Source organism: Pseudomonas sp. RIT-PI-o (assembly GCF_001297215.1).
Lineage (GTDB): Bacteria > Pseudomonadota > Gammaproteobacteria > Pseudomonadales > Pseudomonadaceae > Aquipseudomonas > Aquipseudomonas moraviensis_A.
Window position 1 is genome coordinate 1 of sequence record NZ_LHPA01000009.1, and the last position, 115,343, is coordinate 115,343.

Sequence of the window (115,343 nt, forward strand, 5' to 3'; positions counted from 1 at the left end):
GGTGTCTGGCGGCTACGGGGCCGGCCCCGGGCCGCTTGGCGACGCGTGTGTCCCGGTGGGGGCGAGCCGCCTCCGCGCGGCCGTCGCGCCCAGTAGGCGAAAATAGCCGAGGGGGCCGTAGAGAGGGGAATCGTTAAGGTGTGTGGGGGCCCCTCGCCCCGCGCGGGAGGGAAGCCTCCCTCGCCACAAGTCCCAACCGCCCGCTGTGCTTAGATTTTTCCGCTCATAAGCTCATTCGAAAAAGTTATTTATTTCTAGATTCTTAGATCATTTAGTCTCCGTTCACGCCGACATTCGGTCGCCTGATCTGGAGCTCCCAATTGAAACTGAATTTCCCGCTTCGCCTGCTCGCCGTGGCCTCTCTGGCTGCTGCAAGCTTCCTGGCCCAGGCGGCCGATCTCACCGTTGCCTACCAGACCACCGTCGACCCGGCGAAAGTCGCTCAGGCCGACGGTGCCTACGAGAAAGCCACCAAGGCCGACATAAGCTGGCGCAAGTTCGATAACGGCGCCGACATCATCGCCGCCATCGCGTCCGGGGATGTGCAGATCGGCTACCTCGGTTCGAGCCCGTTGACCGCCGCGATCACCCGCAAAGTGCCGGTGGAAACCTTCCTGATTGCCACGCAGATCGGCGCCGCTGAAGCGCTGGTCGCGCGCGACGGCTCCGGCATCAAAACGCCGCAGGATCTGATCGGCAAGAAAATCGCCGTGCCGTTCGTGTCCACCGGGCATTACAGCCTGCTCGCCGCGCTCAAGCACTGGAACATCGATCCGTCGAAAGTCACCGTGCTCAACCTCGCGCCGCCGGCGATTATCGCCGCGTGGAAACGCGGCGACATCGACGCCACTTACGTTTGGGATCCGGCACTGGGCGTGGCCAAGGAAAACGGCAAAGTGCTGATCACCTCCGGCGAGCTGGCCAAGTTCGGCGCGCCGACATTCGATGCGTGGATCGTGCGCAAGGACTTCGCCGAGAAGCATCCGGACATCGTCACCGCGTTTGCCAAGGTCACCCTCGACGCCTACGCCGACTACCGCAAGGATCCGAAAGCGTGGCTGGCGAATCAGTCCAACGTCGACAAATTGGTGAAACTGTCCGGCGCCAAGGCCAGCGACATTCCGTTGCTGCTGCAGGGCAACGTCTACCCGCTGGCGGCGGATCAGGTCAGTGACCTCGGCGCGCCGACCACCAAAGCCATCACCGACACCGCCGCGTTCCTCAAGGAGCAGGGCAAGGTCGAAGCCGTGCTGCCGGATTACGCGCCGTACGTCAGCGCCAAATACATCACCAACTGAACCGGAGATCACAGCGATGGCCTTGCTACAGCTGGAGCGCATCAGCGCACAGTACCCGGGCAGCCCGGAGCCGGTGCTGGCGGATATTTCTCTGACCCTGGGGCCGCAGCAGTTGCTGGTCGCCCTTGGCCCGTCCGGCAGTGGCAAGACTTCACTGTTGAACCTGATTGCCGGTTTCGTCGAACCAAGTGCCGGGCGCATCACCCTTGACGGCGTGCCGGTCAAAGGCCCGAGCGCCGAGCGCGGCGTGGTGTTCCAGGACGACGCCTTGCTGCCCTGGCAGGACGTGCTCGCCAACGTTGCCTTCGGCCTCGAACTGGCCGGTGTCGGCAGGGACAAACGCGAGCAGCGCGCTCGGGAAATGCTCGCACTGGTCGATCTCGCCGGTTTCGAAGACCGGCGCATCTGGCAATTGTCCGGGGGCCAGAAACAACGCGTCGGCCTCGCCCGCGCCCTCGCCGCCGACCCGCGCGTGCTGCTGATGGACGAACCCTTCGGCGCGCTTGATGCATTTACTCGCGAGCAAATGCAGGAGCTGTTGCTGCAAGTCTGGCAGCGCACTGCCAAACCGGTTTTCCTGATTACCCACGACATTGAAGAAGCGGTGTTCCTCGCCACAGACCTGATTCTGCTGGCGCCGAATCCAGGGCAGATCGTTGAGCGTCTGCAGCTGGATTTCGGTCAGCGCTACGCCGCTGGCGAGTCGGCCCGCGCGATCAAATCCGATCCGCGTTTTATCGAAACCCGCGAACACGTGCTGAGCAAAGTCTTCTCGCAACGCAGCGCCGTACCCCGGCAGGAGCGCGCATGAGCAGTTACGACGTTTCCGCTGCGGCGGTGAAAACCCCTTCGGTGAGCATCCCGGTACGCCGTAGCCTCAGCACGCGCTGGATCAGCCTGCTGACCCTGTTCGGCCTGTTGGCGATCTGGTGGGCGGTGACCGCTAGCGGTCTGATCGAACCGCTGTTCCTGCCGCCACCTTCTGCCGTGTTGCAAAAGGGCTGGCTGCTGGCGACTTCCGGATACATGGATTCGACGTTGTGGCAGCACTTGGGCGCCAGCCTGAGCCGCATTGGTCTGGGCCTGGGTTTTGCCATCCTGACCGCCGTGCCGGTGGGCATTGCCATCGGCGCCAACCGCATCGCCCGTGGCGTGCTCGATCCGCTGATCGAGTTCTATCGCCCTATCCCGCCGCTGGCCTATCTGCCGCTGATCGTGATCTGGTGCGGCATCGGCGAGTTGTCGAAAGTGCTGCTGATCTATCTGGCGATTTTCGCGCCGATTGCCATTGCCACAGCGACCGGTGTGCGCACGGTCGACCCGGCAAAACTGCGCGCGGCGCAGTCGTTGGGCGCGACGCGCGCGCAGCTGATTCGCCATGTGATTCTGCCCAGCGCCTTGCCGGACATTCTCACTGGCGTGCGCATTGGCCTGGGGGTTGGCTGGTCGACCCTGGTCGCCGCTGAGCTGATCGCGGCCACCAGTGGCCTGGGTTTCATGGTGCAATCGGCCGCGCAATTTCTGGTCACCGATGTGGTGGTGCTGGGGATTCTGGTCATCGCCCTGATCGCCTTCGCCATGGAGATGGGCCTGCGCGCCTTGCAGCGCAAACTGGTGCCGTGGCACGGCCAGGCGCACTGACAATTTTCAAATCAATCCCCTGTGTAGGAGCTGCCGAAGGCTGCGATCTTTTGATCTCGTTTTTAAAAAGATCAAGATCAAAAGATCGCAGCCTTCGGCAGCTCCTACATAGGGTGATGACCGCAATTGAAGAGAAAGACCATGAGCAGCCTCAACATCACCCCATTAAGCTCGGCCCTCGGCGCGCAGATCAGCGGCGTCGACATCAGCCAGCCGCTGAGCCTGGAACACCGCGACGCCATCGAACAGGCGTTGCTCAAATATCAGGTGCTGTTCTTCCGTAACCAGCCGATCGAGCCGGCGCAGCAGGCACGTTTCGCGCATTATTTCGGCGACCTGCACATTCATCCGATCTACCCGAACGTGCCGGAGCAACCGGAAGTACTGATCCTCGATACCGCCGTCACCGACGTGCGCGACAACGCGATCTGGCACACCGACGTGACCTTCCTGCCGACGCCGGCGATGGGCGCCGTGCTCAGCGCCAAGTTGCTGCCGGAATTCGGTGGCGACACTTTGTGGGCGAGCGGTATCGCCGCGTATGAAGCGTTGTCGGCACCGATGAAAACCCTGCTCGAAGGGCTGACGGCGACCCATGATTTCACCCGCTCGTTTCCACTGGAGCGCTACGGCAATACCCCGGAAGCGCTGGCGCAGTGGGAAGAGGCCCGGCGCAAGAATCCACCGCTGTCGCACCCGGTGATTCGCACGCACCCGGTGAGCGGACGGCGCTCGCTGTTCGTCAGTGAAGGGTTTACCTCGAAGATCAACGAACTCTCGGAAACCGAGAGCGAGGCGATTCTTAAGTTTCTGTTTGCCCATGCGACCCGACCGGAATTCACCATTCGCTGGCGCTGGCAGAAAGACGACATTGCGTTCTGGGATAACCGCGTGACCCAGCATTACGCAGTAGACGACTACCGCCCGGCGCGGCGGGTGATGCAGCGGGCGACGGTGTTGGGGGATGTGCCGTTTTTTCGCTGAGCCCTGAACAGCAAAAGCCCCTCACCCTAACCCTCTCCCGGAGGGAGAAGGGACTGAATGGGGGATGCTTTAGAGGTACGCCGACCTGATATTGCTTTGCTGAATCCATAATCGACTCGTTTTTTCAGGTCGATGTATGGCGACAGACACCTCGGTCGACTCCCTCTCCCTCTGGGAGAGGGCTGGGGTGAGGGTCGCTTATTCCGCCGTCGAAGGCTTCTCCCAAAGATTGATCCCGCCCTCCTGGGCAAACCGATCGATCTCCGCCAGCTCTTCAGCGCTGAAATTGAGATTCTTCAGCGCACCGACGTTCTCGATAATCTGCTCCGGCCGGCTCGCGCCGATCAGCGCCGAGGTTACCCGTGGGTCGCGCAGCGTCCACGCCAGCGCCAGTTGGGCCAGGCTCTGGCCGCGACGCTGGGCGATCTCGTTCAATGCGCGCACATGGGCAATGTTGGCCTCGGACAAATGCGACGCCTGCAACGAACCGCCACCCGGGCGATTGACCCGTGCATCGGCCGGCACGCCGTTGAGGTATTTGTCGGTGAGCAAGCCCTGCGCCAGCGGCGTGAACGCGATCACGCCGGTGCCGAGCTCATCGGTGGTATCGAGCAGATCCTTTTCCACCCAGCGATTGAGCAGGTTGTACGCCGGTTGATGAATCAGAAGCGGCACTTTCCACTCTTTCAGCAACGCGGCCATTTCGCGGGTTTTCACTCCCGAATAGGACGAGATACCGATGTACAGCGCCTTGCCCTGCTGTACAGCCGTGGCGAGGGCGCTGGCGGTCTCTTCCAGCGGGGTATCCGGGTCGAAGCGGTGCGAGTAGAAGATATCCACATAGTCCAGACCGAGGCGTTGCAGACTCTGGTCGAGGCTCGCCAGCACATATTTGCGCGAGCCGCCGCCCTGACCGTAAGGGCCGGGCCACATGTCCCAGCCGGCCTTGCTGGAGATGATCAGTTCGTCACGGTAATGCTTGAAGTCTTCGCGCAGCAGGCGCCCGAAATTGATCTCGGCGCTGCCGTACGGCGGGCCGTAGTTGTTGGCCAGATCGAAATGGTTGATGCCCAGATCGAACGCGGTGCGCAGCAAGGCGCGCTGGGTGTCGATCGGTGTGCTGTCGCCAAAGTTGTGCCACAGGCCCAGCGACAATGCCGGCAGCACCAGACCGCTGCGGCCGACGCGGCGGTAGGGGATGGAGTCATAGCGGTTTTCGGCAGCGGTGTAGGTCATCGAATCCTCTCTTGTCTGTCTTGAAATGGGTGTCGATTGCTCGTGTGGGAGCGAGCCTGCTCGCGAAGGCTGTTACGCAAATCTATTGCCGGGTCGAGTCAGGCCCAGATTCTGCCGCAACGTGCGGCCTTCATATTCAGTTCTGAACAAGCCACGCCTTTGCAGTTCCGGCACCACGCCTTTGGCGAAATCTTCGAGCCCGCCCGGTAGGTGCGGTACCAGCACGTTGAAGCCGTCCGCCGCGCCTTGCTCGAACCACTCCTGCAGGCGATCGGCAATCTGTGCCGGCGTACCGACCAGGCTGTAATGCCCGCGCCCGCCGGCGATCCTGCGACCGAGTCCGGCAAGGGTCAGGTTCTCCCGACCCGCCAGTTCGGTCAGCAGTTTCTGTCGACTCTGCTGACCGCTGTCAGTCAGCGGCAACTCTGGCAATGGCCCGTCCAGCGGGTACTTCGATAAATCGAAGTTGCCCAGCATACGCCCAAGCAGCGCAACGCCCACCTCGGGTTCGACCAATTGCTGAAACGTTTCACATTTCTCCTGCGCTTCAGCCTCACTGGCACCGACCACCACAAAAACGCCAGGCATGATTTTCAGCGAATCGGCACTGCGTCCGAACCTGGGCAAGCGTCCCTTGATATCGGCGTAAAACGCCTGAGCGGCGGCCAGCGAAGTCTGTGCGGTGAACACCACTTCAGCGGTTTGCGCGGCCAGCTCACGCCCGGCTTCGGAAGATCCGGCCTGGACAATTACCGGCTGCCCCTGTGGCGAGCGCGCGACATTCAGCGGGCCTTTGACCCGGAAATGCTCACCCACATGATCGAGCACATGCAGCTTCTGAGGGTCGTAATAGGCGCCGCTGGCCTTGTCGCGGTGGAAGGCATCGTCCTCCCAACTGTCCCAGAGCCCGGTAACCACTTGATGAAATTCGCGGGCGCGGCTGTAGCGTTCGGCATGGCCGATGTGTGCGTCGCGGCCGAAATTCAGCGCCTCGGCGGCGTTGTCCGAAGTCACCAGATTCCATCCGGCACGTCCGCCCGACAAATGATCGAGCGAGGCGAACTTGCGCGCCACGTGGTACGGCTCGTTGTAACTGGTGGTGGCCGTGGCGATCAGGCCGATGTGCTCGGTCACCGCGCTCAGTGCCGAGAGCAACGTCAGCGGCTCGAAGTGATCGGAGCGCGCCATGCGGCTGGCGATGTCCTGGGTCGGTGCGGCGACGCTGTCGGCGACAAACAGCGCATCGAACTTCGCCGCTTCGGCGGTTTGCGCCAGACGTTTGTAATGGGCGAAATCCAGCCCCGCATCCGCCGGCACATCCGGGTGCCGCCACGCTGCCACGTGGTGCCCGGTGGCCATGAGAAACGCACCGAGTTTCATCTGTCGGCTCATCTCAGAAATCCTTGCGCAGTTGCACGCCAAAGTAGCGTTCGTCATCCCGCGGCACGGCGCGATAGATGTAGCTGCCGCCACTGGCCAGCAACGGCGAATAGGACTTGTCAGCGAGGTTCTTGCCGAGCAGGGCGACGCGCCAGCCATTGCTGTAATCGGCCAGGGCGAGACTGGCGTTCCACAGCCCATAGGCGCCCTGTTTGGTCTCGGGGTTCTGGCTGATGTCGTACTGCACTTCGCTCTGCCAGCTGTAATCGGTGCCCAATTCAATATCGAGGCCATTGTCCAGGGGGATTGTGTAGTCGGCGCGCACGTAGCTTTTCCAGTCCGGGCTGAACGGCAGTGGTTTGCCGTTGACGTTGCACGACGCCGCCGCGCCGGCCGGGCAGGCGAATTCGTCGATGCGTGCGCGGGTGTAGGCCAGGGCGCCGGAGAACTTCAGTTGCTGGCTGGCTTGCAGGGCGTAATCGAGTTCGACGCCTTCGCTGGTGACGCTGCCGGCGTTGATCAGACGCGTCACCACCTGCCCGGCGACGGTGTCGAAAAAGTTCGCCTGATAGTTGTCGTACTCGCTGTGGAAGATCGCCAGGTTGGTGGTCAGGCGATTGTTCCAGGAGGTAGCTTTGATCCCCGCCTCCCAGGTGTTTGAAGTCTCCGGTTTCAGTGCTTCGGTATCGCGCGGTTGCATGTTGAAGAACACGTTGTAGGCCGGGCCTTTGTAACCGCGCGAATAGGTCAGGTAAGTGGTGACGGTATCGCTCAGGTCGTACTGCAAGCCGAGGCGACCGGACCAGCCGTCTTCGTCCACCGAGCCTGAACTGCTCGTCGCGGGTTGAATGCCGCTGACCGTGGTGGCCGAGGTTGAAACGCGTCGGTGATCGTATTCGAGATCATCGTGGGTATAGCGCAGGCCGGCGATGCCACGAAAGTCCGAAGTGAAGTTCAGCGTGCTCTCGCCAAACACCGCGTAGCTGTCGCTGGTGGTGCTGTAATCGGCGACGCCACGGTCGGTGCGAGTGGGGGTGGTCAGGGTGCGCCGGTAGGTCTCGTCGTCCTTGCCGTGCATGTAGAACAGGCCGCCGACGTACTCGAGAAACTCGCCTTTCGGTGAGGCCAGACGCAACTCTTGCGAGTATTGGTCGAAGGCCAGATCGCCCTTGTCTGCGGTGCCGGGAAACGCGGCGGTGACGGTGCCGAGGCGATCGCCATCCTGATACTGGGTGTTGTCCCAGCCACGCCACGCCGTGATCGACGTCAGCGTGTAATCACCCAGTTGCCAGTCAAGCTGGCCGGACAGGCCTTTGTTGATGTCTTCGATGTGAGAGCGGGTATCGGTGTTGATATCGCGGTTGTGGCTGGTGGCATTCACCGGGCTCAGCGCGTTGGCGAAGGCCGGCGTCAGCGCTTGACTGACGACACCATTGGGCGCGTCGTCGTGGGACTGCATGTAGTCAGCGATCAGGGTGAAGGTGATGTCGTCGTTCGGGGTGAATTCGAGTTTGCCGCGCACGCCGCGATGGTTGTAGCCGTTCACTTCATGGCCGTTGTGCTGATTGTCGACGTTGCCGTCGTACGTGCCGAACAAGGTGCTGATCGAGCCCTTCAGCGTATCCGGAATGAGGCTGCCGCCGAGGCCGAAACGGGTGCGGCTTTCGTTGCCGCTGTAGTACGACTGATCGATGTAGCCGTGGGTTTCGGCGGTCGGTGCTTTGCTGGTGATGTTGAGTACACCGGCCGAGGCATTCTTGCCGAACAGCGTGCCTTGCGGGCCGCGCAGCACTTCCACGCGCTCGAGATCGAGCAGATCCAGCGTGGCCTGACCGGGCCGCGCGTACACCACGCCATCGATCACCGTCGCCACGGTCGGCTCGACCCCGGGCGAGGTGGAAATGGTGCCGACGCCGCGCACGAATAACGAGGTGTCCTTGTTCGAGGCGCCGGTGCGGAAGTTCAACGAAGGCACTTGCTGAACGATGCTCGCCACGCCGTTGCGGTTGTCGCGTTCGAGCTGTTCACCGTCGAGCACCGAAACTGCCACCGGTACTTTCTGCAGCGACTCTTCCCGGCGAGTCGCGGTCACCGTGACGGATTTCAGCGTCGGTTCCTGATCGCTGCTGTCAGCGGCAAACGCGGTGGGCAGCGGCAGCGCCGCCAGCCCGGTGAAAATCCAGCCCGCCGCGCGAATCGACTGCGTCAGTGTGTGTGTTGCCCCAGGAAAATTGCGCATAGGTATCCGCTCGAAAATGGCCCTGAACCACTGCCGTTCTGCGACGACAGCGCCTGAATCTGTCTTGGGCATTCGCTCGAGCGAGTAGCAGACAACGCGCTTTGTTAGCGCTAACATCGCCAGTATTGGCACCTCGGCATAGAGCGTCCAATACTGAAAAATTACTTTTATATGCGATTTGGTTTTTAGAAGGATCGAGCCTTGAGCGACGAGAAAACGCGCAAACGCCGAGGCGCCGGCCGAGTCACGCTGAATGCCGTGGCGCGTGCGGCCGGGGTGTCGGCGATTACCGTCTCGCGGTATTTCAATCAGCCCGAACAGGTTTCGCCTGAGCGTCGCGAGCGCATTGCGGCAGTGGTCGCCGAGTTGGGCTATGTGCCGAATCTGGTGGCGGGTGGCTTGGCCTCGGCGCGCGGGAAAATTGTCGGCATGGTCATTCCGAACATCTCCGGGCCGATCTTTGCCAACACGATCCAAGGCTTCAGCGACACCCTCAGTCGACACGGTTATCAGCTGTTGCTGGCTTCGAGCTATTTCGATATCGAGCAGGAAGAAAATGCCGTGCGCGCATTTCTCGGCTGGTCGCCGGCAGCGCTGGTGCTGACCAGCCACTTCCACAGCGCAGGCACCGAGAAGATGCTCGCCGAGGCGGATATCCCGGTCATCGAAACCTGGGATTACCAGCCGGAACGCGGGCCGATGCAGATTGGCTTTTCGCATTTCGAAGTGGGCGTGACGGCGGCAAGGCATCTGCTGGAAAAAGGCTACCAACGCATCGCCTTCGTGCAAAACAGCGCGCCGGGGGACTTCAGTGCCCTGGAGCGCCGCGATGGTTATGCCGCCACTCTGCGAGGCGCAGGGAGGGAGCCATGGTTCTTCGCCCCGGACGCCGACCGCGCACCGTTCGACGCCGGCAAGCAAGCGATGGAAGCCTTGATGAACGCCTCACCACGCCCCGACGCGATCATCTTCGCCAACGACAACCTCGCCGCCGGCGGCCTGCTCGCCGGGCAACGCGCCGGTTTGAAAATTCCCGAAGACTGCGCCGTTCTCGGCTTCGGTGATTACCCGTTCGCCGAGATGCTGTTGCCCAGCCTGAGCACGATCAAACCACCGGCACTGGAGATCGGTGTACTCGCCGCGACACGCGTGCTGGAAAGCCTTGGCGTGTTGCCGAGCGACGAAGTGCAGCGGCTGAATCTGCTGGAGTGCCAAGTGATCGAGCGCGAAAGCATCTGATGAATATGGCGGGGGCTGGATTGGCTATGCTCTAGAGGAGAACCTGGTGGCCCTATCGCGAGCAGGCTCACTCCTACAGGGAATGGGGTTGGCCACAGGATTTGTGGGCAGCCGCGACCCACTGTAGGAGTGAGCCTGCTCGCGAAGGCGGCCGATCAGGCAACACCCATCCACCAGGCCAAACCTGCCATGCACACCGCTATCATCATCTTCTTCGGCCTGGTCCTGCTCGCGCTGATGCTTTACATCGGCGAGCACATCGGCTTCAGCCGCCACACGCTGGCCTACGCTTTCGCAGCGCTGTGGCTGGCGTTGACGCTGATCAACGGGGCGGTCGGCGTGGTGCATGCGGGGCAGCCGTTGGGGACGGAGATTGCGATTGGCAGTGCGGTGTTCGGCGTGCCGGTGGCGGCGATGGTGTTGTTCATGGTGCTGAGCGCCGAGGCGTGAAACGTCCCGGCGCTCAGTGGCCATTCAACGCACCAGGTGGAGGAACTGCATGTGCCGTTCGTATTGGTCGAGGATGTCGTTGATGATCTGCTCTTTGGTGTAGCCGACCAGATCGTAGTCCTGACTGCCCTCACTCAAGTGCACTTCGGCGCGGTAGTAGCGGCGATTGTTGAGTTGCTTGGAGCCCATGCCGCCACGCGCGAACGATGGCGTGAAGTAGCCGCGCATCTGCACCTGATAGATGAACGGATGCTGTTCGCCATGGCCGATCTCCAGGCTGACGTTGTCATGCGCCGGATCCGGCTGAGTGACTACGTGCAGACCTTTTTCGACAAACACGGCGGTCACTTCCTCGATCGCCGGACGTACCGTGCTTTCCATGAAGCGATACACCTCGTCGCGGGACGGGAAGTGCACGGCCTGACTCAGGCGCTGTCGCCAGCCGCCGGTGCCGCGCCGCGAACCGGAGACCGGCGCCAGCGAATGCAGCTGCGCGATCTGCTTCTGCGATTCCAGATAGAACGCCTTGTGCAGACCCCACATCATCAGCAGCAGGATCAGCGAGAACGGCAACGAAGTCAGCACCACCGCTGACTTCAGCGCATCGATGCTGCCGGAGAACAGCAGCGCACTGGTGATCAGCGCGGTCATCGCGCCCCAGAACACCCGCAGCCATTTCGGCCCGTCTTCATCCGGGTTGCCGCCCTTGGCCGACAGCGTCGAGAGCACCACGGTGCCGGAGTCCGCCGAGGTGACGAAGAACACAAAGCTGATGAACACCGTCACGGCGATAACGGTTTTGCTCCAAGGGTAGGTTTCCAGCAGCAGATAAATGCTCATCGACGGATTGTCGATGGCGGACATGCCCAGCGCGCTCATGCCGTGATTAAGCACTTGGTCCAAGGCGCTGTTGCCGAAGATCGACATCCACGCCAGGGTAAAACCGAGCGGGATCAACAATACGCCGAAGACGAATTCACGGATGGTCCGGCCACGGGAAATCCGCGCGATGAACAGGCCCACGAACGGCGACCATGCAATCCACCAGGCCCAGTAGAACACTGTCCAGCCACCCAGCCAGTCGCTCGGTTTGTCGTAGGCGTAGAGGTCGAAACTTTTCATCGGCAACGCGCCGAGGTAGTCGCCGACGTTCTGGATCAAGGTATTGAGCAAGTGCTGCGTCGGTCCGGCGAACAGCACGAACAGCAGCAGTCCGCAGGCGAGCAGCATGTTGATGTCGGACATCACCCGTACGCCCTTGTCGACGCCGGAGACCGCAACGATGATCGCCGCGCCCATCATCAACGTGATCAGCCCGACCTGGATCCACTGGGTGTGGGCGATGCCGAACAGGTAGTCCAGACCGGAATTGAGATGCAGCACACCGAAGCCCATGTCCGCACCGAGGCCGAACACCGTGGCGATGATGCCGAAGCCGTCCACCGCGTAGCCGATCGGGCCATTGATGCGTTTGCCGATCAGCGGGTAGAGCGCCGAACGCAGGGCGAGCGGCAGGTTGTGGCGATACGCGAAATAGGCCAGCGCCATGCCGACAAAGGCGAACACGCCCCAGCCATGCAGGCCCCAGTGCAGGAACAGAATCTGCATCGCCTGGCGCGCAGCATCGGCGGTACCGGCCTCGCCCTGCGGCGGCTGGAGCATGTGCGTGAGCGGTTCGGAGACGCAGAAGAAGAACAGGGTGATGCTGATCCCGGCGGCGAACAGCATGCCGGCCCAGGACAGGTAACTGAATTCGGGCTCGTCGTGGTCGGCACCGAGTTTTATCTTGCCGTAGCCGGATAAGGCGGTGACCACCACGAAGACCAGATACAGAGTCATCGCGAGCATGTAGTACCAGCCGACCGTGTTGGCCGCCCAGTTTTGCGCTTCCAGTAACCAGGCGCCGGCCTGTTCAGGTATGGCGATGACGACAAGGCCAAACAGCAGAATCACCGTCGCGGCGAAGTAGAACACCGGCGGATTCATGCGCACCAGACCGCTGGCGGGGGTAGACGATGCACTCATGAAACGTGCACCTCGATGGGTTGAAACGTGGCTGAAATGATCGGACTCAGCAAAGGCAAGCCTCCTGTTGTGAGCGGGCAGCGAACCACCGGTTTAACTTGAATGAACGTTCAAGTTAAACATGGATAGGGTGATAAGGACTAATCGCCGGGCTGGGCGGTAGGTTTCCTACAGCGCCCGAGGAGGTGTATGACGCGGGTTTTGTGAGATTCGTTCACTGCGCCAAGCAAGAATCAAAAGCCCCTCACCCTAACCCTCTCCCAGAGGGAGAGGGGACTGATTGGGGGATGTTCAGAATGTGCGCCAACCTGAGGAAACCGTGCCGAATCCATAATCGACCCGGTATTTCAGGTCGGTGTATGACGCAAGATTACCTCGGTCGCCCCCTCTCCCTCAGGGAGAGGGGGCTGATTGGGGGATGTTCAGAATGTGCGCCAACCTGAGGAAACCGTGCCGAATCCATAATCGACCCGGTATTTCAGGTCGGTGTATGACGCAAGATTACCTCGGTCACCCCCTCTCCCTCAGGGAGAGGGGACTGATTGGGGGATGTTCAGAATGTGCGCCAACCTGAGGAAACCGTGCCGAATCCATAATCGACTCGGCATTTCAGGTCGGTGTATGACGCAAAACACCTCGGTCGGCCCCCTCTCCCTCCGGGAGAGGGCTGGGGTGAGGGGAAAAGGATTCCACGGCCTACTTCTGTGTCCCGTCATCATGCTGCAGATTCGCCTGGGTCAGATTCGCCCCCGCCGGTACGCTGCGTGTCAGCCACACGTTGCCGCCGATGGTCGAGCCCTTGCCGATAGTGATTCGCCCGAGAATCGTCGCCCCGGCGTAAATCACCACATCGTCTTCCACGATCGGGTGCCGCGGATGGCCCTTCTGCAACTGGCCGTCCTCATCCGCGGGGAAGCGCTTGGCACCCAGGGTCACCGCCTGATAAATGCGCACCCGCTCGCCGATGATCGCGGTTTCGCCAATCACCACACCGGTGCCGTGATCAATGAAGAAACTGCGACCGATCTGCGCGCCCGGGTGAATGTCGATGCCCGTCGCCGAGTGGGCAATTTCCGCGCTGATCCGCGCCAGCAGCGGTAGCCCGGCACGATACAGGTGGTGCGCCAGACGATGGTGAATCACCGCGAGAATGCCCGGATAGCACAGCAGCACTTCATCAACGCTGCGTGCCGCCGGATCGCCGTGGTACGCCGCCAGCACGTCGGTGTCGAGCAGCGTGCGCAGACCCGGCAAGGCCAAGGCAAAATCCTGCACGATCCGAATGGCCCGGGCCTCGACTTCACTGTCGTCCTGCGCGCTGTGGCGAGCGACGTAACGCAACTCCAGGCGTGTCTGCGCCAGCAAGGCATTCAGTGCTACATCAAGGGTGTGCCCGACGTAGAAATCTTCACTTTCCTCACGCAGGTCCACCGGACCCAGACGCATCGGAAACAACGCGCCGCACAGCGCCTCGAGGATTTCCGCCATCGCCGCCCGCGACGGCAACTCGCGCCCACCCTGCTCTCCGGATGCCCGGCCGTTCTGGGCACGCCACTGATCCCGCGCGCTGCGCAGCTGGCTGACGATGGTCTGCAATTGCCAATGGCTGGAACGCTCGCTCACGGTGAAGTCTCCTCACGGGGCGGCCGGACTGTCTGGCCGCGTCAACGGCGCCTACTTTACGGCATGCCTTTGCCGACGAATTAAGAACCGATAGTGCTGGCTTCAGTCCATTTGTCTATAAGCGATTGGCGGTTGCCCGGGCAAAAGCGCGTGCCTATAGTCCATTCATTCTTCTGCGCCAGTACGGACCCATGATCAAACCACAGCTGCAACGCTTTCCCCGTCTTGAACTGCTGAGCCATCCCACACCCTTGGAAAAACTCGAACGCCTATCGAGCTGGCTTGGCCGCGAGGTGTACATCAAGCGTGATGACCTGACGCCGCTGGCGATGGGCGGCAACAAACTGCGCAAACTTGAATACCTCGGCGCCGATGCGCTGGCACAAGGCGCCGACACGCTGATTACCGCAGGCGCGCTGCAATCGAACCACGTGCGCCAGACCGCTGCACTGGCGGCGAAACTCGGCCTGGGCTGCGTGGCGCTGCTGGAGAACCCGCTGGGCACTGACGACAGCAATTACACCGGCAACGGCAATCGTCTGCTGCTGGATCTGTTCGACACCAGGGTCGAACTGGTCGACAACCTCGACAATGCTGACGAACAACTGGCCGCCCTCGCCGCGCGCCTGCGCAGCAACGGCAAGAAGCCGTATCTGGTACCGATTGGCGGGTCCAATGCGCTCGGTGCCCTGGGTTACGTGCGTGCCGGACTGGAACTGGCTGAGCAGATCAGGGACAGCGGCATCGAATTCGCCGCAGTGGTACTGGCCTCCGGCAGTGCCGGAACTCACAGTGGTCTCGGACTGGCGCTGAGTGAGGCGCTGCCGCAATTGCCAGTGATTGGTGTGACGGTTTCGCGCAGTGAAGAAGATCAGCGGCCGAAGGTCCAGGGTCTGGCTGAACGCACCGCTGAGCTGCTGGGCATCGAGTTGCCGACCAGCTTCAAGGTCGAGCTGTGGGACGAGTATTTCGGCCCGCGTTACGGCGAACCCAATGCCGGGACTTTGGCGGCGGTGAAACTGTTGGCCGCTCAGGAGGGTCTGTTGCTTGACCCCGTGTACACCGGCAAGGCCATGGCCGGCCTGTTAGACGGGATCGGCCGGCAGCGCTTCGATGACGGCCCGATCATCTTCCTGCACACCGGTGGCGCGCCGGCGTTGTTTGCCTACAAGGATTTTCTTTAAGAGCAGATCTTTTAAAAAACATGCATATTCCTTAAATGAATAACAGTTTCCATATTAAGTATTTTCAAGTCTAAAACAGACATCTTATAGTCTCGCCGCAGGCGAATTTCGGGCGAGACGCTTAAGCTGCTTTAAGGCAGGATAGCGCTGTCGTCCAAATCACCCATTTGCCTACATTCCTTAAGCGTCTTCCATAAGAAAACACAGGGGCTTGTCATGAATTTTTCCGCACTACGTCGCACTCTGCTGGTCGGTTCGCTGGGTCTGGCGCTGGGCGCCGGCCTGATCGGTCAGGCAGTGGCCGGTGAGCAGCTGCAACAGATCAAGGACAAAGGCGTTCTCAGCGTCGGCCTGGAAGGCACTTATCCGCCGTTCAGCTTCGTCGACGAGAACGGCAAGCTGTCCGGTTTCGAAGTCGAGCTCTCCGAAGCGCTGGCGCAGAAACTCGGGGTCAAGGCCAAGATCCAGCCGACCAAATGGGACGGCATCCTCGCTGCGCTGGAATCCAAGCGTCTGGACCTCGTTGTCAATCAGGTGACCATCTCCGACGAGCGCAAGAAGAAGTATGATTTCTCCGAACCCTACACTGTCTCCGGCATTCAGGCCCTCGTGCTGAAAAGCAAAGAGTCGGCGCTGAATATCAAGACCGCCGCTGACCTGTCCGGCAAGAAAGTCGGTGTCGGCCTGGGCACCAACTACGAGCAGTGGGTTCGCGCCAACGTGCCGGGTGCTGACGTGCGCACCTACGATGATGATCCGACCAAGTTCGCCGACCTCAACAACGGTCGTACCGATGCCATCCTGATCGACCGTCTGGCTGCACTCGAATACGCCAAGAAAGCCCCGAAAACCGTGGCTGCCGGTGAGGCCTTCTCCCGTCAGGAATCCGGTATCGCCCTGCGCAAAGGCGAGCCTGAACTGCTGGCTGCGGTGAACAAGGCGCTGGACGAACTGCGTGCCGACGGCACCCTTGAGAAACTGTCGAAGAAATACTTCAACGCAGACGTCACTAAATAATGGAAGAGGCTTTCCAACTCGCGCTGGATTCCGCGCCCTTCCTGTTGAAGGGCGCGTACTACACGGTAGTTCTCAGCCTCGGCGGGATGTTCTTCGGTCTGCTGCTGGGCTTCGGCCTGGCACTGATGCGCCTGTCGCGCTTCAAATCGGTCAGTTGGCTGGCCCGCATCTACGTGTCGTTCTTCCGCGGTACGCCGTTGCTGGTGCAGCTGTTTGTGATCTATTACGGCCTGCCGCAACTGGGCATGGAGCTTGATCCGCTGCCGGCGGCACTGATCGGCTTTTCGCTGAACATGGCCGCCTACGCCTGTGAAATCCTGCGTGCCGCGATCGGTTCGATCGAACGCGGTCAGTGGGAAGCTGCTGCGAGTATCGGCATGACCCGCGCGCAGACCTTGCGGCGGGCCATCCTGCCGCAAGCGATGCGCACGGCATTGCCGCCGCTGGGCAACAGCTTCATTTCGCTGGTCAAGGACACGGCGCTGGCCGCCACCATCCAGGTGCCGGAACTGTTCCGTCAGGCGCAGCTGATTACCGCCCGGACCTTCGAAGTCTTCACCATGTATCTTGCCGCTGCGCTGATCTACTGGATTCTGGCCACAGTGCTTTCGCACTTCCAGAACAAGTTGGAAGAGCGGGTCAATCGGCATGACCAGGAGTCCTGACCCGATGATTGTCGTGGAAAAACTGACCAAGCAATTCAAGGGTCAGGTCGTGCTCAACGGCATCGACCTTGAGGTAAAGGAAGGCGAAGTCGTCGCGATCATCGGCCCCAGCGGCTCGGGGAAAACGACGTTCCTGCGCTGTCTGAATTTCCTCGAAGAACCCACCAGCGGCCGGATCAAGGTCGGCGATATCGAAATCGATACCGGCCGCCCGTTGAACCAGCAACAGAGTCTGGTGCGTAACCTGCGCCAGCACGTCGGTTTCGTGTTCCAGAACTTCAACCTGTTCCCCCATCGCACTGCCTTGGAAAACGTCATCGAAGGCCCGATCGTGGTCAAGAAGATGCCGCGCGACCAGGCCGTTGCGCTGGGCAAGAAGCTGCTGACCAAGGTTGGGCTCGCCGGCAAAGAGGATGCTTATCCGCGTCGTCTCTCCGGTGGCCAACAGCAGCGCGTGGCGATCGCCCGGGCGCTGGCAATGGAGCCGGAAGTCATCCTCTTCGACGAACCGACCTCAGCGCTCGATCCGGAACTGGTTGGCGAGGTGCTGGCAACCATTCGAGGACTTGCGGAAGAAAATCGCACCATGGTGATTGTCACCCATGAAATGGGATTCGCCCGTGACGTGGCCAATCGTGTGGTGTTTTTCGACAAGGGCGTAATTGTCGAGCAAGGTGAAGCGAAAGCACTGTTTGCCAACCCGAAAGAAGAACGCACCCAACAGTTTCTCAGCAAGTTTCTGAATCACGCCTGAGAACTTTCTCTGCAATAGCTCTTAACTTCCACGGATGGAAGTTAGCTTTTCTCTCCCGCACTTGTACCTTTCAGATATTTATTATCAGCGCATGCAAGATACATTGCGCAATGCATGCATTCATCTTTGAGTCATCGCATCCCTATACGTTTGCTCAAGCATAAACCCGCACAAAACGCAGCGGAATCGGCGTTTTTCTGTAGCTGCTTTCGCCGCTCCGCCGAGGTACAGTGCCTCAATGGTGTAGGAGATTTCTGATTAACTTGTAATTCACGGATTAACTAACCCCGTCTATTGACACCCCTCTCCGCAGACTTTTATCTAGTCGGCAACCGGCGCCACTTAGTTCAAAAAAACCAAATCAATACTGAGCAAAATACTTGTCACTTTATTGCCAGTTGATTCGCGCCTTTTGTTTTCCAGAAACGGATTTCGCTGCAAGACTTCAAGGAGAGAAACCGATGACCCGCACTTCGCACACCCCCGAACTTGCAGCGCCAACGCTGGCATGCGCACAGACAACCGGCGTCAACCTGGCGACAGCCGCTCACCTGCTGGTCAATGTGCCGCCCTACCCTGGCATGGACGATGGCGACCTGATCGAGCTGTTCTGGAACAAGTGTTATGTCGCTTCCAAAGTCCTCAGCGCGGCCGATGTCGGCGCGCCCGTCAGCCTGCGGGTGCCGGAGAGTTTCATCGGCAACGGTACCGCCCGCATTCACTACCGCGTGATGCAGGTCGGCCAAGGCCCCGCCCTGTCCTCAGCGACCCGGGTGCAGGTCAAACTTGATTGCCCCGGTGGCCAGCCCACCGGGCAGTGCGAAGACGAAAATCAGCAACTGGCACCGGTGATCATCCCGGAGGCGATTCGCCGTCAGGGCGTAAACCCCAACCAGATCAAACGCGGCGTGCCGCTGACCATCGAACCCTATCTGAACATGGCTGAAGACGACGCCATCACCCTGCGCTGGGGCGATGTGCGCATGGATCTGACGCCGGTCACGGCGGCCGACGTCGGGCTGCCGATTCAGGTGTGGGTGCCACCGGCAGTCATCGTCGAAGCGGGCGAAGATCTGCGACTGGACGTGACCTATTGCATCCTCGACCGGGTCGGTAACAACTCGCGCTGGGCGCCGCCGCGCACATTGAAAATCGGCTGCGTGAATCCGTATGTGAAAGTCCCGTTGAACCCCGAATTCAAGGCCGCCGAATCGCGCACCAAGTGAGCGCCGCTCAGGATGGGAGGTACGTTACCTCTCACCTGAAAATCGGCAACCCACGCTGACATCCCCCCTTCTATGCATATTCCTAAAAGTTAGTTTATTTAATTTTTATACGCGCTTAGGGTATATGAACCGGACCACCGGACATTCTTTCAATCGTCGCACTTCGCGGCGTTTTTCATGAGATGTGAGGTAGGTATGGTCCGGAACACAATCACCCCAGTGCAGATCGCCAGGGCATTGCGTGCAGCCAGGGAGCGGCACTGATGTCCAGTCTTGCAGATGCAAACGTGCAGTCCGATCTGGACATCGCCCCGCTGTTGTTGCCCGCGCAAGTACTGCGCAACGACGCTCAAGCGATCAAGGCCGCCCATGACCTGGCGCAGGTTGCCCGCGTGCAGGCGGCCAAACGCGACCGCCAGCGCAAGCTGCCGTGGTCGGAAATCGAACAGTTCACCCGTAGCGGTCTGGGCAGCATTGCCATCCCCCGTGAATACGGCGGCCCTCAGGTTTCCTTCGTCACGCTGGCCGAAGTGTTCGCGATCATTTCCGCCGCCGACCCGGCGCTCGGGCAGATCCCGCAGAACCAGTTCGGCATCATCAATCTGGTCCTCGGCAGCGCCACCGAAGCGCAGAAAAAGCAGCTGTTCCAGAGTGTTCTGGAAGGCTGGCGCATCGGTAACGCCGGCCCGGAACGCGGCACAAAAAATACTCTGGAACTGAAAGCGCGCATCACCGCCGATGGCGACGACTACGTGATCAACGGCCAGAAGTTCTACTCCACCGGTGCCCTGTTTGCGCACTGGGTCGCGGTGAAAGCGCTCAACGATGACGGCAAGCAAGTGCTGGCTTTCGTCCGTCGCGGCACACCGGGTTTGCGTATCGTTGATGACTGGTCGGGCTTTGGCCAGCGCACCACCGCCAGCGGCACGATTTTGCTGAACAACGTGCGCGTCGAATCGAGCCTGGTCATCGACAACTGGAAGATCAATGAGAAGCCGAACACCCAAGGCGCAGTGTCGCAGCTGATTCAAGCGGCGATCGATGCCGGCATCGCCCGTGGCGCCATCGACGACGCCATCGAGTTCGTCAAGACCCGCGCACGGCCATGGATCGACGCCAAGGTCGAGCGCGCCAGCGATGACCTCTACGTGATCGCCGATATCGGCAAACTGAAAATCGAACTGCACGCTGCCGAAGCACTGCTGCGCAAGGCCGGCAAAGTACTCGATCAGGTCCACGCCGCACCGCTGACTGCCGAATCGGCCGCACGCGCGTCTATCGCCGTGGCCGAAGCGAAAGTGCTGACCACCGAAGTTTCGCTGCTGGCCAGCGAAAAGCTGTTCGAACTGGCGGGCAGTCGCGCAACCCTTGCCGAATTCAATCTCGACCGCCACTGGCGCAACGCACGCGTGCACACCCTGCACGACCCGGTGCGCTGGAAATATCACGCGGTCGGCGCTTATCGCCTCAACGGCACCTTGCCGGCTCGCCATTCCTGGATCTGAGACGACCAGACATCTGGAGGAAAAACATGACGCTTTCCCATCACGTCGCGGTCATCACCAGCGATGAGCAAGCCCTGATCGTCGCCAGCGACCTGGCCGAAGACTTCAAGCGCGACAGTGCCCTGCGCGACCGCGAACGCCGCCTGCCATTGGCGGAGCTCGAAGTGTTTTCCCGCTCCGGTTTGTGGGGCATCAGCGTGCCGAAAGAATATGGCGGCGCTGGCGTATCCAACGTCACCCTGGCCACAGTCATCGCGCTGATCGCCCAGGCCGACGGCTCGCTGGGACAGATTCCGCAGAACCATTTCTACGCGCTGGAAGTGCTGCGCGTGAACGGCAGCGACGAACAGAAACAGCGCCTGTACGCCGAGGTACTCGCCGGGCAACGCTTCGGCAATGCCTTGGCAGAACTGGGCACCAAAACCGCTCACGACCGCGTCACGCGCCTCACCCGCGACGGCGAGGGTTATCGCATCAACGGTCGCAAGTTCTACTCGACCGGGGCGATTTACGCGCAGCGCATCCCGACGTCGGTAGTTGATGAAAACGGTGTGCAGCAACTGGCCTTCGTCCCGCGTGAGAGCAAAGGCCTGACGGTGATCGACGACTGGAGCGGCTTCGGCCAGCGCACCACCGGCAGCGGCTCGGTGGTGTTCGAAGATGTGTATGTGGCGACTGAAGACGTGCTGCCGTTCCAGAGCGCCTTCGAGCGCCCGACCACCGTCGGCCCGCTGGCGCAGATTCTTCACGCCGCCATCGACACTGGCATTGCCCGCGCCGCTTACGAAGATGCGTTGCACTTCGTGCGCAGCAAGACCCGTCCGTGGATCGATTCCGGCAACGACAAGGCCACCGAAGATCCGCTGACGCTGAAGAGCTTCGGCCACTTGAGCATTCGTCTGCACGCCACCGAAGCCTTGCTCGAACGCGCCGGCGAATTCCTTGATGCTGCGCAAGCTGAAACCAATGCTGACACTGTCGCCGCCGCATCGATCGCGGTGGCTGAAGCGCGCGCAATCAGCACGGAAATTTCCCTCGCCGCTGGCAGTACGCTGTTCGAACTCGCCGGCAGTCAGGCGACGCTGAGTGAGCACGGCCTCGACCGGCACTGGCGCAACGCTCGCGTGCACACCCTGCATGACCCAGTGCGCTGGAAATATCACGCGGTGGGCAATTACTACCTCAACGATGAAAAGCCGCCGCTGCGGGGGACCATCTGATGGCCGCCGCGAAAAAGAAGATCCTGCTCAATGCGTTCAACATGAACTGCATCGGCCATATCAATCATGGCCTGTGGACGCATCCGCGCGACACCTCGACCCGCTACAACACCATCGAATACTGGACCGAACTGGCGCAGCTGTTGGAGCGCGGATTATTCGATGGCTTGTTCATCGCTGACATCGTCGGCGTCTACGACGTCTACCAGAACTCGGTGGACGTGACGCTGAAAGAGTCGATCCAGTTGCCGGTCAACGATCCGCTGCTACTGGTTTCGGCGATGGCCGCTGTCACCAAAAACCTCGGCTTCGGCCTGACCGCCAATCTCACTTACGAACCGCCGTATCTGTTCGCTCGACGCATGTCCACGCTCGATCATCTGAGTCGCGGCCGGGTCGGCTGGAACATCGTCACCGGTTACCTGGACAGCGCTGCCAAAGCCATGGGTCTGCGCGAACAGGTCGAACACGACCGTCGCTATGACCAGGCCGAAGAATATCTGCAGGTGTTGTACAAACTCTGGGAAGGCAGCTGGGAAAACGGCGCGGTGCTCAATGACCGGGAGCAGCGCATCTACGCCAGCCCGGAAAAAGTGCACAAGGTCGAGCACAGGGGCGAGTTCTATCAGGTCGAGGGCTATCACCTCTGCGAACCTTCACCGCAGCGCACGCCAGTGCTGTTTCAGGCTGGCAGCTCCGATCGCGGATTGCTCTTCGCCGGGCGGCACGCCGAGTGCGTGTTCATCAGCGGTCAGAACAAACCGTCGACCAAGGTGCAGGTCGATAAAGTCCGCGCCAGCGCGGTCGAGGCCGGGCGCAATCCGCAAGACATCAAGGTGTTCATGGGCCTCAACGTCATTGTCGGTGCCACTGAAGAGGCGGCTTGGGCCAAGCATGCCGAGTACTTGAGTTACGCCAGTGCCGAGGCTGGCGTGGCGCACTTTTCCGCGTCCACCGGCATCGACTTTGCCCAATACGAAATCGACGAACCGATCCAGTACGTGAAGAGCAACGCGATTCAGTCGGCGACGAAAAATCTGCAGAACAACGACTGGACCCGACGCAAATTGCTCGAGCAACACGCCCTCGGAGGCCGCTACATCACCGTGGTCGGTTCGCCCGCGCAAGTGGCGGATGCGCTGGAATCGTGGATCGCCGAAACCGGGCTGGACGGTTTCAACCTGACCCGCATCGTCACCCCGGAAAGCTATGTCGATTTCATCGAACTGGTGATTCCCGAGTTGCAGCGGCGCGGCTCGTACAAGACCGCCTATGACGACGGCACCTTGCGCGAGAAGTTGTTTCACGGGGAGGCGCAGTTGCCCGAGCAACACACCGGTTCCGCGTTTCGCCGCTAAAAGCATCGCGAGCAGGCTCACTCCTACAGGGGAACGCATTCCAAATGTAGGAGTGAGCCTGCTCGCGATGAGGCCATAACAGACACCACACATCTTATGCACTGACTGGAAAAAACCATCATGACCAAGAAACTCCTGTCCCACCCAGTCAAAGCACTGGCCCTGGCCTTCGGCCTGTTCAGCTCGGCTATCTTCGCCGCCGATGCACCGTTGAAAATCGGCACCACCGCCGCGTTTGCCATTCCGCTGGAAGCCGCCGTCGAAGAGGCCTCCAGGCAAGGCCTGAAAGTCGAGCTGGTGGAATTCACCGACTGGATCGCGCCCAACGTCAGCCTCGCCGCTGGTGATATCGACGTGAATTACTTCCAGCACATCCCGTTCCTGGAAAACGCCAAAGCCGCGTCCGGTTTCGATCTGGTGCCGTTCGCACCGGGGATCATCAACAACGTCGGCCTGTATTCGAAGAAATACAAAAGCTTCGATGAGCTGCCCGAAGGCGCCAGCGTCGCCATCGCCAACGATCCGATCAACAGCGGTCGCGGGCTGCAATTGCTCGCCAAGGCCGGGTTGATCACCTTGAAACCGGGCGTCGGCTACAAGGCCACCGAGGACGACATCGTCGCCAACCCGAAGAAGATCAGGATCCTTCAGGTCGAAGCCGTGCAACTGGTGCGCGCGTATGACGACGCCGATCTGGTCCAGGGTTACCCGGCCTATATCCGATTGGCGAAGACCTTCGATGCCGGCTCGGCGCTGCTGTTCGACGGTCTCGATCACAAGGAATACGTGATCCAGTTCGTCATCCAGCCGAAGAGCAAAACCGACCCGCGCCTGATCAAGTTCGTCGACATCTATCAGCATTCGCCAGCCGTTCGCGCGGCGCTGGATAAAGCCCACGGCAAGCTCTATCAGGCCGGTTGGGAAAGCTGAACATGACTGCCGCGATCCAACGGCGACTGGAGCTTCCAGAGCCACACAATGCTGAACAAACCGAGCTGCACCCCGAGTTGAATCGCGCCCACGTACGCTTTATCGGCCTGGGCAAAACCTACAACGGCCGGCAAGGCCCGGTCGCGGCTTTGCAGGGCATCGACCTGGCAATCCAGCGCGGGGAAGTGTTCGGCATCATCGGCCGCAGCGGCGCCGGCAAGTCGTCGTTGATCCGTACGATCAATCGTCTCGAGCAACCGACATCGGGCCGCGTGCTGATCGATCAGGTGGATATCGGCGAGTTCGATGAAGACCGCCTCGTCGCCCTGCGCCGACGCATCGGCATGATCTTCCAGCACTTCAATCTGATGTCGGCCAAGACCGTATGGCAGAACGTCGAGTTGCCGCTGAAAGTGGCCGGTGTGCCGAAAGCGCAACGCGAGAACAAGGTCCGCGAACTGCTCGAACTGGTCGGCCTGCAAGGCAAGCACAAGGCATACCCGGCGCAGCTTTCCGGCGGGCAGAAACAGCGCGTCGGCATCGCCCGCGCGCTGGTACATGACCCGGACATTCTGCTCTGCGATGAAGCGACGTCGGCCCTCGACCCGGAAACCACGCAGTCGATCCTCGGCCTGTTGCGCCAGATCAATAAACGCCTGGGCCTGACCATTGTGCTGATCACTCACGAGATGGCGGTGATCCGCGAGATTTGCGACCGCGTCGTCGTGCTCGAGCATGGCCATGTGGTCGAGCAAGGGCCGGTGTGGCAAGTGTTCGGCAATCCGCAACACGCAGTCAGCCAGACCCTGCTGGCGCCGCTGCAGCACGCTCTGCCGGAAGAATTGCAAAGCCGTTTGCAGGCGCAATCCACGGCTTCTGATGCGGCGGTGGTGTTGCGTTTGCAGTTCACCGGCAGTGCGGCAGACGAGCCGGATCTGGCCGCGTTATTCGCTGCATTGGGTGGCCGGGTGAAGCTGCTTCAGGGCGGTGTCGAACGGATCCAGGGTCATGCGCTGGGGCAGCTGTTGCTGGCCGTCAGCGGCTCGACTTTCAGCGCCGAACAATTGCGTGAACGCGCCGGACACTGGGCGCAACGGGTGGAGGTATTGGGTTATGTGGTTTGATCGCTTGCTGCAGGGTTTTATCGACACCTTTTTGATGGTCGGCGTGTCGTCGCTGATCGCGCTGCTGGTGGGCATTCCCATGGCGGTGATTCTGGTCACCAGCGACAAGGGCGGGATCTATCAAGCGCCGCTGCTGAACCGCGCCTTGGGCGCCTTCGTCAATCTGTTCCGCTCGATTCCATTCCTGATTCTGATGGTCGCCCTGATTCCATTCACCCGCCTGATCGTCGGCACCACATACGGTGTGTGGGCCGCTGTGGTTCCGCTGACAATCGCGGCAACGCCGTTCTTTGCGCGGATCGCCGAAGTGAGTCTGCGCGAGGTCGATCATGGCCTGATCGAAGCGGCACAGGCGATGGGCTGCCGACGCTGGCACATCGTCTGGCATGTACTGTTGCCCGAGGCGCTGCCCGGAATTGTCGGAGGGTTCACCATCACCCTGGTGACAATGATCAACTCTTCGGCGATGGCCGGTGCAATCGGTGCGGGCGGGTTGGGGGATATCGCTTACCGCTACGGCTATCAGCGCTTCGACAGTCAGATCATGTTGACGGTGATTGTCTTGCTGGTGGCGTTGGTGGCGCTGATTCAATTGGGTGGAGACAGGCTGGCGCGAGGTCTGAATAAGCGCTAAGGTCGATAGCGGCAGGTGGCCATCAACCGAGCCGATGTGATCGCACTATTTTGGGCAACGCCTGTAGTTAAAATCAGAAGCTTCCTACATGATTTTTATCGTTTCGCCAGCCCGAACCACGCGGGTTTGCAGGACGCTTCCTAGAATGATTTGCCCGCTTGTACCCGAAATATCCCGTAGCTAATCTCCGGTCGTCACTGTTTTGCGGTGACCGGATTCAGTTGTCCGGATTCGCTGGGCGTGCAGTCAGGCCTGACCTCGGCAGAGGCTTTAACTGTCCGATGTTGGCTGTGCGCAAGGCACTTTCGGGTGCGCCGATAACCGGCGGCCGGCGACTGATCCGCGTGCAGCCGCCGCCCTGCTCGTTTAGTCGCGAAATGGTTGGCTCCCACTTGTAGTCAGGAGTTTACCCATGGAAAAAAATCTTGCCGATCCGCCACTCAGCCTTACCTCAAGCAAGCGGTTCACCGAGGATTTGCTCAAGGATCGCTCCGCACTGTGCCGCGCCGTCGACTCGCATCTGGCTGGCACACAGGTCACGTTGGCGGGACAGAAACGTGTCTACAGCATCAGCGAGGATGTGACGCTGGAGGATGCGCAGTTGTATGTCGCCGATCTGCTGCGCTGCGCTTCGGTGACCGTGCATCAATGCGGTGATCAGCTCGGGGGCGCGGATCGCGCCATGGTGTTCTCGGTCTGGCATCTGCTGGAAATGGCCAAAGCGATGATGGACCGTTCGATCGATTGTCTGGGAGCGAAGCAGCTCTGAAGCCTGGCACCCATCGCCGCCCGCACTGAAGCCAGCGCAGGCGGCGTTTTTTTGCCGGCAAAACAGCTTATAGTCCGCCCTCACATCGCCAATACAGCATCGATCATGAAAACGCCCAGCGACCTCGAACAGATCACCGCCACTACTCTTGGTCACTACAACTCGGTAGCCGAGGATTTCCGTGAGGGCACTCGCGACCACGATGTCAGCCAGAATATCGAAGCGCTGTTGCGCCACATTCAGGCGGAGCCGCCGTTGACGATTCTGGATTTCGGCTGCGGTCCGGGACGGGATTTGCAGACGTTCACGCGCATGGGCCACCACGCGATCGGCCTCGATGGCTCGCAGGAATTCGCGCGCATGGCCCGCGAGGACAGCGGTTGCGAAGTCTGGCAGCAGGACTTTCTGCAACTTGACCTGCCCGCCGCACGCTTCGACGGCATTTTCGCCAATGCCGTGCTGTTTCATGTGCCGTTGCAGGTATTGCCGCAGGTGCTGCGGCAATTGCACGACACCCTGAAACCGGGCGGTGTGTTGTTCAGCTCCAATCCGCGTGGCGACAACCGGGAGGGCTGGAACGGGCCGCGCTACGGCTCGTACCACGATCTCGAGGCCTGGCGCGGTTTGTTGACGGCGGCGGGGTTTGTCGAGCTTGAGCATTACTACCGGCCCGCCGGTTTGCCCCGCGAACAGCAGCCTTGGCTGGCGAGCGTGTGGCATAAATCTTCATAAACCGTTCTGACGCCTTCGCGAGCAGGCTCACTCCTACAGGGGACGCATTTCAACTGTAGGAGTGAGCCTGCTCGCGATGAGTGCGCAGCACTCGCTTTTAAGCCGCGTCCTTCTGCGGTTCACGAATCTTGTACCAGGCCACATACAGCGCCGGCAGGAACAGCAGCGTCAGCAACGTCGCCACGACGATGCCGCCAATCATCGCGTAGGCCATCGGCCCCCAGAACACCTCCCGCGCAATCGGGATCATGCCCATGCTCGCCGCTGCGGCGGTCAGCAGGATGGGGCGGCGCCGATGTTCGGTGGCTTCGACCACCGCGTCCCACGGCGCGTAGCCCTTTTGCTCGAACTCATCGATCTGGGTCACCAGGATCACCGAGTTGCGGATGATGATGCCGATCAGCGCAAGAATCCCGAGGATCGCCACAAAGCCCATCGGCGTACCGGTCGGCACCAGCGCCAGCACTACGCCGATCAGCCCCAGCGGGGCGACACTGGCGACCAAGAACATCTTCTGCACGCTGTGCAACTGGATCATCAGGAACGTCGCCATCAGAAACAGCATCAGCGGCAGCACCTTGGCAATCGGCCCCTGGGCCTTGCCGCTTTCCTCGACCGTACCGCCGGTGGCGACCTTGTAGCCGACCGGCAATTTCGACGCAAAAGCGTCGATCGACGGCTTGAGCAATTTCACCAGATCGGTCGGCTGAATCTCGTCGCGCACCGAGGCCTTGATGGTAATGGTCGGCAAGCGATCACGACGCCACACCAGCGGCTGCTCCAGTTCATAGCGCACGGTGGCGAACGCCAGCAGCGGAATCGAGGTGCCGCTCGGCGTGACGATCTGCAGGTTCTGCAGGGTTTCCGGGGTACCGCGCTCGGAGTCCACCGCGCGACCGACCACGTTGATCAGGTAGATGTCGTCATCAACCTGGGTCAACGGCGAGCCGCTGACGATGCTGTTCATCAGGTTGGCGACGTCTTCGGACGACAGCCCGAGTTGCCGCGCCTTGTCCTGGGCGATGTCGATGCGCAGGACTTTGCCCGGTTCGTTCCAGTCGTAAATGATCTCGCCGATGTGCGGGTTCTTGTCCAGTTCGGTGGCCAGATCGATGGCGTGTTTGCGCACCTGATCGACGTCCTTGCCGCTGACCCGGTACTGAATCGGACGCCCCACTGGAGGCCCCATCTCCAGGGCCTGCACGTAGCTGCCGATGCCGACGAAGTCTTTGTGCAGGCGCTCGCGCAAGCGCTGGCTGAGGGCCTCGCGGGCCTCGAAATCCTTGCTGACGATCACCAGTTGCGCGTAGTACGGATTCTGCAATTGCTGATCGAGGGGCAGGTAGAAACGGATCGCGCCCTGACCGATGTAAGTGCTCCAGCGCACGATGTCCGGATCGCCCTTGAGCGTTGCTTCGAGCTTGTCCACCGCTTTGCGGGTTTCATCGATCGAGGCGTTTTGCGGCAGGTTCAGGTCGACGAGAATTTCCGGGCGGTCGGATGCCGGGAAAAACTGGTTCTGTACGAAGCGCATGCAGAACACTGCCAGCACGAACAACAGCACGGTGACACCGATCGCCCACCAGCGATTGCGCATGGCCCACAACAGACCGCCGTTGAACGCCCGGCCGACGCGACCCGGCTCGGCATCATGGGCCTTCACCTTGTCGCTGAGGATGTGCACGCCAATCACCGGCGCGAAGAACACCGCCACCACCCACGAGACGATCATCGCTACCGCGATCACCGCGAACAGCGTGAACGTGTACTCACCGGCAGAGCTGGCGTTGAGGCCAATGGGCACGAAACCGGCGACGGTCACCAGCGTACCGGTGAGCATCGGGAACGCCGTCGAGGTGTAGGCGAAGGTCGCCGCCTGCTCCTTGCTCTCGCCCATTTCCAGACGCGTGACCATCATTTCCACGGTGATCATCGCGTCGTCCACCAGCAGGCCAAGGGCAATGATCAGCGCGCCGAGGGAAATCCGCTGCATGGTGATGCCGCTGTATTCCATGAATACAAAGACCATCGCCAGCACCAGCGGAATCGAGCACGCCACCACCAGGCCGGCGCGCACGCCGAGGCTGATGAAGCTCACCACCAGCACGATGATGACCGCTTCGAACAGGGCGCTGGTGAAACCGCCAACGGCCTCTTCCACCACCACCGCCTGATCGGAAACCGTGTGCACGCCAACGCCGACCGGCAGATCAGCGGTGAGCTGGTCGATGCGCTCGTGCAGCGCTTTACCGAACTCCTGAACGTTGCCGCCCTTCTGCATGGCAATCGCCAGGCCGATCGCCGGTTTGCCGTCGAAGCGGAATTCCGGCGTCGCCGGGTCGACGTAGCCACGGCTGATCTCGGCGATGTCGGCCAGACGATAGAAGCGATCATTGAGCTTGAGATTGACCTCGGCGAGGTCTTTTTCCGAAGCGAACTGGCCCGAGGTGCGTACGGAAATCCGCTCTGGCCCCGCCTCGATCACCCCGGCCGGGGTCACGGCGTTCTGCGATTGCAGGCTCTGCACCACCTGGCGCTGGTCGATACCCAGCGCTGCGAGTTTGCGCGTGGAGAAATTCAGGTAAATCGTTTCGTCCTGCTGGCCGACCATTTCGATCTTGCCCAGCCCGGGCACGTTGCGGATTTCGGCGCGCGCCTGTTCCACATAATCGCGCAACTGGCGCATGGTCAGGCCGTCGGCGGTGAAGGCGTAGACCGAGCCGTACACGTCACCGAATTCATCATTGAATCCCGGGCCCTGAATGCCTTGGGGGAACTGGCCGCGAATGTCGTCGATCTTCTTGCGCACCTGGTACCAGATTTCCGGGATGTCCTTGGCACTGGTGGTGTCACGCAGGTACACGTACACCGTCGATTCGCCGGGGCGGGTGTAGCTTTTCACGTAGTCGAGGGAATCGAGTTCCTCAAGTTTTTTCTCGATGCGGTCGGTGACCTGCTTGAGGGTTTCTTCCTGGGTCGCGCCCGGCCATTTGGTCTGGATCACCATGGTCTTGATGGTGAATGACGGGTCTTCTTCGCGCCCCAAATTGAAGTACGAGAACACCCCCATCAGCAGCCCGACGAACATCAGGTACCACACGAAAGACTGGTGCTTGAGGGCCCATTCGGAGAGGTTGAAAGAGCCTTTCATTGACTGTCCTCGTCAAGTTTTACCGATTGTCCGGGTTTGAGACTGTTGACGCCGGCGCTGACCACGCGTTCGCCGTTTTGCACACCGCCGGCCAGCACCACGCTGTTGTCACCACGGCTGACCACGCTGACCTCACGCGGGTTGACGGTTTTGTTTTGCGTGTCGATCACCCAGATCCGGGTTTTGCCATCGACTTCCTGCAAGGCCGTGAGCGGCAGCTCGATCCGCGGCTTGATCGCCGAGCTGAGGGTCACGCTGATCGCGGTGCCGAGGCGGAAACCGTCCGGCGTATCCGACAACGTCAGACGGGCGCGACGGGTGCGCGTAGCGCTTTGTGCCTGGGGCTCGATCTCGCGGATGATCGCCGTGGTGTTGATGCTCGGGTCCAGTTGCGCGGCCACCGAGAACACCACGTCGCTGGGCAACTGATCGACCAGCGTATCGGGCAGGTCGATCACCGCTTCCTTGATGTCCGGTTGCGCCAGCGTCACCACTTGTTGCCCGGCGGTCACCACCTGCCCGGCCTCGGCGTTCCACGCGGTGACCACGGCTTTGTGATCGGAGCGCAGCTCGGTGTAGCTCAGTTGATCCTTGCTCTGGCTGACCGCCGCGCGTGCCTGATCGAGCGAGGCCTGGGTGGTTTTCAGGTCGGTGTTGGCGACGTCCAGTTGCGCCTGGGCACCGACGCCGCGATCGAACAGCGCTTGCTGACGACGTGCGTTGGCCTGGGCGTTGATCAGTTGCGCCTGGATCCTCGCCAGATCACCTTGGGCCGAACGCAACTGATTCTGCTGGTCGGACGGGTCGAGGGTGGCGAGCAAAGTGCCCTTCTGCACCTCGGCGCCGACATCGACGTTACGCCGGGCGATCCGGCCGCCGACGCGGAAACCGGTGTTGCTCTCGTAGCGCGCCTGAATGCTGCCGGCAAAGCGCCCGAGGCTTTCTTCGTTCAGCGCTTTGACCGTGACCGACAGCACCGGGCGTACCGGTTCCGGTGGTTTTTCCTTTTCCGAGCAGGCGCCCAGCAGCAGCGCCATGCACAACAGGCCGAGACGCTTCATGGCTGCGCTCCCGGTTGCAGATCCTTGTAGGTGTTTTCGGCAATCTCGACTTTCATGCCGGGGTGCAGCAACTGGCCGCCGGCGACGATGACTTTCTCGCCGCCCTTGAGGCCTTCGCTGATGATCACTTTGCCGGTCAGGTAACGACCGACGGTGACCGTATGCAACTGCGCTTCGCCCTTGTCATCGACCAGCCATACCGCCGGGTCGCTGATGTTTTTCGTCAGCGCCGACCAGGGCAGTTCCACCGCCGATTTGCCGGTGCCTTTGGCGGTGGCGCTCACCACCGAACCGAGCTGCATGCCCGGCGGCAGTTTGTCGAGGCTGACCTTGACCTGCACGGTGCCTGACTGCGCCGATACCGAGGGGGTGATTTCGCGCACGGTGCCGGTGGTTTTGATTTCAGGGTTGTCGAGCAGGCTGACCACGATCGAACGATCGGACGGCCGCTCGGCCAGCAGCGATTCGTAGACATTGAACACTGCGTCGCGGTCGCCATCGCGGGCAAGGCTGAAAATCGGTGCGGTGGCCTGTACCACTTGGCCGACTTCAGCCTGGCGCTCGGTGATCACGCCCGGTGCATCGGCGATCAGCGAGGTATAGCTGAGCTGGTCCCTGGCGTTGGCCAACTGCGCCTGCGCCGCGCTCAATGCGCTCTGGCTGCTGCGCAGCGCCGCTTGCGCCGAATCGTATTCGCTCTGACTGGTGTAGCCCTTGGGCAGGAGTTTTTGCTGACGGACGAAGGCCGCCGCGGCTTGCTTGACGCGGGCCTGTTCGGCGACGACTTGGGCCTGAGCGGAATCGACATTGGTCTGCAGATCTTTCGGATCGAGCTTGGCCAGTACCTGTTTGGCCGTGACCCGGTCGCCGACATCGACCATGCGCTGAATGATCTTGCCGCCGACGCGGAACGACAGCTGCGTCTGCACCCGCGCCTGCACATCACCGGTGAGGGTCACCGCTGCGGCGTAGTTGGCCGGTTCGACCGCTTGCACAAAGACCCGTGGCAGGTATTCCTGAGCAGGTTTCTTGTCGCCGCAAGCGGTGAGCAAAGTGAACAGACTCAGCATGACCGCTGTTTTCATTCCGGGACTTGCCATGCAGACTCCTTCCTGTGTACGAACGTGCAAGTGACGATACGACTGTGAGCTTAGAACAGGGTTCAACGTTCGCCTGAGCGATCACAACATTTCCGTGCAGGAGCTGCCGAAGGCTGCGATCTTTGCTTTTTCAAGATCAAAAGATCGCAGCCTGCGGCAGCTCCTCCAAGGGCCGCCCGAAGAGAAGGAATTCCATGCTCAATACCCTGGCCGTGGCCAATTACCGCTCGATCAACAAACTGGTGATTCCGCTCGGGCGCCTGAACCTCATTACGGGACCCAATGGCAGCGGCAAGTCCAACCTCTATCGCGCCCTGCGCCTGCTGGCGGAAACCGCGCAGGGCGGCGTGGTCAATGCGCTGGCGCGTGAGGGCGGGCTGGAATCGACGTTCTGGGCCGGGCCGGAAACCATCAGCCGGCGCATGCGCAACGGTGAGGTGGCGATCGAGGCGACGGTGCGCCAGGGCGTGAAACGGTTGCGCCTGGGATTTGCCGGCGAGGATTTCAGTTACGCCATTGGCCTGGGCCTGCCGGAGCCGAGCCGTTCCTGTTTTTCGCTCGATCCGGAAATCAAACGTGAATGCATCTGGGCCGGCCCGGTGTTTCGCCCGGCGAGCCTGCTGGTCGACCGCAACGGCCCGATGATTCGCGCCCGCGAAGGTCGTACCTGGGATGTGCTGGCGCAACACACGCCGAACTTCGACAGCCTGTTCGATCAGGTCGGCAATCTGCGCAGCTCGCCGGAAGTGTTCCAGATGCGCGAGTTCATCCGCCGCTGGCGCTTCTATGATCACTTTCGCAGCGATGCCGACGCGCCGGTGCGTCAGCCGCAATTGGGCACGCGCACGCCAGTGTTGCACCACGACGGTCGCGATCTGGCGGCAGCCTTGCAGACGATTATCGAAATCGGCGACCCGCAGGCGTTAAGCGCGGCGATCAGCGATGCGTTTCCCGGCGCGCGACTGAACATCGCGCCGTTGGCCGGTGGCCGTTTCGCCATCGAGTTTTATCAGGAAGGCTTGCTGCGGCCGTTGTCAGCGGCAGAGCTGTCGGACGGGACCTTGCGCTATCTGCTGTTGGTCGCAGCCCTACTGACTCCGCGACCGCCATCGCTGATGGTGCTCAACGAACCGGAAACCAGCCTGCATCCGGACCTGCTGCCGGCGCTGGCGCGACTGATCATCTGCGCTTCAGAGCAATGCCAGGTGTGGGTGGTGTCCCACGCGCGGCGGCTGATCTCGGCATTGCAGGAAGATCCGCAGTGCAATTGCATCGTGCTGGAGAAGACGCTGGGGCAGACCGGGATTGTCGGCCAGCGGGTGCTGGATGAGCCAGCGTGGCACTGGCCGGATTGAGGGTGCCAGCGAAAAGCCCCTCACCCTGACCCTCTCCCAGAGGAGAGGGGACTGATCGAGTTGTTTGCGAGAATTGCGTCGACCTGAAAATGCTTCTGTGAATTCATAATCGACTCGGTTTGTCAGGTCGATTCTGATGCAAGACAACTCGGTCGGCTCCCCCCCCCTCGGGGGGGGGGTGGGGTGGGGGGCAACCCCCCCCGCCGATCCAACAGGCAATCACCCCTGCCACTTGCCCCCTTCAACAATCACACTCTCAGGCCGGGTGTCATCGCTCAGCTCTTTACGCACATATTGGTCATAGAGCTTGAGCAGGTATTTCTCCTCGCCCAGTTTGGCCAGCTCGCTGTTGACCCAGTCACGTAACTCCAGATTGCCCTTCTTCACGGCCGGCGCAATCGGCGCCTCCGCGCCCAGTTTTTCCTCGAGCACGCGATAGCCGGGATTCTGTTTGGCCCAGCTGAACAGCACCAGATTGTCCTGCGCATAGGCATCGCCGCGGCCATTGGCCAAGGCTTGCAGCGACTCGGAGTTCTTCTCGAACTTGAGCAGTTTCCAGTCCGGGTGGTTCTTGGTCAGCCAGATATCAGCGGTGGTGCCGGTGGTTACAATCGTGGTGCGCGTCGCCAGATCATCGAGTTTCTTCACCGAACTGCCCTGCGGCACCAGCGCCTGCACGGCCACCTTGAGGTTCGGGTTGGTGAATTCCACCGCTTCCTTGCGCTCCGGGGTGACGGTCATGTTGGCGAGGATCAGGTCGACCTTGTCGCTTTGCAGAAACGGAATGCGGCTGGCCGGCTCGACGGCAACAAACTCGACCTTGTTTTCATCGCCGAGCAGATCCTTGGCGAAGCGCCGGCCGATGTCGGTGTCGAAACCGACGTAGCGCCCGGCCTCATCGACGAAGCCGAACGGTGGTTTGTCGGTAAATACACCGACGATCAATTTGTCGCGGGCCTTGATCTTGTCCAGATAACCGGCAGGCGCGGCGCTTTCGCTGGCGACCTTCGGCTTTGGCGGCTCTTCGGTTTTGCCGCAACCGGCAAGCAAGGCGAGGCTGAGCAGAGGCATTAACAGAGCGGCAGTTTTCATAGCGGTTCCAGTTCCTTTGTCGGATTCGTTTCTGGCAGTGTGGCAACGAAGGAGAACTTCTCCAGAAACTGCTGCGCGCGTGCGGTTTGCGGGTTCGTAAAGAAAATCTCGGGTGGGGACTGTTCAAGGATGCGCCCGGCATCCATGAACACGATGCGGTCGGCCACCGCGCGGGCGAAGGCCATTTCGTGGGTGACGATCAACAGGGTCATGCCTTCGCGGGCCAGGCCCTGAATGACCTGCAGCACTTCCTTGACCATTTCCGGGTCGAGGGCGGCGGTGACTTCGTCGAAGAGCATGACCCGTGGGTTCATGCACAGCGACCGGACGATGGCGATGCGTTGCTGCTGACCGCCGGAGAGCTGGCGCGGGAAAGCATCGCGCTTGTCCAGCAGACCGACGCGCTCAAGCAAGGCTTCGGCCTGCTGTTGCGCTTCGCGGCGCTGGCGCTTCTGCACCTTGAGCGGGCCGAGCAGCAGATTGTCGAGCACGTTCATGTGCGGGAACAGGTGATAACTCTGGAACACCATGCCGATCTGCTGACGGATTTCGCGCCAGTCAGTGGCTTTGTCCAGCAGCTCCCGGCCGACGAATCTCAGGCTGCCGCTGTGCGCCTCTTCCAGACCATTGAGGCAACGCAGCAAGGTGCTTTTGCCGCAACCGCTGGGGCCAAGAATGACGATCACTTCGCCGCTCTGCACTTGCAGGTCGATGCCGTTGAGCACCTGCTGCTCGCCATAGAATTTGTTGAAGCCGTGAAACTCGATCAGTGCGCTCATGCTTGCGTCCAGCGCCGTTCCAGCACGCGTGAGGCGGCCGAGAGCGGGTAGCAGATGAAAAAGAAAAACAGGAACAGCGCGCCGTAGATCAGTACCGATTCGTAAGTGCGCTCGATGATCTGTTGGCCGACCTTGATCACATCGACGACGCCAATGAGCACCGCCAGCGAACTGGTCTTGATGATCCGCGTGTAGACGTTGATGGTCGGCGGCGTCATGCGCTTGAGTGCTTGCGGCAGCAGCACGTAGCCATACAGTTGCGCAGCGTTCAGACCGATCGACAGCCCCGCTTCGCGCTGCCCGCGCGGTAATGAATGCAGCGCACCGCGCGCCACTTCGCCGACCTCGCTGGCGCCCCACAGCGACAGCACCAGCACCGCGCACCAGAAGCTCGGCAGGCTCAGGCCGAAGAAAATCGGCAAACCGAAGAACAGCAGATACAACCAGACCAGCACCGGGATCGCCCGAAACAGTTCCAGATACACCCTCAGGATCACGTTCAGCCACGTTACGTTCAACGTGCGCAAAACGCCGTAAAGCACGCCGCCGACCGTACTGATGGCGATGCTCAGAAACGAGATCGACAGGGTTTGCCCGGCGCCCCTGGCCAGTTGTGGCAACGACACCCAGAGCAGTTCAAGACCCGAACTGGCCATGCTGGAGCCTCCTTTCCAGACGGCTGAGCAACAGCGACAGCGGCAGGAACAGCAGCACGCAGATCAGCGTCAGCACGGCGAGCATTTCGTAGGTTTTGTAGTAGAGCGCGATGTAGCTCTTGGTGGTGTAGAGGATTTCCGGCACCGCCACCGCCGAGACCACGGTGGTTTCCTTGAGCAGGAAAATGAAATTGGCGAACAGCGCCGGCAAACTGAGAATCCCCGCCTGCGGCAGGATCACGTAACGCAGCAATTGCCCGTGCGACAGGCCAATCGAACGCCCGGATTCCAGTTGCGCCTGGGGCACCGCATCGACGCCGGCGCGCAGCACTTCGGTGAGGTAGGCACCGCCAAGGAAAGTCATGGTGATGATTGCCGCAGTGAACCCGGAAACCTGGATTCCCACTGCCGGCAAAGCGAAGTAGACGAAGAACAGCTGAATCAGCAGCGGCGTGTTGCGCGCCAGCTCTACATAGAGGCCGACCAGTTTTCCCAGGTAAGGCGTGCGGAACACCAGAATCGTCGCGTTGAGCAGCGCCACCAGCAGCGAAGTGCCGATCGCGATCAATCCGACCTGCAGCGTCACACCCACGGCCTTGAGAAAGGCCGGCAGGGTGCTGAGGATAAAGGCGTAGTCGAAAGTCATGAAGCGTCCTGACGCCGCTCGGTAAGCGGCGGTGATGCAATCCATGGACGGCGGGTGGCTGTCCGGCAGGCACTGACTTTATAGGTATAAAAACAAGAATTTAAATACCGTTAAAGCATATTGATATCACTCAAAAAACTATCTTGTGGGTTTGCCGGGAAAGAATAAGAAGGCTATTTTTCTTTGCGCTGTAGGACGGATCTTTTTTTCACGAAAGACCTCCAAGGACGAACAGCTTTTGGCCAGACTCTCCGGCCCATTCACCACAAGGAAGAACAACATGGACGTAAAAGTGCCGCAGCGGCTGGATCCGCAGGACATTGTGAAATTGCTCAGGGCATTGCGCCGGGCGTTGAAGACCACAGCGTAAATCAAAAGCCCCTCACCCCAGCCCTCTCCCCGAGGGAGAGGGGGCCGACCGCAGTGTCTTTCGTCGTACATCGACCTGAAGGACCGAGTCGACTATGGATTCAGCGACGCGCGATCAGGTCGGCGGACCTCTACAGCATCCCCCATTCAGTCCCCTCTCCCTCCGGGAGAGGGTTAGGGTGAGGGGCTTTTCAACGCACACACAAAAACGCCGATGCCCATCACTGGCCATCGGCGTTTTCACGTCTGAAGCGGATTCACTCAAGCGTCAGGTCAGAACGCCGGCAACACCGCGCCGCTGTACTTCTTCTCGATGAAGGCTTTGACTTCCGGGCTGGTCAGGGCCTTGGCCAGTTTCTGGATCGCGTCGCTGTTCTTGTTGTCCTCACGGGCCACCAGGAAGTTCACGTACGGCGAGTCAGCGCCTTCGATCACCAGCGCATCCTTGGTCGGGTTCAGCTTGGCTTCCAGGGCGTAGTTGGTGTTGATCATGTCCAGATCAACTTCTTTCAGTACGCGTGGCAGCAGGGCCGATTCCAGTTCCTTGAACTTGAAGTTGTGCGGGTTTTTGGCAATGTCCTTCGGCGTCGCCAAGGCGTTTTTCGGGTCTTTCAGTTCGATCAGGCCAGCCTTCTGCAGCAGGATCAGGGCACGGCCGCTGTTGCTGCCTTCGTTCGGGATGGCGATGGTAGCGCCGTCCGGCAGTTCAGCCAGGGTCTTGTACTTGCTCGAGTAGCCACCGAACGGTTCAACGTGGACACCCTGCACGGTCACCAGGTACTTGGATTTGTCGTCCTTGTATTTGCCCTGGTTGAAGCTGTTCAGGTACGGCAGGGTCTGGAAGTAGTTGGCGTCCAGACGCTTCTCGCCAACTTGTACGTTCGGTTGCACGTAGTCGGTGAAAACCTTGATTTCCAGATCCACGCCTTCTTTGGCCAGGGTCGGCTTGATCAGCTCGAGGATTTCAGCGTGTGGCACCGGCGTTGCGGCAACCACCAGTTTCTCGCCGGCGTTGGCGAAAGAAGCCGTGAGCGCAGCCGCCAATGCGGTAAACAACAGAACCTTTTTCATGCAGTGTCCTTATCGAAAATCACGGTCGTCATCGACGACGGCATTAATACGTGTGCCAGTGAAGTGATATCGCTGGCGTGAGGCGGACAATACCCGGATTTTTTATTCCCGGACAATAACGTTTATTCAGCTTCATATTCCATTTTGTTCATACAGCTCTACCTCAACTGTAGGAGCTGCCGAAGGCTGCGATCTTTTGATTTTCAAGGCTTTGAGACAGCTGAAGATCAAAAGATCGCAGCGTGCCGCAGCTCCTACCGGAGTTTGGCGTTCGCCAGAAGTTGCTTGAGCGCGGCTTGGTCAGCGGTGGAGCCGGTGGTCAGGATCTGTTTGATCTGGCTTTCGATCTGCGTCAGCACCGGCGGCAGGTTCAGATGCTCCGGCAGAATCTCGTCACCTGTGCTGACCAGCAGGGCGAAGTGAATGACGTTTTCCAGCTCGCGGGTGTTGCCCGGCCAGCTGTGTTGTTCGAGCACATGCTGCGCGGCTTCGCTGATCAGTGGCACGGGCAGGTCGAGACGCTGGCTGTAGATGCCGAGGAAATACTCGGCGAGCGAGAGGATGTCGCCGGTGCGCGCGCGCAATGCCGGCAGCTCCAGATGACCCTCGCTGAGGTAGTGATAGAGCCGCTCGTGGAATTTTCCGGCGTCCACGGCCTGGGCCAGATCAATACTGGTCGCGGCGACCAGGCGCACATCCACCGGGCTCGGCTGATGTGCACCGACGCGGGTGACTTCGTGGTTTTCCAGGGCCGCGAGCAACTTGATCTGGATCGGCAGTGGCAGGTCGCCGATCTCATCCAGGTACAAGGTGCCGCCATTGGCCGAACCGAACCAGCCGGCGCGACTGCTGGCCGCGCCGCTGTAGCTGCCGGCGGCGTAGCCGAACAGTTCGGCATCGGCGTAGGTCGGGCTGATCGCGCCGCAGTTCACCGAAACGAACAGACCGCTGCGGTCGCTGGCGCGATGGATGTGCCGGGCCAGCAGCTCTTTACCGGTGCCAGTCTCGCCGCGGATCAACACCGAGATCGAACGTGGTGCCAGTTGTTCGAGTTCTTCACGCAATTGCCGCGAGCGCGGATCGACAAACACCAGCGCTTTGGCGCGAATGCTCAGGGGGCTTTTTTCCGCATCGGGAAAGGTCAGCAAGGGCTGACCGAAGGTTTCGAAACTCATGGCAGGCTCCCGCCCAAAACCGCCAGCCGACGGGGGCGTTGAAAAATAAGGTCAGGCGCGACGGCGGGCGTGGTGTTCAAGGCGGTTTTGCAGGCGATAGAGATAGGCAAAACCCTGCTCCCAACGCTGATGCCCGGACTTGACGTTGATGTGCCCGGCCCCAGCGAGAATCCCCGCCTCCGCGCCCCAATTGCGCGCCAGCTCCAAAGCGCGCGGCGCACTGACGGCGGCGTCGTTGTCGGAGCTGACGACCTGGCTGGGGAACGGCAACAGGTCCGTCGGAATCGGTGCGAAGTTGCGCAGTGCCGGCGCGCAGGCAGGACGCTCGACATCGGCCGGCGCGACCAGCAACGCCCCGCGCACCTGACGCAGGTATTGCAACGGCGCCGTCGCCGCCCAGTGGGCGACCGTGATGCAGCCGAGGCTGTGAGCAATCAAAATCACCGGCGTGCTGTCGGCAGCAACCGCTTCGGCCAGCGCGGCGACCCAGTCCTCACGGCGCGGTGTCAGCCAATCGGCCTGTTCGACCCGCGCACTGTTCGGCAGGCTGTTCTGCCAATGGCTTTGCCAATGATCTTCTGGCGATCCTTGCCAGCCCGGCACAATCAGGTAACGGATTGATTCGTTGCGCATGGGGAGCTCTCCTGCGTCGTGTCTGTTCTGGGTCGAGTATAGGGAGAGGAGTTATATTCGTTAAGGAATAAGAAGCTATTTATTAAGACCCATAATGCATATGGCGCATTAAGTCTGTGGGAGCGAGCCTGCTCGCGAATACGGTGCATCAGTCGACGAAGATGTTGTGGCGAATGGCGCCTTCGCGAGCAGGCTCGCTCCCACATTGGAGGGTGTCGTGGGCAAAAAATGCATAAAAAAAGGGCCGCACCCTGCCAAGGAAACGGCCCCGGAAAAACAACATCTGTCACCGCGCAGTGATCACCGACAATTTGGTAATCCCTGCCCGTTCGATCGAAGCCATGGCTCGCGCCACTTCGCCGTAGTTCACCCCGTCGTCGGCCTGCAATTGCACGCGCACTTCCGGGTCCTTGGCCTTGGCCGACTTCAGGTTGAATTCGAGCAAGTCAGGCTGGATCTCGTCCTTGTTGATGAACAGCTTGCCGGCGCCGTCGATGCTCACCACCAGCGGATCCTTCTGCTCGACCGGCGCCACCGCTTCGGTCTTCGGCAGGTTGATCGGTATCGCGTTGGTCAGCAGTGGCGCGGTGACGATGAAGACCACCAGCAGCACCAGCATCACGTCCACCAGTGGCGTCACGTTGATTTCGCTGAGCACCTCGTCCGTGTCTTGCGTAGAGAAGGCCATGTCAGGACGCCTCCTTCACTTTTGCCGCGTTGCCCGGCGTCGCCACCTTGTGCGCGGTCGGGTGGATCAGTACGCGGAATGCACTCTTCTGCGCCAGGCTGTAGAAGTCGTGGGCGAAGTCATCCAGATCCGCCGCGGTCAATTTCAGACGCCGCAGAAAGTAGTTGTAAACCAGCACCGCCGGCACCGCGACGGCGATCCCCACACCGGTCGCGACCAGTGCCGCGCCAATCGGGCCTGCCACCGTTTCCAGGCTTGCCGAACCGGCAGCGCTGATGCCTTTCAAGGCCTCCATGATTCCCCACACCGTGCCGAACAGACCAATGAACGGCGAGGTGCTGCCAATACTTGCGACCACCGCCAGACCGGTTTCCAGCGAGCGCCGTTCACGCACGATCTGCTGGCGCAGGGCGCGCTCGAGGCGATCCTGATGGTTGATCGCCTGGCTCAGATCATTCGCCTGCGGCGCCTCGCCCACCTGGATTGCCGCGTAACCGGCCTGCGCCACCCGTGCGGCGGCACCGGGCTGGGTTTCGCTCAACTCGGCGGCGGCATCCAGACTCGACGCCGCCCAGAAACGTTTATGAAAGCGCCGATCCTGCGCCTTCAGACGGCCGAACTGCACAGCCTTGAGCAGCGCCAAGCCCCAAGTGGCGACGGAAAAAACCACCAGCAGCCAGATCACCGCGCTTTCGATGGATTCCAGTGGAGATGCCAGTAACGTCATGATGTGTTCCCTCGTGTAAACATTTCGCGCGAATTTGGTTTCGGTTTAATGAATCTTGAAATCGATGGGCACGCTGACCCAGCCGTCCTGAGCAACATCACCCTGCTTGGCCGGAACGAAACTCCAGCGCTTTACAGCGTTGAGCGCTGCGTCGTCGAGCTGCTGCCGGCCACTGCTTTTGGCAATCTGGATCTCGCCCGGTTTGCCGCTGGCCAACACGTGCACCCGTAACAGCACCGTGCCTTCCCAACCGCGACGCTGGGCCAGCGACGGATATTCCGGTGCCGGATTTTTGAGATACGCAGCGTTGGCTGACGCCGGGGTAACAGGCGCAGGTGCCGGTGGCGCAGGAGGCGCTGGCGCGGCGACCGGGGCTGCCGGTTTCGCTGGTGCTGGCGCCTGCTCTACCGGCTTGGGCGCAGGTTTGGGCGGAGGTTTCACCACCGGTTTGGGTTTGGGAATCGGCTTGGGCGGCGGCGGTTTGACCGCTAATTCGTCTTCCACTGGCGGCGGCGGTTCGACCACTGGCGCCGGCGGCGGCGGCACCACAACCGGCGGCGCTGGCGGAGCCGGACGCGAAAACTCGATGGTCATCGGCGGAATTTCCGGCGGTACCACCGGGAGCACTGGCGTCGGTTTCTGGCTGACCCAATAAATCACCACGCCGTGCACGACCAACGCGAGCACACCGAGCAGAAGGGTTTCGCGCCGGCTCAAAATACCCTTGGGTGCACGCTGTAAACGCAACTGCCCCAACGGCACACGGTGCGGCCGGCCAAGATCGACCAGTTCGCCGCTCGGCGTTTGCCGCCACAGCAATTCCCCTGCGCTGGCGGCGGTCTGGACATTGCCCATTGTTCAACTCCCTGCGGTCTTTTGCGTTCGGCTGTTGATCCGCCGGTTAAATCTCTACGGCGATCAATGAGCTAATAATTAAGCCAAGTGCTTATCTCGGAAAGTAATTTTTAACGCCATGGATATGCCCAAAAAGAATATTAAATTCGCAGCATGCTCGCTAACCCTCGATTTACGCAGGCTGTAGCTGCCCGCTATAACGCAACATGCGTTTTAGGCATTCAAAATATTCGCTAAGGGCATCAATAACCAAGATCGGCGAAAACGCGCTTTTTTATTACGAAGGAATCTTGTAGATCTTAAAATCCTGTAATTTCTGACAGTAGCGAGCTCCTTGGCTTTGTTATCAAATCAAAGCGGCCATAAATCTACGGAGATCGTCATGAAAACTGGAATTTTGTGTATTGCGCTTGCCGCCTTATTACCGCTTACAGTTCAGGCAGAAGAAAGGAATAAAACGCCGTATCTAAGCACTGAGTTCAAAAACGGCTTCAGGTCGGGAACAGTTTATGCTCGAGTGTACGGACAGCCTGAGACGTCGATAGCCCCAGGAGAGAGCTATAGTGTTAACGCACTTCCAACAGCGGGAGGTTTATTCAACCCTCCCCAGAACCCGCCTTCACCGGGATATGTGTCAGTCTCAATGAAAACCGAGCCTGAAAAGCTCTACGTCGTTTTTTCAGACTCCGCCCCCTCCGCCACTGAGAAAACCGGTAAAAGGGAAAACAAAGTTACCTCGACTCCCGATTTTGAAGTCACTAATGATGGTGGTTCGCCGATTGTCGTTCAGAAGACCACGTCAGGGGTCTGGACAGAGATCCCGTCAGGCCAGAGAGAGATTTTCAGCAACATGGACAGTTCCGGTTTTTTCCTAAAAGGAATCATGCCTGTTATTCAGATCGAACAGCAGAAATGCGCAGTTCAATACTGTTTGCGCGTTCTGAAATAGCCCTTTATTTAGCCACAGGAATTGGTGGTCATAATTATTGTCATGCCGTTAAAGCCACTTGAACGAGGGGTATCGGTGAGGTTGTGGGTTGAAGCTGGATAAAACTTCATAGGTTCACATCTGATGACAAAACTGGATAGCTTGTCATCAGATGCGTTCGTCAGAAGTCGTAACGACCGGTAACGCCGAGGGTTCGCGGCGTGCCAAGCAAGCCTTCATAGCCGCCGTTGCCGCCCGTCCACAGGGTCGTGTAGTAGGTTTTGTCGAAGGCGTTTTTCAGCCACAGCGAAACATCCCACTGGCCCTGATTGAAATCGCCGCGCAGGCCGGTGGAGAGGTTGACCACCGCGTAACTGGGGATCTGCCCGTAGTCGGAATCCTCGACCGTGCCCACCGCTTTGGAGCGGAACGCATAGCTGCCAGTAACGTAGGGCTCGAAGCCGTTATCCAGATTCCATTTGTATTCGCCGTTGGCGTTGCCGATCCATTTCGACGCGCCGACCACTTGATGGCCGCTGAGATCGCAGGAGGCCGGTGCACCCGGGGCCTGGCTGACTTCCGGCGGGCACGGTGCATCTTTGTAGGAGAGGTAGCTGACGTCGTTGTACGAGCCGTTGAAATTCAGCGTCAGGCCACGTAGCGGCACCACGGTGCTTTCGAACTCGATGCCGCGCGAGCGTACCGAGCCGGCGTTGGTCAGGTATTGCACGCGGTTGGCGGCGTCATAGGCGTTGGTCTGGTAGGCGTTGACCTGGGTCCAGAACACGTTGGCGTTGAGTTGCAGGCGGTGATCCCACAGCGTGCTTTTGAAACCGAGTTCGGCGTTGTTCGCGCGCTCGGTGCCGATCAATAGCGAGTCGGCGCCAGCGGTCGGCGCAGAGCCGACCGCGAGGTTGACCCCGCCGGATTTTTCGCCGTGGGACAGCGTGGCGTAACCGAGCACGTCATCTGTGATGCGATAGCTCAGGTTGAGCAGTCCGGAGGGGCTGGAGCTGTACTGATTCAAGTCTCCGGAATCGTAGACGCCGGCACGCCCGCGACGCGCATTGGCTCCCGCGCCCGCCACCGCCACGCCACCGAGCGGCGCGTTGCGGCTGACCGAGGCGTTTTTCTCTTCGTAGGTGCCACGCACCCCGGCGGTGAAATCCAGGCGTTCGCTCAGGTGCCAGGTGCCTTGGGCGAACAGGGCGAAACTGTCGGTCTTGATATGCCCCTTGCCGACGCTGGTGACATTGGCCAGGGCGCCGGCCGGGGTGCCGTTCCAGATGTCGGCCTGCGGGCCGTAATAGGCGAAGGATTTGTTGTCCAGATCCGAGCCGAAATAGTAGGCACCGACCACGTAATCGAAGAACTCGCCCTTGGGCGAGGCCAGGCGAAATTCCTGCGAGTACTGTTTGTCTTCCACCGACACGCCGGCGTTGTAACTGGCCGGCACGTTGAGGCCGTCGTCATTGCGCGGGGTGAAATTCCAAAAGCGGTACGAGCTGACCGACGTCAGGGTAAAGTCGCTCGGCAACGTCCAATTGGCCTCCACCGAAGTGCCGCCCTGATGCACGGTGACGTGTTGGTCGTTGTCGAGATTGACCTTACGGTGCCGACCGTTGACCAGCGTCGCCCCGGCCGCGCTGGCCCGCGATTCATACAGGTTGACGCCGTTGATCGTTGGCCCGGTGTTGTACAGCACGCGGGTACCGGCGCTGGAATCTTCTTCGTTGTAATCGCCGATCCAGCGCAGATTGAAATCTTCATTGGGCTTGAACAACAGCTGGGCGCGAAAGCCTTCGCGCGAGCCGCCGTTAAGGTCGTGGCCGTCGTATTCGTTCTTGATGTCGCCGTCACTGCGCGTGCGGTAAGCAGAAAAGCGCCCGGCCAACTGATCATTGAGCGGCCCGGAAATGGTGCCCTTGGTCTGGAAATAACCGTCCTCGCCGACCGAGGTTTCGATGCTGCGCTCAGGCGTGAATGACGGCGCGCGGGTGCTGATGTTGATGACCCCGGCGGTGGTGTTCTTGCCGAACAGCGTGCCCTGCGGCCCACGCAGAACTTCGAGCTGCTCGATGTCCATCAGATCGAACACCGCCATCCCCGGACGGCCCAGATAGACGTTGTCGATGTACAGACCAACGCTGCCTTCAAGGCCATCACTGGCCGGGTTGTTGCCCAGACCGCGGATCGACACGCTGGACTGGCGCGCATGCATGTAGGCGACGTTGACGCTGGGCACCAGTTGCTGCAAATCCTGAATACGGTAGACCCGCTGCGTCTCCAGATTCTGCCCGCTGACCACGCTCATCGGCGTTGGCACATCTTGCGAGCTTTCTTCGCGGCGGCGGGTGGTGACGGTCACCGTTTCCAGCTGCGAACCGCTGGCCGCCGCTTTGCCTGCCGGGACCGGCGCCGGGGCTTCCGATTCGGCGGCATAACCGTGAGTCCAACTGGCGCTGCCGGCCAGCAACAGCGCCAAAGGCAGGCGTTTGAGCCGTCGTGGTGATGGGGGTGACGCGAGGTTCAACGGACTCATGGCGCGGCTCCTGGTCAAAAAACACACAGACATCTTCAGTACTGCATATTCTTTTCAGTTATTTATTTATGGATTTACAAATATTTACTGCATAAGAGATTGCCTTTATAAGGAGTCGACCTAATGCATATCCAATGCATTTCCCGGATATTTTTTATGTGAAAAATGCATATCGACTTGCGCCAACTTCGTCACTTCATTGCCCTAGCTGAACAACGCAGCTTCGTCGCTGGCGCGCAGGCGGTGAACCTGTCGCAGTCGGCATTCAGCCGTAGCATTCAGGCGCTGGAACACAGCGTCGGCTGCCAGTTGGTCGACCGTGGGCGCAAGGAATTGCCGCCGACCAAACAGGGCCAGGTCCTGCTTGAACATGCGCGGCGGCTGGTCAGCGGTGCGCAGCAGATGGCCAACGAGATCAGCCAGTTCAACGGCCTCGAAGCAGGAGAATTGCGCTTTGGTTGCGGGCCGGCGCCGGCGGCCGGATTGATCCCGCGAGCGATCGGCGCCTTCATCGGTCGCTACCCGAAAGCACGGGTGCAATTTCAGGTCGATGACTGGCAAAGCCTGAGCAAACGCCTGCTCAGCGAAGAGTTCGAGTTTTTCGTCGCCGACACCCGGCAGTTCGAGGCGGATCCGGATTACCAGACCCACCGCTTGCGCGCGCGCAAATGGCATTTCTGCTGCCGCGCCGGGCATCCATTGACGGCGTTTGAACGGATCACCGCCGAGCAGTTGCTGAGTTATCCACTTGCGGTCAGCATCCGCCCGCCGAACCTGCGCAAGGTCATCGTCGACCTCAGCGGTCGCCCGGATTTCACCCCGAATGTGGAATGCGAAAACGGCTCGAGTCTGTTGAGCGTGGTGCTGCGATCGGAGGCGATCGGGATTGTCGGGGCGTACTCCGATGCGCTGCATCTGGCCAAGGGTGAGCTGGTCTGTCTGAAGATCGAAGGTCTCGCCGATGATCTGGAGGAGCTGTATACCCGCTATGGGATTGTCAGCCGCGCCGGGTATCGGTTGTCACCGTTGGCCGAAGCGATGATCGAGCAGATCAAGGCGATTGATGCGGTGGATGATGAGGTGTGTTCGCTGGAGAATTTTGCTGTCTGAGCTGCCCCTTCGCGAGCAGGCTCGCTCCCACAGGAATTACGCATTTCAAATGTGCGAGCGAGCCTGCTCGCGAAGAGGCTGATGCAATCCCTGCATAAACCCCATTCCCCAAATGCACTTGCCGAACACCCCCACCGACGGCGAAAACCCTCACCTGTCCCACTGACCGGTGAACCCCATGCCCACCCCGCCCAACCCCGTGCGCAACGTGCTGTACATCATGTGCGATCAACTGCGCCGCGATTACCTGTCCTGCTACGGCCACCCACATCTGCACACACCGAACATTGATCGCCTTGCCGCCGAAGGCGTGCGTTTCAGCCGTGCCTACACCCAGGGCACGATCTGCGGCCCGTCGCGGATGTCGGCCTATACCGGGCGCTATGTCAGCAGTCATCAAGTGGCATGGAATGCGGTGCCATTGCCGCTGGATGAACTGACGATCGGCGATTACCTGCGGCCTCACGGCATTCGCACTGCACTGGTCGGCAAGACCCACGCCACGGCCAATGTCGATGCCTTGCAGCGCCTGGCGATCAATCCGCAAAGCGCGCAAGCCGAGTTGCTCAATGAGGTCGGCTTCGAACCGTACCTGCGCCACGACGGCATCTACCCCGACGATCCTTTATTCGACGACAAGCGCGAATCCGCGCCCTACACCCACTATCTGCGCGAACACGGCTTCGACGGCCGCAATCCCTGGCACGACTGGGCGAACGCCGCCGAAGGCGAGAACGGTGAAATTCTCAGTGGCTGGAAAATGCGTCATGCGAATTTGCCAGCACGAATTCCCGAGCAACACTCCGAGACTGTCTACACTACCAATCGCGCCATCGACTTCATCGCTGAGCAAGGCAAGAAATCCTGGTGTTTACACCTCTCGTACATCAAACCCCACTGGCCCTACATCGTACCGGCGCCATACCACGCCTTGTACAGTACGAAATCGATTCTCGAACCGGTCCGCGCATCGCCCTCTGAAGCCAGCAAACACCCCGTATATGCTGCCTTTCGTCAACATGAGGAAAGCCTCAACTTTTCCCGCGATTCAGTACGATTGAATGTAATCCCCACCTACATGGGCTTGATCAAGCAGGTGGACGATCAGTTGGGGCGGCTGTTCGATTTTCTGCAGAGCAACGGGCGCTGGGATGACACGTTGATCGTGTTCACCAGCGATCACGGCGACTTCCTTGGCGATCATTGGCTGGGCGAGAAGGAGTTTCTGCTCGAGCAGGCGGTGGGCGTGCCACTGATCGTGCGTGACCCTCGGCCGGCGGCGGATGTCACCCGTGGCACTGTCGATGATCGCTTGGCGGAAACCATTGATGGGTTGCCGACATTTCTTCAAGCGCTGGGATTACCGGGCGCGGAACATCGGCTCGAAGGGCGTTCACTGATCCCGCTGCTGCACGGAGAAAATCCCGATTGGCGCCGCTATGCGATCAGCGAGTACGACTACGCCTTTCAGGCACCGGCGCGGGAACGACTGGACCAACCGATCGACCGTTGCCGCATGACCATGGTGCGCAGCGAGCGCTGGAAATACCTGGCGTACGACGGCTTTCGAGCGCAGCTGTTTGATCTGTTGAATGACCCGCAGGAACTGCGTGATCTGGGGGATGACCCGGCGTACGCGGCGGTGCGCGAGGAGCATGCGGGGTATCTGTTTGAGTGGGTGCGCGGCCTGAAGCGGCGTACGACCATCAGCCATCAGGAGATCGACTTGCGCGGGCAGCGGTTTCGTTATGGAGAGCCGGAAAGCGAGAAGGTGGTTCAGATTGGGGTTTGGTAGCATCAAGAGCCCCTCACCCTAACCCTCTCCCAAAGGGAGAGGGGACTGATTGGGGGATATTCAGAAGCTGCATCGACATGAAAGTCATGTACCGAACCAATGATCGGCTCGGTCTTTCAGGTCGACGTACAACGCAAGACAACTCGGTCGGCTCCCTCTCCCTCCGGGAGAGGGCTGGGGTGAGGGGCTTTTGATCTTCAGTCACGCCCTTTGATGGTCTGACTACGCTGCCCCGAAGCCCCGACTGGCACCTCGCCCTTGAGCGTCACACGGCGCACCACGCGATCCTGGGTGCCGTAATCATCAATCGCGTAATGCTGCGTCGAGCGGTTGTCCCAGATCGCCACATCACCGGCCTGCCAGCGCCAGCGCACGGTGTTTTCCTGGCGGATCACATGGCTTTGCAACAAGCCGAACAGGTGCGCCGAATCTGCCTGCGAATAGCCTTTGATGCGTTTGACGAAATGCCCCAGCAGCAGGCTCTTTTCGCCGCTGATCGGATGCACTCGCACCACCGGATGCTCGGTCTCGTAAACGGTCGAGGTGAAGACTTTGCGATAGCGCTCCAGTTTTTCCGCAGAGACGTCCGGCTTCGCCCCGGCATAGTCGTACTCATTGCTGTGCACGGCGGTGAGCTTGTCGGCCAGTTCACGCAGCTCGATCGGCAAGCCGCTGTATGCCGTTGCGGTGTTGGCCCACAGCGTATCGCCGCCGTATGCCGGGGCGACCACCGAGCGCAGGATCGAGGCTTTCGGGTAGGCGTCGACGAACGTCACGTCGGTGTGCCAGGAATTGGCGCGCTGACCTTCGGCGCCGTCCAGCTCAAGCAGATATCGAGTGCCCTCGCGTACCGGCACGGTGGGGTGCGCTACCGGCTCGCCGAGCAGATGAGCGAAGGCTTCCTGACGCTGATCGTCGAGCTGAGTCTGTTCGCGGAAAAACAGCACTTTGTAGTCAACCAGCGCCTGCTGGATTGCTTCGACGGTGGCGGCATCCAGCTCCCCGGACAGGTGCACGCCGCGGATTTCCGCACCGATACGCCCGGCTACGGGGTGAATTTCCAACGCGTGAGAAACGGGTTTTACGGCGAGTGCGGCATTGCTCATGGGACGACCCTCATCGACGGTTTGCGATTTTGCCGGCAGCGAAACAACGCTCTATCTATATTCCATTTACATCTAATAGATATTCACATGCTTCGTTGACGGAATAAGAGCTTGCATTTAAAACCTCAAGCAACCCTCGTCGCAAATGCCTTCGAGCTATTTTTAGGATGCCGGAAAAGCATATGGATCTTCGCCAGTTGCGCTACTTCATCGCCCTCAACGAACACCGCAGTTTTGTCCGCGCGGCAGACGCCATGGGCATCACTCAACCGGCGTTCAGCCGCAGCATTCAGGGGCTGGAGCAAGAGTTCGGCTGCGTGCTGGTGGATCGCGGCAACAAGGATCTGCGTCCGACTCCGGAGGGCCAGGTAGTGCTGCAACACGCCCTGAGCCTGGTGCAGGGGGCGGCATTGCTCAGCGCTGAAGTGACGCAGATGACCAAGCTCGACGCCGGCGAAGTGCACTTCGGCTGCGGCCCGGCGCCGGCGGTTAAACTGGTGCCGGACGCGGTGGCGCAATTCATCAATGCGCACCCGAAAGTGCGCACCTGTTTTCAGGTGGATAACTGGGAAAAGCTCAGCCGTGCGCTGAGCCGCGAAGAGATCGAATTCTTCATCGCCGACATTCGCCATTTCGAGTCCGATCCGAATTTCCAGACCCAACCGCTGACACCCAAGCGCGGCGTATTTTTCTGCCGCCCGGGACATCCGTTGTTGGCCAAGGAAAGTCTGTCGACCAACGACATGTTCGACTACCCGCTGGCCGCCACGCTGATTCCACCGGGCATTCGCAAGCTGCTGGCGAACCTCAGCGGACGCATCGATTTCTCACCGACCATCGAGACCGAACATTTCCCGGCGCTGGTGAAAGTGGTGCTGCAATCCAATGCAATCGGTGTCGGCACGGAGGAGGCGTTTGTCGAAGATGTCGCCAAGGGGGCGCTGGTACTGCTGCACTGGCGCAACCTGCCGCAGAACCTGGAGAGCATGAACGCGCGCTGCGGCATCGTCAGCCGTACCGGGTTTCGGCTGTCGCCAGCGGCCAGGGCGATGATCGAGACGCTGGTGGCGGTGGATCGGCAGGATGTCAGCGTCGCTGTCTGAAACCCCTTCGCGAGCAGGCTCGCTCCCACACTGGAACTATGCACATATCCAAATGTGGGAGCGAGCCTGCTCGCGAAGAGTTCAGCGAAGACGCTGGAGATCTAAAGCTTGGCGGCTGAGAGCTCAGGCGCCACCCAATCACTGACCTTGAACGGCTTGCGGATCAGCCTCTGCTGCGCCGCCAGGTCGACCTTGTCCTGCAGGCCACTGAGAAACACCGGATCCAGGGTCGATGGGAAAATTTCGCTCAGATTCTGATCTTTCAGATCCTGAGTAAGGATCACCGGCGGATAACTCGCCAGCCCCGATACCAGTTGCACATAGGCGTCCTTGTTGCTGTCCTGAGTCAGCCACTCGACCGCCTGCTGCTGCGCCTTGAGCAGTTTCGCGATGACTTCAGGATGTGCGTCGACAAACTTGCCGTTGCCGAGCAGGACCGCCTGAACGCTGCCAGCGCCGCCAAGGTCCTTGGTGTTCAGCGGCAATTCCGCCAGGCCTTTGGCTTGCAAGGCACTCAGGGCGGAGCTGCCCCACGATGCATCGATCTGCCTGGCCGCGAGTGCCGAGACCGCGGCGTTGAAATCCAGATTGATGACCTTCACGTCCTTCTCGCTCAGCCCCTGACTGGCCAGCGCCGCATCGAACGACAGCTGCGTCGCCGTACCGCGGAAGATCGCCACGCGCTTGCCCTTGAGATCCTGCAGGGTCTTGATCCCCGAGCCGGGCACCACGCCGAGGTATTGCTTGACCCCACGCGCCGTGGCGCTGAGCAGGCGCGTGTCCAGACCATTGGACTTGCCGATGATCGCGGCGAGATCGCCGAGATAGGCCAGATCGACCTGACCGTTGGCAAACGCCTCATTGATCACCGGCCCGGCGCCCTTGAAGAAACTCCACTGGATCTTGATGCCCTGCTCGGCGAAAGCCTTTTCGAAGATCTGTTGATCACGCAGCACATCGACTACGCCGCCACCGCTGTGCTGCGTACCGGCACTGAGATCGGGCACGGCGATGCGGATTTCCCTGAGCTCCTCGGCCTGGGCGCTGAGCGTGAGAAAGCCTGCAAGCGCCGGGGCGGCCAACAGACTGATGAGACGTTTGAACGGAAGGTTCATGGATGCGGCTCCTTGATCGCTGAGGAGCCGAAAGTAGGCTGAATGCACACCTTCACTTAAATACTATAAATGCACATTTTTATATCTATATGAGCTAAGCGAGAGCGAATGCGGCTTGCAGCGCGATATGCATCAACAGCATCGAAAATATTCTTCGAATGCATTGGATGCGTACGGGCTGTAAGCCTTAAATGGCTTCGCTTATCTCCAAATTGATATTTTTCTCGTTGGCTTATAACTATTTTAGTGTGGCTAATACCGCTAAAGATCGCAGCCTTCGGCAGCTCCTACAGGGGAATGCGATCCATGCAGGAGCTGCCGAAGGCTGCGATCTTCTGGTCTTGACCCGCTCTTGATGCAACCCGACAACGGAGGTCACCCATGGCCCGTCAATCCCTGCTCAGCCTGCCGCTGGCCGCGCCGCCACTGAAAAGCCGCCGTTCCTGGCCCAGTCTGCATCAACGTCTGCTGCCCTGGCTGTTGCCCGTCAGCGTGTTCGTCCTGTGGTGGCTGGCCGCGCGCAACCAGTGGATGAGCGAGCAGATCCTGCCGGCACCATCGCTGGTGTGGAGCAGTGCCGTGGAACTGGCGCAAGGCGAGTTGTGGAGCCATTTGTGGATCAGCCTGCAACGGTTGTTCTGGGGTTTGCTGGCAGGCGTTTCGGCCGGCGCGGTGCTCGGCGCCGCACTGGGTTTCAGCCGACGCCTGGGGCGACTGATCTTCCCGACTTTCGCCGGACTTGCACAGGTGCCGACGCTGGCATGGATTCCGCTGTTCATGGTGTTTTTCGGCATCGGCGAAGTGCTGAAACTGGTGGTGCTGATCAAAGCCATCGTCGTGCCGGTTACCCTGCACACGCTGGTCGGCGTGCGCGATGCGCAACCGAAACTGCGCGAAGCCGCCGCCGTGTTGCGCTTGCCGCCACTTCTGCTGATTCGGCGTCTGGTGCTCCCAGCGGCGCTGCCGGCATTCATGGCCGGTGTGCGCCTGGCACTCGCCGCCGGCTGGACCTCGTTGCTGGCCGTCGAGCTGCTGGCCTCCAGTGAAGGCATCGGCTATCTGATGGTCTGGGCGCGGCAGCTGTTCATGCTCGACATCGTGTTCGTGTGCATCGTGATCATCGGTCTGATCGGCGTGGCCATGGATCGCGGCATCGGTCTGCTCGACCGCAAACTGGTGCACTGGCCACACCCGGCCACCGCACACATCACTCGCGGCCCACGCTATCAAGGCTGGCAACGCCTGCAACCGTGGCTGCTGCCGCTGGGGTTGCTGGCGCTGTGGCAACTGGCCAATGATCAACAGTGGGTCGACGCGAGCATTCTCGTCAGCCCTGCGGCTGTGCTGAGCACGGCATGCGACGGACTGCTCGACGGCACGCTGGTCAACGGCATGGCGCTGAGCCTGAGCCGCACCCTCGGCGGTTTGCTGATCGGTGGCGGACTCGGTTTCGCCCTGGGCTTGCTGCTCGGCCTGTCGCGTCTCAGTGAACGCCTGCTCGGCCCGACATTCGCCGCACTGCGGCAGATCGCGATTTTCGCCTGGGTGCCACTGCTCACTGCATGGTTCGGCCTCGGCGAACTGGCCAAGTGGGTGTTCGTCGCCCTCGCCGCGTTTTTCCCGCTGTTCATCGCCACCCAGCGCAGCGTCGCCAACCTGTCGCCGCAACTCAACGAAGCCGCGCAAGTGCTGCGCCTGAACCTCGGCCAGCGGCTGCGCCGACTGGTGCTGCCAGGCGCTGCGCCGGGGATTTTCGCCGGGCTGCGACTGAGCCTGATCTACGCCTGGCTGGGCACCATCGGCGCCGAATATTTCATGCCGTCTAATGGCGGCATCGGCAGCCAGATGATCGGCGCGCAACAGCTGCTGCGCATGGACCTGATCATGGCCGGCATGCTGCTGGTCGGCCTTACTGGCGCCCTGCTCAACCTGATCGGCCAACGCCTGGAAATTCGCGCGACCCGCTGGAGACACGCATGAACGCACCGATTGTCAGCTTCAACCACGTAGGCAAATCCTTCGCCGTCAACGGTTTCGAACTGGAGGCGATCCGTGAATTCAACCTGGACATCGCCGAGGGCGAATTTGTCGCCATTGTCGGTTCCAGCGGCTGTGGCAAATCCACCCTGCTGCGTTTACTGGTCGGCCTCGACACCGAGTTTCGCGGCCAGATCAGCGTCGACGGCAAAGCTGTCAGCGGCATCGGCGGCGAGCGCGGCATCGTCTTTCAGGAACATCGCCTGTTCCCATGGCTGACGGTCGCCGACAACATCGGCCTGGGCCTGGTCAACGAACCGCTGAGCGGGGCGCAGAAACAACAGCGCATCAAGGATTTCATCGAGCTGGTCGGCCTCAGCGATTTCACCGAGGCCTATCCGCATCAGCTTTCTGGGGGCATGGCCCAGCGCGTGGCGATTGCCCGCGGCCTCGTCGCCAGCCCACGCATCCTGCTGCTCGACGAACCATTCGGTGCCCTCGATGCGCTGACCCGTCAGCAAATGCAGGACGAGCTGTTGGCGATCCGCGAACGGGCAAGGATCACCACGATTCTGGTGACCCACGATGTCGAGGAAGCGATTTTTCTTGCCGACCGCGTGGTGGTGATGGAGCCGCGTCCGGGGCGGATCAAGCAAGTGGTCGACATCGCCTTGCCGCACCCGCGCCAGCGCAGCGGTTACGACTTCCATCAGTTGCGCGAAGAACTGCTGCACGAATTGACCAGTGATGACCACTACCAACCGAGCGCACCGGTGCAGATCCGCGATCTGCCGCTGACGTTCATTGCCTGCTGAACAGGAGTTTCGCGATGCCGCAACGTCCCAACTTTCTGGTGATTCTGGCCGACGATCTGGGCTTTTCCGATATCGGTGCGTTCGGCGGCGAAATCGCTACGCCGAACCTCGATGCACTGGCCGACAACGGCCTGCGCCTGACTGATTTTCACACTGCGCCGACCTGCTCGCCGACGCGTTCGATGCTGCTGACCGGCACCGATCACCACATCGCCGGCATCGGCACCATGGCCGAAGCGTTGACTCCGGAACTGATCGGCAAACCCGGCTACGAGGGCTACCTCAATGACCGCGTCGTCGCCTTGCCCGAGCTGCTGCGCGAGGCCGGGTATCAGACCTTGATGAGCGGCAAATGGCATCTGGGTCTGAAGGCCGAACTGGCGCCCCATGCGCGCGGCTTCGAGCGATCATTTTCGCTGTTGCCGGGCGCCGCCAATCACTATGGGTTCGAGCCGACCTACGATGAGCAAACGCCCGGGCTGCTGAAATCCACCCCGGCGCTGTACATCGAAGACGATCAGTTTCTGGACGAGTTGCCGAATGATTTCTATTCCTCCGACGCCTTCGGCGACAAGTTGCTGCAGTACCTCAAGGAACGCGATCAGACCCGGCCGTTTTTCGCCTATCTGCCGTTCTCCGCACCGCACTGGCCGCTGCAGGCGCCCGCCGAGATCGTTGAGAAATACCGTGGCCGCTATGATGCCGGCCCGGAAGTGCTGCGCCTCGAACGCCTGGAAAAACTCAAGGCGCTGGGCCTGATCGAGGCTGACGTCGAGCCGCATCCGCTGATTCAACTCAGCGCACAGTGGGACGCCTTGAGCGACGAGCAAAAGCAGATTTCCGCACGTGCCATGGAGGTCTACGCGGCGATGGTCGAGCGCATGGACTGGAACATCGGCCGTGTGGTCGATTATTTGCGCCAGCAGGGCCAACTCGATAACACCTTCATCCTGTTCATGTCCGATAACGGTGCAGAAGGCGCGCTGCTGGAAGCGTTCCCCAAGTTCGGTCCGGAGTTGATGACCTACCTGAACCAGCATTACGACAACAGCCTCGACAACATCGGCCGGGCCAATTCCTACGTCTGGTACGGGCCGAACTGGGCACAGGTGGCGACCGCGCCGTCGCGGTTGTTCAAAGCGTTTACCACCGAGGGCGGGATCCGCGTGCCGGCGCTGCTGTACTATCCGCAACTGCCGCTCAAAGGGCAGATCAGCCATGGTTTCGGCACGGTGATGGACATCACCCCGACCATCCTCGATCTGGCTGGCGTGCGGCATCCGGGCAAACAGTGGAAAGGCAAAGCCGTGGCGCCACTGCGCGGTAAATCGTGGCTGGGCTTTTTGTCCGGCGAGACCACGCAGGTGCATGACGAACACACCGTGACGGGTTGGGAATTGTTCGGACGCCGGGCAATTCGCCAAGGGTCGTGGAAAGCGGTGTGGATCCCCGGGCCGGTGGGGCCGGCGACCTGGCAGCTCTATGATCTGGCGAGCGATCCGGGGGAGATTCATGACCTGGCATTGAGTCAGCCGCAGAAACTCACTGACCTGATCGGGCATTGGCAGCGGTATGTCGAGGAGACCGGAGTGATCCTCAGTGCTTCGCCGTTTCAGCCGGATTGAAGCAAGATCAAGAGCCCCTCACCCCAGCCCTCTCCCAGAGGGAGAGGGGGAAAGGGAGCAGATCTTCATGCTTTTCAAACCCGAGTTCGGCACGGAATTTCAGGTCGATGTATCAAGCCTAAACACCTCGATCAGTCCCCTCTCCCCCCGGGAGAGGGTTAGGGTGAGGGCATCTGTCAGGCCTCCACCACTTCCCCGGACACCACCTCTTCGTCCCTGCGCACAAACCGGTTCGCCCGGCCAAACGTGCCGAAATCATTGAAGCGCACGCCCATCTCGCGCATTACCTTATGCGCCACCGGCACCGTCATCTGGCGAATGTAAAACGGCTCCTTTACCACGAAATGATGAATCCCGTGACTGCTGCCGAAGTTGAAGCAAAACGCCTGCAACGGCCACAGCCACCACGGGTTCAGCACCTGACATTGCTGCAGCACATTGCCCGGTTCGACGTCACCGTAGTAATGCATGTTCGAGCTGATGAAATGCAGGCAAAAAGTGCGCAGCACGTTCGGGCCGATGATCACCACGGCGGCAATATCGATCACCTGCATTACCGAAAGCGTGGTGGCCGACCACTCGATTGGCGAGCCCAGCCAATAGGCGATGCCGTTCGCCGCATGAAAGCCGAGAAACACATACCACGCGCCCCAGTGCAGCAGCGCCAGCGGTGCGTAGACCTTGAGCACGCGTTTGCCGATGCTCAGCTTGTGCGCCCAGGTTTTGGCCCGCAGCAGGCGGATGAACGCCGACATGAGGTTGTCGCCCACCATCAACAGCCGCGCAAATCCCCAAGGCTCACCGTTGGTGATCGCACGCTCTTCCATGTCGGCTTCGGTGCCGGACACCTTGTGGTGGTTGAGGTGCAGATGACGGCGGATCCACGGGTTGATCGTGCTCGGCCGCGCCAGCCAGACCAGACCCATCATCAGGTTGTGCGGCACGCGCTGTTTGCGGAAATACATGCTGTGGATCAGGTCGTGCTCAAGCTCATGGGTCAACGAGGCGAAAAACCCGTTGAGCAGCAGGCACACCCACCAGGCCATATGGCCGGTGATGTACAGCGCCGCTGATCCAATCATCCCGGCCAGCGCGAACGCCAGAATCCCCACGCCCAGAGCATCCTGATGCTGGAGAATCGGGTAGCGCTCACGCAACTCCACACCTTTGGCCAGCACCACCTGGCGAATACGCGCCGAGCGCTGCGCCGCATTCAGTCGTTCAGGGCTTGCAGAAGTACCGTCCATGCTTCCATCCTCCGGTCTAAGATGTGTGCATCGTGCCTCGCCGGGGCTTGAACCGCGCTAGCCAAGAACGCCAACCTGTTGACCGGACGCGCCAATCAGCATGAAGGAACCGACCTCCCTCGCCAGCTGGACCCGTGCCCTGCGCAAGCAACTCGACGCGCTGGGCCTGGACAGCCTCGCCCTGTGCCAGCAGGCCGGGCTCGACCCGACGCTGATGGACGACCCTAACGCGCGTTATCCGCTGTCCGGCACCACGCGTTTGTGGGCACTCGCGGTTGAGGCTAGCGGCGATCCGGCGCTGGGCTTGCGCGTGTCGCGCTTCGTCAGCCCGACCACGTTCCACGCGCTCGGTTATGCACTGGTGGCCAGCGGCAGTTTGCGCGAGGTGTTCGAGCGCATCGTGCGTTATCACCCGGTGGTCAGCGATGCGCTGGAGCTGGAACTGAGCCGCCGCGAAGACCGCTATCAATTCCGCCTGAAAATCCCCTCAGGCAACCCGGCTCCGGCCTTCGAAGCCATCGACGCCTTCGCGGCGATCTACGTGCGCACCTGCCGCAATCGTCTCGGCCGTGACTATGCACCGCTGGCGGTGTATTTGCGCCGCCCGGAACCGCACGACGCCCAGCAATGGCACAAAGTCCTCCGCGCGCCAGTGTATTTTTCCGCCGCCGAAGACCGCCTGGAGTTCGCCCTCAGCGACTTCGACAGCCACCTCGATGACGCCAACCCGGAACTGGCCGAACACAACGAAGCCGTACTCAAACGCACCCTCGCCCAGCTCAAACCGCTGACCTGGGAACGCAAAGTGCGCGATGCCATTGAAGAACAATTGCCCGAAGGCGAACCGAGCGCCGAACGCATCGCCCAGGCCTTGCACCTGAGCCTGCGCAGCCTGCAACGGCATCTTGCCGACGAAGGGTGTCGCTTCGACACCCTGCTCAACGAAAGCCGTGAAAACCTCGCGCTGCTGCACCTGCGCGATCCACAGTGTTCGTTGAGTGAAGTCAGCTATCTGCTGGGCTTCGCCGACACCAGCAGCTTCAGCCGCGCGTTCAAGCGCTGGACGGGGATGACCCCGGGGCAGTTTCGGGATCAGTTGCGCTGAGTTTCAACTGTTGCGCAGGCTGCGCGCCAGACCGGCCGACCATTGTTCGATCATTGCAGCGCCCACCTCTGCGAAGGCAGGATGATTTGCGCTGTACTCCGCCATTTCGCCCAGCGCTTGCTGTACACCCTGCGCGACCATTTGCAGTAACTGGTTGCAACGCGCTTCACTTAGATTGCAGGCCGTACGACCAAACCTGGTAAGCATTTTATGCTTGGGCCACGCCTTCGAACCGCCCAACAGCAGTGCCATACTATCGCTCTTGATGTACACCGACGTGGTGATGATGTCGTACGCCGGAGCCAGCCTGACCAATGCGCGCTCGCCACAATCCTCATAGAGCACACCAAAGTTTTTCAGGTGGGCATCGCCGTTTTTCAATGCCGCCGATAAAGCGACAATCTTGAAGAAAGCTTCCAGTGCGTGCTTGAGTAATGAGGGCGAAACAAACGCCTTGATCTGCCGTGCGACTCCTTCGTAAGAGCCATCGTATTTGGCCTTCGACGGCCAGCCGTTGAGCGCGCAAAAGTCTTCGAAACCGAGGTATCCGGTGTCGCTCAAGTCAAAACGCTCGAGGACGAGAAATTTGCCATGCTCGCTGAGTTCGAAATGCGGCACGTCGAGGCCACAAAGTTGCGCAGCGCGCAGGCAGAAATATTCGTTGGTTGCCAGCTCGGGATACTCTTCGGCACGGAAGGCTTTGACCAGATGAGTCGAGCCTCGGTGCGTCAGTCGGTCTATTGCAGCGGCACTGTCACGCACCAATACTTTGGGCTGCACGCCTGAAACCCCGGAATACTGCCCGTAAGTCTGCAAAAGATCCTCGAACAAACCTTGCGCACCGTCATGAACCAACAACTCAGCGAGCGAGGTTTCAGGTGGACGATCAGTTGTCGATGCGCTCGCGATCGAAAGACGCCCGAGTTGATGCGGGCCGACGATACTTAGTAAAGCGAAGTCATCGAAGCCGCGCACGGCTTTGCTGAAACGCCGGACCAACTCATCGCGCAACGCACCTTCAGGAAGATTCATCTCGAATATCGGATGAATGCCGCGTTCACAACCATAACTTTCCAGGCGTGTCGGCATGGTCAGCGAAACGGCATTTTCATCAATCGCATCGTCCCGATAGCTGAACACGCTGTCGACATCTGCGTGCCCGCGCCCCAATCTTCCAACCTCATGGCCGCCGACGCAGACCTGCAAGCGGTCCAATGCCTCAGCCATGGAAGTTCACCTTGCGCAGCGTGTCGAGTGTCGGCCGTCGAGAGGCGCGGGGGATTGCGGCCAATTCGTAGCCGAATCCGTTAAGAATGGCTTCGACTTTACGCAGACCGATTTCCGAGATTGTGTTGTTTTCAATCCCCGAGATTGTTGCGCGGCTCATGCCGTATTGCTGCGCCAAAGCTTGCTGGGACAGCTTTTCAGCCTTACGCAAGCTTCTGATCAACTCGCCAATTTTTTCCATCACCGCCTCAAATGCATTGTTTACAATGCAAATCCACCAAAAAAATTTAATTGCATCATAAACAATGCAATTAAATGAGCTTAGCGTAGATGGTCAGCCATCGCTAACGTCTTAACACCGCCCCTCAAACCCCAACTCAACCCCCGCCCCCGCCACATCACTACTCACCCGCACCTGCCCGCCATGCAACTGCATGATCGACTGCACTATCGCCAGCCCCAACCCGCCCGAATCGCCCGGTTCGGCTCGCGAAGGGCCGACGCGATAAAAGCGGTCGAACAGTTTGCCCAGATGCTCAGGCGGGATGATCGGGCCGTGGTTGTGCACTTGCAGCCAGCACATACCCCGTTCATCCCGGCGGCGAAGGCTGATCAGGGTGCCGGGGTCGGCGTGACGCACGGCGTTGGCCAACAGGTTGCCGAGGGCGCGTTGCAGCAGTTGCTGGTCGGCGGGCAATTCGCCGTGCATGCGGTTTTGCAGTTGGAGGTCGCGGTCATCGGCCAGGGCTTCGAAGTAATCGCAGAGCTCGTCGCCGACGCTGCGCAAGTCCAGTGTTTGCAGGTTGAGCGCGCGTTCGGCCTGTTCGGCGCGGGCGAGAAACATCAGGTTCTCGGCCATGCGCTTGAGCCGTTCGAACTCTTCCATGTTCGAGGCCAGCACGTCCTGATATTCCGCCGTGCTGCGCGGATGGTTCAGGGCCTGGCCGTTGCTGGCCAGCAAGGTGTGCAACGGCGTGCGGATTTCGTGGGCGAGGTCGGCAGAGAACTGCGACAGACGCTGCACACTGTCGTCCAGCCGCGCCAGCATGGCGTTGAGCGCGTGCACCGGCTCGCGCAATTCGGTCGGCGTGCCCTCGGTCGGCAGGCGTCGATCGAGGCTGCGCAGATCGATGTTGCGCACCGCTTCGCTCAACTGATGCAACGGTTGCAGCCCCCGACGCAGCAACAACAGGCCCAGCGCAAAGGCGAGCAATGCGCCGAGGCCGACAGCCAGATACAGGCGCAGGCGATAACTGCCGAGCATCTGCTCGCGCTCGCTGAGCACTTTGCCGGCGATCACCGTCAGGGTTTCACCGTTGGGGCCTTGGGCCTGACCGGACAGCAATGCCAGTTCGGCACCGTCGCTGGCCTGCCAGGTGAGCACGTCGCGGCGTTGCGGCAGTTGTTCTCGCGCTAATGCATTGAGCGCTGGCAATTCGCGCTGACGCGGGTTGATCGCGATCACGCTGGAGCCGTCGGCGCGGCGCACCAGCAGCAGGCTGTCGAGATTGCCGAGCATGTTCTGGTACAGCCGCGGCCGTGCCTGCAAAGCGTCAAGACTGTCGCTGTCGGCGAGCAAGGCGCGCACTTGTTCCAGGCGGCCAAGCAAGGCCATGTCGTCACGAAAGGCCAGCTCCGAGGCCAGCGAGCGGTAGAGAAAAACGCCGATTGCGCTGAGTACCAGCGCGCAGACCACGGCGAAGGCCAGCGCCAGACGCCAGGCGATCGACTTACTCCACATCGTCCGGCGCTTCCAGCTGATAACCGACGCCGCGCACGGTGTGGATAAGTTTCGGCATGTACGGGTCGTCGACCTTGGCGCGCAAGCGTCGGACTGCGACTTCGACCATGTTGGTGTCGCTGTCGAAATTCAGGTTCCACACCTGCGAAGCGATCAGCGTGCGCGACAGCACTTCGCCCTGGCGGCTGGCGAGCAACTGCAGCAAGGCAAACTCTTTGTTGGTCAGGGCAATGCGTTGGCCGCCGCGACTGACCCGGCGGCGCAACACGTCGATCTCCAGATCAGCGATGTTGTACGACTCGGCTTCGCGCATCGGCCCGCGTCGCAGCAGCGTGCGCACCCGCGCGAGCAATTCGGCGAAGGCGAAGGGTTTGAGCAGGTAATCATCGGCACCCAGCTCCAGCCCACGGACGCGGTCTTCGATGGCGTCCTTGGCGGTGAGAAACAGCACCGGTGTGGCGCCGCGCTGGCGGATCAGTTGCAGCAATTGCCAGCCGTTGAGACCGGGCAGCATCACGTCGAGGATGATCAGGTCATATGCCTGCTGCTCGATAAAATAGCGGCCGTCGAGACCATTGAGCGCCACATCCACGGCAAAACCCGACTCGCCAAGGCCCTTGGCGAGGAAATTGGCGGTTTTGGCTTCATCTTCTACGACCAGCAAACGCATGGCACACCTCGATTGTTCAGGCACACAGGCTAGGCGTGTTCGGCGTCGTTGCCCATTACAAACTTGTAATCCGCCTGACGGGGTTCTGACGAAGTGCGCCGGTTAAGGTGCAGACATCCCCATTCGGAGCCTGCCCATGACCGTCAAATACCTTGTCGCCAGCCTGATCCTCGGCCTCAGCGGCGCCGCGAGCGCCACACCGGAACTGCCGCGCCACGCCGACCTCGATCTGAAAACCGCACGCTGGCTGGCCGACAAGGCGATGAGCAGCTGCACCGGCACGGTGTCGGTGCTCGACCGTGGCGGCAACCTGTTGGTGACGCTGCGTGGTGACGGCGTCGGCCCGCATAACACCGCCGCCAGTCAGCGCAAGGCCTACACCGCGCTGTCGACCAAGACCCCTACGCGGCTCTTCGCCGAGCGCGCCCGCAGCAACGCGGAAACCGCCAACCTCAACACCCTCGACGAATTGCTCTTGCTCGGCGGCGGCATTCCGCTGTTCGCCGGCAGCGAACTGGTCGGCGCCATCGGCGTGGCCGGTTCCGGCGGCGGTGAGCAAGACGAAAACTGCGCCCTCGCCGCCGCCGACAAAGCCGGCCTGACCATCACCCGTTCCCACTAAGGAGATCCACCATGACCACCCTGCGCATGACCCTCGCCGCCCTCGGCCTGAGCGCTGTTTCCAGCCTGGCGCTGGCCGCCGGCAACCCGCTGAGCGTGCACGTGCTCAACCTGGAAAACGGCCTGCCATCACCAGGCATCAACGTCACCCTGGAAAAACACGTCGGCGAAAACTGGCAGCCACTGGCCCAAGGCGCCACCAACGAGCAAGGGCGGATCGCCGAACTGTTCCCGGCCAAACAGCCATTCGAGGCCGGTGAATACCGCGTGGTGTTCAAGACCGGCGAGTACTACCAGAAGATCAAGCACGAGACGTTCTTCCCGGAAATTCCGGTGATCTTCCAGGTCAAGCAGACCGATCAGCACTACCACATCCCGCTGCTGCTGAGCCCGTACGGCTTCTCGACCTATCGCGGTTCGTAATCCAAACGTAGATCCCCTGTAGGAGTGAGCCTGCTCGCGATAGCAATCTGTCAGTTGATTCATGTGTGACTGACATACCGCTATCGCGAGCAGGCTCACTCCTACAATGGTTCGGTGTGAAATCTCAAATCGTGGCCAAGGCCCGCAATCGCGCGCTATCGAGGATTTCGATCTCGCCGTAAGCCAGACCAATAATTCCCTGCCCCTGCAAGTCCTTGAGGATCTGATTGGTAGTCTGCCGCGACAGCGACAGCATCGCTGCCAACTGCTCCTGCGGCAGTTGCAGCGTCCGGCGTGGTGCGTCGAGTTCGCCGTAGCCTTCGGCGATCATCAACAAGCGATGAGCCAAGCGCGCCGGGGCCGGCAGCAGGCTCAGTTGTTCAAGATTGATGAAGGCCAGGCGCAATTTGTGGCTCATCAGCAGCGCCAGATGCCGCCAATACTGCGGCTGGTCGTCGAGCAGTTTGAGCAGCGCCGCCTGCGGAATATTCAGCAAGGTGCATGCCCCGACGGCATAGGCATCATGGGTGCGTGGCTGACCGTCAAACAGACAGATTTCGCCGAACCAGTGCGGCGCCTCCACCAGACTCAACAACGCCTCCTTGCCCTGCTCGCTGACTGCGCCGATGCGCACCGCGCCATCGAGCACCGCGTACAGACCGCACGGCGCATCGCCGCGCTGGAACAGCCGCTGCCCCGCGGTCAGCCGCCGCTCTCGGGCCAACGCCAGCAGACTATCCTGAAAGGACAGCGGCAGATGACTGAACCACTGGCCGTTGAGCAACCGTGCACGAATTTGCATAACCACTCCTGGAGTGTCGCCTGCCCGACAGAGCGAGCGCCGATCCCGAGGGATGATGCATTCAACCCCACTGGAGGAACAACAATGAAAAGCCTCGTCGACCACCTCAGTCAATACGCCGCCTACCACCGCGACCCGCGCAACATCGTCAGCCACTTTATCGGCATACCGCTGATCGTGGTGGCGGTCGCGGTTCTGCTGTCTCGCCCGGAGTGGTCGCTGGGCGGGTTGTGGGTATCTCCCGCCGTTGTCGTGGCGCTGGCGTCGGCGTGGTTCTACCTGCGTCTGGAGTTACAGCTCGGCGTGTTGATGACGCTGCTGATGGGCCTGTCGGTGTGGGTCGGACATGCACTGGCGCAGCAAAGCACCCTGGTCTGGCTGAGCAGCGGCCTGGCGATGTTCGTGATCGGCTGGGCGATCCAGTTTGTCGGGCATCACTATGAAGGGCGCAAACCGGCGTTTGTCGATGACATCAGCGGGCTGATTGTCGGGCCATTGTTTGTCGTCGCGGAACTGGCGTTTTTGCTCGGGCTGCGGCAGGAATTGAAACAAGAGATCGAGTTGCGGGCGGGGGTGGTGCGGGTCAATCCGAATCGTGCGGCTGTTTAGACCGCTTTCGCGAGCAGGCTCGCTCCCACAGAAAAACGCATTCCAATTGTGGGAGCGAGCCTGCTCGCGAAGCTTTACGCTTTTAGAGGTTAGCGACTTTCTGCCAGACCTTCGGTTTGAAGAACAACGTTTCACCCTTGGCCAGGCCGATCAGGCTGTCGTGGTCTTTCACCACCTCGGCTTCGATCAGATCAGTCTGCCCTTCGACCTTCAGCGTCACCCGCGTCGTCGCACCCAGTGGGCGGATATCGCGCACTTCAGCGGCATGGTGATCTTCCAGCTCATGCCTGGACAACGACACTTCATGCGGGCGGAACAGCACATGGTTGTCGTCGCTCAGCAGCAAGCGGTTCGAGTCGCCAAGGAAGTGATAGACGAAATCACTGGCCGGGTTTTCGTAGACGTCGCCCGGTGAGCCGATCTGCTCGATCACGCCCTTGTTCATCACCACGATACGGTCGGCGACTTCCATTGCTTCTTCCTGGTCGTGGGTCACGAACACCGAAGTCAGGTTGATGTCTTCGTGCAGCCGCGCCAGCCAGCGCCGCAGTTCCTTGCGCACCTTGGCGTCGAGGGCGCCGAACGGTTCATCGAGCAGCAATACTTTCGGCTCGACCGCCAGGGCACGGGCCAGGGCGATACGCTGACGCTGACCACCGGACAATTGCTCAGGATAACGATCCGACAGCCAGTCCAGTTGCACCATGTTCAGCAGTTCGTGGACCTTGGCCGCGATCTGGCTTTCGCTCGGGCGTTGGTTCTTCGGTTTCATGCGCAGGCCGAACGCGACGTTGTCGAACACCGTCATGTGGCGGAACAACGCGTAATGCTGGAACACGAAACCGACGTTGCGATCCCGCACATCGTGGCCGGAAACGTCTTCGCCGTGAAAGACGATGTTGCCCTGATCCGGGGTTTCCAGACCGGCAATAATGCGCAGCAAGGTGGTTTTGCCGCAGCCCGAAGGGCCCAGCAGCGCGACCAGCTCACCGCTCTGGATGTCCAGGCTGATGTTGTCCAGCGCTTTGAACGCATTGAAATTCTTGCTGACGTTACGCACTTCGATCGACATGAATTATTCCTCCGCGGCGCTGGCGCGCAGGCGGTTGATACGGTTTTCGCTCCACTGCTTGAGCAGCAGGATGAAGAGCGCCAGGATCAGCAACAGGCTCGCCACGGCGAACGCGGCCACGTGGTTGTATTCGTTGTAGAGGATCTCGACGTGCAGCGGCAAGGTGTTGGTCACCCCGCGAATGTGCCCGGACACCACCGACACCGCACCGAACTCGCCCATGGCCCGCGCGGTACACAGCACCACGCCATAAATCAGGCCCCACTTGATGTTCGGCACGGTGACGTGCCAGAACATCTGCCAGCCATTGGCACCGAGCAGGCGCGCGGCTTCCTCCTCTTGGGTGCCTTGTTCCTGCATCAGCGGGATCAGTTCACGGGCCACGAACGGCACGGTGACGAAAATCGTCGCCAGCACAATGCCCGGCAGGGCGAAGACGATCTGGATGTCGTGATCCTGCAGCCACGGCCCGAACAGGCCCTGCGCACCGAACATCAGCACGTAGACCAGACCGGCGATCACCGGCGACACCGAGAACGGCAGGTCGATCAGCGTGACCAGCATGCTCTTGCCACGGAACGAGTATTTGCTCACGCACCACGCCGCACTGACGCCGAACACCAGGTTCAGCGGCACCGAGATCAGCACGGCGATCACCGTCAGTTTCAGCGCCGACAGCGCGTCCGGTTCAAAAATCGCGGTGAAGAACGCGCCAAGGCCATTCTTCAAACCCTGCGATACAACGATGAACAGCGGCAGCAGGAGAAACAGGAAAAAGATCAGCCAGCCAAGACCGATCAGGATTCTGCGCGAGGTCGCACTGCCACGCCGCGCAGCGTTGGCCGAGGACGCGGCCGCAATAGACGATTGGGACATGTTCGCGCCTCCTTATGGGGTTTCGATGCGCCGCTGCAGCAAGTTGATCAGCAGCAACAGGACGAAGGAAACCACCAGCATCAGCACGCCGATGGAGGTGGCGCCGGTGTAATCGTACTGGTCGAGTTTGACCATGATCAGCAGCGGCAGGATTTCGGTTTTCATCGGCATGTTGCCGGCGATGAAAATCACCGAACCGTACTCGCCGACACCACGGGCGAACGCCAGGGCGAAACCGGTCAGCCAGGCCGGCAGCAGCGCCGGCAGCAGAATGTGACGGAACACCTGCAACGGCTTGGCACCGAGGCAGGCAGCCGCTTCTTCGACTTCACGGGGAATATCGGCCAGCACCGGCTGCACCGTGCGCACCACGAACGGCAGGGTCACGAAAGTCAGGGCAAGGGTGATGCCCAGCGGCGTGTAGGCGATCTTGAAACCGAGGTCGGCGGCGAACTGGCCGACCAGACCGGTCGGCGTGTACAGCGCCGTCAGCGCGATACCGGCCACAGCGGTGGGCAGGGCGAACGGCAGATCGATCATCGCGTCGATCACCTTGCGTCCGGGGAATGTGTAGCGCACCAGCACCCAGGCCAGCAACGTACCGATGATGCCGTTGATGATCGCCGCACACAGCGCGGTACCGAAGCTCAGCTTCAACGCCGCCAGCACACGCGGTGCGGAAATGATCGTCCAGAACTGATCCCAGGTCAGCTGGGCGGCATGGACGAACATCGCCGCCAGCGGGATAAGCACAATCAGGCTGAGGTACACCAAGGTGTAACCCAGCGTCAGCCCGAAGCCGGGTATGACGGGGGAGATACGACGCGACATAAAAGTCCCTGGTTGAAAACGCATCAATGTGGGAGCGAGCCGGCTCGCGAAGAGGGAGTATCAGTCAACATCCCTGTCGCTGATAAACCGCCTTCGCGAGCAGGCTCGCTCCCACATGGTTTGTGCCTGAACTTCAGGCTCGTTTCGAGTGAGATTACTGCGCCTGATAAATCTGGTCGAACACGCCACCGTCGTTGAAGAATTTCGGCTGCGCGGATTTCCAGCCGCCGAAGTCCTTGTCGATGGTCACCAGCTCCAGTTTCGGGAACTGCTGGGCATATTTGGCCGCTACGTCCTTGTCACGTGGACGATAGAAGTTTTTCGCGGCGATTTCCTGGCCGGCCGGGCTGTACAGGTGCTTGAGATAGGCTTCGGCGATCTGCGCGTTGCCCTTCTTCTCGGCATTCTTGTCGACCACGGCCACTGGCGGTTCGGCGAGGATCGACAGCGAAGGTACGACGATGTCGAACTTGTCGGCGCCGCCATCTTCTTTCAGCGCCAGGAACGCTTCGTTTTCCCAGGCCAGCAACACGTCGCCCTGACCGTTGTTGACGAAGGTGATGGTCGAACCACGGGCGCCGGTGTCGAGGATCGGCACGTGCTTGAACAGGGTTTGTACGTATTCCTTGGCCTTGGCTTCATCCCCGCCGTTGGCTTTCAGGCCATAGGCCCACGCCGCGAGGAAGTTCCAGCGTGCACCGCCCGAGGTTTTCGGGTTCGGCGTGATCACCGAGACGTCATTCTTGACCAGATCGCCCCAGTCCTTGATGCCTTTTGGGTTGCCCTTGCGCACCAGGAACACGATGGTCGAGGTGTACGGCGTGCTCGCTTCCGGCAGACGCTTCTGCCAGTCGGCCGGCAGAGTCTTGCCGAGCTTGGCGATTTCATCGATGTCGCCGGCCAGGGCCAGGGTCACCACGTCAGCACGCAGACCGTCGATCACCGCACGACCCTGCTTGCCCGAACCACCATGGGATTGCTGGATTTTCACCGTGTCGCCGGCATGATCCTTCTGCCAGAACTTGATGAATTCGGCGTTGTATTCCTGATACAGCTCGCGCGTCGGGTCATACGACACGTTGAGCAGTTCGTAATCCTTGGCAACGGCGGAACCGGCAAACACGGCACTGGCCAGCGCGGCCAAAGCGTAACGGCGAATCGACGACATGGTGAAAGCTCCTGGAATTCTTGGTGGTGGCTTTTTCTTATGTGTTGCTGGAATCGGGTCCCGTGAAAGATCGCCGCCTTCGCCAGCTCCTGCACACAGCCCCCTGTAGGAGCTGCCGAAGGCTGCGATCTTTTGATCTCAAGCTCAGCCCGGTTGTTTACCGGGTTGCTGCAAACGGAATTTCTCTTTGCGTTCGATCTGTACGACTTGCGCGTTGTGCACAGTGATCTCCACCGCGCCGAACCGCAGATCGCGCAGGGCGCTCTGGATTTCACGCAAGATGGTGCTTTCGTCCTGACCGTCAACGCTGCGAAGGGATGCGCTCATGGTGCTGCTCCTTTGAAGGGATTTTGCCTGGCAGTGGGCGGCACTGCGTTCGGCGTGGGAGCAATATAAGAGAGGCACGGATATTCTTAAAAAGACTATTTAAGAATGTTTATATAACCAGAAATGTTTGTCTGCCCGCACAAGGGGTTGCAGCCTGTAAAAGCAAAAGATCACAGCCTGCATCAACTCCTGCACCGATCCCCGTAGGAGCTGCCGAAGGCTGCGATCTTTTGATCTTTAACTAATCAGTGAAGCACGCTCCCAATCAATTTCCGCCGCAGAAATTGGTCGCCCAAACCAATACCCCTGCCCCAGATCACACGCCTGCTCAAGCAAAAACGCCGCCTGCTCAACCTCCTCGATCCCCTCGGCATGCACCTGCATTCCCATGCTCCGCGCCAGCGCGATGATCACCCGGACAATCGCCACGTCATCCTCGTCCCAGGGCAACCCGGCAACGAAACCCTGATCGATCTTGAGTTTCTGCACCGGCAGGCGCTTGAGCCGCAGCAGCGAGGAATAGCCGGTGCCGAAATCATCAATGGCCAGGCGCACACCCAGCTCACGCAACCGATGCATTTGCTCCAGCGCCACTTCTGGATCGTCCATTACCGCGCTTTCGGTGACTTCCAGTTCCAGATGGGCCGGATCCAGCCCGGTGTCGTGCAGCACCTGCGCCACCTGCTGGTAAAGCTCACGCCGGGCAAACAGCCGCGACGAGACATTCACCGCGACGAACGACAGCACCACGCCGCTTTGCTGCCATTGGCACATCTGTCGACAAGCCTGCTGCATCACCCAGGCATCGATGTCGGCGATCAGACCGGTGCGCTCGGCAATCGGAATGAATTCTGCCGGCGACACCAGGCCGCGCTGCGGATGCTGCCAGCGCACCAGTGCCTCGACGCCGATCAGACGGCTGCTTTGCAGGTCGTGCACCGGCTGGTAATAGACACACAATTCCTGCTGCTCCAATGCGCGGCGCAGTTCGAAGGCGATTTCGACCCGTTGCTGGGCGTGCGCGGTCAGTTCTTCGGTGTACAGCGCGTAGCCGTTGCGCCCGCTGCTTTTGGCTTTGAACAGCGCGCTGTCGGCGTTGCGCAGCAACTGCTCGGCGCCCAAGGCATCGCTGGGAAACAGGCTGATGCCGATGCTGGCGTTGATAAACAGTTGATTGCCGTCAATCAGCATCGGCTCCTTCAACGCGTCCAGAATCCGTTGTGCCAATGCCGCCGCCTGCGCGGGCTGTGGACAACTTTCCGCGAGCACGGCGAATTCATCACCGCCCAGCCGTGCCAGGGTGATGCCGGGGCCGGGCAGCTCCTGCAAACGCGTCGCCACCATTTTGAGCAACCGATCACCGACGTTATGCCCGAGGCTGTCGTTGATCATCTTGAAATGATCCAGATCGAGCATCAGCAGCGCGCAGCCACGCTTGTGCGTCTGCGCCGAAGACAACGCCTGTTCGGCGCGGTCGCTGAACAGCAGGCGATTGGGCAGATCGGTCAACGGATCGTGATGCGCCAGGTGTTTGAGCTCGGACTCGGAATCCTTGATCGCACTGATGTCGGAGAACACCGCCACGTAATGGCTGAGCCGGCCGGAATCATCGTGAATCACCCGGATCGTCTGCCACTGTGGATAAATCTCGCCGGTCTTGCGCCGGTTCCAGATCTCGCCGCTCCATTCACCTTCAGCCTCGAGTGTGGCGAACATCGCCTGATAGAAGCCCGGCGGATGATGGCCGGACTTGAACAGACTGGGCTGCTGGCCGATGACCTCGTCGCGCCGATAACCGGTGATCTCGATGAAAGCGCGGTTGACGTGGACGATCGAGCCTCGATGGTCGGTGACCAGTACACCTTCGCGGGTGCAGTCGAACACGGCGGCCGCCTGACGCAGGCGCTCGCGGTCGGTATGCCGCTCACGCAAGCGCGCGCCGATGCCGAGAAACCGACACAGACGCGCCCGCGCGAGAAAAATCACCCCGGCGCTGACCGCTGCCAGCAGATAACCGTTGATCAGTTGCCAATGGGCCCGCTCACCGGAGTCATCGAAGAATTTGCTTAATAAATGATCAGAAACCTGCAGCCACACGGCGGCCAGTACCAGGTAGAGCAGCGCTGCACGCAAGGCATCGCGGTAAGTCGCAGACATTCGGTCGTCCATGTCCCTACAAAAAGGTTGGAATTATAGGTCAAGAAACATTCAGCGACTTCTTATCTGAAAGGGCGACTGGTTTTATCTGCGTGCTTAGTGATAATGCAACGGCTGTTTTTATCTTTATCGAGGGCCCTATAGCCTATGTGGTACGAAGGTTTTCTTGGCTTGTCGGCCTGGTCACTGGTCGCGGTCACCCTGCTGATGACCCATGTGACGATTGTTGCCGTCACGGTCTATCTGCACCGTTACTCGGCCCATCGCTCGCTCGAGCTGAATGCGGGTCTGAAGCACTTTTTCCGTTTCTGGCTGTGGCTGACCACGGCGCAGAACACCCGCGAGTGGACCGCCATCCACCGCAAACACCACGCCAAATGCGAAACCGAAGATGACCCGCACAGCCCGGTGATCAAGGGCCTGTCCACAGTGCTGCGCACCGGTGCCGAGCTGTACCGCAGCGAAGCACAGAACCCGGAGACCCTGCGCATCTACGGGAAGAACTGCCCGGAAGACTGGATCGAACGCAACCTGTACAGCCGCTATCCATTACTGGGCGTGGCGATCATGGGCGTGATCGACCTGCTGCTGTTCGGCACCATCGGCATCACCATCTGGGCAATCCAGATGATGTGGATTCCGGTGTGGGCCGCTGGTGTCATCAACGGCCTGGGCCACGCCGTCGGCTATCGCAATTTCGAATGCCGTGATGCGGCGACCAATCTGGTGCCCTGGGGCATCCTGATCGGCGGTGAAGAACTGCACAACAACCATCACACATATCCCAACTCGGCCAAGCTGTCGGTGAAGAAATGGGAATTCGACCTCGGCTGGGCGTGGATCAAGGTCTTCTGCTTCCTGCGTCTGGCCAAGGTGCAGCGGGTCGCACCGATCGCCCACCGCGTTGAAGGCAAGGGCAGCCTCGACATGGACACTGCCATGGCGATCCTCAACAACCGCTTCCAGATCATGGCCCAGTACCGCAAATTGGTGATCGGCCCGCTGGTCAAGCAGGAGCTGGCCAAGGTCGATCATTCGGTACGCCACCAGTTCCACCGGGCCAAACGCCTGCTGTCTCGGGAAACCAGCCTGCTGGAAGACCGTCATCACCTGCGCATCCAGACCATGCTGGAACACAGCCAGGCGCTGAAAGTCATTTACGAAAAACGCCTGGCCCTGCAGCAGATCTGGGTCAAGACCAGTTCCAATGGCCACGACATGCTCGCTGCCATCAAGGAATGGATTCACGAGGCCGAGGCCAGTGGCATCCAGTCGTTGCGTGATTTTGCCGATCAGCTGAAAACCTACTCGCTGCGTCCTGCGGCGGTTTGATCCGGCACTGGCTGCGATCTTCTGATTCTTGAGATCAAGAGATCGCAGCCTCGTTGCACTCGTCAGCTCCTACAGCTCGCCGCTTGGCGGGACTCGGTAATGGCCGGGAACTTCGCCGAAAATCCTCTATCTCAAAGACACTTCGCCATCCCGGCGGGTTGTCCTGTGGCCGTTGTCGACATTGCGGCGTGCCCTTTGAGATCTGTGCCGATGGGCAACAACAACCAGAAAGACACATCCTTCACCCAATGGCCCGAGGCCGCGCAAACGTTGATGGCGCTGATGCACGCGCAAGGCGAAGTCGCGCGCCTGAGCGAACGCGAACAGTTGATCAGTTCCCTGCTGGTCAGCGTCAACGCCGTGCTCTGGGCTTTCAACTGGGAAACACGTCAGGTGCTGTATGTCAGCCCGGCGTACGAACGGATTTTCGGCCGCTCCGCAGCACTCTTGCTGGCTGACTACAACCAATGGCGTGACAGCATTTATCCCGATGATCTCGAGTACGCCGAACAGAGCCTCGCCGAAGTCCTGCACCGAGGTGCGGTGGAGGATCGCGAGTACCGCATCATCGCCGCCGACGGCCAGGTGCGCTGGATCAGCGACAAATGCTTCATCAATCGGCAGGACGAGCCCGGTCAACCGGTGATCATCGTCGGCATCGCCGAAGACATCACTGACAAGAAAAACATGGAAACCGAGCTGCAACGCTTGGCCACCACCGATGTGCTGACGCAGAGCAGCAACCGCCGCCACTTCTTCGAATGTGCCCACCGCGAGTTCGCCGAGGCCCGCCGCCACGGCACACCGCTGGCCTTCCTGCTGCTGGACATCGACGATTTCAAAGTGATTAACGACAGCTACGGCCACCCCGAAGGCGACAACGTGCTGCAACGGATCGCCGAGTGCGGGCGTGGATCATTGCGTCGCGGCGACCTGTTCGGGCGGATTGGCGGTGAGGAGTTCGCTGCGGTGTTCCCCGGCTGTGCGCCGGAGATGGCCGTGCAAGTGGCAGAGCGACTGCAGCAGGAAATCCAGCGGCTGCGCTTCAACCACGACGGTCAGCCGTTCAGCATCACCGTGAGCCAGGGCCTGACCAATCTCACCGACGAAGACAAGAGCCTCGACAACCTGTTCGCCCGCGCGGATGCCGCGATGTACGAGGCGAAGCGGCAGGGCAAGAACCGGATTATTGCGGCCTGACCCGGTCTCATATTCAACACATCCCCCTGTAGGAGTGAGCCTGCTCGCGATCGCGGAGTGTCAGACGAAACTTTAATAACTGACACTCCGCTATCGCGAGCAGGCTCACTCCTACAGGGTTTATGTAAGCTGTTTATTTGCGCATCCGCATCAACTCCGGCAAGCCGATCTTGAGCAACCGCGCCGTCCTGCTCTTCGCCAGTTCCTCGACGCCTTCATGCTCGGTCAGCCGCGCCATCTGCGCCGCCATGTTCATCACCAGCGCCTCGCGACTGTAAACGCCACCACCGAGCTGGTAGACCGAAGCAATCAACTCGCGCAACTCCAGCGGCAGCCGCCAGCGAGTTCTCAATGCCGAGCCGTAGGAAGCGGCAAACTTCGCCAACGCTTCACCGACCTCTTCCAGCTCGTCCAGCTCGCCGCCGGCCTGTCGCCATTCCTGCAAGCAGCGCAGCAGCGCCAGATCGCCGAGTCGATGCAGCATGCCCGCGCAATAGCAGCGTTCCTGATCCAGATCGAGCAAGCGCGCCAGCGTGCGGGCATATTCCGCCGTGTGCAGTGACAGCCCCCAGTAGCGCTCGGCGTAATCTGCCAGGCACACATTGCTGAGCCGGGCGCTGCGTTTGAGCGCCAGCCCGAGTATCAGGTTCATGCTTTGCCCGGTGCCGAGTCGATGCAGCGCCTGCGCCAGGGTCTGCACTGGCGCGCCATGGTGCTGCGCAGCACTGTTGGCGGCCGCGATCAGCACCGCGGTGATCTGCGGATCGGTACGAACCTCTTCCTCCAGCAGTTTCAGGTCCAGCCCTTCTTGATTGAGGCTGCGCTTGACCGCCACTTGCACGTCGGTCATCAGCGGCGCGCCATCGGCCTGCTCGCGACGCCGTTCCAGAAACACTGGCAGGGTCATGCCCGGCGCCAGTGCCGGCACTTCGCAGACCACGGCTTCGCCGGCGTTGAGCAGCAAACCCTGCAAGCGCTCGGTCAGGCCTTCCATGTTCAACGGTTTGGTCAGGTACGCGGTCGGCGCCAGCGGAATCGCTTCGCGCACGCTGGCGCTGTCGTTGCGGCTGCTCATCAGAATGAACGGCAGTGGCGGATTGCGTTTGCGCTGACGAACGCTGCGCAGCACATGCAGTCCATCGATTCCGGGCAGCTCCCAATCGACGATGGCCAGGTCATACGGCACCTCGCCAAGCAACGACAGCGCTTGCTGGCCGTCGGCGCACAGATCCAGGCGCGCATCGCAGCGCACGTTGAGCAGTACTTGTTTAAGCAGGTCGCGAGACCAGGGATCGGCCTCGGCAATCAACACCCGGGGTACGGCGGGTAAATCAACGGCAGTCATGCGCGCTCTCCTTGCAATGCCTGAACCTTAGCCAATGCCGGACATTCGTTACAGCGCAAACGCGGCCGATGTGTTTCAACGGGCGTAAAAAAACCCGCCGAAGCGGGTTTTTGTCGAGCAGGTCACACCATCGATCAGAGTTCGGAGAAGCACTCTTCGATGATCGCCAGACCCTTGTCCAGTTGCTCGTCCGGCGAAGTCAGCGGGACCAGCACGCGCAGCACGTTACCGTAAGTGCCGCAGGACAGCAGGATCAGGCCCTTGTCCCGCGCCTTGGCGACAACAGCCGCTACAGCGGTCGGGTTTGGCTTGTGGCTGTCGCCGTTTTCGAACAGCTCGACCGCGATCATCGCGCCCAGCGCGCGCACTTCACCGATCACCGGGTACTTGGCCTGAATGGCCTTCAGGCCGGTGACCAGACGCTCGCCGACAGCCTTGCAGCGGTCCAGCAGTTGCTCTTCTTCGAACACTTCCATCACGGCCAGCGCAGCGGCGCAAGCGATCGGGCTACCAGCGTAGGTGCCGCCCAGGCCACCCGGGGCGATGGCGTCCATGTACTCGGCCTTGCCGCACACGCCGGCCAGCGGGAAACCGCCAGCGATGGACTTGGCAAAGGTGGTCAGGTCGGCGGCAACGCCCATCTGCTCCATGGCGAAGAAAGTGCCGGTACGGCCAGCGCCGGTCTGCACTTCGTCAGCGATCAGCAGAATGCCGTGCTGGTCGCACAGCGCGCGCAGACGCTTCATGAATTCCTTCGGCGCAACGTAGAAACCACCCTCACCCTGCACCGGCTCGATGATGATCGCGGCGATGTCCTTCGGCTCGGCGTCGTTCTTGAAGATGCGTTCGATGGAGGCGATCGAGTCGTCGATGCTCACACCGTGCAGTTCGTTCGGGTACAGCGCGCGGAAGATGCCGCCTGGCATCAGGCCCATCCCGGCCGAGTACGGCACGACTTTACCGGTCAGGCCCAGGGTCATCATGGTGCGACCGTGGTAAGCGCCGGTGAACGCGATCACGCCAGCGCGGCCGGTGGCGGCACGGGCGATCTTCACGGCGTTTTCCACCGCTTCGGAACCGGTGGTCACCAGCAGGGTTTTCTTGGCGAAATCGCCCGGCACCTTGGCGTTGATTTTTTCGCACAGCTCAACGTACGGCTCGTAGGCCAGCACCTGGAAGCAAGTGTGGGTCAGCTTGTTCAGCTGTTCGGTTACGGCAGCGATGATTTTCGGGTGCACGTGGCCGGTGTTCAGTACAGCAATGCCGCCAGCGAAGTCGATGAACTCACGACCTTCGACGTCGGTCACCGTTGCGTTCTTTGCCGACTCGGCGAAGATCGGGTGAATCTGGCCAACACCACGAGGTACGGCATTGGTGCGGCGGGCCATCAGTTCAGCGTTAGTCTTGCTCATTACAGTCCTCATTCGCCGCTCATCGGGCGGCGTGGTTCAAGGATGAAGCGGGAGGAATCGGCAGTGGCAGCATGCGATGATCGACTGCCACGGCGTTCCCGGCCGCAGAGAAAATTCCGTTTTGAAACGACGCAAAGGACAGCGCTCTCGTGCCCTTTGCGTTTGCAGCGATCCCGTTCCCGACTTAGATGCCCAGGCAGAGGTATTTGATTTCCAGGTAATCTTCGATGCCGTACTTGGAACCTTCACGGCCCAGGCCCGAGGCCTTGATGCCGCCGAACGGCGCGACTTCGTTGGAGATCAGCCCGGTGTTGACGCCGACCATGCCGTATTCCAGCGCTTCGGCGACACGGAACACACGGCCGAGGTCGCGTGCGTAGAAATACGAGGCGAGACCGAATTCGGTGTCGTTGGACATGGCGATCACTTCCGCTTCGTCTTTGAAGCGGAACAGCGGCGCCAGCGGACCGAAGGTTTCTTCCTTGGCCACGGCCGCGTTTTTCGGCACGTTGGTGAGGATGGTCGGCTCGAAGAAGTTGCCTTCCATCGCCTTGCCGCCGGCCAGTACGGTCGCGCCTTTGCTCACGGCGTCAGCGATGTGTTCCTGAACCTTGGCCACGGCTTTTTCGTCGATCAGCGGGCCGGTGGTGGTGCCGTCTTCCAGACCGTTGCCGATTTTCAGTTTGGCCACAGCCACTTTCAGCTTCTCGGCGAACGCATCGTAGACCGCGTCCTGAATGTACAGACGGTTGGCGCAGACGCAGGTCTGGCCGTTGTTGCGGTATTTGGAAATGATCGCGCCTTCGACGGCCTTATCCAGATCCGCATCGTCGAACACGATGAACGGCGCGTTGCCGCCCAGTTCCAGCGAGACTTTCTTGATGTCCTTGGCGCATTCGGCCATCAACTGGCGACCGATTTCGGTCGAGCCGGTGAAGGACAGTTTGCGCACGATCGGGTTGCTGGTCAGCTCGCTGCCGATATCGCCGGCGCTGCCGGACACCACGCTGAACACACCCGCCGGAATGCCCGCGCGCTGAGCCAGTTCGGCCAGGGCGAAAGCGGAAAATGGAGTTTGCGATGCTGGCTTGAGCACCATGGTGCAACCGGCGGCCAGCGCCGGGCCGGCCTTGCGAGTGATCATCGCCGCCGGGAAGTTCCACGGGGTGATCGCGGCAGTGACGCCAATCGGTTGCTTGATCACGATCAGGCGCTTGTCCGGCTGGTGGCCTGGAATCACATCACCGTAGATGCGCTTGGCTTCTTCGGCGAACCACTCGATGAACGAAGCGGCGTAAACGATTTCGCCCTTGGCTTCGGCCAGCGGCTTGCCTTGCTCGAGGGTCATCAGGCGCGCGAGATCGTCCTGGTTCTCGATCATCAGCTCGAACCAGCGACGCAGCTTGCCGGCACGCTCCTTGGCGGTCAGTGCACGCCAGGCCGGCAGCGCCTTGTCGGCGGCCTCAATGGCACGGCGGGTTTCTGCGGCGCCCATCTTCGGCACGGTGCCGAGGATCTCGCCGGTGGCCGGGTTGTTGACCTTGATCGTCTGACCGTTGTCCGCATCGACCCAAGCGCCATCGATGAAGGCTTGCTGGCGGAACAACTGGGTGTCTTTAAGCTGCATGTCGGCTTTCCTTAACAGCACCGCGGCCTGCGCGGAGCAAATTATGATTGTAGAAAGGCGCCTCGAAGGCTGCCGTCAGGGAAATCAGTGAGCGGATTGTGGCGCATCGACAGTGCACGACCGGGCGCACCTGCGCTGCAACATCCCGTCAACGAGCGTTTGAAATCTCAAACGGATCGTAGGTTCAAAGGGGGTAAAGGACAATAGGTCGTTCGAAAAAAAGAACAAAAATGCCGCTTTTCAGATCAACGCACCGAAAACCCGTACTGCAGGAAAAACCTTAGATCAACCCCGGCAAAGCGCCAAGCGAGGGTTTTGCAGGACGTTACCGCTTTAAGGAATACCGCGATTTTGTGCCGACACGCACTCTGACAAAACCCGCCAAACCCGGCATGGACGCCCCGAGCCGACCTAGGTATGATGTCGCCCGCTGCACCAGTAGCTCAGCTGGATAGAGTACTGCCCTCCGAAGGCAGGGGTCGTGGGTTCGAATCCCGCCTGGTGCACCATGAATCAAACAAGAAAGCCCCGGACTGTGATGGTCCGGGGCTTTTTTGTGGGCGATGACAAGATCGCTGGAAGGCCGTCACTCCGTCGTCCAGTCAAACTCGTCATATTCATCGTCGTCATCTCCCTCCTCCTCCACCTCTTCAAACACCTCGTCTTCATCAACGAGGTCTTCCTCCGGCTGATTCAGCAGAAATTCCTTACGTGTCTCGGTTACTGCACGCCGCATTTGTTCGCCCTTTTCCGGGCAGTTGAGTAGCTGGGCGATGCGGTCGATTTTTGCTGCCACGGTGTCCTCCAGCGCATTGGCAATGGCTCGATAGTGCGCGTTTTCGCGGGGCAATGCCAAATGGCTGGGGATTCAGGGCAATCAGCCGCCCGAGAGCGGCCGAACCTCAGCGGTGATAACGCCGCACCGCGCTGCTGTTGCGCAGCACATGGCCTTTGATTTTTTCCGTCAACTCGGCGCGGGTCAGGCCGGCCGGCAAAGCGTCCGGGGCGAGGTCGAGCGCGTAGATCTGAATGATGTAGTGGTGCGCGCTGTCGCCCACTGGCGGGCATGGGCCCATGTAATGGGTGTTGCCTTTGCTGTTGGTGCCGCCGACGCCTTCGAGGGCGGATTTAGCGCCGACGCCGGCCGCGATCTGGTGGGTGGTGGGTTTGATCCCATAGTGAATCCAGTGATCGACGCCCAGGCCCTTCTGGCCGTCCGGGTCATGCATGACGATGGCGTAGCTCTGGGTTCCGGCCGGGCCGGCGTTCCAGCTCAGCGCTGGCGACTGGTTCTTGCCACCGCAGCCAGGCGCGTCGCTGGCGGCGGCCGAGGTGAACAGGCGGTTATCCGACACGCCCGGGATGCTCAGGGTGAAGCGCTCCTGGGCCTGCGCCGGGAACTGCACGCAAAGGGTCACGGCGATGGCCGCCAGCCATGGGTTGAGAGAGGTCAATCGGGTCATTCCGGGAGCACCTTGTGCAGTGAGGCCGTCGTCGGCCCGCAAACTATAGCTGTACCGTTCGTGCCTTGGCAGTAGCAAATGGCTGAACCTCCCGCGGCGGCCTCAACTCACAAGAGAAATGCCTGCGAGGAAGCTGAAGATGTCCCTGCACCGTGTCGCCCGTTTCGCCGATGTCCCGCAAGACCGTGGCCTGCAAGTCGAAATCGGCGACTGCAAGATCGTCCTGCTGCGTGCCAACGGAGAGTTGCGAGCGTTTCAGGGCCTGTGTCCACACGCCGGTGCGCCACTGGCCGAGGGTGCGTTGTGTCACGGCAGGTTGATCTGCCCTTGGCACAAAGCCGCGTACCGCGCCGAGGACGGTGGCCTGTGCGAGCCGCCGTCGCTGGACAGTCTCAAGCGCTATCCGCTGGAGTTGCGCGGCGAGGAGATCTGGGTCGATGACCAGCCCCTGCCCGATCAGCACACCCCGCCGGCCGACGATCCAAGAACGTTCGTGGTGGTCGGCGCCGGCGCCGCAGGCACTGCATGCGCGGCGGCGTTGCGGGAGAAGGGTTTTGGCGGGCGCATCGTTATGGTCGACGGCGAACAGGATGCCGGCTACGACCGCACGGTGCTGAGCAAATTTGTTCTGGCCGGGGAAATGTCGCCGAAAGAGGTTCCGCCCCTGCGCGATGAAGCCTTCTATCAAGCGCAACGCATCGAACGCGTACAAAGCGAAGTCAGCGCACTCGACGCTCCAGGCAAAACCCTTCATTTAAGCAATGGCGGAATCCTGCGCTACGACGCCGCGGTACTCGCGACGGGTGGCGCACCCAACCCGCTGAAACTACCCGGCGCTGAGCTGGCCAACGTCTTCGTCCTGCGTTCGAAAGCCCAGGCTGAACAGATCATCAACGCCGCTCAACCGGGCCAGCGCGCGGTGATCATCGGCGACAGTTTCATCGCCCTCGAATGCGCGTCAGCCCTGCGCGAGTACGGCCTCGACGTTACCGTGCTGGCGCGTCATGCGATCCCTTTCGCCAAGCAATTCGGCGAAGCGGTAGGCAAGGCGATTCGCGCGTTGCACGAAGAGCACGGGGTGAAGTTCATCAGCGAGCACGAGGCTACCGAGATCTTTGGCGAAGAGAAGGTCGAGGGCGTGTTGCTCGACAACGGCTTGCGCCTGGCGGCGGATTTGATCCTCGCTGGCGTCGGCGTCCACCCGGCTACCGAGGCCTTCGGCTCACTGTCCAAGGAAGATGATCAGTCTTTGCGCGTCGATGACGGCATGCGTGTCGGCGATGGTTTATGGGCCATCGGCGATATCGCCACGTTTCCGCTGAGCGGCCAGCCAACCCGAATCGAGCACTGGCGTTTGGCCCAGCAACACGCGCGCATTGCCGCCGCCAACATGCTCGGTGGCGAGGAGCATTATCTGGATGTGCCGTTCTTCTGGACGTACCACTTCGGCAAGAACTACGACTATCTCGGTCACGCTGCGGAATGGGACGAGGTCGAGTTCAACGGCGAGCCGGATAAGCCGCCGTTCATTGGCCTGTTCGCGAAAAACGGCATCGTCGTCGCGGCGGTGGCCTGCGACAAGCAACGCGCGATGGCGCTGCTGGCCGAACGAATGAAACAACCTTTGCGGATGAAGGAGGCGTGGACGCTGATCCAGGCCTGATACCGGTCCTGTAGGAGCTGCGTAGGAGCTGACGAGTGCAACGAGGCTGCGATCTCTTGATCTTGTTTCTACATAAGCAAAATCAAAAGATCGCAGCCTTCGGCAGCTCCTACAGTGGAGGTCACGTCAAGCGGTTTACCGGCTCGCGTTGGTCATCGCCATCGGCATGCAGAAAGATCACCCGCTGTTGCGCCAGCGGCGCGGGCAATGCCTGCTGCTGCACCGGCCAGAAATGCGTTTCCACGTGGCTGATATCGCCGTCCTGATCGTTGTGGATGGTCATCACGCCAGGCGTGCGCAGTTTCTGGAAACGCTCATCGCAGAGCTTGAAGCTTTTGCTCAGACCTTCATCACCAATCACCGGCGAGGGCAACCGGCGCTGAGCGAAGCTGCGGCTCTTGCGTTGCTGATAACGTGCCCAACCAATCAGGATCACTGCGTTGACCACCGCCACCCACAGATAAACCTGCAAGGTGCCCAAGGCGTCGAATGCCGAATGCTCGATGCGTGGGCCGCCGGTGGTTTCGATCAATGGCCATAGGCCGCGCACCAACAGGTACAGCAGGCCGACCCAGGCCATCACGGTGAGGATGACGTCGATCACCACCAGAAAGGGCCGTTGGCGAGTGCGGATAATTTTCATTTGATGACTTCCTCCTGCTCGTCGCCCAGCGGTCGGATGCCCCGATCAGGACTGACCCAGCGCGCGCGTTTCTTGTGTTGGCTGAACAACACTTTGGGGAAACTGACCAAGGTGGTCAGCAGACTGACGAGCCAGAACACCAGCGGGTACCAGACCACCCAGAACATGGTCTTGCCCAGACCCGGCTCATAGCGCCGATCGATGACGATGCTGACCGCGAACTGCACCAGGCAGACCACCGCCAGCAACAGACCGGTGAAGGCCGGTGGCATCAAGTGATCCACAGCGATTGCATCCGGCATGACCATGAATTTGCCCATGCCCCAGAAAATCACCGACAACAGGAAGGTGAACGCCCAACCGGTGGACAGGCAGTATTCGAACAGCAGCGGCCACAGGTAACGATGGCGATACTGCCAGATGCCGCGAATGTTCTTGAACAACACTTCGGCGCCGCCCTGAGCCCAGCGCAGACGCTGCTTCCAGAGGCCGCCGAGGGTCTCCGGCATGAGGATCCAGCACAGCGCGCGCGGTTCGTAGAAGATGCTCCAGTGATCGAGCTGCAGCTTCCAGCTGATGTCGATGTCTTCGGTGATCATGTCCGGGCTCCAGTAGCCGACCCGGTTCAGCGCGGTACGGCGGAACGCGACGATCACCCCGGAGACGGTGAAGATGCGCCCGAACACCCGTTGCGTGCGTTTGATCAGACCGATGATCGAGGAGAACTCGCCGACCTGCACCCGCCCGATCAACGTCGACCGTGTGCGGATGCGCGGGTTGCCAGTCACGGCGCCGAGACGTGCGTTATCCAGCATAGGCGCGACCAGATAGGCCGCGGTATTGGGCGCCAGCAAGGCGTCGCCATCAATGCACACCAGATATTCACTGCGCGCAGCAATCGCGCCCATGCGCAGGGCCACAGCCTTGCCCTGGTTCTCTGCCAGATGCAGGACCCGCAAACGAGGATCTTCCTTGGCCAGTGCGTCGAGAACTTCAGCCGTGTTGTCCTTGGAGCCGTCGTTGATCGCGATGACTTCGATGTTCGGGTAATGCTGCGCCAGTGCCGCGTGAATTGTGTCGGCAGCGTTGTCGCCTTCGTTGTAGCAAGGAATCAGGATCGAGATCAGCGGCTCGCCTTCCAGTGGCGGCGGCAGCGTGTCGTCCTGCCATGGCCAGTGGCGCTCCCAGTGCAACCAGAAATACAGGCCGCCGGCAATCCACAACCCGGACATGAACAACGGGTAGAAGAACACGAACGACATCAGGAACTGGCCGGTCACCAGGAAAATCAGCCCCAGCGGAACGCCAAGAACGATCGCCAGAACAAGCAGGGCTAACAGTCTATCCAGCATGTTATGGATTCCATTTGTTGGAGAGTGCAGGCCTTACGGTTTTCAGGTCCGGCAGGTTGTCGAGGAAGTTGTCCGGGTAGTAACCGAAACTGGTCGCGCCCTGGCGCTTGAGCCGGCCCATCCAGTCCGCCAGTTGTGCGGCATCGATGTCGGCCTGATCCTTCTGGTTCCAGTCACGCGCCTGCAATTCGAACACCGTGCGATTGAGCGCACCGGGACGTTTTTTAACCGTGGCCACCAAGGTTTCCAGCCACGGCCCGGACTCGGCCCGGGTCTGTTTTTCCATCAAAGGCATGGCCATCGGCGCCGTCCAGTCGTAGGTGGCGAGGAAATCGTCGAGATTCTGTGCGAACCACGCTTCGCTCTCGGGATTGAGCATCGGCTCGGCAAAGATGTTGCGCGCGGTCAGCACCTGCGGGCCGCGAATGGCGCGGACCCTGGCGGTCAGTTCGTTGGTGAAGTCGATCAGGTAGCGGCTCTTGAAGCGGGTCCAGCGTTGCATCGCCGCCGGGTCGTCGCGCAGCGCGGCAATCGAGCCGGGCAACCCATGTGCAGCGTAGGCCTTCAAGGCATCCGGGCTGGCATCTTCGAAGTCCGACAGCACTGCGTCGTCATGGTAGAGAACGCCGTCGATCGAGGTCAGACTCGCCAGGTCCTCGTAGATTTCACCAATGGCTTTCCGCACTTCGGGATTGAACGGTGAGAGGCGTTTGTACTGCTTTGGGTCGACCGACGTGATGGCGGTCTTCGGGTCCCAGCGGGTCACCCGCGGCAGCTTCGAATCGAGCTCGAAACTCAGCACCGGCATCCATGCATAGACCTTCACATGAGCGCGGGTGCGCAGTTGCCAGGCGACGCGGTCGAACAGGTCGGCGCGCACCGGCAAGTGGCGGTTGGGGAAGTACAGCGAGTGCACCAGACCATCGCCCTTGGGATCGGCAAAAGCTTGCAGAAACACCGTGGTGGGGCCCAGGTCAGAAATGCGCTGCACCAGTTTGCCGAGGTTGATGTCCTGTTGCGCCGGGTCCGGATCGTAGACGTTATCCAGATCGACATGCACCACGCGCATCGCCAACTCTTCCTGCACCGCGACGATGCTGTTGGCAAAATGCTCGCCGTCAGGGTCGGAGGTAACGAGGAAGCGTGGCCCGCTCATCAGGTTGTCGAGGGTGTCGAGGCCGTCGTCCAGGGTCAGGGCCATTTCATAGCCCTCCTCGCCAACCACGCTCAGCGACGTGCCGTCAGCAGCGCCGTACGGCCAGACCCAGACCCGCGGTTTGTAACCGGTAACCCGGCGGATCTTCTCGGAAATAGTCTTCACGTCGGCACGAATGCGTGCCTGGAAATCGGCTTCGGACTCGTAGCGCTTGGTCACGGGGTCATAGCGCCGGGTCGCAGCGGCCGGCTGCAAGTTGCCCTGCGGGTTGGCGAGGATGCCTTTGTGGCTGGCGTCGGTATGGGCGGCGATCTCCACCAGCCCCGACCTGGAAATTTCGCGGACCTGCTCCCAGGTCAGAAAGTCCGAACGCTTGCGCGGCGTGCCGGCAAAGTCCACCGGCTGATTCAGCGGTGTGTCGATCCAGGTGCCGACCGGCGCCAGCAAAGCGTGCCAGTTGTAGGCGCGCAACACCGGCAAGACGCGGGTATAGAAGCTGGCATAACCGTCGTCGAAGCTGAGCAGCACCGCTTTCGCCGGCAGCTGCGGGCCACCCTTGCGTGCGGCCATGATCTGGTCGACGGTAACCGGTTTGTAGCCGTTTTCACGCAGCCAGGCGAGTTGCTCGATCATGCGTTCGGTGCGCACTGCCACCACGGCCTGATCGGGATCACGGTCCTCAACGTCGTGATAGGCGATGCCGAGCACATGGTTTTTTGGCCACGGTTGTTCACTGGCCGCGACCGGGCGCTCGGAGGGCGGCGCGAAAGCCGGGGCCTGCTGGGCGCAGGCGCTGATCAGCAGCGCTCCCAGCAAAAGGATGAAACGCGAGATAAAAGGCATCTTCAAACTCTTCTAGAAGCGGAAAGTGAGGTCGACGAGCAGACGCAGATCAGTTTCCCGATCGCCGTCGTAAGGCCGGTTGATCACACTGAACATGCCGCCCACATCGAACACGTCGTTCCAGGCGTACCGTTGGCCGTAACCGAGCAACGCCATGCCGCCGGTGCCGTGGTCGCGCTGGCTGTAGGTGCCGGCGCCGGCCTGGAATTGCTGGCTCCAGGAAGTTTCGTAACGGTGGTAGAGCACGTGGTTGACGTTGACCAGCGGCATCACGCTGAAGTCCGACTTGGGGTTGAAGTACGGCACGTCATCGGATTTCGAGTTGTGGCTGGTGCCGACTTCCAGACCAGCATCGACCTGGATGTTCGGCGCGCTGTAGATACCTTCACGTCCGGTCACCAACGCTTCGACGCGGTTGTTGCCATCGCTGAAGTGCGACGGGCTGACCGAGACGCGCCACTCGCGGCTTTCGTTGGCGCGCCAGCGCAGGAATGCGCTGCCGCCATTGGCCTTGATGTCGCTGTTGAGTGCGCGCAGCGGTGTTTCCGCCGAGAGGTATTCGAGGCTGCCGCCGTACTGCCAGTGATCGTTGATGTCGCGGGCGATCGCCAGGCGCGCGCCCTGTTTGTCACCAAAGCCGTAATCGTGATTCGACACTTCGGCTTCGAGGGTCATGTCACGGGTACGCCGTTCCAGGCCGACCCGTTGGAAGCGATGGTGGCCAGTCCCTTCGGCGAAATCACCGGTGGCATAACCGGCGCCGGCGAACACGCGCCAGTCTTCGTTGATCGGCGGGCTGTACAACGTGCTCTGGATGCCGAAATCACGGCTGCCGCTGACCGCACCGGCATCGCCACTGCCGCCACCATTGGCCTTGCCGCCGTAGGCTTCGACGCGCAGTTCGGCCATGTCATGCACTTCGCGCTCGCGGGCCAGTCGCTGCACCTGGCGGTTGTCCGGATAACGCGCGACCACGTCATCGACCAGCGCATCGTTATGCCGCCACTCCTGCAACTCCATCGCGGTGCGTGCCTGAGCGACCTCCAGGCCCGCGTCGCGCGGTGCCGCGCTCTCGGCTTCCTTGAGCTGGCTTTCCGCGCGGCGCGGCATCTGGCGGGCGAGGTAGAGATCGGCCTGGGCCAGACGCAAGCCGAGATTGCCTGGCGCTTGCTCGATGAGAGTCTGCAAACGCTCTTCGCCGTGGGGCAGGTCGGAACTGTAAGTGCCGGCCTGCGCCGCGAGTTGCTGGGCGTCCATCCACTCATCGTTGGGATTGCCGATCGGCAGACCCTTGAGTTCGACGCGCGGACGCTGGGCTTTCGCCGCGTCTTCGGCGACCTTGCGCGCCTCGTCGGCGCGATCGCTTTCCAGCAGCGAGTAGTACAGCGCAGTGGTGTCTTCGAGACGATCACCGACATCGGCGTCAGGCGCTGAAAGCACCTGGCGATACAGATCGGTGGCGATCTCCGGCTCACGCTGATCGAGATAAGACGCCGCCACCCAACGCAGGGCGTAGGTCGGAATCTGCACGCCCTCGGCCTGCAGCTTTTGATATTCGCTGATGACGTCGGCGGTGCGCGCCCGGGCCTTGAGCGCCCCCATGCGGTCGATGCGCCAGCGCGTCACGTCGTCATGGGCAGTGGCGTCAGGCGTCCAGGTCGCGAGCAGTTTGTCGTAATCGGCCAGCGCGCGGTCAGCGATGACGTAGCGTTCCTGTTCGCTGCGGGTGGCGAGTTCGGCGAGGCGCACACGTTCGGCGGCGAGATCGCCTTCGAGACGGCGCAAGGTCACCGGATCAATCAGACCGGGGCGCTGACTGGCCAGGCGCAGCGCCGGTTCAGGCAGACGGGCCTTTTGCAGCGCGACCACGTACTCGCGGGCGACTTCCGGTTTGTTGCCGGCGCGGATAAACGCCTGATCGTATTCAAAGAGAGCGTCGTACTGCTTGCCGGCGCGGCCGAGGGCATAGCCCAAGGCCAGGCGGCGTGACGGATCCTCGGGTTTGGCGGCGACCAGCGCCTGGGCACGGGTGACGGCCTGATCGGGCTTGCCGGAATCGGCCTGGGTCAGCGCCAGACCCAATTGCAGGTCGGCGTTGTCCGGCTCCAGCGCCAGCGCCTGGTTATAGACCTGGGCGGCCTGGTCCCAGCGCTTGAGGTTGCGATAGGCACGCGCAGCGGCGGTCAGCGCCTGAACCGGCAGGACGCGGTCGCGGCCCTGGGTTTCATAGACCTTGACCACTTCGGCATCGAGCCCGGCCCAACTGGCGATTTGCAGGTGATCACTGATCTGGCCGTCGCTGGCCTGGCCCGGCGGCACCTGACGCAACACCGTCAACGCGGGCGTGTAGTGCCCGGCGCGAGCATCGCGGACCATTTCATCATAGGGTGTGTCGGCCAACGCCAGCAGCGGCCAGAGCAACTGGCTGCAGAGGGCGAATCGGAACAAAGGGCGCAAACCACGATGTACTACAGGACCATCAATACGCGGCATTCGTCAGCATCCTTACATGGCCAGCCGGGTCGCAATGCCCTCCTTGCCCATTCGTAACGGTGGCCGAGAAGACAGCCTTCGGCCAAGCTTGGTGAGGCAGTCTGCACGCAAGCGAGAGCGAATTTTCACATCGCAATAATTGTTCAGAATCGGCTCTTCTGTACAAAACTCGTACAGCAAAACGCCCGGCGCCTGTTCACACAGGGGCCGGGCGTCCGGGTGGCGCGCGGTGGATTTATTGCACTTGGGTGACGCCGGCGAACTTGCTCATCAGGAAGCCGATGAACTGTTCGACGGTCATTTTCTGGCCGTTGAATTCGACCTGATTGGCCGCGTAATGCAGCTTTGTCACCACGTTGGTGCCGTCGACGACGGCCAATTGCGAGCCGACCGCCATGCCGGCGAACATGTCCGCCGCTTCCCTGGACTGATCGACGATGGCTTTGGCGTCAGTCTGGCCATCGAGTTGCGCCTGCACGCTGAGCAGATCGACCAGCATCGGCTTGGACACTTGAATGTTCAGGTCGAGCAGCGCAATCAGCTGCTTGCCCAGTTGATCCGGTGGCAGGTCCATCGATTGCGGTTTGGTCAGGTCGATCACCAGATTGGCGCGGCTTTCACCGTTGGCGGTGTTGAACGAAAGGTTCTCCAGCGCCAGTTGCGGGCCGGCGGCCAGCAGCTTCTGCAGGTCGGCTTTGACCTGGGCGTTTTCCGCTTCGGTCAGGTTCAGCTCCGGTGCCGGCAGGCCCTGTGCGGCGGCTTCGGCGGCGGCTTTTTCGTACGGCTGCAATTTGGTCTGGTAGATCTGCATCAGCGACATGGTCGAAGGAATGTCGAGGTTCTTCAAGCTCATGGCCATGGCTGCCGAACCGACTTTCTTGTCGTTGAGCGTCACTTCGCCGATTTTGTAATCGGCACGGCCCGAGGCGTTGCTGCCGCTTTCTTCGGTGCGGTTCTTCATTTCGAAGTTCTTCACCCCCAGCACCATCGGTTTGGCGCCGAAGGTGGTTTTGCTGCTGGTCACTTCCAGGGTGTTTTCCCCGGTGTAGTAACCGTAGGTGCTCTTGGCGAGGTTGCTGGCCAGGGTCAGGCCGTTGAGCTCGATCTGCACCGGCGCCTGGTCTTCAGACACGGTGACCAGTTTCAGATTGTCCATGTAGCCGTCGGCCTTGACCTTCTGCGCCTGGGCGCTGGCGGCGATGTCCATGCTCAGCCCGGAGAACTTCAGGCTCGATTGTTCATCCAGCGCGGTTTCGAACGGCACCAGGCTCAGAGTACTGGTGGTCGATTCGTCGTAGCCGATGTTGGTCACGCCCTTGAGCGGCGCGGCGCCATTGGTGGCGGCGAACCATTTTTCTGTGGACGGGCTCTTTTCCAGTTCATAGTTGCTGGTGGCCATGACCGGCAGCCACTTCAGCGAAACCAGACGGGAGAACGGCAACGGGCCGTGTTCGATATGGTCGACGAACAGCAGCTCGACCGGCGCATCACCGAACATCTCGCCTTCGCCCTTGAGGCGATAGTGCGCGGTGCTGGTGAAGGTGTGGCGTTCCAGCGACACCAGCTCCAGCGATGCCGTGCCGTTGGAGCCGGCCATGGCGGTCTGCAGCTCTTTGTTGGCGTTGGTCACGGCGTTGTTCAGTACGCCTTCGATCTTGGTCCCGGTGTACCAGGCCCCGCCTGCGCTGATCGCGCCGATGGCAACAACGATTCCGAGGAGCACGCCTGCTGATTTATTCATGAATGACCTGATCGATTTCCGTGGCTGTGGATGAAGTCGTCTTCCTTGAACCCGGGATCGGGTCGCGGCTCGACTGTGCGCAATAAGCGGTGGAGATTAGCACCGGGCGCGGGGGACGGCCCACTGTTTACAGGTTAAAGAGTGTCTGTGGGGGGAATGGACCGCTGACAGGGTTGAAGAGTTTCAGTGTCTGGAAGGACGCTATCGCGAGCAGGCTCACTCCTACAGGGGGAACGCATTCCAAATGTAGGAGTGAGCCTGCTCGCGATAGTGCCGGAGGATTCACAACAAATCAGGAATATTGGACTTCAATTTCATCCAGCTGATGATCGAAGCTCTTCAGCCGCGCGGTCCAGGTGTACACCAGCACTTCGAAGTCTCGATCGATCACCGCCCCGCCTGGCGCCTCCATCCGTACATCGCAGAAATCCAGCTGATAGCGTTCGCGGGCCATGGCCGTGGCGACATCTGACAGCTCGCGAGCATTGTTCAGCCAGTGCCAGCCGTCATCGGCGATCTGCTTGTCGAGTTCCAGGCATTGCTTCTTCAGAGCTTCGAGGCTTTTTTCCAGCGGCGTGCCGGTGAGTTCGCCCATGACTTCGGCGAAGGTTCGCCCGGGCTGCCAGTAACTGCCCCAGAAGTAGCGGTCGAACACGGTTTCGACCCGGCGCAGGGCGACTTTGGTGTCCCAGATCAGCACGAGCATCTTGCCGCGCTCGAGCTGACGCTTCTTGACCCGCTGCAGCTGAATCGAGGTCCAGGCGACGACGACGATCGCCATCACCGCGATCAGCGCAACGGCGCTGTCGAGAAAAACCATTGCCGTGTCAATCTGGTGGGCCAGCATGATCCCGTAGAAATATGTGGCCGAGAGCAGCACCAGTGCGACCAGAGCGCACCAGAAGCCGAGAGCGTAAGGGTTTTTCATTATTGGTTTCCCCTGGGCCAGCACGAGCAATGTGCATTGCAGGAGCGCTTGGCATGGGGCGCCCCTCCAACACTTCAAAGCATAGCAACGGCCTCAGGGTTTGCTGGCGCCCGAGGTGTTCGTTCGTCCGCTTTCCCAGCCACCGCCCAGGGCGAGGAACAAATCGATCTGGCTCATCGCGACCTGGGTGTTCGCGGCGGCCAGTTGCGCGGTGACATCGGTGTAGGTGCGGGTCGCTTGCAGATCGGCGAGGAACGACTCGCGGCCGGCCTGGAAGAAGCGGTGCGTCTGCTCGGCGGCGAGCTTCGCCGACTGCTCGGCTTCGGCCAGTGCATCGCGGCGCTGCAACAACGCGCTGTACTGGGCCAGACCGGTCTGGGTCTCGCGGATGGCGTTGAGCACCACACCGTCGAAATGCGCCAGCGCGCCCTGAGTGTTGGCCTCGGCCTCACGAATGCGCGCACGGGCGCCGTTGGTCGGCACCTTCCAGCTCAGCGACGGGCCGAAACCCCAGCGGTTGGTCGAAGGGTCACCCAGATCGTCGATGAGACCGACGGTGCCAATCGTCGCGCCGATGCTGATGTCCGGGTACAGCTCACCGGTGGCGATACCGATGCCCGCCGTTGCCGCCGCGAGACGGCGTTCAGCCTGACGAATATCCGGGCGACGCTTGAGCAGCGCAGCACCGTCCCCCACCGGCAGCCGTTGAGCGATCTTCGGCAACTCGGCGCAACTGGCCGTGCCCGCCGGCAATTGCTCGACCGGTTTGGCCAGCAGCATCGACAAACGGAACAGCCCGGCCTGACGCGCCGCTTCATAACGCGGCAAGTCGGCGCGCAGGGATTTGAATTGTGTCTGCGAGCGGGTGACCTGGGTTTCATCGCCACGCCCGGCGTCACGCAGACGCTGGATCAGTGAAGTGCTCTGCGATTGCAGATCGAGAGAATGCTCGGCGATTTCCCGCTCTTCATTGGCGGCGCAGACCTGGGTGTAAGCGCGAACCACGTCCGCCACCAGCGTGATGCGAGCGGTATCGGCAGCGGCCTGGGTCGCATCGGCATTGGCTTTGGCCGCTTCGATGCCGCGCTGCAGAGTGCCCCACAAGTCGAACTGATACGAAGCGCTGATGCCGATGTCGCCGACGTTATCCACCGGCACTTTCTCCGGCAGCAGGAACGCCTGACCGGATTCCTGCAGACGCTGGGCGCCCATTTTCACGCCGCCACTCCAACCGCCAGCGGCCTCCGCTTCATCCACCTGAGCGCGCGCCCGCGACAGGTTCGCCGCCGCTACACGCAGATCGGTGTTGGACGCCATGGCCTGCTGCACCAGTTGATCGAGGCGCGGGTCTTTATACAGTCGCCACCAGTCGGCCGGCACCGGCGCCGAAACCACCGGTTTGCCAGCGATTGCCAGCTCGCCCTGGATATCCTTGCGCTGCGCTGCCGCGTCGGCGGGCACCTGATAATCCGGGCCGACCATCTGGCAGGCCGAGAGCATCACACCCAACCCGGCGATCAACCAGGCCTTGCTCATGGCTGCGGCTCCCGGGGTTGATCGTCGATGATCGACACAGTGGCGGTACGCCCGGCAATCATGCGGAAGTCGGCCGGCACATCATCGAAGGCGATGCGCACCGGAATCCGCTGCGCCAGGCGCACCCAACTGAACGCCGGGTTGACGTTCGGCAGCAGGTTGCTGCCACTGGTGCGATCACGGTCTTCGATGCCGGCGACGATGCTTTCGACATGCCCGCGCAACCGTGCGCGGTCGCCGATCACGCGGATATCCACCGACTGCCCGACGTGAATGCCGTCGAGTTTGGTTTCTTCAAAATAGCCGTCGATGTGGAAGGAATTGCTGTCGACCACCGACAATACCGGGCGCCCGGCGGTGACGAACTCCTGCGGACGCGGCGCGCGGTCGTTGACGTAACCGTCGACCGGGCTGCGGATCACCGAGCGATCGAGGTTGAGCTGCGCACTGTCGACCGCCACCAACGCTTCGGCCAGCGCCGATTGCGCACGGGCCACCCGCGACTGGCTCTCTTCCAGTTGCTCGGCCGGCACCAGGTTGCCGAGGCCACGGTTACGCTTGGCTTCACGCTGCGCCTGGGCGAGGGTTTCCTGGCGATCAGCGACGGCGGCCTTGGCCTGGCGCAGGGCCAGTTTGAAGCGGTCCTGATCGATACTGAACAGCACCTGGCCACGCTTGATCAACTGGTTGTCCTTCACTTCGACCTGCTGGATCAACCCGGACACGTCAGGGGCGATCTGGATGATGTCGGCACGAATGTGGCCGTCGCGGGTCCACGGCGCGAACATGTAATACATCACCATGCGCCAGACGAGGACAACGGCAAAAGTCACGATCAGCAGGGTCAGGACCACGCGACCGATAGTCAGAAACGGTTTTTTCATGTCATCAGGTATCGACTGAGTGAGTCCACGCCGTACAGCAGCACGGCGTAGAGCGCCACGTTGAACAATGCCCGGTGCCAGACCAGACGGTAAAAGTGCAGGCGCTGCAGCACGCCATGCACCAACAGAAACAACACATAGGTAATGCCCATCAGCACCAGCAGGGTCGGCAGGAAAATGCCGCTGATATCCAGATCACCGATCATAGGGGCGCTCCATCGGGCAGCGGTTCTTCGGGCTCGGCGCTGGAGACGAATTCGACGCCGGGCAGCAAGGCCAGACGCAAACCACTCAAGGCGTGCAACAGGTGCAGACGGGTTTCATCGTCGCCCTCGCCGTTCAGCGCACGGCGGGTGCGATCAAGGGTCATCAGCAGACCGCTCGGCGCCGGCAGGCGTTCGTCGGCTTTGAGGCAGGCGCGGAAATACTCGCCAACCTCGGCCACCACTTGTCGCAACAAGACGTTTGGCACGCCAGTGACGCGCGGCGTGTAGGCAAGCAAATCCAGCATATTCAGACCGACGCGCACTTCGCGCATGGCAATGCCGGTGTCCTGACCGGTCAGGGCCAGGCGCGGCAGGTGCTGCATCAGCCGATCAAGCAACTGCACGCCCAGTTGCCGATGCTCGGCGAGGCTGGCCGGTTCGGTCATGCTGACGATGTCTTTCCAACTGAATCGAGTCAGGCGCTTGGCCGCCAGCTCGGCACCGAACGGCCGCGCCACCAGCGTCCAGATAAAAGCGAACAACAGCCCCAGTGGCCCGGCGAGGTTGGAGTTGGCGAAGGCAAAAAAGTCCGCGTCGTAGGCACCCTGAATGCTGATGAACGACGAGGTATTGACCAGCGTCAGCAGCATGCCGAGGTAGAAACGCGGCTGCACCGTCAGGGTGCCGATGCAAATGAACGGCACGGCAAACGCCAGCACCAGCATGGGGAAATCGTGCAGGTTGGGCAGAATCAGAAACAGGTAAAGACTGGCGAACAGCACCGACATCCCGGTCCAGAAAAAGAATCGGTAAATCTGCGGGGCCGGGTCGTCCATCGAGGCGAAGAAGCTGCACGCCACCGCCGCCAGAATCACCGCACTGCCGCCATCCGGCCAGCCGAGCAGAATCCACAACACCGAAGCGACGATGATCGCCAGAATGGTCGAGGCCACCGAGTACAGCATCAGCCCGCGATCGATGAACGGCGTCAACCGGCCGAGGCGCCAGTGCCGGTACACGGCGCGCCAGCTGTCCTGGCGCTCGCACAGGATCGCATCCTGCAGGCTGCGGCAGTCCTGCCACAGATCGACGAATTCACCGAGGCGGTAGATCGCATTGGAGAACAGCAACTGTTTGCGCTCCTCCAGCGCTTCGGCACTCGGTTGCAACGCGTCGAGCTGATCGCGCAGTGCTTGCCAGCGCGCGAGATCGGCATCCGCATGGCTCAGCCATTCACGGGTGGCTGCGAGCAACGGCTGGAATTTTTCCACCAGCTCAGGGGTGCGCCGTTCCAGGGCGTATAGCGAATCCTCAAGCGCATCGATCACCGGCAGCAGGTGAATCATCCGTCCGCGCAGCTCCTTGGTGTTGCGCACGGTTTGTGGCCGCGCGCCTTCGTGGGGCAACTGGCCGATCATCAATTCAAGGCTGTTGAAATTGGCGACCATGGCCATGCGCAGCGCGGTGACTTCTTCCGGCTGCACATCGCGACTGAGAAACTTCAGGCTGTAGCTCGTCGCATCGGCGAACCACTTGCTTACCGCATCGTTGAACACCGGCGCCAGCCGGCGCGGCCAGAACATCGCACCGACCACCGCAGCAACGGCGATGCCAAGGAAAATCTCTTCGGTACGTGCCTCGGCCACGTCCCACACCGCCAGCGGATTATCCACCACCGGCAAGGCAATCAACGGCAAGGTGTAGCCGGCCAGCATCAGTGCATAGCTGTTGGCCGTGCGCAAATGCAGGGACATGAACAGCAGAATGCCGGTCCACAAGGCAATGACCACCACCAGCACGTAGGGGCTTTGCACGAACATCGGCACGAACAGCACTGCCGCCGCCGCGCCGAGAAAAGTGCCCGCTGCCCGGTATAGAGCCTTGGAACTGGTCGGGCCGAGAAACGGGCTGGAGACGATGTACACCGTGGCCATCGCCCAATACGGACGCGGCATTTGCATGAGCAAGGCGATGTACAGCGCAATCATCGACGCGGCAAAAGTACGTACCCCGTAAAACCAGTCACGGGCCGGCGGCATGCCAGTGAAAAAACCGTTCAAGAATTGACCACCACAGGCGAACTCGCCGCCTCAAAAGCCCTGAGTACCCGAAGCGTAGCTTCCAGATCGCTGCGCTCGATGCCTTCCAGCACTTCGTGGCGCAAGCGCACCAGCTCGGCCTCCACCGCCTGCACCAGCTCGCGACCGGTGTCGGTCAGGCTCAGGCACTTGGCGCGACGATCCTGGGCATCCTCAGTGCGGCAGACGTAACCGGCATGGCACAGCTGATCGAGCAAGCGCACCAGCGACGGACTCTCCATCCCCGCCGCTTGTGCGACTTGCACCTGGCGCACGCCCTCGCCCAAACGCCCGATCATCAACAAGGGCACGGCGCAGGCTTCGGAAATTCCGTAATTGACCAGCGTGGTCTGGCAGATCTTCCGCCAATGCCGGGCGGCCACCACCATGGCGCTGCTGATGTTCATCTGGAGACTGTCGAGGGAATCGGACACGGGATAACGGACACTGTTAGTTTGCTAACTATCAATATCGCATTGGTGGGGAATTTCAGTCAAGTTTTGAAACAAATCTCTCCACGCTTGGCCGAGGCGTCCACAAGTTGGATTCGCAATTTTTCGTAGAAAAAATCTAATGCGAGTGACAGAACGAAATTTTTTTTACAGTAAGGAGGTTTTTTTTACATCTGAGCCTTTTCGCGCAATTTTTTTTACATGCTGCGCCTCATGCCAGACGATACATCAAACTGATCCCACACTTTGATGGCCCAGCCCGGTCACTCAAGAATCTCATCGACAAACATCGGCCACTTGAATAAAGCGGGGGCTCGTTCAACGGTTCTTGGCAGCATCGTAAACGGTGCTGCGTTCGCGCTTGCCAACCGCTAGCACGGAAACCACGACTCGTTCGTCGATGACTTGGTAAACCAATCGATATCCCGAGGCTTTGAGTTTGATTTTGTAGCAGTCGGGCATGCTGTGGAGGGCGTCAGCCGGGATTCTGGGAAGCTTCAGCCTCTCACCCAGCTTCTTTTTGAACTGCTCCCGCAACGTATGACCCAGCTTGTTCCACTCTTTGTGCGCAGACGGCAGAAACTCAAGCTTATAAGTCATCCAGGCTTACCGAAATGGGCGTTTCGTGGAGGCGCGAACGAACGATGTCAGCCAGCTCAAGATCATCAAGCCGCTCCATCATCGCTTCGTAAACCTCGGCCGGCACCATATAACCCATGACGCGATTGTGGTTGAGGACAGCGACGGCCCCCCCATGTGCACCGTTCAACACGGCAGTAGGATTTTTCTTTAGTTCAGAGACACTGACAGCCATATCGGCAAGAACACTTTGCATAATAAGGACCTCAAATTAGGACGTGATTTTGGTCTATTTATGCTTTCTTCCGCAATATCAAATTCAACTGATCCACCACCTCCGCCCAATCCGCATCATCCAGAATCTCCTCGCGCAGAAACTGCGCCTGACTTTCCGTCCAGAAAAACGCGTCGGCCAGATGCAAATCCGGCTTGAGCGGGGAATGGCTGGCGATGAACTGATCGATGCTGATCGCGTCGTGAGGGAGGCCGAGTTGTTTGAACAGGGCCGGTAGGCTGTGCTGCGGATTTTCCATGATGCAACTCCTCTGGAACTCAGGTCCGGCGTCACGCCGTTTGCTGCAGTGGAGTTGATCATAGCTGTCGCTGTGGGTTCAGGGCCTGGCGACGTCCGGCGAACCTGCGGCCAGTTGCGCTGCCGGATAGACCGACTGCCATCCGCCGCCCAGCGCCTTGTACAAGCCGACCATTGCCAGGGAAACGCCGGTTGAGCTTTCCACCCATTGTTCCTGCGTGGCGAGCAAGGCGCTCTGCACGGTGAGGACGTTGACGAAATCGACCACACCCTCGACGTACTGCTGCTGCGCGGTGCGCAGGGCGATCTGGTTCTGGCGCACGGCTTCGGCGAGGCTGTCGCGACGGCGCTGGCTGGCGTTGTACGCGGTCAGTTGATCGTCAATTTCATGCCAGGCGCGCAGAACGGTCTGCTGGTAGGCGATGGCCGCTTCCTGTTGTTGGGCTTCGCGCAGCTGCAGCATGCCGCGCAAACGTCCGCCGTCGAACAGCGGCAAGCTGAATTGCGGGCCGATGCCAAAGGCGCGCGAGCCCCATGAACCGAAATCGCTGAGTTGCAGGGCCTGCGATCCGAGGTTGCCGGACAGGGTGATGCGCGGATAGAAATCGCCCTGGGCCACGCCGATGTTGGCGGTGGCGGCGTGCAGACGCGCTTCGGCCTGGCGGATATCCGGGCGGCGTTCGGCCAATTCCGACGGCAGGCCGATGGCGACTTGCAGAGGCGACTGCGGAACCGCCGCGTCTGTGGACAACTCGCGAGCGAGGGCTTGCGGCGGTTCGCCCATCAACAGACTGATCGCGTTGATCAGTTGCGCCTGACGCTGCTCGAGCGCTGGCAGTCGTGCTTCGATGGCGGCGACTTGCGCGGCGGCCTCGGCGACGTCGAGATCGGTCGCCACGCCATCGGCCAAACGCAGCTGCGAAAGTTTCAGGCTGTGCCGGGCGACGTCGAGGTTCTGCTCGGTGACGGCACGGGTGCTCTGCACCCCGCGCAGCTGAATGTAGTTTTGCGCGGTGTCGGCCAGTACGGCCAGCAGCACACCGCGACGATCGTTTTCCGCCACTTCGAGGTTGGCATCCGCGGCCTCGGTTTCACGACGCACGCGGCCCCAGAAATCCAGCTCCCATGAAGCCGAGAAACCGGCGTCCCACAGGTTGAAGGCCGAATCGCCGTTATTCCCAGATGGATCGTTCAGACCCTTGCCGCTGTTGCGTTTGCGTGCGTAGCTGCCGGTGGCGGCGCTGTTCGGATAACGCTCGGCGGTGATCACCTGGCGCGCGGCGCGACTTTGTTGCAGGCGGCTGCTGGCCAGTTTGAGGTCGAGGTTGCTGTTGAGCGCGCGCTGAGTGAGCGCGGAGAGCTGCGGGTCCTGGAAGGTTTCCCACCAGCGTTCGTTCAGCGGTTCGTTGACGGCCTGGCTCGGGGCGGACTGGGCGGGTTTGGCCCAGTCGGCGGGTTGAGTGGCTGCGGGCTTCTGGAAGTCCGGGCCGACGGTGCAAGCGCCGAGGCTGACTGCAAGCAAGGTACTCAGGGTGAGTTGCTGCCACTGGCGTTTTCGCGAGCAGGCTCGCTCCCACAGGGGGAACGCATTACAAAATGTAGGAGCGAGCCTGCTCGCGAAGGCGACAGCCGATTCAACACCGATCATCGCTGCGTCACCTCACGCTTGGAAGCTTTTGAGCTGGCGGTATCAATACTCGCCCCGCCCGACATCCCCACCCGCAAGCGCTCGGCCAATGGCTGGCCCGGCTCCAGCACGATCTTCACCGGAATCCGCTGCCCCACTTTGGTGAAGTTGCCCGTCGCGTTATCCGGTTTCACCGCCGCGAAGGTCACACCGGTCGCCGGGGCGATGCTCTCAACGCGACCGCTCAGCGCTTCGCCGCCCAGGCTGTCGACCCGTACCTGCACATCCTGCCCCGGCTGCACGTCGGTCAATTGGGTTTCCTGAAAATTGGCAACCACATACGCCTGCTGCAACGGCACCACCGCCAGCAGTTTGCTACCCGGCGTGACGTAGGCGCCGACACGCACTGCACGTTCGCCGATCATGCCGTCCTGCGGCGCGGTGATGCGCGTGTACGACAGGTTGAAACTGGCGATTTCCAGCGCCGCCTGCGCGTGTTTCAGAGTGCCTTCGGCAGCGTTGCGCTGGGCAGTGAGGATTTCGACCTGCTTGCGTTCGGCCGCCAGCTTCGCCGTCGCGGTGTCGAGGCGTGCCGAGGCCTGATCGATGCGCGTGCGTGCCTGTTGCGCGTTCTGCACGGTGCCGGCGCCGACCCCGGCGAGGTGGTTGTAGCGGTTCAGTTCCTGCTGCGCGAAAGCCATTTGCGCTTTGGCCGAGACCACTGCAGCCTGCGCCTGAGCAATCAGCGAAGCCTGCCGTTCCAGGGTCGCGTTGGCGTTCTGCAACTGCGCCCGCGCGACCAGGGTTTGCGCATCCGCCGCTTCCGCTGCGGCGCGCAAATCGCGGTCATCGATCAACGCCAGCAACTGCCCGGCCTTGACCTGTTGGTTGTCTTCGACCAGCACCTGTTTGATGAAGCCGGCCACGCGCGGCACCACCAGCGTGTAGTCGGCGGAGACGAACGCGTCGTTGGTGGTTTGCTCGGTGCGGTTTCCGAACAGTCCTGGCATCGCCAGGTACACCAGCACGCCCACCGCCAATGCGGCAGCCACGGCTACCGCGAGTTTTTGCTTGGATTGAGTCATAAAAAAACCTTCAGTTTCAGTGCAGCGATCAGGTCGGCGCGCGCGGTGGATAAATCCGCGTCGGCAGCCAGAAAATCAGCAGGATCAACGCCACGGCGACGCCAGCCATGCACACGTAGAGGTCGGACGAAGTCAGCACCACCGCCTGCTCGTGCAGGCGGTGAGCGAGGCCCGGATCGCTGTGATCGGCCAGCGGTGAATTGCCGAGGCTGTCGACCAACATGGTCGAATGGAAATGCAGGCGCGAGGTGGTCAGCGCTTCGATCACGCCGGTAGCAACCACTGCTGCCAGCCCCTTGACGGTGTTGAACCACGCTGACGCGAAAGGCCCTTCCATCGGCGAGATACTGCCGGTCGACAACATCAGCAGCGGCAACACCGCCATCGGCTGGCCGAAAATCTGCAGCCATTGCAGGACGTAGAAATCGTCGCGGATCCACTGCGACGTCAGGTGCGAACCGCCCAGGCAGGACAGCACGAGCATGCCAAGACCAATGCCAAGCACCCAACGGCAGTCGACCCAGCGTAAATTGCACAACGCCGCCACCAGCGGCAGCGCGATCAACTGCGGCAACGCGGCGATGAGCATGATCGGCGCGGTTTGCGCCGGACGATAACCCTGCACCTGCGCCAGATAACTCGACGGAATCAGCACCACCGCCAACAGCACGATCAGCACGCCGGCGAGGGTGATCAACGCGAACATCAGGTTGCGGATGCCGAGCATCTGCAGCTTGAAAAACGGAATCGGCTGCGACCATTCATTGATCAGAAAAGCCACCAGCAGCAGCGAACCGGCACCGAGCAAGGCGCAGATCAAACTTGATTCGAACCAGTCCAGCCGATTGCCCTGCAACAGGCCGATGACCAACATGCAGATCGCCGGAAAGCCCAGCAGCAAGCCTTTCCAGTTGAATGACTTGAGCCGCTCCAGCCGCAGCGGATCCTGCGGCAAGCCGTAGGCCACGGCAGCCATGGCGATCAGGCACGGCACGATGATCTGCCAGAAGGTCCATTGCCAGCCGACGTATTCGGTCCAAAGACCGGCCAGCGGCGTGCCGAGTCCCGGACCGAACGTCGCGGTCAAGGCGTAGCCGGCCAGTCCGTAGAGTTTGATGTTCGCCGGGAGAAAGCGCAGCGCGACGGTCATCAGCATCGGCGGCAGCGCGCCGCCGGCCAAGCCCTGAAGGATGCGCATCAACAACAGACTTTCGTAATTCGGGGCGAACGGGCACAGCACGCCAAGCAGGGTAAACAGGCCGATGGCGCAGAGGGTGAAACGGCGCAGCGAGAAGGTCACCGAGCACCACGGCGCAAAGGCCATGGCCGCGACCGACGTGGCGGTGTAACTGGCGACGAGCCAGGTGCCTTCGTCGTAACCGATGTGCAGCGCACCGCGAATATCAGCGAGTGCGACTTTGGTGACCATCTCGTTGAGGCCCGAGACCAGCACGGCCAACAGCACGCCGACCAGACCAATGATGATCCGCGCCCCGAACACCGGTGGCGCAGCCGCCGTCGCCGGGCTGGTCGCGGCAAGCGGCGCCGTGACCGTCAGGGATGTCATGAATGAAAACTCCGGGGGTGAAAATACCGGAGCATTTTAGTGGGGCTTGATGCTGACGAAAATTGACTTATCGGCAGGTTATAAGTGCATCAGACACAACGATTATCCCCTGTAGGAGTGAGCCTGCTCGCGATAGTGTTGTGTCAGACTCCAACCATATCAACTGATACACCGCTATCGCGAGCAGGCTCACTCCTACAGGGGATTTGTGCGCAATTCGAGATTATGGCTGTGCGGCCAGCCACGTTTCATCGCAGCAGGTCTTGAGGGTTTCGCGCAGCCAGCGGTGGGCCGGGTCCTTGTCGAAGCGCGGGTGCCAGGCCTGGGTCAGCATCAGCATCGGCAGCGGAATCGGCAGGTCGAACGAGCGCAGTTTCAGCCCCAGCCGCCGTACGCTGAGCAGGGCCTCTTTGGGCACCGGCAGGATCAGGTCGGAGTCAGGCAAGGCAAACATCGCCGCATGAAAACTCGGCGCGATGACCGCCACCCGGCGCTCCAGCCCCAGCGCGTTCAGCGCCGTATCGATCGGGCCGCGAGCAATGCCCCGGCGCGACATGCTGATGTGGGAAAACCCGGCGTAGCGTTCGGCAGTGATTTCGCCATCGAGCAACGGATGGTGCTCGCGCACCAGGCCGACGAAGTGGGTGGAGAACAGGTTCTGCACTTTCACTTCCGGCGTGAGCGGACGGGTATTGCTGACGCTCAGATCGATGCGGCCTTCGCGCAGCGCCTCATCGTCGCCGTCACCTTCCGGGACGAAGCGTAATTCGCAATGCGGGGCGAGCTGGTCGAGGGTGTCGAACAGCTTGCCGCCGTAGACGCCGACGAAGAAATCATTGGCACGGATGCTGAAACGCCGGCGCAAGGTGCCCAGCTCGACGCTGTCGGCGGAGCGGAACAGCAGCGCCGCCTGCTCGACCACGTCGCGTACCTGTTCGCGCAGCTCAAGAGCTTTGGGTGTCGGCACCAGACCGCGCCCGGCGCGGACCAGAATCGGATCGCCGATGGCTTCGCGGATCCGCGTCAGCGTGCGGCTCATGGCCGCCGGGCTGAGGTTCATCCGCCGCGCCGCACCGACCACACTGCCCTCGTCGAGCAAGGCATCGAGGGCGACCAGAAGGTTCATGTCCGGGAGTTGCATGCTGAGCACTCTTGGCTGATCTGGATTGATCTGTGCGCAATGCTAGCAAACATACTCAAGAGTGGCGGAGCCTTTGAAAAAGCTATCGCGAGCAGGCTCACTCCTACAGGGGAACGCATTTCAAATGTAGGGGTGAGCCTGCTCGCGATTGGGCCAGCCGGCATACCATTGTTAACGTTGCATACCCCAACGCTTGACGGTCACACGCTCGAGGGTATCGAACACCAGATTCTCCACCAGCAAGCCAATCAGGATCACCACCGTCAATCCGGCAAACACCTTGTCGGTGTACAGCTCATTGCGATTCTGAAAGATGTACCAGCCCAGCCCGCCCTTGCCACTGGTCGCGCCAAACACCAGTTCGGCGGCAATCAACGTGCGCCAGGCGAACGCCCAGCCAATTTTCAGACCCGCGAGAATCGACGGCAGCGCCGCCGGGATCAGGATGAACAAGACCAGGCGCAAGCCCTTCAAACCATAATTGCGCCCGGCCATGCGCAGCGTCTCGGAGACGCCGAGAAATCCGGCATAAGTGTTCAGCGCCAACGCCCACAACACCGAATGCACCAGCACGAAGATCAGGCTGTTCTGCCCCAACCCGAACCACAACAACGCCAGCGGCAGCAGGGCAATCGCCGGCAACGGGTTGAACATCGAGGTCATCGTACTGAGCAAATCACGCCCCAACTGGGTCGAGACCGCCAATGTCGTCAGGGCGAACGCGAGAACGATGCCGATCAGGTAGCCCTTGATCAGCACCACCAAAGATATCCACACCTTGGCCAGCAGCTCGCCACTGAGCACACCGTCAAACAAGGCCTGTGCGGTTTGCAAAAAGCTCGGCAGCATCAGGTCGTTGTTCTGAATCCGCGCGACCACTTCCCAGATAATCGCCAGCACGATCAGGATCAGGCTTTTGCGCAGCCAGCCCTGTTGCCACAGGCGCGTGCCGAGCGGCAATTCGCGCTCGACCGGCACTGCGGTCAGCGGCTCGAGCACGGTTTCGAATTCTTCACGCACGGATGATGAATGGCTCATCGGGTAGTCCTCCTGGCCGCTCAATAGGCGATGCGAATGTCGTTGAAGTCATGCTCACGTTCGGTCTCCGGCGCCTGGCCTTCATCGAACAGCAGACGATGAATGCGCCGCGCCGATTCCTGAAACGCCACGCCACCGAGGCTGTGCAGATCGTATTGATGGCTGTGCACTTCGGCGCGCACCCGCCCCGGATGCGGCGACAGCAACAGGATGCGATTGCCCACCACCAACGCCTCTTCGATCGAGTGGGTGACGAACAACAGGGTGAAGCGCACCTCTTCCCAGAGCAGCAGCAATTCCTCCTGCATCTTGCGGCGGGTCAGCGCATCGAGTGCAGCGAAGGGTTCATCCATCAAAAGGATTTTCGGCTGCATGGCCAACGCCCGGGCGATCGCCACCCGCGCTTTCATGCCGCCGGACAAGGTGTGCGGATAGGCGTCGGCGAACGCCGCCAGGCCGACCTTTTCCAGATAGTGCAGCGCGCGTTCTTCCGCGTCCTTCTTGTTCAAGGTGCGCGAGGCCAGCAACGGGAACATCACGTTCTGCTTCACGGTTTTCCACGGCGGCAACTGGTCGAATTCCTGGAACACCACAATGCGGTCCGGCCCCGGTGCGTCGACGCGTTGACCTTGCAGGCGGATCTCGCCTTCGCAGGGCTGGATGAACCCGGCGACCGCTTTGAGCAGGGTGGATTTGCCACAGCCGGACGGGCCGAGCAGGACGAAACGATCCGCCGGATCGACGGCGAAACTGACCTGGTGAGTGGCGCGCACCACGCGTTGCGGCGTGCGGTATTCGAGGCTGACGTGATCGACGGCCAACAACGCTTCGCTGTGGGCGATCGGGTTGCTGGCCGCGTGGCCTGGCAAAGGGGCGTTCATGGTCGATCTCCGGCAAATCAGAAAGGCGCGTCGCCCTGAATGGTCGTGCGATACAGCTTGCGGCGCAGATGCGCGGGGCAGCCGGCGGCGAGGTGGATCAGCGAACGGTTGTCCCAGAACACCAGATCGTGGGGTTCCCACTGATGGCGGTAGATGTTTTGCGGCAGCACGCTGTGGGCGAAGAGTTCGGCGAGCAGCTGGCGACTTTCGTCCTCCGGGAGGCCGACGATGCGCGTGGTGAAGCCTTCGCTGACGAACAGCGCCTTGCGACCGTTTTCCGGATGAGTGCGTACTACCGGGTGCACCACTTCAGCGACTTGGGCCAGTTGTTCCGGGGTCAGGGTCGGGCGCCAGTTGCCTTCGAATTTGGTTTCGCTGTAGCGCGCGGTGTAGGAATGCGCGGCGGAACGCCCTTCGACCGCGTTGCGCAACGCAGCGGGCAGGTTGTCCCAGGCTTTGTGCATGTCGGCAAACAGCGTGTCGCCGCCCTCGGAGGGCAGCTCTTGGGCGTGCAGCATCGAGCCGAGACTTGGCAGCTCTTTATAGGAAAGATCGGAATGCCAGAACTTGCCGGCGTCACCTAGACCGATGTTCTGGCCGTTCTCGATGATGTTGGAAACGATGAGAATTTCCGGGTGATTGGCCAGCAGGAACTGCTTGAGCACATGGATCTGCAACACGCCGAAGCGACGGCTGAAATCGATTTGCTGTTGCGGGGTGATCTGCTGATCGCGAAAGACCACGACGTGGTGATCCAGGTGCGCGCGGTGAATGCGCGCGAAGTCCTGCTCGTTGACCGGTCGGCTGAGGTCGAGGCCAACGATCTCGGCGCCGACGGCAACGCTGAATGGACGAATTTCGAAAACTTGTGGCGCGGCAGTTGCGGCGCTTTCGGTGGCAGTAGCGGCGGACATCAATCATCTCCCACGCACGGCGCGCTCACGGACGCGCACGTCGATCAGACACTCACGCTGGATTGCGTGTCGGTTCAGGTCGTGCGGCGCGCCGATTGGTCGGCAGGTACGCAGGTGGGTGACTTTATAGCTATAAGAATTGGAAATTAAATACCGTTAATGAATAACGATATGACGAAGGGTAAGGACGTTGAGTGACGATTTTTGTCACTTCCCGACAGAGATGCGGCGCTTGGGCTAGCGCTATCGCGAGCAGGCTCACTCCTACAGGGATCGCATTCCATCTGAAGAAATGCAATCAACTGTAGGAGTGAGCCTGCTCGCGATGAGGCCAGCAAGGCCACCGAAGATCTAGCGCTCGTGCAACGCTTCAGCCCGCGCCCGAATGATCGGCTTCAGCAAATAGCTCAACACCGATTTCTTGCCCGTGATGATATCCACCGAAGCAACCATCCCCGGAATGATCAACAGCGGTTTGTCGTCCGTGCCCAGATGACTGCGCTCGGTGCGCACCTTGATCACGTAATAGGTGGTTTTCTTGTCTTCGTCGGTGATGGTGTCGGCGCCAATCTGCTCGAGTTGTGCCTTCAGCCCGCCGTAAATGGTGTAGTCATAGGCGGTGAATTTGACGATCGCTTCCTGCCCCGGATGCAGGAACGCGATGTCCTGCGGACGGATCTTGGCTTCGACCAGCAGGGTGTCATCCAGCGGCACGATTTCGACCATGTCGCTGCCCGGCTGGATCACGCCGCCGATGGTGTTGACCAGCAACTTGTTGACGATACCGCGCACCGGCGAGGTGACCAGCGTACGGCTGACGCGGTCCTCCAGCGCCTTGCCGGTGGCCTGGGCCTTGTTCAGATCGGTGCGCGCTTCGTTGAGCTGGGTCAGCGCTTCGCTGCGGAATTTGCCGCGGGTTTCGTCGATCTTGCGCTGCACTTCTTTGATCGCCGATTCCGCGCGCGGGATGGCCAGCGTGGTCGCGTCGAGCTGGCCACGGGTCTCCACTTCGGCACGCTTGAGGCGCAGCACTTCTACCGGCGAGACCGCGCCCTGCGCCACCAGCGGCTCGGACATATTGATTTCCTGACGCTGCAAGCCGAGCTGCTGACGGTACTGCGCTTGCTTGGAGCTGAACTCCCGCAGCTCCTGCTGACGCTGGATCAGCTGCTCCTGCAGGCCGCCGATTTCATCGTGCAGTTGCTGACGCCGGCTGATGTACAGCGACTCTTCGCTTTTCGCCTGGCCCGGCACCGCTTTGAGCACGTCTTCGGGGAAATTCAGCGGACGATCATCGACTTCCGCGCTCAGACGCTCGACCCGCAGCAGCATCGACAGGCGATCGGCCTCGGTTTCGCCGACGTTAGAGGCAAACCGCGTGTCGTCGAGACGAATCAGCGGCGCGCCGGCCTCGACAATCTGGCCTTCCTTGACGAACAGCTCGGAGACGATTCCCCCCTCCAGGTTCTGGATTTTCTGGATTTTCGACGAGGGAATTGCCTTGCCGTCGCCCTTGGTCACTTCGTCGATCACCGCGAAGTTGGCCCAGAGCATCAGGAATACAAAGAAACCGATAATCGCCCAGATGGTCAGGCGCACGACGCGCGGGGCGTCTTCGATCAGCGCTTTGTTGACCTCGGGCAGCGGCTGGCCCTGCAGCGAGGCAGAACCCTTGAAGTAGCGACGGATCGACTCCTTGACACCGGACTTAAGCAACACTGATCTGCCCCTTCTTCAACGCTTCCATCACGGCGGCTTTCGGGCCGTCGGCGAGAATCTGTCCGCGATCGATCACCAGCAGGCGATCGACCAGCGACAACAACGATGCCCGGTGCGTGACCAGCACCACGGTCTTGTTTTCGACCACCGCCGCGAGGCGTTGCTTGAGGCGTTCTTCGCCGGTGTTGTCCATCGCACTGGTCGGCTCATCCATGAGCAGAATCGGCGGATTGAGCAACAGCGCCCGGGCCAGGGCGACGTTCTGCCGTTGGCCGCCAGAGAGGTTCTGCCCGCGCTCGCCGACTTGCAGTTCATAGCCTTGCGGATGCAGACGGGCGAATTCGTGGACGCCGGCCAGTTCGGCCGCCTGCAGGACAAGCTCGTCTTCGACGTAACGGGCGCCGGACACCAGGTTGTCGCGCAGGGTGCCGGACAGCAGTTGAATGTCCTGTGGCACGTAACCGATGTTGTAGCGCAGTTCGCTGACGTCGATCTGGCGGATGTCCACCCCGTCGACCAGCAACGCACCGTCGTCCGGTTGGTACAGACCGACCAGCAATTTGGCCAGCGAGCTTTTGCCCGAGCCGCTGCGGCCGATGATGCCGATCTTCTCGCCGGGACGGATCACCAGGTTGATGTTCTTCAGCGCCGGGTTCTGTTGATCCGGGTAGGTGAAGCTGAGCTGACGGCATTCGATCGCACCCTGCAGAACCTTGCGGCTCAGCGGGCGCTCTTCGAAATTGCGCTCCTGCGGCAGCTCCATCATCTGGTCGACGGAGGTCATGGTCACCCGCGCCTGCTGATAGCGCGTGAGCAGACCGGACAGCGACGCCAGTGGGCTCAGCGCGCGGCCACTGAGCATATAGCAGGCAATCAGCCCGCCCATGCTCAGGTTACCGGCGATGATCTGGTACACGCCGAAGACGATCATGATCACCCCGGCCAGTTGCTGGATCAGCAAGGTGATGTTCATCGCCAGACCGGAGAGCATTTTCACTCGCAGCTCGAGGCGGCTGAGGGCGCCAATGGTCTGCTCCCACTGATACTGGCGCTCGCTTTCGGCGTTGTTGACTTTGACCGCGTCGAGGCCGGCGAGGGTTTCGATCAGGCTCGACTGGCGCTCGGCGCCCAGCGCCATGGTGCGCTCCATGGTCGCGATCAGCGGCTTCTGCAAGGCGTAGCCGATCAGCAGGGCAATCGGGAATGCCAGCACCGGAATCCACACCAGATGCCCGCCGAGAATGGCGATGACGATGAAAATCAGGATGGTGAACGGCAGATCGATCAGGCTGGTCAGGGTCAGCGAGGCGAGGAAGTCGCGCAGGCTCTGAAATTCATGAATGTTCTGCGCAAAGCTGCCGACCCGCGCCGGGCGGTATTTCATCGCCATGCCGACGATGCGCTCGAACAGCGTGGCGGAGATGATCAGGTCGGTTTTCTTCCCGGCCAGATCCAGGCACAGACTGCGCAGGCTCTTGAGGATCAGATCGAAGATGTAAGCGCCGGTGATACCCAGCGCCAGCACCCACAGGGTCGCTTCGGCCTGGTTCGGCACCACGCGGTCGTAGACGTTCATCACGAACAGCGGCGCGGCCATGGCGATGATGTTGATCAGGAAACTCGCGGCGATCGCATCGGCGTAGAGCCAGCGCGAACGCTTGAGGGTGTCGCGAAACCACGAGCGTGCCCGCGGGATCAGCGTGCCGTGGTTGACGTCGAATTTGTGCTGCGGCTGGGCGAAGAACACTTTGCCGGTGTAATCGTCGGTCAGCAGTTCGCGGCTGACCACCGATTCGCCGCCATCGCTTTCGCTGAGCAGCACCCGCGCATCGTTTTCGCCCTGCCAGCCGAGCAGGACGGCACTGCGGCCATCCTTGAGCAGCAACAGCGCGGGCATGGCGATCGCCGGAATCTCTTCGAGCTTGCGCTGCAACACCCGCCCCTGCAGGCCGGCGCGAGCCGCTGCGCGGGGCAGCAACTCGACACTCAAACGTTGTTTGGGCAGCGGCAGGCCGGTGGTCAGCATCGCTGCGCTGGCAGGCTTCTGGTGCAGCATGCACAGGGCGAGCAGACCATCCAGCAACGGATCGTCATGCAACGCGCGTGGATCATGGCTGAGTTGAACTCGACTGACTTCTGATTCCACGCTCGACACTCTTTAACAGTTGGAAGGGATAACTCAGTTCATCCCAGGCAGCTGGACCTTGGGCTTCACGTCGTTCTGCACAACGGATGCCAACGGCGCGACCACTCCCTGGCTTTTGAGCAATTGGCCCATGGTCGCCTTGATTCGGTACTGAGTAAATAACTGAATGTTCTTGATTTCCGCCAGACGCCGCGAGGCGGTGAACAACTCGTTTTCGCTGTCGAGCAAGTCCAGCAGGGTGCGCTCGCCGAGGCTGAATTGACGCTGGTAGGCGGTACGCACCGAAGTGCTGTGGTCGACGTACTGCTGGGCAATCGGCACCTGGGCGTTGGCGTTGTTCAGCGCATTCCAGGCCAGGCCAAGCTCTTCGTTCAACTGGCGCAGGGCGTTATTGCGGATGTCCAGCGCCTGGTTGGCCAGGTACGACTTGGATTCCAGATCAGCTTTGTTGCTGCCGCCGGAATACAGGTTGAAGCGCATGCGCAGCATGGCCTGCCATTCGTTGTTGTGGCCGTTCTGGCCGTCGAGATCGTTATCCGCGGTGCGCCCCGGTGCGGCGTCGAAGCGCGGGTAGAAGGTCGATTTCGCGGTGGCGAACTGCTTGTCGGCAGCGGCGATGTCCGACTCGGCGGAGCGCAGGATCGGGCTGTTTTCCAGCATCTGCGCGCGGGCTTCGTTGAGGTTGGCCGGCATCATCGCCATGAACGGCGCCGGCCGCTCGAGCTGGTCTGGCATCTGGCCGACGGCGCTGAGGAAGTTGGTTTCCGCATCGGCCAGGTTGGTCTGTTCGGTGATCAGGTTGTTGCGGGCCTGGGCCATGCGGGCTTCGGCCTGATCGAGGTCGGCACCGCTGCCGACGCCGCGCTGGGTGCGCAACTGGATCTGGTCGTAGATGCGCTGGTGGCTCTTGAGGTTTTCCTCGGCCAGACGGACGAATTCACGGCGGGTCAACACGTCCAGATACACCTGGGCGACGGTCAGCGCGGTGCGCTCGGAAGTGCCGAGCAGGGAGTAAGCACGGGAGCTGACGTTGGCTTGTTGACGCGCGACTTCGTTGGACGTCGCAAAACCGTCAAAAACCATTTGCGAGAGACGTAAACTTGACTCGCTGCGGTTCAAAGTCTCCCAATGATTGCCGCCACCGTTCGCTCGGGTCGTCACGCTGTCAGTACCTTCACGGCCATAACCGCCCAGCAGATCGACCTTGGGCAGGTATCCTCCTTTCGCCGCCTTTAATTGATAATCCGCCGCCAATCGACTGTTGACCCCCGCCTGAATCTCCGGATGGACATCCAGCGCCTGTTGCATGGCTTCTGGTAAGGATTGTGCTTGTACAAAGGAGGCGGCGAGAGCGAAGGGAGCAGCAAGGAGCAAAAGCGAACGCATGGTTGGAATTTTCCCGGAACTTCTTGTCTTGAATCACAGCAAAAACGTGGCGCTGCGTCGGATGATGGCAACCCGAATGACCGTATGTCGGAAAGTTCAAAAGAGGAACTGGATGACACGCTGAAGGACAGGTCGCCGCGGAAATATCAATGTGACATTAGTGGGGCGATTGTTTAGGATGGCTCCCAGAAGGTCAATAGTTTGGCATAAAGTTAATCGCGATAATTTATAGCCAGATTATTGACGGAAATACAGCGTCAATAAGTTATCCATTTATAGAAAGTACGTCCAGACTGAAGTGGCGCCGACGCCCGTCAGGTCCATGGAAGTCAACTGAATGTGACACCCGGAGAGTCTTCAATGAGCAGTGTTGTTGCCGTCGTCAAAAGCATTGTCGGTCAGGTTTTCGTGGTGTCCCCAGAGGGCGTGCGTCGCGTACTCGTTGAAGGCGATCGCCTGTATGTCGGCGATCAGATCGATACCGGTCTGTCCGGCGCAGTGTCGCTGGAACTGGCCGATGGCCGCACGCTCGATCTGGGCCGCGACACCCAGTGGAGCGCCAGCGCGCCTGACTCCAGCACTGACCTGGCCGAAGCCACCGCGCAGGCGGCACCTTCTGTTGAAGAACTGCAGCAAGCCATCGCCGCCGGTGTCGACCCGACCACTGCGCTTGAATCCACCGCGGCCGGCCCGACCGCCGCGGGCACCGGTGGTGCTGCCGGTGGCGGCCTCAGCTTCGTCATGCTCGACGCCACTGCTGGCCGCGACGATCCGACCATTGGCTTCCCAACGGCGGGCATCAACGCCGCCGGGCCAGTCGCGCAGGACCCCACGGGCGGCCTGACCACCGACACCACCCCCACTGCGCCGCGCGATTCGACCCTGAGCCTCAGCGCCACGCCGACCATCACCGAAGCCGGCGGCGTGCTGGTGTACACCGCGACCCTGACCCAGGCACCGCTGACCGACCTGACCATCACCTTGTCCAATGGTGCGGTGATCGTCATTCCGGCCGGCGCCACCACCGGCACTGTCAACGTGCCGATGGCACCGAACGACACGGTCTATAACGACCCGACCCAGATCGACGTGACCGTCACCGGCACCAGCGGCGGCAACGGCATCACCGTAACCCCGCCGACCGTCCCGGCGACCACGCAAGTCACCGACACCGTCGACACCACTACCGTGACCTTGACGACTGGCTCGAGCGTCACCGAAGGTGGGCAGATCACTTACACCGCGACATTGACCAACCCGGCGCAGACGCCGGTTACCGTCACCCTGTCGAACGGTTCGACTATCACCATCGGCGCTGGCCAGACTACCGGCACTGTCAACGTGCCGACCCCGCCTAACGACGTCTATAACAACGGCAGTACCGTTACGACGACGATCACCGGGGCTACCGGTGGCAACTTCGAAAACCTGGTGCCGAACCCGACGCCAGCCGTCACTACGATCACCGACTCGGTCGACAACACCGGCCTGACCCTGACCGCGACCAACAACATCGTTGAAGGCGGTCAGATCACTTACACCGCGACCCTGACCAACCCGGCGCAAACCCCGGTGACCGTCACTCTGTCGAACGGCTCGACTATCACCATCGGCGCTGGCCAGACTACCGGCACCGTCAACGTGCCGACCCCGCCTAATGACGTCTATAACAACGGCAGTACCGTTACGACGACGATCACTGGCGCTACCGGCGGCAACTTCGAAAACCTGGTGCCGAACCCGACGCCAGCCGTGACCACGATCACCGACTCGGTAGACAACACCGGCCTGACCCTGACCGCGACCAACAACATCGTCGAAGGCGGCCAGATCACTTACACCGCGACCCTGACCAACCCGGCGCAAACCCCGGTTACCGTCACCCTGTCGAACGGTTCGACCATCACCATTGCGGCCGGCGAAACCGCCGGCACCGTCAACGTGCCGACTGCGGCCAATGACGTCTACAACAATGGCAGCACTGTCAGCACCACGATCACCAGTGCAACCGGTGGCAATTTCGAAAATCTGGTGCCAAGCACCACGCCAGCGGTTACCACCATCACCGACTCGGTCGACGACACCGGCCTGAGCCTTACCGCCACCGGCACCGTCGCCGAGGGCGGCCAGATCACTTACACCGCGACCCTGACCAACCCGGCGCAAACCCCGGTAACCGTCACCCTGTCGAACGGCTCGACCATCACCATTGCGGCCGGCGAAACTGTCGGCACCGTCAACGTGCCGACAGCGGCCAATGACGTCTACACCAATGGCAGCACTGTCAGCACCACGATCACTGGTGCAACCGGCGGCAACTTCGAGAATCTGGTGCCAAGCACCACGCCAGCCGTCACCACGATCACCGACTCGGTCGACAACACCGGCCTGACCCTGACCGCGACCAACACCATCGTCGAAGGCGGCCAGATCACTTACACCGCGACCCTGACCAACCCGGCGCAAACCCCGGTTACCGTCACCCTGTCGAACGGTTCGACCATCACCATTGCGGCCGGCGAAACCGTCGGCACCGTCAACGTGCCGACTGCGGCCAATGACGTCTACAACAATGGCAGCACTGTCAGCACCACGATCACCAGTGCAACCGGTGGCAATTTCGAAAATCTGGTGCCAAGCAACACGCCAGCGGTCACCACCATCACCGACTCGGTCGATGACACTGGCCTGAGCCTCAGCGCCACCGGCACTGTGGCCGAAGGTGGGCAGATCACCTACACCGCCACGCTGACGAATCCGGCTGGCACTCCGGTAACCGTGACCCTGAGCAACGGCTCGGTGATCACCATCGATGCCGGCAAAACCACCGGCACCGTCACCGTTCCAGCGCCTGCCGATGACGTCTACAAAGACGCCGGCCAGGTCGAAGTCAGCATCAAGGACGCCACCGGCGGCAACTTCGAGAATCTGGTGCCGAACACCACCCCGGCGGTGACCGAAATCACCGACACCGTCGATCCCTCGACGGTGAAACTGCCCGCTGACACCTCGGTTGCCGAAGGCGGAACCGTCCCTTACACCGCCAGCGTCGGCGCGCCCGTCACCGGCTCGCCTGTCGTCGTGACGTTGGCGAACGGCCAGAACATCACCATCGCCGTCGGCCAGACCACTGGTTCCATCACCTACACTGCACCGAACGATGCCTTGACCGGCAACGCTCCGCTGACCAACTCGATCACTGGCGTCACCGGCGGTAACTTCGAAAATCTGGTTGCAGATAACACCCCAGTCTCGACCACCGTTACGGATGTTGCCGATACCACCAACCTGTCGCTGAGTGCGACAAACTCGGTGGCCGAGGGTGGCCAGATCACTTACACCGCGACCTTGACCAATGCTGCTGGCTCGCCAGTGACCGTGACCTTGTCCAACGGTGCCGTGATCACTATCAAGGCTGGCGAAACCAGCGGCACTGCGACCGTTCCTGCACCGTCCGATGACGTCTACAAAGACGCCGGTTCCGTCCAGGCGACGATCACCAGCGCCACTGGTGGCAATTTCGAGAACCTGGTGCCAAGCACTGCTCCAGCCGTGACGACAGTCACCGACACCATCGACACTTCGACCGTCAAACTGACCGCTGATACTTCGGTGGCCGAAGGCGGAATCGTCACTTACACCGCGACCGTCGGCGCGCCAGTCACTGGTTCGCCTGTCGTCGTGACATTGGCCAACGGCCAGATCATCACCATCGCCGTCGGCCAGACCACCGGCAGCGTTACCGCCCCCGTATCGAATGACGTCCAGATCGGTCACGCACCGCTGACCAACTCGATCACCAATGTCAGCGGTGGTAACTACGAGAATCTGGTGGCCGACAAGACCCCGGTCAGCACCACAGTGACGGATACCGTCGACACCACCAGCGTCGCGCTGACTGCCACCGGTAACGTCAACGAAGGCGGGCAGATCACCTACACCGCAACCTTGAGCAACCCGGCCGGCACGCCTGTGACCGTGAATCTGAGCAACGGCTCGGTCATCACCATTGAAGCGGGCAAGACCACCGGCACCGTGACCGTTCCGGCACCTGCCGATGACGTCTACAAAGACGCCGGTAAAGTCGAAGTGACCATCAAGGACGCCACCGGTGGCAACTTCGAAAACCTGGTGCCGAATCCGACGCCAGCGGTGACCAACGTTGCCGACACCGTCAACACCACGCACCTGACACTCAGTGCCGAGAGCTATGTGCTCGAAGGCGCTTCGATCACTTACACCGCAACGCTGACCAACGCCGCGCAGACCCCGGTCACCGTCAACCTGAGCAATGGCCAGACCATCACCATTGAAGCAGGCAAGACCAGCGGTTCGGTGACGATTGCCGCACCGAGCGATGACGTCTACAAGGACGTCAGCAAGCTCACCGTGACCATGACCGATGCCAGCGGCGGCAACTTCGAAAAGCTCGACGTCAGCAAGACTCCGGTCAGCACCACAGTCAACGATACCGTCGACACAACCGCGCTGACTCTGACTGCCAGCGATACCGTCAGCGAAGGCGGCCAGATCACCTATACCGCGACCCTGAGCAACCCGGCCGGCACCGCCATGACCGTGACCCTGGCCAACGGCGCAGTGATCAATATCGCAGCCGGCGCCACCAGCGGTTCGGTGAATTTCCCGGCACCCGCCAACACCCCATACATCGATGGCAGCAACGTGCGGACGGCAATCGCCAGCCACAGCGGCGGCAATTTCGAGCGCGTCGAGGCCGATCGTTCGGCAGTGGTGACCAAAGTCACCGACGCCGTCGACACCACTGATATC

The 115,343-nt window shown here is 61.0% G+C and carries 97 protein-coding genes and 1 tRNA gene (1 of these 98 running past the window's edge); 36 read left to right on the forward strand and 62 right to left on the reverse strand.

Going from position 1 to position 115,343, the window contains the following annotated elements; genetic code table 11:
- The first annotated feature begins 320 nt into the window (after window positions 1-320).
- The 4 genes from tauA (at window position 321) to tauD (ending at window position 3,923) form a co-directional block, all read left to right on the forward strand.
- Window positions 321-1,298: a taurine ABC transporter substrate-binding protein gene (gene tauA, locus AEQ63_RS02040; RefSeq protein WP_064361594.1), complete on the forward strand. Its 978-nt coding sequence runs from the start codon at window positions 321-323 to the stop codon at window positions 1,296-1,298.
- A 16-nt stretch (window positions 1,299-1,314) separates the two neighbouring features.
- On the forward strand, window positions 1,315-2,109 hold the full coding sequence (gene tauB, locus AEQ63_RS02045; RefSeq protein ID WP_042608577.1) for a taurine ABC transporter ATP-binding subunit: 795 nt from the start codon (window positions 1,315-1,317) through the stop codon (window positions 2,107-2,109).
- Window positions 2,106-2,939: a taurine ABC transporter permease TauC gene (gene tauC / locus AEQ63_RS02050; protein ID WP_064361595.1), complete on the forward strand. Its 834-nt coding sequence runs from the start codon at window positions 2,106-2,108 to the stop codon at window positions 2,937-2,939. Before tauB ends, tauC begins: the two co-directional genes overlap by 4 nt.
- 141 nt (window positions 2,940-3,080) lie before the next feature.
- On the forward strand, window positions 3,081-3,923 hold the full coding sequence (tauD, locus tag AEQ63_RS02055) for a taurine dioxygenase (protein WP_064361596.1): 843 nt from the start codon (window positions 3,081-3,083) through the stop codon (window positions 3,921-3,923).
- Between the two features lie 198 nt (window positions 3,924-4,121).
- Here the strand turns inward: tauD and mgrA are convergent, their stop codons facing one another.
- The 3 genes from mgrA to AEQ63_RS02070 form a co-directional block, all read right to left on the reverse strand.
- A complete protein-coding gene (gene mgrA, locus AEQ63_RS02060) occupies window positions 4,122-5,159 on the reverse strand; it encodes an L-glyceraldehyde 3-phosphate reductase (RefSeq protein ID WP_064361597.1) in 1,038 nt (345 codons plus the stop codon).
- Between the two features lie 72 nt (window positions 5,160-5,231).
- The gene (locus tag AEQ63_RS02065; RefSeq protein ID WP_042608573.1) at window positions 5,232-6,551 is read right to left on the reverse strand and encodes an LLM class flavin-dependent oxidoreductase; all 1,320 of its coding nucleotides are present in this window, start codon (window positions 6,549-6,551) and stop codon (window positions 5,232-5,234) included.
- 1 nt (window position 6,552) lies between these two features.
- Complete coding sequence (locus tag AEQ63_RS02070; protein WP_064361598.1) at window positions 6,553-8,778, reverse strand: TonB-dependent receptor; 2,226 nt, start codon at window positions 8,776-8,778, stop codon at window positions 6,553-6,555.
- Between the two features lie 201 nt (window positions 8,779-8,979).
- On the opposite strand from AEQ63_RS02070, the gene AEQ63_RS02075 reads away from it, so the two are divergent.
- Together AEQ63_RS02075 and AEQ63_RS02080 are read left to right on the forward strand one after the other, a co-directional pair.
- Window positions 8,980-10,017 carry a LacI family DNA-binding transcriptional regulator gene (locus AEQ63_RS02075; protein ID WP_064361599.1) on the forward strand — a complete coding sequence of 346 codons (1,038 nt, stop codon included), beginning with the start codon at window positions 8,980-8,982 and terminating at the stop codon, window positions 10,015-10,017.
- Between the two features lie 189 nt (window positions 10,018-10,206).
- Window positions 10,207-10,467, forward strand: coding sequence for a hypothetical protein (locus AEQ63_RS02080; protein ID WP_064361662.1), 261 nt, complete (start codon window positions 10,207-10,209; stop codon window positions 10,465-10,467).
- Between the two features lie 24 nt (window positions 10,468-10,491).
- On the opposite strand, the gene betT is transcribed toward AEQ63_RS02080, so the two are convergent.
- On the reverse strand, window positions 10,492-12,453 hold the full coding sequence (gene betT / locus AEQ63_RS02085) for a choline transporter BetT (protein WP_160768576.1): 1,962 nt from the start codon (window positions 12,451-12,453) through the stop codon (window positions 10,492-10,494).
- Between the two features lie 735 nt (window positions 12,454-13,188).
- Window positions 13,189-14,115, reverse strand: coding sequence for a serine O-acetyltransferase EpsC (gene epsC / locus AEQ63_RS02090; protein WP_042608569.1), 927 nt, complete (start codon window positions 14,113-14,115; stop codon window positions 13,189-13,191).
- A 191-nt stretch (window positions 14,116-14,306) separates the two neighbouring features.
- Here epsC and AEQ63_RS02095 point away from each other — a divergent pair, with 191 nt between their 5' ends.
- The 13 genes from AEQ63_RS02095 (at window position 14,307) to AEQ63_RS02155 (ending at window position 27,233) form a co-directional block, all read left to right on the forward strand.
- On the forward strand, window positions 14,307-15,299 hold the full coding sequence (locus AEQ63_RS02095; RefSeq protein WP_064361600.1) for a D-cysteine desulfhydrase: 993 nt from the start codon (window positions 14,307-14,309) through the stop codon (window positions 15,297-15,299).
- A 216-nt stretch (window positions 15,300-15,515) separates the two neighbouring features.
- Window positions 15,516-16,316 (forward strand): cystine ABC transporter substrate-binding protein, encoded by an 801-nt coding sequence (gene tcyJ, locus AEQ63_RS02100; RefSeq protein WP_064361601.1) that lies wholly within the window; start codon window positions 15,516-15,518, stop codon window positions 16,314-16,316.
- Entirely contained in the window at window positions 16,316-16,981 is a 666-nt protein-coding gene (gene tcyL, locus AEQ63_RS02105) for a cystine ABC transporter permease (RefSeq protein WP_042608566.1), read from the forward strand. Before tcyJ ends, tcyL begins: the two co-directional genes overlap by 1 nt.
- A 4-nt stretch (window positions 16,982-16,985) precedes the next feature.
- The gene (tcyN, locus tag AEQ63_RS02110; protein WP_042608565.1) at window positions 16,986-17,735 is read left to right on the forward strand and encodes an L-cystine ABC transporter ATP-binding protein TcyN; all 750 of its coding nucleotides are present in this window, start codon (window positions 16,986-16,988) and stop codon (window positions 17,733-17,735) included.
- Between the two features lie 461 nt (window positions 17,736-18,196).
- Window positions 18,197-18,961, forward strand: coding sequence for a hypothetical protein (locus AEQ63_RS02115; RefSeq protein WP_064361602.1), 765 nt, complete (start codon window positions 18,197-18,199; stop codon window positions 18,959-18,961).
- A 263-nt stretch (window positions 18,962-19,224) separates the two neighbouring features.
- A complete protein-coding gene (locus tag AEQ63_RS02120) occupies window positions 19,225-20,466 on the forward strand; it encodes an SfnB family sulfur acquisition oxidoreductase (RefSeq protein ID WP_042608563.1) in 1,242 nt (413 codons plus the stop codon).
- Between the two features lie 26 nt (window positions 20,467-20,492).
- A complete protein-coding gene (locus tag AEQ63_RS02125) occupies window positions 20,493-21,686 on the forward strand; it encodes an SfnB family sulfur acquisition oxidoreductase (protein WP_064361603.1) in 1,194 nt (397 codons plus the stop codon).
- Window positions 21,686-23,044: an LLM class flavin-dependent oxidoreductase gene (locus tag AEQ63_RS02130; RefSeq protein ID WP_064361604.1), complete on the forward strand. Its 1,359-nt coding sequence runs from the start codon at window positions 21,686-21,688 to the stop codon at window positions 23,042-23,044. The genes AEQ63_RS02125 and AEQ63_RS02130 overlap by 1 nt, the downstream gene beginning before the upstream one ends.
- A 120-nt stretch (window positions 23,045-23,164) precedes the next feature.
- Window positions 23,165-23,974, forward strand: coding sequence for a MetQ/NlpA family ABC transporter substrate-binding protein (locus tag AEQ63_RS02135; protein ID WP_064361605.1), 810 nt, complete (start codon window positions 23,165-23,167; stop codon window positions 23,972-23,974).
- 2 nt (window positions 23,975-23,976) lie between these two features.
- Window positions 23,977-25,098, forward strand: a complete 1,122-nt coding sequence (locus AEQ63_RS02140; protein ID WP_064361606.1) for a methionine ABC transporter ATP-binding protein — start codon at window positions 23,977-23,979, stop codon at window positions 25,096-25,098.
- Complete coding sequence (locus AEQ63_RS02145; protein WP_064361607.1) at window positions 25,088-25,732, forward strand: methionine ABC transporter permease; 645 nt, start codon at window positions 25,088-25,090, stop codon at window positions 25,730-25,732. Before AEQ63_RS02140 ends, AEQ63_RS02145 begins: the two co-directional genes overlap by 11 nt.
- A gap of 412 nt (window positions 25,733-26,144) precedes the next feature.
- Entirely contained in the window at window positions 26,145-26,501 is a 357-nt protein-coding gene (locus AEQ63_RS02150; RefSeq protein WP_042608557.1) for a DUF6124 family protein, read from the forward strand.
- Between the two features lie 102 nt (window positions 26,502-26,603).
- Entirely contained in the window at window positions 26,604-27,233 is a 630-nt protein-coding gene (locus tag AEQ63_RS02155) for a class I SAM-dependent methyltransferase (RefSeq protein WP_173867422.1), read from the forward strand.
- 97 nt (window positions 27,234-27,330) lie between these two features.
- Here AEQ63_RS02155 and AEQ63_RS02160 read toward each other — a convergent pair whose 3' ends face one another.
- Genes AEQ63_RS02160 through AEQ63_RS02170 form a run of 3 tightly spaced genes read right to left on the reverse strand, consistent with a single transcriptional unit; the run spans window position 27,331 to window position 32,545 of the window.
- A complete protein-coding gene (locus AEQ63_RS02160) occupies window positions 27,331-30,384 on the reverse strand; it encodes an efflux RND transporter permease subunit (protein WP_042608555.1) in 3,054 nt (1,017 codons plus the stop codon).
- Window positions 30,381-31,445, reverse strand: a complete 1,065-nt coding sequence (locus tag AEQ63_RS02165; protein ID WP_064361609.1) for an efflux RND transporter periplasmic adaptor subunit — start codon at window positions 31,443-31,445, stop codon at window positions 30,381-30,383. The genes AEQ63_RS02160 and AEQ63_RS02165 overlap by 4 nt, the downstream gene beginning before the upstream one ends.
- Window positions 31,442-32,545, reverse strand: a complete 1,104-nt coding sequence (locus AEQ63_RS02170; protein WP_064361610.1) for an efflux RND transporter periplasmic adaptor subunit — start codon at window positions 32,543-32,545, stop codon at window positions 31,442-31,444. The genes AEQ63_RS02165 and AEQ63_RS02170 overlap by 4 nt, the downstream gene beginning before the upstream one ends.
- Window positions 32,546-32,739: 194 nt before the next feature.
- Between AEQ63_RS02170 and AEQ63_RS02175 the strand changes: the two genes are divergently transcribed.
- Window positions 32,740-33,900 (forward strand): AAA family ATPase, encoded by a 1,161-nt coding sequence (locus tag AEQ63_RS02175; RefSeq protein ID WP_064361611.1) that lies wholly within the window; start codon window positions 32,740-32,742, stop codon window positions 33,898-33,900.
- 219 nt (window positions 33,901-34,119) lie between these two features.
- Here the strand turns inward: AEQ63_RS02175 and AEQ63_RS02180 are convergent, their stop codons facing one another.
- The 10 genes from AEQ63_RS02180 to AEQ63_RS02225 form a co-directional block, all read right to left on the reverse strand.
- Window positions 34,120-34,992 (reverse strand): transporter substrate-binding domain-containing protein, encoded by an 873-nt coding sequence (locus AEQ63_RS02180; RefSeq protein ID WP_042608551.1) that lies wholly within the window; start codon window positions 34,990-34,992, stop codon window positions 34,120-34,122.
- Complete coding sequence (locus AEQ63_RS02185; protein ID WP_064361612.1) at window positions 34,989-35,771, reverse strand: amino acid ABC transporter ATP-binding protein; 783 nt, start codon at window positions 35,769-35,771, stop codon at window positions 34,989-34,991. Before AEQ63_RS02185 ends, AEQ63_RS02180 begins: the two co-directional genes overlap by 4 nt.
- Window positions 35,768-36,427 carry an amino acid ABC transporter permease gene (locus tag AEQ63_RS02190; protein WP_064361613.1) on the reverse strand — a complete coding sequence of 220 codons (660 nt, stop codon included), beginning with the start codon at window positions 36,425-36,427 and terminating at the stop codon, window positions 35,768-35,770. Before AEQ63_RS02190 ends, AEQ63_RS02185 begins: the two co-directional genes overlap by 4 nt.
- Window positions 36,408-37,073 carry an amino acid ABC transporter permease gene (locus AEQ63_RS02195; RefSeq protein WP_064361614.1) on the reverse strand — a complete coding sequence of 222 codons (666 nt, stop codon included), beginning with the start codon at window positions 37,071-37,073 and terminating at the stop codon, window positions 36,408-36,410. Before AEQ63_RS02195 ends, AEQ63_RS02190 begins: the two co-directional genes overlap by 20 nt.
- Before the next feature lie 642 nt (window positions 37,074-37,715).
- Window positions 37,716-38,513: a MetQ/NlpA family ABC transporter substrate-binding protein gene (locus AEQ63_RS02200; RefSeq protein WP_042608547.1), complete on the reverse strand. Its 798-nt coding sequence runs from the start codon at window positions 38,511-38,513 to the stop codon at window positions 37,716-37,718.
- A gap of 254 nt (window positions 38,514-38,767) precedes the next feature.
- Window positions 38,768-39,688 (reverse strand): sigma 54-interacting transcriptional regulator, encoded by a 921-nt coding sequence (locus tag AEQ63_RS02205; protein ID WP_064361615.1) that lies wholly within the window; start codon window positions 39,686-39,688, stop codon window positions 38,768-38,770.
- Between the two features lie 51 nt (window positions 39,689-39,739).
- On the reverse strand, window positions 39,740-40,321 hold the full coding sequence (locus AEQ63_RS02210) for an alpha/beta hydrolase (RefSeq protein ID WP_064361616.1): 582 nt from the start codon (window positions 40,319-40,321) through the stop codon (window positions 39,740-39,742).
- Between the two features lie 286 nt (window positions 40,322-40,607).
- A complete protein-coding gene (locus AEQ63_RS02215) occupies window positions 40,608-41,009 on the reverse strand; it encodes an ExbD/TolR family protein (protein ID WP_007972930.1) in 402 nt (133 codons plus the stop codon).
- A 1-nt stretch (window position 41,010) separates the two neighbouring features.
- Window positions 41,011-41,736, reverse strand: coding sequence for a MotA/TolQ/ExbB proton channel family protein (locus AEQ63_RS02220; protein WP_042608544.1), 726 nt, complete (start codon window positions 41,734-41,736; stop codon window positions 41,011-41,013).
- Between the two features lie 45 nt (window positions 41,737-41,781).
- Window positions 41,782-42,591: an energy transducer TonB gene (locus AEQ63_RS02225; RefSeq protein ID WP_064361617.1), complete on the reverse strand. Its 810-nt coding sequence runs from the start codon at window positions 42,589-42,591 to the stop codon at window positions 41,782-41,784.
- A 382-nt stretch (window positions 42,592-42,973) separates the two neighbouring features.
- Between AEQ63_RS02225 and AEQ63_RS27625 the strand changes: the two genes are divergently transcribed.
- Window positions 42,974-43,540: a hypothetical protein gene (locus tag AEQ63_RS27625; protein ID WP_133247404.1), complete on the forward strand. Its 567-nt coding sequence runs from the start codon at window positions 42,974-42,976 to the stop codon at window positions 43,538-43,540.
- A gap of 160 nt (window positions 43,541-43,700) precedes the next feature.
- Here AEQ63_RS27625 and AEQ63_RS02235 read toward each other — a convergent pair whose 3' ends face one another.
- The gene (locus tag AEQ63_RS02235) at window positions 43,701-46,061 is read right to left on the reverse strand and encodes a TonB-dependent receptor (RefSeq protein ID WP_064361619.1); all 2,361 of its coding nucleotides are present in this window, start codon (window positions 46,059-46,061) and stop codon (window positions 43,701-43,703) included.
- 165 nt (window positions 46,062-46,226) lie between these two features.
- On the opposite strand from AEQ63_RS02235, the gene AEQ63_RS02240 reads away from it, so the two are divergent.
- Window positions 46,227-47,171, forward strand: a complete 945-nt coding sequence (locus tag AEQ63_RS02240) for a LysR family transcriptional regulator (RefSeq protein ID WP_042608540.1) — start codon at window positions 46,227-46,229, stop codon at window positions 47,169-47,171.
- A gap of 178 nt (window positions 47,172-47,349) precedes the next feature.
- Complete coding sequence (locus AEQ63_RS02245; RefSeq protein ID WP_064361620.1) at window positions 47,350-48,966, forward strand: alkaline phosphatase family protein; 1,617 nt, start codon at window positions 47,350-47,352, stop codon at window positions 48,964-48,966.
- Between the two features lie 197 nt (window positions 48,967-49,163).
- On the opposite strand, the gene AEQ63_RS02250 is transcribed toward AEQ63_RS02245, so the two are convergent.
- Window positions 49,164-50,072: a TauD/TfdA dioxygenase family protein gene (locus AEQ63_RS02250; RefSeq protein ID WP_064361621.1), complete on the reverse strand. Its 909-nt coding sequence runs from the start codon at window positions 50,070-50,072 to the stop codon at window positions 49,164-49,166.
- Window positions 50,073-50,254: 182 nt separating this feature from the next.
- On the opposite strand from AEQ63_RS02250, the gene AEQ63_RS02255 reads away from it, so the two are divergent.
- Window positions 50,255-51,175 (forward strand): LysR family transcriptional regulator, encoded by a 921-nt coding sequence (locus AEQ63_RS02255; protein WP_064361622.1) that lies wholly within the window; start codon window positions 50,255-50,257, stop codon window positions 51,173-51,175.
- 101 nt (window positions 51,176-51,276) lie between these two features.
- Here the strand turns inward: AEQ63_RS02255 and AEQ63_RS02260 are convergent, their stop codons facing one another.
- Window positions 51,277-52,290 (reverse strand): ABC transporter substrate-binding protein, encoded by a 1,014-nt coding sequence (locus AEQ63_RS02260; protein ID WP_064361623.1) that lies wholly within the window; start codon window positions 52,288-52,290, stop codon window positions 51,277-51,279.
- Window positions 52,291-52,671: 381 nt separating this feature from the next.
- Between AEQ63_RS02260 and AEQ63_RS02265 the strand changes: the two genes are divergently transcribed.
- From AEQ63_RS02265 to AEQ63_RS02275, 3 genes are read left to right on the forward strand one after another with little or no spacing between them, the layout of a single operon-like run.
- Window positions 52,672-54,270, forward strand: a complete 1,599-nt coding sequence (locus AEQ63_RS02265) for an ABC transporter permease (RefSeq protein ID WP_064361624.1) — start codon at window positions 52,672-52,674, stop codon at window positions 54,268-54,270.
- Window positions 54,267-55,082 (forward strand): ABC transporter ATP-binding protein, encoded by an 816-nt coding sequence (locus AEQ63_RS02270; protein ID WP_064361625.1) that lies wholly within the window; start codon window positions 54,267-54,269, stop codon window positions 55,080-55,082. The genes AEQ63_RS02265 and AEQ63_RS02270 overlap by 4 nt, the downstream gene beginning before the upstream one ends.
- Before the next feature lie 14 nt (window positions 55,083-55,096).
- Window positions 55,097-56,707 carry an arylsulfatase gene (locus AEQ63_RS02275; RefSeq protein ID WP_064361626.1) on the forward strand — a complete coding sequence of 537 codons (1,611 nt, stop codon included), beginning with the start codon at window positions 55,097-55,099 and terminating at the stop codon, window positions 56,705-56,707.
- Window positions 56,708-56,883: 176 nt separating this feature from the next.
- On the opposite strand, the gene AEQ63_RS02280 is transcribed toward AEQ63_RS02275, so the two are convergent.
- Window positions 56,884-57,954, reverse strand: a complete 1,071-nt coding sequence (locus tag AEQ63_RS02280; protein ID WP_064361627.1) for a fatty acid desaturase — start codon at window positions 57,952-57,954, stop codon at window positions 56,884-56,886.
- 100 nt (window positions 57,955-58,054) lie between these two features.
- Here AEQ63_RS02280 and AEQ63_RS02285 point away from each other — a divergent pair, with 100 nt between their 5' ends.
- Window positions 58,055-59,059, forward strand: coding sequence for an AraC family transcriptional regulator (locus tag AEQ63_RS02285; protein WP_042610181.1), 1,005 nt, complete (start codon window positions 58,055-58,057; stop codon window positions 59,057-59,059).
- 3 nt (window positions 59,060-59,062) lie between these two features.
- Here the strand turns inward: AEQ63_RS02285 and AEQ63_RS02290 are convergent, their stop codons facing one another.
- From AEQ63_RS02290 to AEQ63_RS02305, 4 genes are all read right to left on the reverse strand, one after another.
- Entirely contained in the window at window positions 59,063-60,286 is a 1,224-nt protein-coding gene (locus tag AEQ63_RS02290) for a type II toxin-antitoxin system HipA family toxin (RefSeq protein WP_064361628.1), read from the reverse strand.
- Complete coding sequence (locus AEQ63_RS02295) at window positions 60,279-60,527, reverse strand: helix-turn-helix domain-containing protein (RefSeq protein WP_064361629.1); 249 nt, start codon at window positions 60,525-60,527, stop codon at window positions 60,279-60,281. Before AEQ63_RS02295 ends, AEQ63_RS02290 begins: the two co-directional genes overlap by 8 nt.
- A 111-nt stretch (window positions 60,528-60,638) precedes the next feature.
- On the reverse strand, window positions 60,639-62,027 hold the full coding sequence (locus tag AEQ63_RS02300; protein ID WP_064361630.1) for a heavy metal sensor histidine kinase: 1,389 nt from the start codon (window positions 62,025-62,027) through the stop codon (window positions 60,639-60,641).
- Window positions 62,017-62,697, reverse strand: a complete 681-nt coding sequence (locus tag AEQ63_RS02305) for a heavy metal response regulator transcription factor (RefSeq protein WP_064361631.1) — start codon at window positions 62,695-62,697, stop codon at window positions 62,017-62,019. The genes AEQ63_RS02300 and AEQ63_RS02305 overlap by 11 nt, the downstream gene beginning before the upstream one ends.
- A 136-nt stretch (window positions 62,698-62,833) precedes the next feature.
- Between AEQ63_RS02305 and AEQ63_RS02310 the strand changes: the two genes are divergently transcribed.
- Together AEQ63_RS02310 and uraH are read left to right on the forward strand one after the other, a co-directional pair.
- Window positions 62,834-63,319, forward strand: coding sequence for a GlcG/HbpS family heme-binding protein (locus tag AEQ63_RS02310; protein WP_064361632.1), 486 nt, complete (start codon window positions 62,834-62,836; stop codon window positions 63,317-63,319).
- An 11-nt stretch (window positions 63,320-63,330) separates the two neighbouring features.
- The gene (gene uraH, locus AEQ63_RS02315; RefSeq protein WP_064361633.1) at window positions 63,331-63,741 is read left to right on the forward strand and encodes a hydroxyisourate hydrolase; all 411 of its coding nucleotides are present in this window, start codon (window positions 63,331-63,333) and stop codon (window positions 63,739-63,741) included.
- A gap of 124 nt (window positions 63,742-63,865) precedes the next feature.
- Here uraH and AEQ63_RS02320 read toward each other — a convergent pair whose 3' ends face one another.
- The gene (locus AEQ63_RS02320; RefSeq protein ID WP_064361634.1) at window positions 63,866-64,543 is read right to left on the reverse strand and encodes a Crp/Fnr family transcriptional regulator; all 678 of its coding nucleotides are present in this window, start codon (window positions 64,541-64,543) and stop codon (window positions 63,866-63,868) included.
- 84 nt (window positions 64,544-64,627) lie between these two features.
- On the opposite strand from AEQ63_RS02320, the gene AEQ63_RS02325 reads away from it, so the two are divergent.
- The gene (locus tag AEQ63_RS02325) at window positions 64,628-65,152 is read left to right on the forward strand and encodes an Mpo1 family 2-hydroxy fatty acid dioxygenase (RefSeq protein WP_064361635.1); all 525 of its coding nucleotides are present in this window, start codon (window positions 64,628-64,630) and stop codon (window positions 65,150-65,152) included.
- An 82-nt stretch (window positions 65,153-65,234) separates the two neighbouring features.
- Here AEQ63_RS02325 and AEQ63_RS02330 read toward each other — a convergent pair whose 3' ends face one another.
- The 6 genes from AEQ63_RS02330 to dibA form a co-directional block, all read right to left on the reverse strand.
- Window positions 65,235-66,224, reverse strand: coding sequence for a sulfate/molybdate ABC transporter ATP-binding protein (locus AEQ63_RS02330; protein WP_064361636.1), 990 nt, complete (start codon window positions 66,222-66,224; stop codon window positions 65,235-65,237).
- Between the two features lie 3 nt (window positions 66,225-66,227).
- Window positions 66,228-67,100: a sulfate ABC transporter permease subunit CysW gene (cysW, locus tag AEQ63_RS02335; RefSeq protein ID WP_064361637.1), complete on the reverse strand. Its 873-nt coding sequence runs from the start codon at window positions 67,098-67,100 to the stop codon at window positions 66,228-66,230.
- A 12-nt stretch (window positions 67,101-67,112) separates the two neighbouring features.
- The gene (gene cysT, locus AEQ63_RS02340) at window positions 67,113-67,931 is read right to left on the reverse strand and encodes a sulfate ABC transporter permease subunit CysT (protein ID WP_007952818.1); all 819 of its coding nucleotides are present in this window, start codon (window positions 67,929-67,931) and stop codon (window positions 67,113-67,115) included.
- A 154-nt stretch (window positions 67,932-68,085) separates the two neighbouring features.
- Entirely contained in the window at window positions 68,086-69,099 is a 1,014-nt protein-coding gene (locus tag AEQ63_RS02345; protein WP_064361638.1) for a sulfate ABC transporter substrate-binding protein, read from the reverse strand.
- Between the two features lie 144 nt (window positions 69,100-69,243).
- On the reverse strand, window positions 69,244-69,426 hold the full coding sequence (gene oscA / locus AEQ63_RS02350) for a sulfur starvation response protein OscA (RefSeq protein WP_007917682.1): 183 nt from the start codon (window positions 69,424-69,426) through the stop codon (window positions 69,244-69,246).
- Between the two features lie 237 nt (window positions 69,427-69,663).
- Entirely contained in the window at window positions 69,664-71,583 is a 1,920-nt protein-coding gene (gene dibA, locus AEQ63_RS02355; RefSeq protein ID WP_064361639.1) for a phosphodiesterase DibA, read from the reverse strand.
- Between the two features lie 147 nt (window positions 71,584-71,730).
- Here dibA and desA point away from each other — a divergent pair, with 147 nt between their 5' ends.
- Window positions 71,731-72,915: a delta-9 fatty acid desaturase DesA gene (gene desA, locus AEQ63_RS02360; RefSeq protein WP_042610168.1), complete on the forward strand. Its 1,185-nt coding sequence runs from the start codon at window positions 71,731-71,733 to the stop codon at window positions 72,913-72,915.
- A gap of 210 nt (window positions 72,916-73,125) precedes the next feature.
- Complete coding sequence (locus tag AEQ63_RS02365; protein ID WP_064361640.1) at window positions 73,126-74,115, forward strand: GGDEF domain-containing protein; 990 nt, start codon at window positions 73,126-73,128, stop codon at window positions 74,113-74,115.
- Between the two features lie 133 nt (window positions 74,116-74,248).
- On the opposite strand, the gene AEQ63_RS02370 is transcribed toward AEQ63_RS02365, so the two are convergent.
- The 3 genes from AEQ63_RS02370 to gabD all read right to left on the reverse strand — a co-directional run bounded on the left by AEQ63_RS02370 (window position 74,249) and on the right by gabD (window position 78,499).
- Complete coding sequence (locus AEQ63_RS02370; protein WP_064361641.1) at window positions 74,249-75,460, reverse strand: response regulator; 1,212 nt, start codon at window positions 75,458-75,460, stop codon at window positions 74,249-74,251.
- Between the two features lie 134 nt (window positions 75,461-75,594).
- Window positions 75,595-76,872, reverse strand: a complete 1,278-nt coding sequence (gene gabT / locus AEQ63_RS02375; protein ID WP_016772251.1) for a 4-aminobutyrate--2-oxoglutarate transaminase — start codon at window positions 76,870-76,872, stop codon at window positions 75,595-75,597.
- A 184-nt stretch (window positions 76,873-77,056) separates the two neighbouring features.
- Complete coding sequence (gabD, locus tag AEQ63_RS02380; protein WP_024011131.1) at window positions 77,057-78,499, reverse strand: NADP-dependent succinate-semialdehyde dehydrogenase; 1,443 nt, start codon at window positions 78,497-78,499, stop codon at window positions 77,057-77,059.
- A 432-nt stretch (window positions 78,500-78,931) separates the two neighbouring features.
- Between gabD and AEQ63_RS02385 the strand changes: the two genes are divergently transcribed.
- A tRNA-Arg gene (locus AEQ63_RS02385) sits at window positions 78,932-79,008 on the forward strand.
- Between the two features lie 77 nt (window positions 79,009-79,085).
- Here the strand turns inward: AEQ63_RS02385 and AEQ63_RS02390 are convergent.
- Window positions 79,086-79,355, reverse strand: coding sequence for a hypothetical protein (locus AEQ63_RS02390; RefSeq protein ID WP_177330582.1), 270 nt, complete (start codon window positions 79,353-79,355; stop codon window positions 79,086-79,088).
- Between the two features lie 46 nt (window positions 79,356-79,401).
- Entirely contained in the window at window positions 79,402-79,962 is a 561-nt protein-coding gene (locus AEQ63_RS02395; RefSeq protein WP_064361643.1) for a YbhB/YbcL family Raf kinase inhibitor-like protein, read from the reverse strand.
- A gap of 139 nt (window positions 79,963-80,101) precedes the next feature.
- On the opposite strand from AEQ63_RS02395, the gene AEQ63_RS02400 reads away from it, so the two are divergent.
- Window positions 80,102-81,625 carry an FAD-dependent oxidoreductase gene (locus tag AEQ63_RS02400; RefSeq protein WP_064361644.1) on the forward strand — a complete coding sequence of 508 codons (1,524 nt, stop codon included), beginning with the start codon at window positions 80,102-80,104 and terminating at the stop codon, window positions 81,623-81,625.
- A 121-nt stretch (window positions 81,626-81,746) separates the two neighbouring features.
- On the opposite strand, the gene pgaD is transcribed toward AEQ63_RS02400, so the two are convergent.
- The 24 genes from pgaD to AEQ63_RS02520 all read right to left on the reverse strand — a co-directional run bounded on the left by pgaD (window position 81,747) and on the right by AEQ63_RS02520 (window position 110,552).
- Complete coding sequence (gene pgaD / locus AEQ63_RS02405) at window positions 81,747-82,268, reverse strand: poly-beta-1,6-N-acetyl-D-glucosamine biosynthesis protein PgaD (protein ID WP_064361645.1); 522 nt, start codon at window positions 82,266-82,268, stop codon at window positions 81,747-81,749.
- A complete protein-coding gene (pgaC, locus tag AEQ63_RS02410; protein WP_042610160.1) occupies window positions 82,265-83,620 on the reverse strand; it encodes a poly-beta-1,6-N-acetyl-D-glucosamine synthase in 1,356 nt (451 codons plus the stop codon). Before pgaC ends, pgaD begins: the two co-directional genes overlap by 4 nt.
- A gap of 1 nt (window position 83,621) precedes the next feature.
- A complete protein-coding gene (gene pgaB, locus AEQ63_RS02415) occupies window positions 83,622-85,619 on the reverse strand; it encodes a poly-beta-1,6-N-acetyl-D-glucosamine N-deacetylase PgaB (protein ID WP_064361646.1) in 1,998 nt (665 codons plus the stop codon).
- Window positions 85,620-85,631: 12 nt separating this feature from the next.
- On the reverse strand, window positions 85,632-88,112 hold the full coding sequence (gene pgaA / locus AEQ63_RS02420; RefSeq protein WP_064361647.1) for a poly-beta-1,6 N-acetyl-D-glucosamine export porin PgaA: 2,481 nt from the start codon (window positions 88,110-88,112) through the stop codon (window positions 85,632-85,634).
- 235 nt (window positions 88,113-88,347) lie between these two features.
- Window positions 88,348-89,853: a YdgA family protein gene (locus AEQ63_RS02425; protein ID WP_064361648.1), complete on the reverse strand. Its 1,506-nt coding sequence runs from the start codon at window positions 89,851-89,853 to the stop codon at window positions 88,348-88,350.
- A 292-nt stretch (window positions 89,854-90,145) separates the two neighbouring features.
- Complete coding sequence (locus AEQ63_RS02430; RefSeq protein WP_064361649.1) at window positions 90,146-90,781, reverse strand: hypothetical protein; 636 nt, start codon at window positions 90,779-90,781, stop codon at window positions 90,146-90,148.
- A 93-nt stretch (window positions 90,782-90,874) separates the two neighbouring features.
- Window positions 90,875-92,317, reverse strand: coding sequence for an efflux transporter outer membrane subunit (locus AEQ63_RS02435; RefSeq protein ID WP_064361650.1), 1,443 nt, complete (start codon window positions 92,315-92,317; stop codon window positions 90,875-90,877).
- Window positions 92,314-93,201, reverse strand: coding sequence for an efflux RND transporter periplasmic adaptor subunit (locus tag AEQ63_RS02440; RefSeq protein WP_064361651.1), 888 nt, complete (start codon window positions 93,199-93,201; stop codon window positions 92,314-92,316). Before AEQ63_RS02440 ends, AEQ63_RS02435 begins: the two co-directional genes overlap by 4 nt.
- Entirely contained in the window at window positions 93,198-93,407 is a 210-nt protein-coding gene (locus AEQ63_RS02445) for a DUF1656 domain-containing protein (RefSeq protein WP_016772264.1), read from the reverse strand. Before AEQ63_RS02445 ends, AEQ63_RS02440 begins: the two co-directional genes overlap by 4 nt.
- Window positions 93,404-95,467 (reverse strand): FUSC family protein, encoded by a 2,064-nt coding sequence (locus AEQ63_RS02450; RefSeq protein ID WP_064361652.1) that lies wholly within the window; start codon window positions 95,465-95,467, stop codon window positions 93,404-93,406. The genes AEQ63_RS02445 and AEQ63_RS02450 overlap by 4 nt, the downstream gene beginning before the upstream one ends.
- Window positions 95,464-95,892, reverse strand: a complete 429-nt coding sequence (locus AEQ63_RS02455) for a MarR family winged helix-turn-helix transcriptional regulator (RefSeq protein WP_016772266.1) — start codon at window positions 95,890-95,892, stop codon at window positions 95,464-95,466. Before AEQ63_RS02455 ends, AEQ63_RS02450 begins: the two co-directional genes overlap by 4 nt.
- 363 nt (window positions 95,893-96,255) lie before the next feature.
- Entirely contained in the window at window positions 96,256-96,537 is a 282-nt protein-coding gene (locus tag AEQ63_RS02460) for a type II toxin-antitoxin system RelE family toxin (RefSeq protein ID WP_064361653.1), read from the reverse strand.
- Window positions 96,527-96,772 (reverse strand): type II toxin-antitoxin system Phd/YefM family antitoxin, encoded by a 246-nt coding sequence (locus AEQ63_RS02465; protein ID WP_041477418.1) that lies wholly within the window; start codon window positions 96,770-96,772, stop codon window positions 96,527-96,529. Before AEQ63_RS02465 ends, AEQ63_RS02460 begins: the two co-directional genes overlap by 11 nt.
- A gap of 37 nt (window positions 96,773-96,809) precedes the next feature.
- Window positions 96,810-97,049: a DUF2789 domain-containing protein gene (locus AEQ63_RS02470; RefSeq protein WP_064361654.1), complete on the reverse strand. Its 240-nt coding sequence runs from the start codon at window positions 97,047-97,049 to the stop codon at window positions 96,810-96,812.
- Between the two features lie 78 nt (window positions 97,050-97,127).
- Window positions 97,128-98,696, reverse strand: coding sequence for an efflux transporter outer membrane subunit (locus AEQ63_RS02475; RefSeq protein WP_177330583.1), 1,569 nt, complete (start codon window positions 98,694-98,696; stop codon window positions 97,128-97,130).
- Window positions 98,693-99,760: an HlyD family secretion protein gene (locus tag AEQ63_RS02480; RefSeq protein ID WP_064361655.1), complete on the reverse strand. Its 1,068-nt coding sequence runs from the start codon at window positions 99,758-99,760 to the stop codon at window positions 98,693-98,695. Before AEQ63_RS02480 ends, AEQ63_RS02475 begins: the two co-directional genes overlap by 4 nt.
- Window positions 99,761-99,788: 28 nt before the next feature.
- Window positions 99,789-101,327 carry an MFS transporter gene (locus AEQ63_RS02485; protein WP_064361656.1) on the reverse strand — a complete coding sequence of 513 codons (1,539 nt, stop codon included), beginning with the start codon at window positions 101,325-101,327 and terminating at the stop codon, window positions 99,789-99,791.
- A 223-nt stretch (window positions 101,328-101,550) separates the two neighbouring features.
- Window positions 101,551-102,468, reverse strand: coding sequence for a LysR family transcriptional regulator (locus AEQ63_RS02490; RefSeq protein WP_064361657.1), 918 nt, complete (start codon window positions 102,466-102,468; stop codon window positions 101,551-101,553).
- Window positions 102,469-102,639: 171 nt separating this feature from the next.
- Window positions 102,640-103,506 carry an ABC transporter permease gene (locus tag AEQ63_RS02495; RefSeq protein WP_064361658.1) on the reverse strand — a complete coding sequence of 289 codons (867 nt, stop codon included), beginning with the start codon at window positions 103,504-103,506 and terminating at the stop codon, window positions 102,640-102,642.
- 20 nt (window positions 103,507-103,526) lie between these two features.
- Window positions 103,527-104,387: an ABC transporter ATP-binding protein gene (locus AEQ63_RS02500; protein ID WP_042610147.1), complete on the reverse strand. Its 861-nt coding sequence runs from the start codon at window positions 104,385-104,387 to the stop codon at window positions 103,527-103,529.
- A gap of 17 nt (window positions 104,388-104,404) precedes the next feature.
- Window positions 104,405-105,301 carry a TauD/TfdA dioxygenase family protein gene (locus AEQ63_RS02505; RefSeq protein WP_064361659.1) on the reverse strand — a complete coding sequence of 299 codons (897 nt, stop codon included), beginning with the start codon at window positions 105,299-105,301 and terminating at the stop codon, window positions 104,405-104,407.
- Window positions 105,302-105,652: 351 nt separating this feature from the next.
- Window positions 105,653-107,020, reverse strand: a complete 1,368-nt coding sequence (locus AEQ63_RS02510; RefSeq protein ID WP_042610145.1) for an HlyD family type I secretion periplasmic adaptor subunit — start codon at window positions 107,018-107,020, stop codon at window positions 105,653-105,655.
- A complete protein-coding gene (locus AEQ63_RS02515) occupies window positions 107,010-109,166 on the reverse strand; it encodes a type I secretion system permease/ATPase (protein ID WP_064361660.1) in 2,157 nt (718 codons plus the stop codon). Before AEQ63_RS02515 ends, AEQ63_RS02510 begins: the two co-directional genes overlap by 11 nt.
- Before the next feature lie 33 nt (window positions 109,167-109,199).
- Window positions 109,200-110,552 carry a TolC family outer membrane protein gene (locus AEQ63_RS02520; protein ID WP_064361661.1) on the reverse strand — a complete coding sequence of 451 codons (1,353 nt, stop codon included), beginning with the start codon at window positions 110,550-110,552 and terminating at the stop codon, window positions 109,200-109,202.
- 360 nt (window positions 110,553-110,912) lie between these two features.
- Here AEQ63_RS02520 and AEQ63_RS02525 point away from each other — a divergent pair.
- Window positions 110,913-115,343, forward strand: part of the annotated coding region (locus tag AEQ63_RS02525) for a retention module-containing protein (RefSeq protein ID WP_152972316.1) (this coding region is incomplete at its 3' end). The annotated region continues 1,519 nt past the right edge of the window; 4,431 of its 5,950 annotated nt are in view.

What these genes read in the sequence shown, in the direction of transcription:
- tauB (WP_042608577.1), top strand. Translation starts at nt 1,315, where the DNA reads ATGGCCTTGCTACAGCTGGAGCGCATCAGCGCACAGTACCCGGGCAGC.
- tauC (WP_064361595.1), top strand. Translation starts at nt 2,106, where the DNA reads ATGAGCAGTTACGACGTTTCCGCTGCGGCGGTGAAAACCCCTTCGGTG.
- tauD (WP_064361596.1), top strand. Translation starts at nt 3,081, where the DNA reads ATGAGCAGCCTCAACATCACCCCATTAAGCTCGGCCCTCGGCGCGCAG.
- mgrA (WP_064361597.1), bottom strand. Translation starts at nt 5,159, where the DNA reads ATGACCTACACCGCTGCCGAAAACCGCTATGACTCCATCCCCTACCGC.
- AEQ63_RS02065 (WP_042608573.1), bottom strand. Translation starts at nt 6,551, where the DNA reads ATGAGCCGACAGATGAAACTCGGTGCGTTTCTCATGGCCACCGGGCAC.
- AEQ63_RS02070 (WP_064361598.1), bottom strand. Translation starts at nt 8,778, where the DNA reads ATGCGCAATTTTCCTGGGGCAACACACACACTGACGCAGTCGATTCGC.
- AEQ63_RS02080 (WP_064361662.1), top strand. Translation starts at nt 10,207, where the DNA reads ATGCACACCGCTATCATCATCTTCTTCGGCCTGGTCCTGCTCGCGCTG.
- betT (WP_160768576.1), bottom strand. Translation starts at nt 12,453, where the DNA reads ATGAATCCGCCGGTGTTCTACTTCGCCGCGACGGTGATTCTGCTGTTT.
- AEQ63_RS02095 (WP_064361600.1), top strand. Translation starts at nt 14,307, where the DNA reads ATGATCAAACCACAGCTGCAACGCTTTCCCCGTCTTGAACTGCTGAGC.
- tcyJ (WP_064361601.1), top strand. Translation starts at nt 15,516, where the DNA reads ATGAATTTTTCCGCACTACGTCGCACTCTGCTGGTCGGTTCGCTGGGT.
- tcyL (WP_042608566.1), top strand. Translation starts at nt 16,316, where the DNA reads ATGGAAGAGGCTTTCCAACTCGCGCTGGATTCCGCGCCCTTCCTGTTG.
- tcyN (WP_042608565.1), top strand. Translation starts at nt 16,986, where the DNA reads ATGATTGTCGTGGAAAAACTGACCAAGCAATTCAAGGGTCAGGTCGTG.
- AEQ63_RS02115 (WP_064361602.1), top strand. Translation starts at nt 18,197, where the DNA reads ATGACCCGCACTTCGCACACCCCCGAACTTGCAGCGCCAACGCTGGCA.
- AEQ63_RS02120 (WP_042608563.1), top strand. Translation starts at nt 19,225, where the DNA reads ATGTCCAGTCTTGCAGATGCAAACGTGCAGTCCGATCTGGACATCGCC.
- AEQ63_RS02125 (WP_064361603.1), top strand. Translation starts at nt 20,493, where the DNA reads ATGACGCTTTCCCATCACGTCGCGGTCATCACCAGCGATGAGCAAGCC.
- AEQ63_RS02130 (WP_064361604.1), top strand. Translation starts at nt 21,686, where the DNA reads ATGGCCGCCGCGAAAAAGAAGATCCTGCTCAATGCGTTCAACATGAAC.
- AEQ63_RS02135 (WP_064361605.1), top strand. Translation starts at nt 23,165, where the DNA reads ATGACCAAGAAACTCCTGTCCCACCCAGTCAAAGCACTGGCCCTGGCC.
- AEQ63_RS02140 (WP_064361606.1), top strand. Translation starts at nt 23,977, where the DNA reads ATGACTGCCGCGATCCAACGGCGACTGGAGCTTCCAGAGCCACACAAT.
- AEQ63_RS02145 (WP_064361607.1), top strand. Translation starts at nt 25,088, where the DNA reads ATGTGGTTTGATCGCTTGCTGCAGGGTTTTATCGACACCTTTTTGATG.
- AEQ63_RS02150 (WP_042608557.1), top strand. Translation starts at nt 26,145, where the DNA reads ATGGAAAAAAATCTTGCCGATCCGCCACTCAGCCTTACCTCAAGCAAG.
- AEQ63_RS02160 (WP_042608555.1), bottom strand. Translation starts at nt 30,384, where the DNA reads ATGAAAGGCTCTTTCAACCTCTCCGAATGGGCCCTCAAGCACCAGTCT.
- AEQ63_RS02165 (WP_064361609.1), bottom strand. Translation starts at nt 31,445, where the DNA reads ATGAAGCGTCTCGGCCTGTTGTGCATGGCGCTGCTGCTGGGCGCCTGC.
- AEQ63_RS02170 (WP_064361610.1), bottom strand. Translation starts at nt 32,545, where the DNA reads ATGGCAAGTCCCGGAATGAAAACAGCGGTCATGCTGAGTCTGTTCACT.
- AEQ63_RS02175 (WP_064361611.1), top strand. Translation starts at nt 32,740, where the DNA reads ATGCTCAATACCCTGGCCGTGGCCAATTACCGCTCGATCAACAAACTG.
- AEQ63_RS02180 (WP_042608551.1), bottom strand. Translation starts at nt 34,992, where the DNA reads ATGAAAACTGCCGCTCTGTTAATGCCTCTGCTCAGCCTCGCCTTGCTT.
- AEQ63_RS02185 (WP_064361612.1), bottom strand. Translation starts at nt 35,771, where the DNA reads ATGAGCGCACTGATCGAGTTTCACGGCTTCAACAAATTCTATGGCGAG.
- AEQ63_RS02190 (WP_064361613.1), bottom strand. Translation starts at nt 36,427, where the DNA reads ATGGCCAGTTCGGGTCTTGAACTGCTCTGGGTGTCGTTGCCACAACTG.
- AEQ63_RS02195 (WP_064361614.1), bottom strand. Translation starts at nt 37,073, where the DNA reads ATGACTTTCGACTACGCCTTTATCCTCAGCACCCTGCCGGCCTTTCTC.
- AEQ63_RS02200 (WP_042608547.1), bottom strand. Translation starts at nt 38,513, where the DNA reads ATGAAAAAGGTTCTGTTGTTTACCGCATTGGCGGCTGCGCTCACGGCT.
- AEQ63_RS02205 (WP_064361615.1), bottom strand. Translation starts at nt 39,688, where the DNA reads ATGAGTTTCGAAACCTTCGGTCAGCCCTTGCTGACCTTTCCCGATGCG.
- AEQ63_RS02210 (WP_064361616.1), bottom strand. Translation starts at nt 40,321, where the DNA reads ATGCGCAACGAATCAATCCGTTACCTGATTGTGCCGGGCTGGCAAGGA.
- AEQ63_RS02215 (WP_007972930.1), bottom strand. Translation starts at nt 41,009, where the DNA reads ATGGCCTTCTCTACGCAAGACACGGACGAGGTGCTCAGCGAAATCAAC.
- AEQ63_RS02220 (WP_042608544.1), bottom strand. Translation starts at nt 41,736, where the DNA reads ATGACGTTACTGGCATCTCCACTGGAATCCATCGAAAGCGCGGTGATC.
- AEQ63_RS02225 (WP_064361617.1), bottom strand. Translation starts at nt 42,591, where the DNA reads ATGGGCAATGTCCAGACCGCCGCCAGCGCAGGGGAATTGCTGTGGCGG.
- AEQ63_RS27625 (WP_133247404.1), top strand. Translation starts at nt 42,974, where the DNA reads ATGAAAACTGGAATTTTGTGTATTGCGCTTGCCGCCTTATTACCGCTT.
- AEQ63_RS02235 (WP_064361619.1), bottom strand. Translation starts at nt 46,061, where the DNA reads ATGAGTCCGTTGAACCTCGCGTCACCCCCATCACCACGACGGCTCAAA.
- AEQ63_RS02240 (WP_042608540.1), top strand. Translation starts at nt 46,227, where the DNA reads ATGCATATCGACTTGCGCCAACTTCGTCACTTCATTGCCCTAGCTGAA.
- AEQ63_RS02245 (WP_064361620.1), top strand. Translation starts at nt 47,350, where the DNA reads ATGCCCACCCCGCCCAACCCCGTGCGCAACGTGCTGTACATCATGTGC.
- AEQ63_RS02250 (WP_064361621.1), bottom strand. Translation starts at nt 50,072, where the DNA reads ATGAGCAATGCCGCACTCGCCGTAAAACCCGTTTCTCACGCGTTGGAA.
- AEQ63_RS02255 (WP_064361622.1), top strand. Translation starts at nt 50,255, where the DNA reads ATGGATCTTCGCCAGTTGCGCTACTTCATCGCCCTCAACGAACACCGC.
- AEQ63_RS02260 (WP_064361623.1), bottom strand. Translation starts at nt 52,290, where the DNA reads ATGAACCTTCCGTTCAAACGTCTCATCAGTCTGTTGGCCGCCCCGGCG.
- AEQ63_RS02265 (WP_064361624.1), top strand. Translation starts at nt 52,672, where the DNA reads ATGGCCCGTCAATCCCTGCTCAGCCTGCCGCTGGCCGCGCCGCCACTG.
- AEQ63_RS02270 (WP_064361625.1), top strand. Translation starts at nt 54,267, where the DNA reads ATGAACGCACCGATTGTCAGCTTCAACCACGTAGGCAAATCCTTCGCC.
- AEQ63_RS02275 (WP_064361626.1), top strand. Translation starts at nt 55,097, where the DNA reads ATGCCGCAACGTCCCAACTTTCTGGTGATTCTGGCCGACGATCTGGGC.
- AEQ63_RS02280 (WP_064361627.1), bottom strand. Translation starts at nt 57,954, where the DNA reads ATGGACGGTACTTCTGCAAGCCCTGAACGACTGAATGCGGCGCAGCGC.
- AEQ63_RS02285 (WP_042610181.1), top strand. Translation starts at nt 58,055, where the DNA reads ATGAAGGAACCGACCTCCCTCGCCAGCTGGACCCGTGCCCTGCGCAAG.
- AEQ63_RS02290 (WP_064361628.1), bottom strand. Translation starts at nt 60,286, where the DNA reads ATGGCTGAGGCATTGGACCGCTTGCAGGTCTGCGTCGGCGGCCATGAG.
- AEQ63_RS02295 (WP_064361629.1), bottom strand. Translation starts at nt 60,527, where the DNA reads ATGGAAAAAATTGGCGAGTTGATCAGAAGCTTGCGTAAGGCTGAAAAG.
- AEQ63_RS02300 (WP_064361630.1), bottom strand. Translation starts at nt 62,027, where the DNA reads ATGTGGAGTAAGTCGATCGCCTGGCGTCTGGCGCTGGCCTTCGCCGTG.
- AEQ63_RS02305 (WP_064361631.1), bottom strand. Translation starts at nt 62,697, where the DNA reads ATGCGTTTGCTGGTCGTAGAAGATGAAGCCAAAACCGCCAATTTCCTC.
- AEQ63_RS02310 (WP_064361632.1), top strand. Translation starts at nt 62,834, where the DNA reads ATGACCGTCAAATACCTTGTCGCCAGCCTGATCCTCGGCCTCAGCGGC.
- uraH (WP_064361633.1), top strand. Translation starts at nt 63,331, where the DNA reads ATGACCACCCTGCGCATGACCCTCGCCGCCCTCGGCCTGAGCGCTGTT.
- AEQ63_RS02320 (WP_064361634.1), bottom strand. Translation starts at nt 64,543, where the DNA reads ATGCAAATTCGTGCACGGTTGCTCAACGGCCAGTGGTTCAGTCATCTG.
- AEQ63_RS02325 (WP_064361635.1), top strand. Translation starts at nt 64,628, where the DNA reads ATGAAAAGCCTCGTCGACCACCTCAGTCAATACGCCGCCTACCACCGC.
- AEQ63_RS02330 (WP_064361636.1), bottom strand. Translation starts at nt 66,224, where the DNA reads ATGTCGATCGAAGTGCGTAACGTCAGCAAGAATTTCAATGCGTTCAAA.
- cysW (WP_064361637.1), bottom strand. Translation starts at nt 67,100, where the DNA reads ATGTCCCAATCGTCTATTGCGGCCGCGTCCTCGGCCAACGCTGCGCGG.
- cysT (WP_007952818.1), bottom strand. Translation starts at nt 67,931, where the DNA reads ATGTCGCGTCGTATCTCCCCCGTCATACCCGGCTTCGGGCTGACGCTG.
- AEQ63_RS02345 (WP_064361638.1), bottom strand. Translation starts at nt 69,099, where the DNA reads ATGTCGTCGATTCGCCGTTACGCTTTGGCCGCGCTGGCCAGTGCCGTG.
- oscA (WP_007917682.1), bottom strand. Translation starts at nt 69,426, where the DNA reads ATGAGCGCATCCCTTCGCAGCGTTGACGGTCAGGACGAAAGCACCATC.
- dibA (WP_064361639.1), bottom strand. Translation starts at nt 71,583, where the DNA reads ATGTCTGCGACTTACCGCGATGCCTTGCGTGCAGCGCTGCTCTACCTG.
- desA (WP_042610168.1), top strand. Translation starts at nt 71,731, where the DNA reads ATGTGGTACGAAGGTTTTCTTGGCTTGTCGGCCTGGTCACTGGTCGCG.
- AEQ63_RS02365 (WP_064361640.1), top strand. Translation starts at nt 73,126, where the DNA reads ATGGGCAACAACAACCAGAAAGACACATCCTTCACCCAATGGCCCGAG.
- AEQ63_RS02370 (WP_064361641.1), bottom strand. Translation starts at nt 75,460, where the DNA reads ATGACTGCCGTTGATTTACCCGCCGTACCCCGGGTGTTGATTGCCGAG.
- gabT (WP_016772251.1), bottom strand. Translation starts at nt 76,872, where the DNA reads ATGAGCAAGACTAACGCTGAACTGATGGCCCGCCGCACCAATGCCGTA.
- gabD (WP_024011131.1), bottom strand. Translation starts at nt 78,499, where the DNA reads ATGCAGCTTAAAGACACCCAGTTGTTCCGCCAGCAAGCCTTCATCGAT.
- AEQ63_RS02395 (WP_064361643.1), bottom strand. Translation starts at nt 79,962, where the DNA reads ATGACCCGATTGACCTCTCTCAACCCATGGCTGGCGGCCATCGCCGTG.
- AEQ63_RS02400 (WP_064361644.1), top strand. Translation starts at nt 80,102, where the DNA reads ATGTCCCTGCACCGTGTCGCCCGTTTCGCCGATGTCCCGCAAGACCGT.
- pgaD (WP_064361645.1), bottom strand. Translation starts at nt 82,268, where the DNA reads ATGAAAATTATCCGCACTCGCCAACGGCCCTTTCTGGTGGTGATCGAC.
- pgaC (WP_042610160.1), bottom strand. Translation starts at nt 83,620, where the DNA reads ATGCTGGATAGACTGTTAGCCCTGCTTGTTCTGGCGATCGTTCTTGGC.
- pgaB (WP_064361646.1), bottom strand. Translation starts at nt 85,619, where the DNA reads ATGCCTTTTATCTCGCGTTTCATCCTTTTGCTGGGAGCGCTGCTGATC.
- pgaA (WP_064361647.1), bottom strand. Translation starts at nt 88,112, where the DNA reads ATGCCGCGTATTGATGGTCCTGTAGTACATCGTGGTTTGCGCCCTTTG.
- AEQ63_RS02425 (WP_064361648.1), bottom strand. Translation starts at nt 89,853, where the DNA reads ATGAATAAATCAGCAGGCGTGCTCCTCGGAATCGTTGTTGCCATCGGC.
- AEQ63_RS02430 (WP_064361649.1), bottom strand. Translation starts at nt 90,781, where the DNA reads ATGAAAAACCCTTACGCTCTCGGCTTCTGGTGCGCTCTGGTCGCACTG.
- AEQ63_RS02435 (WP_064361650.1), bottom strand. Translation starts at nt 92,317, where the DNA reads ATGAGCAAGGCCTGGTTGATCGCCGGGTTGGGTGTGATGCTCTCGGCC.
- AEQ63_RS02440 (WP_064361651.1), bottom strand. Translation starts at nt 93,201, where the DNA reads ATGAAAAAACCGTTTCTGACTATCGGTCGCGTGGTCCTGACCCTGCTG.
- AEQ63_RS02445 (WP_016772264.1), bottom strand. Translation starts at nt 93,407, where the DNA reads ATGATCGGTGATCTGGATATCAGCGGCATTTTCCTGCCGACCCTGCTG.
- AEQ63_RS02455 (WP_016772266.1), bottom strand. Translation starts at nt 95,892, where the DNA reads ATGAACATCAGCAGCGCCATGGTGGTGGCCGCCCGGCATTGGCGGAAG.
- AEQ63_RS02460 (WP_064361653.1), bottom strand. Translation starts at nt 96,537, where the DNA reads ATGACTTATAAGCTTGAGTTTCTGCCGTCTGCGCACAAAGAGTGGAAC.
- AEQ63_RS02465 (WP_041477418.1), bottom strand. Translation starts at nt 96,772, where the DNA reads ATGCAAAGTGTTCTTGCCGATATGGCTGTCAGTGTCTCTGAACTAAAG.
- AEQ63_RS02470 (WP_064361654.1), bottom strand. Translation starts at nt 97,049, where the DNA reads ATGGAAAATCCGCAGCACAGCCTACCGGCCCTGTTCAAACAACTCGGC.
- AEQ63_RS02475 (WP_177330583.1), bottom strand. Translation starts at nt 98,696, where the DNA reads ATGATCGGTGTTGAATCGGCTGTCGCCTTCGCGAGCAGGCTCGCTCCT.
- AEQ63_RS02480 (WP_064361655.1), bottom strand. Translation starts at nt 99,760, where the DNA reads ATGACTCAATCCAAGCAAAAACTCGCGGTAGCCGTGGCTGCCGCATTG.
- AEQ63_RS02485 (WP_064361656.1), bottom strand. Translation starts at nt 101,327, where the DNA reads ATGACATCCCTGACGGTCACGGCGCCGCTTGCCGCGACCAGCCCGGCG.
- AEQ63_RS02490 (WP_064361657.1), bottom strand. Translation starts at nt 102,468, where the DNA reads ATGCAACTCCCGGACATGAACCTTCTGGTCGCCCTCGATGCCTTGCTC.
- AEQ63_RS02495 (WP_064361658.1), bottom strand. Translation starts at nt 103,506, where the DNA reads ATGAGCCATTCATCATCCGTGCGTGAAGAATTCGAAACCGTGCTCGAG.
- AEQ63_RS02500 (WP_042610147.1), bottom strand. Translation starts at nt 104,387, where the DNA reads ATGAACGCCCCTTTGCCAGGCCACGCGGCCAGCAACCCGATCGCCCAC.
- AEQ63_RS02505 (WP_064361659.1), bottom strand. Translation starts at nt 105,301, where the DNA reads ATGTCCGCCGCTACTGCCACCGAAAGCGCCGCAACTGCCGCGCCACAA.
- AEQ63_RS02520 (WP_064361661.1), bottom strand. Translation starts at nt 110,552, where the DNA reads ATGCGTTCGCTTTTGCTCCTTGCTGCTCCCTTCGCTCTCGCCGCCTCC.